General features: G+C 39.6%; 78 protein-coding genes, 1 tRNA gene and 4 pseudogenes (1 of these 83 running past the window's edge). 61 read left to right on the top strand and 22 right to left on the bottom strand.

What is annotated here, in order from left to right; genetic code table 11:
• The 14 genes from HFM85_RS09710 to dnaA form a co-directional block, all read right to left on the bottom strand.
• Positions 1 to 630 carry the start of an isopeptide-forming domain-containing fimbrial protein gene (locus HFM85_RS09710; protein ID WP_173738016.1) on the bottom strand. Its footprint begins 984 nt before the window's first position, so 630 of the gene's 1,614 nt are visible here — the first part of the coding sequence; its start codon is at positions 628 to 630; its stop codon lies beyond the left edge, outside the window.
• 72 nt (positions 631 to 702) lie between these two features.
• Positions 703 to 4,635: a SpaA isopeptide-forming pilin-related protein gene (locus HFM85_RS09715; protein ID WP_173738015.1), complete on the bottom strand. Its 3,933-nt coding sequence runs from the start codon at positions 4,633 to 4,635 to the stop codon at positions 703 to 705.
• A 170-nt stretch (positions 4,636 to 4,805) separates the two neighbouring features.
• Entirely contained in the window at positions 4,806 to 6,098 is a 1,293-nt protein-coding gene (locus tag HFM85_RS09720; RefSeq protein WP_173738014.1) for a UDP-N-acetylglucosamine 1-carboxyvinyltransferase, read from the bottom strand.
• A 185-nt stretch (positions 6,099 to 6,283) separates the two neighbouring features.
• Complete coding sequence (locus HFM85_RS09725; RefSeq protein ID WP_173738013.1) at positions 6,284 to 6,790, bottom strand: shikimate kinase; 507 nt, start codon at positions 6,788 to 6,790, stop codon at positions 6,284 to 6,286.
• Positions 6,791 to 6,849: 59 nt separating this feature from the next.
• Positions 6,850 to 7,431 carry a flavin reductase family protein gene (locus HFM85_RS09730; RefSeq protein WP_173738012.1) on the bottom strand — a complete coding sequence of 194 codons (582 nt, stop codon included), beginning with the start codon at positions 7,429 to 7,431 and terminating at the stop codon, positions 6,850 to 6,852.
• Between the two features lie 13 nt (positions 7,432 to 7,444).
• A complete protein-coding gene (locus HFM85_RS09735; RefSeq protein WP_173738011.1) occupies positions 7,445 to 9,115 on the bottom strand; it encodes a putative manganese-dependent inorganic diphosphatase in 1,671 nt (556 codons plus the stop codon).
• 53 nt (positions 9,116 to 9,168) lie between these two features.
• On the bottom strand, positions 9,169 to 10,074 hold the full coding sequence (locus HFM85_RS09740; protein ID WP_173738010.1) for a 30S ribosomal protein S1: 906 nt from the start codon (positions 10,072 to 10,074) through the stop codon (positions 9,169 to 9,171).
• Between the two features lie 532 nt (positions 10,075 to 10,606).
• The gene (locus tag HFM85_RS09745) at positions 10,607 to 11,074 is read right to left on the bottom strand and encodes a DUF1002 domain-containing protein (RefSeq protein WP_173738009.1); all 468 of its coding nucleotides are present in this window, start codon (positions 11,072 to 11,074) and stop codon (positions 10,607 to 10,609) included.
• 405 nt (positions 11,075 to 11,479) lie between these two features.
• Positions 11,480 to 12,355 carry a 16S rRNA (adenine(1518)-N(6)/adenine(1519)-N(6))-dimethyltransferase RsmA gene (gene rsmA, locus HFM85_RS09750; RefSeq protein WP_173738008.1) on the bottom strand — a complete coding sequence of 292 codons (876 nt, stop codon included), beginning with the start codon at positions 12,353 to 12,355 and terminating at the stop codon, positions 11,480 to 11,482.
• Positions 12,356 to 12,388: 33 nt separating this feature from the next.
• On the bottom strand, positions 12,389 to 15,160 hold the full coding sequence (locus HFM85_RS09755) for a tetratricopeptide repeat protein (RefSeq protein WP_330603857.1): 2,772 nt from the start codon (positions 15,158 to 15,160) through the stop codon (positions 12,389 to 12,391).
• A gap of 46 nt (positions 15,161 to 15,206) precedes the next feature.
• On the bottom strand, positions 15,207 to 16,298 hold the full coding sequence (gene recF / locus HFM85_RS09760) for a DNA replication/repair protein RecF (protein ID WP_173738007.1): 1,092 nt from the start codon (positions 16,296 to 16,298) through the stop codon (positions 15,207 to 15,209).
• Between the two features lie 4 nt (positions 16,299 to 16,302).
• Positions 16,303 to 16,509: an RNA-binding S4 domain-containing protein gene (locus HFM85_RS09765; protein WP_021650164.1), complete on the bottom strand. Its 207-nt coding sequence runs from the start codon at positions 16,507 to 16,509 to the stop codon at positions 16,303 to 16,305.
• A gap of 243 nt (positions 16,510 to 16,752) precedes the next feature.
• Entirely contained in the window at positions 16,753 to 17,868 is a 1,116-nt protein-coding gene (dnaN, locus tag HFM85_RS09770; protein WP_173738006.1) for a DNA polymerase III subunit beta, read from the bottom strand.
• Positions 17,869 to 18,145: 277 nt separating this feature from the next.
• Positions 18,146 to 19,513: a chromosomal replication initiator protein DnaA gene (dnaA, locus tag HFM85_RS09775; RefSeq protein WP_173738005.1), complete on the bottom strand. Its 1,368-nt coding sequence runs from the start codon at positions 19,511 to 19,513 to the stop codon at positions 18,146 to 18,148.
• A gap of 575 nt (positions 19,514 to 20,088) precedes the next feature.
• Here dnaA and rpmH point away from each other — a divergent pair.
• The 13 genes from rpmH to HFM85_RS09840 all read left to right on the top strand — a co-directional run bounded on the left by rpmH (position 20,089) and on the right by HFM85_RS09840 (position 33,921).
• Complete coding sequence (gene rpmH, locus HFM85_RS09780; protein WP_005423866.1) at positions 20,089 to 20,223, top strand: 50S ribosomal protein L34; 135 nt, start codon at positions 20,089 to 20,091, stop codon at positions 20,221 to 20,223.
• Positions 20,224 to 20,305: 82 nt separating this feature from the next.
• Positions 20,306 to 20,668, top strand: a complete 363-nt coding sequence (gene rnpA, locus HFM85_RS09785) for a ribonuclease P protein component (protein ID WP_119240151.1) — start codon at positions 20,306 to 20,308, stop codon at positions 20,666 to 20,668.
• Entirely contained in the window at positions 20,646 to 20,858 is a 213-nt protein-coding gene (yidD, locus tag HFM85_RS09790) for a membrane protein insertion efficiency factor YidD (protein ID WP_173738004.1), read from the top strand. Before rnpA ends, yidD begins: the two co-directional genes overlap by 23 nt.
• Positions 20,859 to 20,945: 87 nt before the next feature.
• Positions 20,946 to 22,268: a membrane protein insertase YidC gene (gene yidC, locus HFM85_RS09795; RefSeq protein ID WP_173738003.1), complete on the top strand. Its 1,323-nt coding sequence runs from the start codon at positions 20,946 to 20,948 to the stop codon at positions 22,266 to 22,268.
• Between the two features lie 21 nt (positions 22,269 to 22,289).
• On the top strand, positions 22,290 to 23,300 hold the full coding sequence (jag, locus tag HFM85_RS09800; protein WP_173738002.1) for an RNA-binding cell elongation regulator Jag/EloR: 1,011 nt from the start codon (positions 22,290 to 22,292) through the stop codon (positions 23,298 to 23,300).
• Between the two features lie 170 nt (positions 23,301 to 23,470).
• On the top strand, positions 23,471 to 24,019 hold the full coding sequence (locus HFM85_RS09805) for a hypothetical protein (protein WP_173738054.1): 549 nt from the start codon (positions 23,471 to 23,473) through the stop codon (positions 24,017 to 24,019).
• Between the two features lie 378 nt (positions 24,020 to 24,397).
• Positions 24,398 to 25,774: a tRNA uridine-5-carboxymethylaminomethyl(34) synthesis GTPase MnmE gene (mnmE, locus tag HFM85_RS09810; protein ID WP_173738001.1), complete on the top strand. Its 1,377-nt coding sequence runs from the start codon at positions 24,398 to 24,400 to the stop codon at positions 25,772 to 25,774.
• Positions 25,775 to 25,874: 100 nt separating this feature from the next.
• Positions 25,875 to 27,761, top strand: coding sequence for a tRNA uridine-5-carboxymethylaminomethyl(34) synthesis enzyme MnmG (gene mnmG / locus HFM85_RS09815; protein ID WP_173738000.1), 1,887 nt, complete (start codon positions 25,875 to 25,877; stop codon positions 27,759 to 27,761).
• Between the two features lie 58 nt (positions 27,762 to 27,819).
• Positions 27,820 to 28,539: a 16S rRNA (guanine(527)-N(7))-methyltransferase RsmG gene (gene rsmG, locus HFM85_RS09820; protein ID WP_119240157.1), complete on the top strand. Its 720-nt coding sequence runs from the start codon at positions 27,820 to 27,822 to the stop codon at positions 28,537 to 28,539.
• Positions 28,540 to 28,831: 292 nt separating this feature from the next.
• The gene (locus HFM85_RS09825) at positions 28,832 to 29,890 is read left to right on the top strand and encodes an ABC transporter ATP-binding protein (RefSeq protein WP_173737999.1); all 1,059 of its coding nucleotides are present in this window, start codon (positions 28,832 to 28,834) and stop codon (positions 29,888 to 29,890) included.
• On the top strand, positions 29,887 to 30,750 hold the full coding sequence (locus tag HFM85_RS09830) for an ABC transporter permease (RefSeq protein WP_173737998.1): 864 nt from the start codon (positions 29,887 to 29,889) through the stop codon (positions 30,748 to 30,750). The genes HFM85_RS09825 and HFM85_RS09830 overlap by 4 nt, the downstream gene beginning before the upstream one ends.
• Before the next feature lie 13 nt (positions 30,751 to 30,763).
• The gene (locus tag HFM85_RS09835) at positions 30,764 to 32,296 is read left to right on the top strand and encodes a GldG family protein (protein WP_173737997.1); all 1,533 of its coding nucleotides are present in this window, start codon (positions 30,764 to 30,766) and stop codon (positions 32,294 to 32,296) included.
• The gene (locus tag HFM85_RS09840; RefSeq protein WP_173737996.1) at positions 32,296 to 33,921 is read left to right on the top strand and encodes a DUF4340 domain-containing protein; all 1,626 of its coding nucleotides are present in this window, start codon (positions 32,296 to 32,298) and stop codon (positions 33,919 to 33,921) included. The genes HFM85_RS09835 and HFM85_RS09840 overlap by 1 nt, the downstream gene beginning before the upstream one ends.
• 156 nt (positions 33,922 to 34,077) lie before the next feature.
• On the opposite strand, the gene HFM85_RS09845 is transcribed toward HFM85_RS09840, so the two are convergent.
• A complete protein-coding gene (locus tag HFM85_RS09845; protein WP_173754662.1) occupies positions 34,078 to 37,827 on the bottom strand; it encodes a YhgE/Pip domain-containing protein in 3,750 nt (1,249 codons plus the stop codon).
• A gap of 447 nt (positions 37,828 to 38,274) precedes the next feature.
• Between HFM85_RS09845 and HFM85_RS09850 the strand changes: the two genes are divergently transcribed.
• Complete coding sequence (locus tag HFM85_RS09850; RefSeq protein ID WP_173737994.1) at positions 38,275 to 38,865, top strand: TetR-like C-terminal domain-containing protein; 591 nt, start codon at positions 38,275 to 38,277, stop codon at positions 38,863 to 38,865.
• Positions 38,866 to 39,301: 436 nt separating this feature from the next.
• On the opposite strand, the gene HFM85_RS09855 is transcribed toward HFM85_RS09850, so the two are convergent.
• Complete coding sequence (locus HFM85_RS09855) at positions 39,302 to 40,255, bottom strand: alpha/beta fold hydrolase (protein WP_173737993.1); 954 nt, start codon at positions 40,253 to 40,255, stop codon at positions 39,302 to 39,304.
• A gap of 685 nt (positions 40,256 to 40,940) precedes the next feature.
• On the bottom strand, positions 40,941 to 41,372 hold the full coding sequence (locus tag HFM85_RS09860) for an SseB family protein (RefSeq protein WP_173737992.1): 432 nt from the start codon (positions 41,370 to 41,372) through the stop codon (positions 40,941 to 40,943).
• A gap of 3,179 nt (positions 41,373 to 44,551) precedes the next feature.
• Between HFM85_RS09860 and HFM85_RS09865 the strand changes: the two genes are divergently transcribed.
• The 16 genes from HFM85_RS09865 (at position 44,552) to HFM85_RS09940 (ending at position 59,186) form a co-directional block, all read left to right on the top strand.
• On the top strand, positions 44,552 to 45,319 hold the full coding sequence (locus HFM85_RS09865) for a ParA family protein (RefSeq protein ID WP_173737991.1): 768 nt from the start codon (positions 44,552 to 44,554) through the stop codon (positions 45,317 to 45,319).
• Positions 45,319 to 46,248: a ParB/RepB/Spo0J family partition protein gene (locus HFM85_RS09870; protein ID WP_173737990.1), complete on the top strand. Its 930-nt coding sequence runs from the start codon at positions 45,319 to 45,321 to the stop codon at positions 46,246 to 46,248. The genes HFM85_RS09865 and HFM85_RS09870 overlap by 1 nt, the downstream gene beginning before the upstream one ends.
• 8 nt (positions 46,249 to 46,256) lie before the next feature.
• Positions 46,257 to 46,778 (top strand): DUF4446 family protein, encoded by a 522-nt coding sequence (locus HFM85_RS09875; RefSeq protein ID WP_119240210.1) that lies wholly within the window; start codon positions 46,257 to 46,259, stop codon positions 46,776 to 46,778.
• 45 nt (positions 46,779 to 46,823) lie between these two features.
• A complete protein-coding gene (serS, locus tag HFM85_RS09880; RefSeq protein WP_119240211.1) occupies positions 46,824 to 48,119 on the top strand; it encodes a serine--tRNA ligase in 1,296 nt (431 codons plus the stop codon).
• 33 nt (positions 48,120 to 48,152) lie between these two features.
• The gene (locus tag HFM85_RS09885) at positions 48,153 to 49,025 is read left to right on the top strand and encodes a DUF3881 family protein (RefSeq protein ID WP_119240212.1); all 873 of its coding nucleotides are present in this window, start codon (positions 48,153 to 48,155) and stop codon (positions 49,023 to 49,025) included.
• A gap of 438 nt (positions 49,026 to 49,463) precedes the next feature.
• Positions 49,464 to 49,537 (top strand) — tRNA-Arg (locus HFM85_RS09890).
• A gap of 490 nt (positions 49,538 to 50,027) precedes the next feature.
• Complete coding sequence (locus HFM85_RS09895; protein ID WP_119240213.1) at positions 50,028 to 50,324, top strand: hypothetical protein; 297 nt, start codon at positions 50,028 to 50,030, stop codon at positions 50,322 to 50,324.
• Between the two features lie 7 nt (positions 50,325 to 50,331).
• A complete protein-coding gene (locus HFM85_RS09900) occupies positions 50,332 to 50,736 on the top strand; it encodes a hypothetical protein (RefSeq protein ID WP_173737989.1) in 405 nt (134 codons plus the stop codon).
• 134 nt (positions 50,737 to 50,870) lie between these two features.
• A complete protein-coding gene (gene bsh / locus HFM85_RS09905; protein ID WP_173737988.1) occupies positions 50,871 to 51,848 on the top strand; it encodes a choloylglycine hydrolase in 978 nt (325 codons plus the stop codon).
• Positions 51,849 to 51,886: 38 nt separating this feature from the next.
• A complete protein-coding gene (locus HFM85_RS09910; protein ID WP_117525961.1) occupies positions 51,887 to 52,567 on the top strand; it encodes a GTP pyrophosphokinase in 681 nt (226 codons plus the stop codon).
• Between the two features lie 35 nt (positions 52,568 to 52,602).
• Complete coding sequence (cls, locus tag HFM85_RS09915; protein ID WP_014080824.1) at positions 52,603 to 54,162, top strand: cardiolipin synthase; 1,560 nt, start codon at positions 52,603 to 52,605, stop codon at positions 54,160 to 54,162.
• Between the two features lie 198 nt (positions 54,163 to 54,360).
• The gene (locus tag HFM85_RS09920) at positions 54,361 to 55,794 is read left to right on the top strand and encodes a phospholipase D family protein (protein ID WP_117944054.1); all 1,434 of its coding nucleotides are present in this window, start codon (positions 54,361 to 54,363) and stop codon (positions 55,792 to 55,794) included.
• Entirely contained in the window at positions 55,773 to 56,483 is a 711-nt protein-coding gene (locus HFM85_RS09925; protein WP_044024695.1) for a response regulator transcription factor, read from the top strand. The genes HFM85_RS09920 and HFM85_RS09925 overlap by 22 nt, the downstream gene beginning before the upstream one ends.
• Positions 56,483 to 57,526 carry a HAMP domain-containing sensor histidine kinase gene (locus tag HFM85_RS09930; protein WP_173737987.1) on the top strand — a complete coding sequence of 348 codons (1,044 nt, stop codon included), beginning with the start codon at positions 56,483 to 56,485 and terminating at the stop codon, positions 57,524 to 57,526. The genes HFM85_RS09925 and HFM85_RS09930 overlap by 1 nt, the downstream gene beginning before the upstream one ends.
• 33 nt (positions 57,527 to 57,559) lie before the next feature.
• Entirely contained in the window at positions 57,560 to 58,624 is a 1,065-nt protein-coding gene (locus tag HFM85_RS09935; protein ID WP_173737986.1) for an FUSC family protein, read from the top strand.
• Entirely contained in the window at positions 58,614 to 59,186 is a 573-nt protein-coding gene (locus tag HFM85_RS09940; protein WP_055057096.1) for a CDP-alcohol phosphatidyltransferase family protein, read from the top strand. The genes HFM85_RS09935 and HFM85_RS09940 overlap by 11 nt, the downstream gene beginning before the upstream one ends.
• Positions 59,187 to 59,363: 177 nt before the next feature.
• On the opposite strand, the gene HFM85_RS09945 is transcribed toward HFM85_RS09940, so the two are convergent.
• Together HFM85_RS09945 and HFM85_RS09950 are read right to left on the bottom strand one after the other, a co-directional pair.
• On the bottom strand, positions 59,364 to 59,537 hold the full coding sequence (locus HFM85_RS09945; protein WP_243873857.1) for a hypothetical protein: 174 nt from the start codon (positions 59,535 to 59,537) through the stop codon (positions 59,364 to 59,366).
• Positions 59,530 to 60,237 carry a S24 family peptidase gene (locus tag HFM85_RS09950; RefSeq protein WP_044924547.1) on the bottom strand — a complete coding sequence of 236 codons (708 nt, stop codon included), beginning with the start codon at positions 60,235 to 60,237 and terminating at the stop codon, positions 59,530 to 59,532. Before HFM85_RS09950 ends, HFM85_RS09945 begins: the two co-directional genes overlap by 8 nt.
• Positions 60,238 to 60,421: 184 nt before the next feature.
• Between HFM85_RS09950 and dinB the strand changes: the two genes are divergently transcribed.
• The 4 genes from dinB to HFM85_RS09965 all read left to right on the top strand — a co-directional run bounded on the left by dinB (position 60,422) and on the right by HFM85_RS09965 (position 62,724).
• Positions 60,422 to 61,672 carry a DNA polymerase IV gene (gene dinB / locus HFM85_RS09955; RefSeq protein WP_173737985.1) on the top strand — a complete coding sequence of 417 codons (1,251 nt, stop codon included), beginning with the start codon at positions 60,422 to 60,424 and terminating at the stop codon, positions 61,670 to 61,672.
• 5 nt (positions 61,673 to 61,677) lie between these two features.
• Positions 61,678 to 61,923: a hypothetical protein gene (locus tag HFM85_RS09960; protein ID WP_330594857.1), complete on the top strand. Its 246-nt coding sequence runs from the start codon at positions 61,678 to 61,680 to the stop codon at positions 61,921 to 61,923.
• A 236-nt stretch (positions 61,924 to 62,159) separates the two neighbouring features.
• On the top strand, positions 62,160 to 62,318 hold the full coding sequence (locus tag HFM85_RS16275) for a hypothetical protein (RefSeq protein WP_243873858.1): 159 nt from the start codon (positions 62,160 to 62,162) through the stop codon (positions 62,316 to 62,318).
• The gene (locus tag HFM85_RS09965; RefSeq protein WP_244092504.1) at positions 62,293 to 62,724 is read left to right on the top strand and encodes a hypothetical protein; all 432 of its coding nucleotides are present in this window, start codon (positions 62,293 to 62,295) and stop codon (positions 62,722 to 62,724) included. The genes HFM85_RS16275 and HFM85_RS09965 overlap by 26 nt, the downstream gene beginning before the upstream one ends.
• A gap of 74 nt (positions 62,725 to 62,798) precedes the next feature.
• Here HFM85_RS09965 and HFM85_RS09970 read toward each other — a convergent pair whose 3' ends face one another.
• Together HFM85_RS09970 and HFM85_RS09975 are read right to left on the bottom strand one after the other, a co-directional pair.
• Positions 62,799 to 63,008 carry a DUF6219 family protein gene (locus HFM85_RS09970; RefSeq protein ID WP_005421572.1) on the bottom strand — a complete coding sequence of 70 codons (210 nt, stop codon included), beginning with the start codon at positions 63,006 to 63,008 and terminating at the stop codon, positions 62,799 to 62,801.
• Between the two features lie 66 nt (positions 63,009 to 63,074).
• Positions 63,075 to 63,677: a Type 1 glutamine amidotransferase-like domain-containing protein gene (locus tag HFM85_RS09975; protein ID WP_173737984.1), complete on the bottom strand. Its 603-nt coding sequence runs from the start codon at positions 63,675 to 63,677 to the stop codon at positions 63,075 to 63,077.
• 332 nt (positions 63,678 to 64,009) lie between these two features.
• On the opposite strand from HFM85_RS09975, the gene HFM85_RS09980 reads away from it, so the two are divergent.
• The 14 genes and pseudogenes from HFM85_RS09980 to HFM85_RS10040 all read left to right on the top strand — a co-directional run bounded on the left by HFM85_RS09980 (position 64,010) and on the right by HFM85_RS10040 (position 71,769).
• Positions 64,010 to 64,381, top strand: coding sequence for a hypothetical protein (locus HFM85_RS09980; protein ID WP_118050740.1), 372 nt, complete (start codon positions 64,010 to 64,012; stop codon positions 64,379 to 64,381).
• Positions 64,382 to 64,657: 276 nt separating this feature from the next.
• A complete protein-coding gene (rd, locus tag HFM85_RS09985) occupies positions 64,658 to 64,822 on the top strand; it encodes a rubredoxin (RefSeq protein ID WP_173737983.1) in 165 nt (54 codons plus the stop codon).
• A gap of 76 nt (positions 64,823 to 64,898) precedes the next feature.
• Positions 64,899 to 65,333 carry a bacteriohemerythrin gene (locus tag HFM85_RS09990; protein ID WP_106492463.1) on the top strand — a complete coding sequence of 145 codons (435 nt, stop codon included), beginning with the start codon at positions 64,899 to 64,901 and terminating at the stop codon, positions 65,331 to 65,333.
• Between the two features lie 261 nt (positions 65,334 to 65,594).
• Complete coding sequence (locus tag HFM85_RS09995) at positions 65,595 to 65,744, top strand: hypothetical protein (RefSeq protein ID WP_173684846.1); 150 nt, start codon at positions 65,595 to 65,597, stop codon at positions 65,742 to 65,744.
• A 179-nt stretch (positions 65,745 to 65,923) separates the two neighbouring features.
• On the top strand, positions 65,924 to 66,136 hold the full coding sequence (locus HFM85_RS10000; protein WP_015541210.1) for a DUF6219 family protein: 213 nt from the start codon (positions 65,924 to 65,926) through the stop codon (positions 66,134 to 66,136).
• Positions 66,137 to 66,139: 3 nt separating this feature from the next.
• Entirely contained in the window at positions 66,140 to 66,595 is a 456-nt protein-coding gene (bcp, locus tag HFM85_RS10005) for a thioredoxin-dependent thiol peroxidase (RefSeq protein WP_005421605.1), read from the top strand.
• A complete protein-coding gene (yaaA, locus tag HFM85_RS10010; protein WP_118624549.1) occupies positions 66,595 to 67,341 on the top strand; it encodes a peroxide stress protein YaaA in 747 nt (248 codons plus the stop codon). The genes bcp and yaaA overlap by 1 nt, the downstream gene beginning before the upstream one ends.
• An 89-nt stretch (positions 67,342 to 67,430) precedes the next feature.
• Positions 67,431 to 67,631 (top strand): annotated as a pseudogene (locus HFM85_RS16280) (rubrerythrin family protein); the annotation flags it as partial.
• A gap of 183 nt (positions 67,632 to 67,814) precedes the next feature.
• A complete protein-coding gene (locus HFM85_RS10015) occupies positions 67,815 to 68,189 on the top strand; it encodes a desulfoferrodoxin family protein (RefSeq protein WP_173737982.1) in 375 nt (124 codons plus the stop codon).
• A 91-nt stretch (positions 68,190 to 68,280) separates the two neighbouring features.
• The gene (locus tag HFM85_RS10020) at positions 68,281 to 68,439 is read left to right on the top strand and encodes a rubredoxin (RefSeq protein ID WP_005339874.1); all 159 of its coding nucleotides are present in this window, start codon (positions 68,281 to 68,283) and stop codon (positions 68,437 to 68,439) included.
• Positions 68,440 to 68,598: 159 nt separating this feature from the next.
• Positions 68,599 to 69,345 (top strand): SDR family NAD(P)-dependent oxidoreductase, encoded by a 747-nt coding sequence (locus HFM85_RS10025; protein ID WP_005421611.1) that lies wholly within the window; start codon positions 68,599 to 68,601, stop codon positions 69,343 to 69,345.
• A gap of 92 nt (positions 69,346 to 69,437) precedes the next feature.
• A complete protein-coding gene (gene trxA / locus HFM85_RS10030; protein ID WP_005421612.1) occupies positions 69,438 to 69,743 on the top strand; it encodes a thioredoxin in 306 nt (101 codons plus the stop codon).
• Between the two features lie 12 nt (positions 69,744 to 69,755).
• Complete coding sequence (locus HFM85_RS10035) at positions 69,756 to 70,076, top strand: rhodanese-like domain-containing protein (protein ID WP_005421613.1); 321 nt, start codon at positions 69,756 to 69,758, stop codon at positions 70,074 to 70,076.
• A 1-nt stretch (position 70,077) separates the two neighbouring features.
• Positions 70,078 to 71,769, top strand: coding sequence for an FAD-dependent oxidoreductase (locus HFM85_RS10040; protein WP_173737981.1), 1,692 nt, complete (start codon positions 70,078 to 70,080; stop codon positions 71,767 to 71,769).
• Between the two features lie 120 nt (positions 71,770 to 71,889).
• Here HFM85_RS10040 and HFM85_RS10045 read toward each other — a convergent pair whose 3' ends face one another.
• On the bottom strand, positions 71,890 to 72,573 hold the full coding sequence (locus tag HFM85_RS10045) for a Crp/Fnr family transcriptional regulator (RefSeq protein ID WP_044994845.1): 684 nt from the start codon (positions 72,571 to 72,573) through the stop codon (positions 71,890 to 71,892).
• A gap of 166 nt (positions 72,574 to 72,739) precedes the next feature.
• Between HFM85_RS10045 and HFM85_RS10050 the strand changes: the two genes are divergently transcribed.
• The 13 genes and pseudogenes from HFM85_RS10050 (at position 72,740) to HFM85_RS10105 (ending at position 82,568) form a co-directional block, all read left to right on the top strand.
• Positions 72,740 to 73,063: a thioredoxin family protein gene (locus HFM85_RS10050; protein ID WP_015524989.1), complete on the top strand. Its 324-nt coding sequence runs from the start codon at positions 72,740 to 72,742 to the stop codon at positions 73,061 to 73,063.
• Positions 73,064 to 73,078: 15 nt separating this feature from the next.
• Entirely contained in the window at positions 73,079 to 74,002 is a 924-nt protein-coding gene (gene trxB, locus HFM85_RS10055) for a thioredoxin-disulfide reductase (RefSeq protein WP_005421617.1), read from the top strand.
• A 134-nt stretch (positions 74,003 to 74,136) separates the two neighbouring features.
• A pseudogene (locus tag HFM85_RS10060) lies at positions 74,137 to 74,523 on the top strand (YaaA family protein); the annotation flags it as partial.
• Positions 74,524 to 74,654: 131 nt separating this feature from the next.
• Positions 74,655 to 75,062 carry a Fur family transcriptional regulator gene (locus tag HFM85_RS10065; RefSeq protein WP_117450067.1) on the top strand — a complete coding sequence of 136 codons (408 nt, stop codon included), beginning with the start codon at positions 74,655 to 74,657 and terminating at the stop codon, positions 75,060 to 75,062.
• Positions 75,055 to 75,713: pseudogene (locus HFM85_RS10070) on the top strand (flavin reductase). Before HFM85_RS10065 ends, HFM85_RS10070 begins: the two are co-directional and overlap by 8 nt.
• A 59-nt stretch (positions 75,714 to 75,772) precedes the next feature.
• Complete coding sequence (locus tag HFM85_RS10075) at positions 75,773 to 77,314, top strand: ASKHA domain-containing protein (RefSeq protein ID WP_106492201.1); 1,542 nt, start codon at positions 75,773 to 75,775, stop codon at positions 77,312 to 77,314.
• An 80-nt stretch (positions 77,315 to 77,394) separates the two neighbouring features.
• A complete protein-coding gene (locus HFM85_RS16285; protein WP_173719879.1) occupies positions 77,395 to 77,625 on the top strand; it encodes a hypothetical protein in 231 nt (76 codons plus the stop codon).
• 92 nt (positions 77,626 to 77,717) lie between these two features.
• Positions 77,718 to 78,305, top strand: coding sequence for an HD-GYP domain-containing protein (locus tag HFM85_RS16290; RefSeq protein ID WP_243873860.1), 588 nt, complete (start codon positions 77,718 to 77,720; stop codon positions 78,303 to 78,305).
• 202 nt (positions 78,306 to 78,507) lie between these two features.
• Positions 78,508 to 78,672: an Arc family DNA-binding protein gene (locus tag HFM85_RS10085; RefSeq protein ID WP_118062271.1), complete on the top strand. Its 165-nt coding sequence runs from the start codon at positions 78,508 to 78,510 to the stop codon at positions 78,670 to 78,672.
• 395 nt (positions 78,673 to 79,067) lie between these two features.
• Positions 79,068 to 79,544, top strand: coding sequence for a sigma-70 family RNA polymerase sigma factor (locus tag HFM85_RS10090; RefSeq protein ID WP_173683922.1), 477 nt, complete (start codon positions 79,068 to 79,070; stop codon positions 79,542 to 79,544).
• Positions 79,545 to 79,626: 82 nt separating this feature from the next.
• Positions 79,627 to 79,782 carry a helix-turn-helix domain-containing protein gene (locus HFM85_RS10095; RefSeq protein WP_173737980.1) on the top strand — a complete coding sequence of 52 codons (156 nt, stop codon included), beginning with the start codon at positions 79,627 to 79,629 and terminating at the stop codon, positions 79,780 to 79,782.
• Positions 79,783 to 80,382: 600 nt separating this feature from the next.
• Positions 80,383 to 80,526, top strand: a pseudogene (locus tag HFM85_RS16680) (LPS biosynthesis protein); the annotation flags it as partial.
• 788 nt (positions 80,527 to 81,314) lie between these two features.
• Positions 81,315 to 82,568 (top strand): ATP-binding protein, encoded by a 1,254-nt coding sequence (locus HFM85_RS10105; RefSeq protein WP_117606939.1) that lies wholly within the window; start codon positions 81,315 to 81,317, stop codon positions 82,566 to 82,568.
• Positions 82,569 to 82,843: the final 275 nt, after the last annotated feature.

The following is an 82,843-nucleotide window of genomic DNA, read 5'->3' on the forward strand; positions in this document are numbered from 1 at the left end:
GATTTTATAGCTTACCTCATCACCGATTGCCACATCATCACCTTTTGCATTTCCAGATCCCGGATTTACAATTACTTTATCAACTGTTACACTATTGGATTTCATATAACCTGTGGTTCCTTTTAAATCCCAGCGCGCAGATGCATCAATCGGATCAGATGTCATCTGGTTATCAGTACCATTCCTGCTGTAGTACACACCGGCAAGCATTGGATTGTAAATCTTTGCCGGTGTGGTATTGGTACCAGCTGTTACAAGTACGATCCAATATCCCGGAGCAACACTTGCTGTATAAGTAGTTCCATTTCCTGTAAGCTGTACTCCGGCACCATCATTCGGAACAATCTTTGCTAAAGCTGCAATCTCATCAGGTGTAGGCTTTAAAATATCAGCAATTGCATAACTGGCATCTGCTTTTTCATATCCCTGAAAACCTTTTCCTTCAAGATATTTTGCTTTCGTAATCTGATACGCAGTTACTGTTAACCCAGCTTCCACATTTTTAACTGTGATAGTTGCTCTGTCAGCATCCGTAGGTTCCTGCCCATCTGCAAACGCTGCCGTACACAGCGACAGCACCATAACTGCCGCTACCAGTAATGCCCCAAGCTTCTTAAACAGATTCTTCATATGACTGCTCCTTTCTTTCTCTGCATTTTTTCTTTTCCATTCCTTCGTATTATCATATTTACAATTAATGGGTTACGACCTTTCAGCTTCTTCCTCCTTTCGTTTACTGTTTATAAACAACAGGAATGCAGTTGCAAGAATCGCTGCACCACTGATTGTAAACCCATAGATACCAGGGCCACCGGTACTTGGTAACGAATATAGTTTTGAATTTTTGATTGTCTGTACTACATCCAACAACTGACCTTCATCATTTCCAAGAGTTACCTGAATTACATTACCCGTAATAGAATACCCATCCGGAGCTTTAATCTCTGTAATTGTATAAATTCCCGGCTCCAGTCTGTCAAATTTCGCTCTGCCATTGGAATCAGTTGTTACTGTAATTACATTTCCAGATTCATCCTTTAGATCCTGTCCATCCTTCTGAAGTTTGAACTCTGCACCTTCAAGAAAGATTTTTTGATCTTCACTGTCAATCTTAATGATTGTTATGGATCCATACCTCTTATTTGTAATTGTAATATTTTTCTGTGTTGCATCACTTTCATCGACTGCCAGATCACTGTAGTTTACTTCATACTCGATATCTCCGATCATCATTGCTGAGTCAGTTTTTACATATCCTGTTTTATCTGTGCCGATAATAAAATCCGCTGTTTCCAGCTCTGCTGCCGGTCGAAGCTCTTTTACAACATATTCAATTGCAGGATCCAGTCTATCAAATATTCCGGAATACTTATTCGTTTCATTGAGTTCCAGATATTTATCAGTTACCGGTGTTAATATCTCTACGTCACCTTTTACTGTTTTCTGATACAGACCTGCATAAACAGGAACTGCTCCGGCTATTTCAGAAGATCCGGCCTTCCATATCTTATTCACTTTAATCTTGCTATATGGAGTATTCGTAACGGTCATCTCTGCATTGTAATACAGTTTAATAATTCCCTCATTTCCAACTGCAGAAGTTTCGTTTTGATGTCCTGTATCTCCTTCCATTACCTTATTTTTAATCTCATATGAAGGATCTTTATATTTATTCTGTGTATCAAGTTCTTCCTCTGTTACCCTGTAATAAGTGCCTGAAATAATTTCGGTAATTGCAACTGTATAATCTTTTCTGATTCCTGGAATAATTCCATTGTCAGTCGTTCCGCATACAGCAGGACTTTGTCCTTTATTTACAAGATCCTGATTCTCATCATAAGCATAATAATTTCCTGCCCTATCTCTCAGATAATATTCTCCTACATAAGGCTGTAAATGATCTTTATCAGGACCAAGCTCTATTTTGAAAGAAAACGTATCATCCGTGTTCACATCCGGATTCATCCTCTTGGTGATCCGAAGCTCTCGCCTGTTTGCTGCTGAACAGTTATTTGTGTAAACTACAACAGGTCTTTCACTGACCTGTTTCGTATCAGTCATAATATCTTTTACTTCACCTGTCTGTTCATTGTTTTCATCAAACTCTGTATAGCTGGTATTATTGATCGTAATCTGATCATACTCTTCCGATCTTACTCCAACCTCTTTTACATAATATTTCCGGTTGGCCTTCAGGCCTGTAAAAATTGCAGATTCACCGGGTTTTAAATAAAACACACCATCATACGTTTTTTCATTAACATTCTCTCCATCAAAAAAATCAATCGGAGTTCCAGTCGGCTTACCCGCATTTCCTTTTACTGCACTCTTTAAAAGCTCATATTCGCTATCTGAATATATCTCATTTCCATTTGTATTCGTGCTCAGAATTTTCTGTGCATATACCTGGAATGCAAACTTTACATTGCTGTATTTTTCCTTGTCAGTATTGCTGAGCTCTTTTCTTACTTCAGCCTGTCCGCTCGGAATGACCTGGATGTTAAATTTCACATGAAGATTAGAAGCTCCTGCACCTCGCTCCATATAAAACATCTTGAATTTATGAGTCGTATAATCCTTAAATGTATTTCCTGTAAAATAATTTTTAACAAGATCATCATTCCAGTCTGTTCCGTCCGGAAATACTCTCGCTGCCTGAAATATTGCTTTCAGTGTAGTCTCAGATGAAACAGGTGTCTGTCCGGTTTTACAGTCCTTCCAGCTTACAACACCTGTATTGAAATTAATCTTACCGGAATGAGCATCATGTACACCACCAATATCAAGAACCAGTACACCATCAATGTAAATCCACATATCATCATCGCCATTGAACTCATAAATCATGTCCTGCCTGGTTGCTCCATCCGGAAGCGTAGCTTTACCGTCTTTTGGCTGAAGAAAATTTGCTCCCATGTACATACCGAAATAATAATCATTTGTTCCCTGGGTCAGATAAAGTTCTTTACCTTTTGCCTGCTCTTTATTACTTAATGCCCGTCCATCTTCATCATATAAATTTGTATTAGTTGAAAAACCTCCGTTCGCGATTGCATTATATGGCATGAAATTTCCACGTTGATAAAAATACCTGTTTTCATTACTCGGAGTTCCAATTGCATCATAAACCGTAAAGTCGGAATTATCTCCCAGATAAGCATAATTTCTGAAACTGCTGTACTCATAATATCCTGTCGCATCATAAACAGATTTCAAAAATAAATGATTCACTTCTTTTCCATTAAATAATGACTCCAGGCTTTTTCCATTCTTCACTGTTGTTGGATATTCAGATGATTTCGGTATTTTGTTATTCAATAAATTCTTTTTTATACTTCCATCACCATATGATCCCCCTATATCTATTAAGGAGTTCATGCTCTCACCTATTGCACGTACTTCTGGAATATTATCTCCTTCCAGGTTTTTCATTCTCATTGTAATTCCATCCCCGGTATGGTCCACTGTTTCAACTGTTTCCATATTCTGCGCATAAACGAAATATACGGTACCATTGATATTACTCCAGTTACCATTGGAATCTGCACTGTTGTATTGATTATTTCCACCGGAATAACGCAGTCTCTTAATTTCAGTTCCCTCATCCGTCGCTGTTGAGCTTACCTTTGCTTTATAAAAAGAATATCCTGTAACTGCCGGAGCTATTGAACTTACCTTAACCTCATTATTGCTTTTCAAGTTTTGGGATTGATTATTTCCGAGTGAAACTCCTGCCGTATTGATCAGTTGAATTCTCAATGTATTGGAACTGCTCTTCCACGTAATCGTAAATACAGAAAAGCTCTCCGTCTCAAACTCAGCTTTCTGAACTTCCCCCTCTGTATTAGCCTCCACATTTGCTGTTCCGTCCTGGGTCATGTCTACAACAGATTGTACATTTCCATTCTCATCTTCAACCAGATGCATTACTGCAATGTCAAATGCCTGCTGTGCTTCATTCACTTCCTCCGGTTCCGCTGATTCCTGATATTCCATCGAAATCTTAACTTTTCCATCTTCCTGATTGATCTTCTGTCCGTCGCTGCCTGCAAAATAGATATCATAAGCCAGAAATCCTGCGATGGAATACTCTTCGTTCTCAGCTTTGTTTTCAAGCTGTGCCGCTACTTCGGAATACTGTTCTGATTCTTTTTCAACCGATGTTACCACAAACTCTGCGTCTTCCGGAATGACTCCGCTGGCAGCAGTTGCTGTTACAATCACATTATCCACAGTCCTTGTATAAGTAACTGGTTCTTCCTGCTCCATATCCGTTGCTTCTTCAGCTAACTCTTCAACCTCCTCAGAATCCTGATAACTTTCTTCCCCTGCTTCATCAGAATCTTTCTCCAGATTCTCTGCTGCTTTTTCTTCTTCCCGCCTGTCCGGATTCTCCACCGGCTGCTCTTCCTGCTGCTCTGTTTCCCGACCTTCACTGTTTTTTACATCAGGTGTGATTTCTTCAGCGGTCCATACGGAAGTATCTTCATCATCTGAAAACAACTCCTCCGTCTCATCTCCCAATATTTCATCCGCGGAGATTGTGTATGCGCTTGGCATACAGGACACCATCAACGCCAAAGACACCATAAATGCCAGGATTTTTCTCATCTTAACATTCTTCAATCTCTTCATACCTTGCCCGCTTTCCTGTGTGTGCATTAACGTGTACTATATTCTTTATTACCTTCCTTCTTTTTTTATTCCTTTCTTTTTTAAGAACTTCCGTTGTATCAAAAAAAGAGCCTCCGGACCCTAAGGCCCAAAAGCTCTCTTCCAAATATTCACATATTCAGTTCAAAATCTCATCCAACACGAAGACGGAATTTCTGGATCTCTTTTTCACTGGAAACTCTCTCAATCTCAGCACCGAGACTTCTCAGCTTCTCCTCAAAATTCTCATATCCACGCTGAATATAAACGATATCATCAACAACCGTTACACCCTCTGCTGCCAGACCTGCAATAACAAGTGCAGCACCTGCGCGAAGATCCGGAGCACTGACACGCGCACCGGTAAGCTTCTTCACACCATCAATGATAGCAGAATTCCCCTCTACCTTGATATTTGCTCCCATACGGGAAAGCTCATCTGCATATTTGAAACGGTTCTCAAAAATACTCTCAGTAACAATACTTGTACCCTCAGCAAGTGCAAGGGTAACTGCGATCTGTGGCTGCATATCTGTAGGATATCCAGGATATGGCAGAGTTTTTACATGAGTACGATGAAGTGTATGTGGCGCACGTACACGAACTGCATCATCAAACTCCTCAACCTCACAGCCGATCTCCTCAAGCTTCGCTGTTGTAGCTTCAAGATGCTTCGGAATAACATTGCGTACTGTAACATCACCGCCTGTAGCAGCTGCTGCAAACATAAAAGTACCAGCCTCGATCTGATCTGGAATAATAGAATACTCTGTACGATGAAGAGTCTCAACACCACGGATGCGGATCACATCAGTACCTGCACCCTTGATATTAGCACCCATGCTGTTCAGGAAATTGGCAACATCAACAACATGCGGCTCTCTTGCAGCATTCTCGATAATTGTACGGCCTGCTGCCATGGAAGCTGCCATCATGATATTGATAGTCGCACCGACAGAAACCACATCCAGGAAGATATGACTTCCATGAAGATTCTCAGCCCTGGCAACGATAGCACCATGGAGAATATCCACCTCAGCACCAAGAGCACGAAATCCTTTCAGATGCTGGTCGATCGGTCTGCTGCCGATATTACATCCGCCCGGAAGCGGAACTTCTGCATGTTTATACTTTCCGAGCAATGCACCCAGAAGATAATATGATGCGCGGATCTTCTTGATAAATTCATAATCCACACTGAGATTGCCGATGGTAGAACCGTTGATCTTTACAGTAGATTTATCTACACGTTCTACCTGAGCACCGATTTCTGAGATTGCCTCAAGAAGAACATTGATATCTCTTACGTCCGGCAGATTCTCAATTAATATAGTTTCATCAGTCATAATGGCTGCTGATAATATTGCAAGAGCAGCATTTTTTGCACCTGCAATATCCACTTCTCCAACAAGAGGATTGCCGCCTTTAATCACATACTGTTCCATAACACACCTCTATTATTTACTCCTCTATGAGCAGAAAATTTGCTGCTGTTCATTCTATGAGCAACACTGAAATCTTTCCGCAACTTATAGTTATTTTCATCACTTAGTATAAACAGAAACACACGTTCCCTGAACCCGTCTTTTAGGTCAGTTGTATATTATAACACATATTTCACATTTGTAAACTACTTCTCTCCCCGTTTCAGTGCCTGAAGCACCAGCTGAAGGCTTCCCTCCAGATCTTTATCCTCTTCATCAACAATGATATCTGCATACTTTTCATATAAAGATACACGTTCTTCATACAGACTTTCAAGCGTCTGTCCCTCTTTCAGGAGAACTCCACGTCCTTTAAGATCCCCAAGACGTTTAGACAGAAGCTTCAGTGAAATCTTGAGATAAACAACAATTCCCTCTGATTTCAGATGCTGCATTGCCTCATCACAGTACACCACACTTCCACCTGTGGCAATTACTGTATTCTCAACCTGAATGGACGCATTCACACGGTTCTCAACCGCCTTGAATCCCTCCGGTCCATCCTGTTCAATGATCTCACTTAATGTTCTCTTTTCTTCCTTCTGGATGATCAGATCAGAATCAATAAACTGGTATCCCAGTACCTTGGCAAGCACAACGCCGATGCTGCTTTTTCCAGCACCCGGCATTCCAATCAGCGTAATATTATTCATACTGTGTCCTTTCATTTTAGCATAACTGCAATTAAATCTCAACGATCGTCACTTTACCTTTATTTCTTCCGTTTATTCGTTTTCTTCTTCACACTGTAGCCGAAAGTTCCGACTTTCCGGCCACCTGCAAGATATTCCCCATGAGAATAAACCAGAAGCCCTGCATCGTTAAGATGAAATTTATTATTTTTATCCATGTATGCTTCGTCTGCATGAACCGCAAGTACATCTGCCAGAAACATGTCATGGGATCCCAGTTCTTTTATTTCCCGTACTCTGCACTCAATAGAAACCGGTGCTTCCCCGATCAGCGGTGCAGAAACATACTGTGCTTTCTCTTTTGTAAGATTCAGCTTCTGAAATTTGTCAACATCGCGTCCTGAACGCACTCCGCAGAAATCCGTTGCAAAAGCCAGTTTTTCTGTTGTCAGATTGATAACAAATTCTCCCGTTTTTTTGATCATGTCATATGAATAACGGGAGGGTCGGACTGAAATATAAGCCATGGCCGGATTCGTACACACAGTTCCTGTCCACGCAACTGTAATGATATTATCGTTGCCTTCACCATCTGTAACACTGACCATCACAGCCGGCAGCGGATAGATCATATTTCCCGGCTTCCAGATCTGTTTCGCCATTTCTCCGGCCTCCTTATGCGTAATCGCTGTTCATAAGCTGAGCAGCCTCCATCATAGCCGGGATCAGCTGTTTCTTTCTGGATACCACGCCTTTCAGGCAAAAAGTATCTCCATCCGGTTTCCGTTCAAAAGCGATCTCAGCCATCTGCTGGCTTCCCTCTCCATAGAAAAGAAGCTCTGTGGATTCTTCCAGGATATTAGTCAGCATAAAGTAAACTCTTGTGATATCATGGCGTCCGCATTCACTTACCATAAACGGCATCAGCTTCTCCTTGATTTCCTTCAGCTCCTCGCTATCCATGGAACTGATCTGTCCCACGCCAAAGGAAACATTGCCTTCACCGATAAATTTCTTATAATCCTGATAAAAGATCTCCTCAGGAGACTTATCTTTCAGATTACTTCCTGCTGAGAACATTTCTCTTGCAAATTTCTCAATGTTGATTCCTGCGATCAGGGCAAGCGCACTGGCAGCGATCTTATCCTTCTGCGTGCAGGTCGGTGAACGGAACATAAGCGTATCAGAAATGATCGCAGCGCAGAGAAGTCCGGCAATCTTTTCCGGAATCTCCAGTCTCTGCTCACCATAGATCTCATAAAGGATCGTTCCTGTGCATCCAACCGGCTCATTACGGAAAGCAACAGGTGTCATAGTCTGCAGAGTTCCAAGCTTATGATGATCGATGATCTCAAGAATTTCAGCCTTCTCAATATTATCAACTGCCTGATCCACCTCGTTATGATCAACAAGCACAACCTTCTTCTTGTGCATATCCAGGAAATTACGTCTGGAAATCGTTCCGATACATTTGCCATGAGGATTGATGACAGGAAATGCCCTGTGACGGTTTTTTATCATAACCTCCTGAATATCATCAGTGAAATCCTCAGTGTTAAATGTAACCATGTTATCACGTTTCATAACATAATTTACCGGAATACTCTGATTGATCAATCGCGCAATATTGAACGTATCATACGGTGAGCGGATGATCACGATACTTTTCTCATGTGCAAGCTTCACTACTTTCTCGGAAACTACAATATTCAGTCCTACAATAATACAGCTTACATTCTGGCTGATAGCCTGAAGATGATCTTCCTCACGGTCTCCCATGATGATCATATCATTCTCTTCAATATAGCCCTCCATCATCTTCGGATTGGCTGTTCCAACGAGAACTTTTCCCTTAACAAAATATCCGTGGCTGTTTCCCTCTACAACCTCGCCTCCTACAGTCTCAGCAATCCTCTGATACTGTGTCCTCGCATTGGAAAGGAGGTAGCTGTCTGTTGTATCCATATAGGTCTTGGCAATATCTCCGATGGTCACAAGACCTTCCAGGCAACCATCTTTATCGCGGATCGGAAGAGATACGATGCTGTTCTCCTGCATCATATCCCAGGCATTCTTCAGAGACATGCTCTTATCTGCCGGTGGGCTGATACGGATATCCATATCTTTAACCTGGGTTCCGATATTTCCGAGATAAGCCGGAGGCTGTACGCCAAAACGGTTCAGCACATATCTTGTCTCTTCATTGATCTGGCCTGCTCTCTTCGGGATATATTTCTTGTTCTGTGTGGTTCTGTTTTTAATGTCAGCATAGGCAATGGCCGAACAAATGGAATCCGTATCCGGATTCTTATGTCCGATTACAAATATTCTCTCCTGATTTTTCATTCACATCCATCCTTTTTCATCCAAGTGTCGTTGCTATGTAGTGTGAACATTTCTCAGTCCAGCTTGATATTTGCAAAAAGTGAACCAAGGGATGTTGTTGCCTCTTCACCGGACTCAGGAAGCTCAAAAATCTCCTCCTCAACTTCCTTCGCCATCAGATCAGATGCTTCTTTAATGCTTAAGCTCAGTTTTCCGTCCTTGATGGCAATAACTTTAACTTTGACCTTGTCGCCTACATTTACTGCCTCTGAAGGCTTCTTAATCCTTTTTTCGCAGATCTGTGAAATATGCACCAGACCGGAAATTCCATTTCCGAGATCAACGAAAGCACCATACGGTTGTAGGCTTTCAACAGTTCCTTCTGTTACAAAACCAACCTCAATATTGGATATCTTATTTCTGCGCTCTTCATCTGCCTTTTCACGAAGAAGCTCTTTCGCAGAAAGCACAAGTCTCTTTTTCGCTTTATCAACATCAATAACCTGTACAGTAAGCGGTTTATTCAGATACTCTTCCGTATCCTCAACGTAGCTCAGAGCCAGCTTGGATGCCGGAATAAAACCACGAATGCCTTCCACATAGGCAATAGCTCCGCCGTTTACGATACCTTTTACAACAACATCCAGTGCTTCTCCTGATTTCTGAAGTTCAGCAAGTTTATCCCATGCCAGAACCTCTGCTGCCTCCGCTCTGGAAAGCAGGATATTGCCCTGGCCATCGTCTTTACGAAGAACAGTTGCCTGGATCTCCTCGCCCGGCTGTACTGCCTCTTTCAGATTAAACCCCGGCTCCCTGGAAAATTCCTCTGCCGGTATGAATCCCTCTGTATAATATTTAAGATCAAGAACAACACCTGTCTCATCAACACTTACAACTGTACCGGTGATAATGTCACCTTCATCAATTTTTTTAAAAGAAGCCTCGAGCTCCTGCTCAAAATCTTTCATAGACTCCGCCATTTCCTGACCTCCTGTTCACCTTTATCTATTTATCATTTACTGCCAGCCGACGCTTTATGCCTGCTGCCGATTTTATCCTCATCTTAGTTATTATAGCATGAGCCATCAGCCCGCGCCATGTTTTTTTAGTACATCATAAACCAAAAAAGCCCCTGCATTCCTGCAGAAGCTTATTTTTTTAATATTTAAAGTATTTTTTTCCATAAAACGAGGAGTGCCCCGGTAGTGGCTTACCGGGGCGATTATTATGAAAAAAATTGTATGTGTAATGATACAGATACACACCATTACAGCGTCTTTTGTAGTGTTCTTTCGAACTGTTATTATAGTAGCAGACAAATATGAACATTTTATGAACAGCTCGTGAACTTTTAGCTTATTTGCACAATTTTCTTCGTCATTTTCCTCTTTTTTTATAAAAACGCCACATTCATGTTTCTATCTCAAGTCCTAAATATTGTACATTTTGTACATTTTGTATAAAACCAGTAATAATAGTCCTAATAAAAGTGACATTTAAAACACCTGCCTCTTACTGACGGGAAAGCATTCCCTTAACAAACTGAATTGCTTTCTGGAAAATATTCTTCACATCTGATTTTGTGACACCCATATCTTTCAGAGTGCTGTATGCATCATTTACATATTTCTTGATCTGGTCATCGCTGACATCAATTCCGCGGAACTTGCTGATTATATTTACCAGTGAGCTCTTATCATCATCGGAAAGTGACACTCCATAATAATCTGCTGCTTCATCGATTCCCTGTGAGATCTCATCGTCTGTGATCTGATTGGAATCAAAAAGTCCTTTCACATAAACAATGATATCGCTTACTTTGTCCGGGTCAGCTGCAAGAGATTCAACTTCGTTATTTTTAAGAATTTCCTCAGCCTGGCTCATAACTGAACCGGAATCAGATGCCATAACCATCATCGGTGAAGTACAGGAGATAATACCTGCAACAACCAGTGCTGTGATCCTGTTCATTTTTTTCATAATATTCATCCTCCATATAGGCATCTGCCTGTATACCTAAACTATAACTATTCTCTGTTTCAATAAATTTGTTTCCTTTTGACGCTCCCCAGTATAACACACCTCCCCCACACCTTGTAAAGCCAGCTTTTCCTTTTTTCACAATTTCCAGGTCAGACTTTATGTTGTGCCGGAAAATATATTCACAATATTTTCATATTTCCAACAAACTTTCCTAACATTTCTTTCTTATAATAAATATTGTAAATTTTTCATTACTTACTTGTGTCTGACAGATCAGGCACAACCTCCTTTCTATGACAAGTTATATATGTGCGTATGGATTCCTCTCCAACGTCCATACGCACCACGCAAAAAGAACCCGGAACAGCTGCCCGGGTTCTTTTTGTATCTTAAAACGTTTGTTTATTTTTTCATTTCATAAATACAGTTGGCAAGCATTGCAAACTGTTCCAGAGTTAGTGCCTCTCCTCTGATATTCAGCGGAAGTCCGCACTTTTCGAACACATTCTCAATTTCTTCCTTACTCAGGGAAAAATCTCCGGAATTTTTGATTCCGTTTACAAGAGTCTTTCTTCTCTGGTTAAAAGATGCGCGGATCAGCCTGAACATGAGACGTTCATCATAAACATCCACCGGCGGCTTCTCATAACGCGTCAGTTTAATAACTGCACTCCCAACCTTAGGACGTGGCATGAAACAATTCGGCGGCACATTGGCCACGATCTCCGGTTTCGCATAATATTGCACAGCCAGCGAAAGTGCTCCATAATCCTTGGTGCCAGGTCCAACCTGCATACGGTCTGCAACCTCTTTCTGCACCATAACAGTGATGGAATCCACCGGAACATTCTTCTCAAAAAGTCCCATGATGATCGGAGTTGTAATGTAATACGGCAGATTCGCCACTACTTTTACCGGTTTACCGCCATTCTTTTCATCTGCGATCTTTTTAATATCCGTCTTAAGGATATCATTATTGATCACAGTTACATTATCCCAATCCTTCAAAGTATCTTCAAGGATCGGAATCAGGGAACTGTCGATCTCTACAGCAGCAACCTCTCTTGCTGCTTCCGCAAGATACTGGGTCATGGTTCCGATTCCGGGACCGATCTCCAGTATAAAATCATCCTTCGTGATTCCTGAAGAATCTATGATCTTCTCCAGAACATGTTCATCGATCAGAAAGTTCTGACCAAACCTTTTCTGGAAAACAAAATGATACTTTTGAAGGACTTCAATGGTATATTTCGGGTTGCCCAGATAAGGTCTGGTCATATTTCTTTACCTCTGCTTTTCTGTTTATTCTTATCAGCTGAAATCCTTTTCAAGAAGTACAGTATAACCATCACGGTCCACTCTCTTCTTGGATCGTTTAAATAATCCGCCCTGTGCTTTTGCCATTGCGTTATCAAGCATTGTCTTCACGGTTCCGATGCACATCGGCTGGTCTTCTTTCTGGTTGATTCCAATCAGATTGTACAGCGCAAGCATGCCCATCTGGTCAATTCGGAATCCGTTTTCCATTGTATAGACCTTCGCAAAATTAACAAGCTCATCATTTGTAAATACAGGTATATTGATCATGGATGTAAACTTCTTCGCAAGCTTCGGATATCTTGCGATCAGCTTACGCATTCCGATCTTTTCATCCTCAAGAATGACGATCATACCCTTCGTATTTCCGTTCATCACTTCATCAAGCTCATCTGCTGTTTCCTGGGAAAGCTGGTTTGCATTCTCAATAACAAGAAAACCTCCTGCAAGCTTGGATACAATATCTGACATGCTTTTGCCGTTAAGATCTTCTGCGAATATATAAGCAACCTTGGATGCCTCAATATTCAGTTCTTTACAGATTGCCGGGATCAGACTTGAGATCAGCCTTGTTTTTCCTGTTTCCCTGCCACCCATAATGATCACATTACCTGTCTGGGAAGTCTTATCAGCAGCACCCTTCTGTACATCACAGAGCACATCAAGCAGCTGCTCTTTCATTCCCGGAACTGCTACAAAATATGTGAAAAGCTGCTTTTCTTCATCAGTGAGCTGTTTCTTTCTGGAAATGATCTTATTTGGATCCCTCTCCGGCTGGATGGTCTCGATGAATTTCTCAAGCTGCTCTTCCTCGCTGAGTTCTTCTTCCTCATCATCCTCTTCCATAGCTCTGTTATCCAGAAGGCTGGCAATGAAATCATCTTCTTCATCGTCCTCGTCTTCCGGCTCTGCTTCAAATTTATCCGCAGAACTGAAATCCTCTGCACTGTATTCCTCTTCCTCATCAAGAGGAGTTTCTTCCTCCGTAACAGTTGCTGTATCGTCTGTGATACCATTTTCTGCTGCAATTCCCGGTGCTTCTTCAGTTTCATCTTCTTCTAATTCCAGAGAAGGGATCTCATCGAATCCATCATCCTCTTCATCCAGATCTGCATCTGGCTCGTCCGGCTTCTGCACTCCAGCCGGTCCATTGAGAAATTCAGCCTCTGCAGCCTGCAGATCCTCCTCTGTAACAGGCTCTTCGTCCTCATCAAACACAACATCCGGAACACGGTTAAGTGTGTGTTCTTCCGTATCTGCTTCCTGCTGTGCGGAAATCTGCGCCATGATATCCTCGATATCTGCTGCATCCGGCTCCTCCGGAACAAATGGATCCTCTGCAAGGTCAAGATCATTCTCTTCCTCAGCAGATGTAACTTCTGCATTCTGTGCATCCTGAGTTACATCTTCTTTTGGAATTTTGATTCCCTGCTCTGTTGCAGCTGCAAGAATCGTATCTTCCAGATTAAATCCCTGATCAGAATCTTTTTTCTCGCCTACTGAAGCAGCAATATCATCAATGTTTCCAAAAATTCCTGACGCATCCGGAATATCAGCAGCACTGCTTGCATTCTCCGGATCTACATTTATCATAGATTTCGGAATCTTCAGCTCAGGCATGCGCATTGTAGCGGAGAAATCCGGCTGGTCTTTCTCTGCCTTCTCTTCTTCTTTATCCTGCAGTTCTTCCGTCTTAAGCTGTACCGTTCCCCCTGACAGATTATCAATACCCGATACCAGCATTTCCTCACCGTCTGCGATTTCCGGCTCTTCCTCGGACGCCTCTTCCGAATCCTCCTCAATTTCTGCCTTTTCAGTTTCTTCTGCGGCAGCAGCCTCAGCTTCCGGTGTATCTTCTTCTGTATCCGAATCCGAAACATTCAGATCCTGCTCATTCTCTTTTTCTTCATCTGCAGTATTTTCTTCCAGTTCCTCAGATTCTTCGGACTTCTTATGTCCACCGAAAATATCCCGGAAACCTTTTGAAATTTTTTCCTGTAATGTCTCTGCACTGCTCAGATCACGCTCATCATCCACCTGAATCGTATCTGTGACCGGTCTGGCCTCTTCATATTCTGTATCAGCAGCTGCTGTTTCCTTACTCTCCCTGATCTCCTGGGCTTTTTCCGGCGGAATCAATTTCGGAATAAACTGCTGCTCATATTTCTCTTTCTCCTCACCAGTAAGAACACCCATTCTCTGCTTCAGGTCAAGAGCCTTCATCACATAATTGCCATCATTAAACCAGAGAACCATCTCATTGCATAGATCCAGACATTTCTGCTTGTCTCCTGCTTTATAATAAAGCTTAGCCAGCTCATATGACCAGCGTTCTGTGAATTCCTTCTCCTTGTATTCCTCAAGAATACGGATCTGCTCATTCAGAGATGCGTTCTTCGCTCTGGCAATCTTATATTTCAGTATATACTGGCTGTTGTCACTGCCTGCCACTTCTCTGTATTCATCAAAGAATTCTGTGGCTTCACTGATCTGTCCCATCTTAAGTGAAACTTCTATCAGACGGTAAAGAATATTCTTACCGATCGGTGCTCTGTGATACGCAAGAAGAAAAATTTCCTTGCTCTCCTCATAGCGCTTGTTGGCAGCGTAAATCTCGCCTACAACGCAAAGGGTACGGACATTCTTCACACGACGCCATTCAATGCTGTCAACAATCTGCATGGCACCTTTGTAATCCTGGGCTTCAACCAGTTTATTAATCTGACCCAGCTTGACGCGAAACTCCTCTTTATCCAAAATATTCACCAACTTTCCATATTCAGAATCAGTTTAACATATGCCTACGGCCTTGTCAAAACCCTTTAGGCATATAAACGTGCCCTTTTACCACCTGAAAAACCTTGTTGATCTCAAACTGATGACTGACAAAATCATCCAGACCTGTACAGGTGATAAGTGTCTGTATATCATGTATACTTTCCAGAAGATATGTCTGCCTGTTACTATCCAGTTCCGAGAGCACATCATCCAGCAGAAGCACCGGCGTATCCCTGATCTTTTTTTTGACCAGATATATCTCCGAGAGCTTCAGTGAAAGTGCTGCTGTCCTCTGCTGTCCCTGCGAACCATACTTCCGGATATCAATACCATTTACCTTCACGCAGAAATCATCTCTGTGCGGTCCCACGGAAGTAAGCTTCATCCTCAGATCCCGGTCTCTGTTCTGCACAAGCTTCTGCTCAAAATCTCCTGCTGTCACACTTGGCTCATACAGGATCTCAAGCTCCTCCAAACCTCCTGTCAGACCCTTGTGGAGGCCTTTTGCAATCTCATTAAGTTCTTCAACGAATTCCTCTCGTTTCTCAATGATCTTCCTTCCATAACCAAGCATCTGTGTATCCCAGATATCTAGTGTATCTTTCAGTCCCGGATTTGCATAACAGTCTTTGAGAAGACGGTTTCTCTGGTTCACAATGTGATTGTAGCTGGCCAGCTCCGTGATATAAACACCATCCAGCTGACAGAGCTCCGAATCCAGAAAACGTCTTCTCTCTCCCGGTCCATTCTTGATAATATTAAGATCCTCCGGAGAAAAAAACACAAGGTTTACCACTCCCAGAAGCTCCCTTGCCTTACGGATCGGCAGCCCGTTGATGGCAACTCCTTTCGCTTTGTTTTTCCGGAGGTGCATGTCTATTTTGTATGAAAGATCGCCCTTTTTCACCATCATTCGGATGTGGGATTCCTCATTCTCGAAGCGGATCATCTCCCGGTCCTTGCTCCCCTTATGGGATTTACTTGTCCCGGCCAGATAAACAGCTTCCAGAATATTTGTTTTTCCCTGGGCATTATCGCCATAGAGAATATTGGTCCCCTGATCAAAATTCATCTCCAGCAATTCATAATTCCTGAAATTATTCAGTCTGATGGATTCAATGTACATTCCTTCACCCAATCACATAAATATCTTTTCCATCGTAGGAAATGGTATCTCCCGGATGGATCTTGCGGCCGCGGCGGTTTTCAACCTCGCCGTTTACCAGAACAAGGCCGTCATTGATAGCATATTTCGCCTCAACACCGTCTTCCACAACCCCCGCCAGCTTCAGTGCCTGACCAAGCTTAATAAATTCATCTTTAATTCTGATTTCCACTTCTTTTTCCTCTCAAAATATCAGGCAGATTTTAAATATCTGCCCTGCAATAAATTACCGCCAGTAAAAAATCCTCTATATTGATCAGATTTGGGGGCAGTTTTAACTACCACCTTCAGACTTTTTTCAAAAAGGGGTAGTTTTAAAATACCACCTGGCAGCTATATTTTCAGTTACATATGCTTCAATAATGCTGTTTGCGTGTACGTGTCACGCGGACATATACATTATAATGCACAATTACTATCTTCCCTGATTCTGGTTGATGTTTACCGGAAGGATCAGATAAGTATAATTCTCCTCATCATCACGGATAAAGCAAGGTGCTTTCGGGTTTACAAGGTAAATTGTAACGGTCTCATCATCAATAACACGAAGAGCATCGATCAGGAATTTCGGGTTAAAGCCGATCATAATATCTTTACCCTCTTTCTCAATATCGATCTCCTCATTCATGGAACCCATTGCAGAATCAATACGCAGCTCCATATCATCATCTGTGATGTTGATAATGATTGGTTTTTTATCAACCTCGCGGACAAGAAGTGTCGCACGATCGATACAATCCAGGAACTCTTTTTTGTTAATTTTCAGTTTTGTTTCATAATCACTGGAAAGCATCTGATCAATTCTGAAATATTCGCCCTCAATCAGTCTGGAAACTACCATAGTCTGATCAAATTCAAAGAGAATGTGGTTTTTTGTAAAGTAAATACTTACCTGATCATCCACTTCTCCGGACAGGATCTTGCTTACTTCACTTAAAGTTTTTCCCGGAACTACCACTTTCCGGTCAGAATACTCTTTTTTAAGTGGCATTTTTCGGATCGCAATACGGTGGCCATCCAGAGAAACTACTTTCAAACAGTTATCCTTGATCTCAAAAAGTTCACCTGTCATCAGCTTGTTGTTTTCATTCACAGCAATAGAAAAAATGGTCTGTCTGATCATTTCTTTCAACGTATACTGAGAAATTGTAAGTGGTTCATCCTTCTCGATCATTGGTAAATAGGCAAAATCTTCTCCGGATTTTCCGGGAATATTGAATTTTGCTTTTTCACAGGTGATGGTTGCTGTATATTTATCATCAGTTTTAATAGTAATATCATTATCTGGAAGTCGTCTGATGATTTCATAAAAAATCTTTGCATCAAGAGCGACCATTCCTTTTTCTTCAATAATACCATCAACGATAGTTTCAATTCCCAGTTCCATATCATTGGTGGTAAATTTAATTTGATTTGTTGTTGCATCCATAAGGATACATTCAAGTATTGGCATGGTGGTTTTTGATGGAACTGCTTTGAGTGCGATACTTACACTTTTTAACAGACTTGATTTGGAGCAGATAATTTTCATAATGTGTATAACTCCTTTTTTGGATAAATTGTGGTTTTTATAGATATATTTATAGAAAAAATCCGCCGTAACCGCCGTAGGGGGACAGATTTTGTGAAAAACTCCCGTAAGGCTGATGTTTTCAAGGGTTTTCAGGTGGGATAACTTTGTGTAAAAGTGGTAGTTTCGGATGTGAATAAACCGGGGATAAAATTACCGCCGCTTTTTTGCAAAAAAGTTGTACACATCCTTCCACATACAATCAACACGTTATACACCAGTAATGTGGAAAACTTTCCTAACCTTGTGGATTAATCTTCTTTTTCAATATATCTATGGTATTTTTTAAGTTATCGTCGTTCTGCAATTCGTTTTCGATCTTTTCAATGCCGTGCATAACTGTTGTATGGTCACGGTTTCCAAGTGCTTTTCCGATATTTTTCAGTGGTGTGGAAATAATTTCACGGCAAAGATACATGGCAACCTGGCGAGGCATGACGATTTTTGAGTTTCGTTTGTTTCCGCTTAAGTCTGCTGGTGTTACTCCGTAATGTTCGGAGACAACAGAGATAATATATTCCGGTGTGATCACTTTTTTCTCATCTGGAGAAATAATATCTTTCAGTGCCTGCTCGGCAAGTTCAAGAGTGACCTCTTTTTTCTCAAGTTTAGCTCCGGCCATAACCTTATTGAAGGCACCTTCCAGCTCTCGAATGTTGGATTTGATGTTGGTTGCAATGTATTTGATGACATCTTCACTGATGTTGTAACCGTTCATCTCCTCATTTTTATGAAGAATTGCCATTCGTGTTTCATAATCCGGCAGTGTAATGTCTGCGATCAGACCCCATTCGAATCTTGAACGGAATCTTTCTTCCAGAATCTCCATATCTTTCGGTGGTTTATCTGAAGATATGATGATCTGCTTCTTGGCACTGTGGAGACTGTTGAAAGTATGGAAAAATTCCTCCTGTGTGGATTCCTTTCCTATAATAAACTGAATATCATCGACGAGAAGAACATCAATATTTCTGTATTTTTCACGGAATTTACTCATTGCAGTATTGTTTCCGTTTCGAATGGTTTCGATCAGTTCGTTGGTAAATTCCTCACTGGTTACATAGAGAACCCGGCTGTTCTGGTCGTGTTCCAGTATGAAATGAGCGATGGAATGCATAAGATGAGTCTTTCCAAGTCCGGCTCCTCCGTAAATAAAGAGCGGATTGTAAGTATCTCCCGGTGATTCCGCAACTGCCAGAGCTGCTGCCTGAGCGAATTTGTTGTTGCTTCCTACAACGAATGTGTCGAAAGTGTATTTTGGATTTAAATGTGCTTCTTCGTAACGTGTATCCTGAACCTGTTTATCATAGGAAGTATTTTTTTCGTTTTTCTTGGGGAGATCTTTTTCCAGGACGAAGCGAACCTCGCATTCTTCCATGCCTGTGAGTACACAGATCGTAACCTGAAGTGGTATTTTATAACGTTTACTGATGTAATTAACACCGATGCCTGCCTGCTCAGAGGGAACAATGACTGTTATCAGATTTCCGTCAACCTCATAGACTTTCAGCGGTTTAAGCCAGGTATTAAAAGGGACATCAGTCACCTCATATTCAGATTTGACAGTGTTAAGGATCTCCTCCCATTTTTCAATAACAGTGTTCATTTTTTCCTCCCATGAGTATTATAATAACCCCAGCCTGTGGCTGGAGACAGATATCCTTTTATATATTACACTGAAAATGGGGTTTTCGCAATGGAAAACGTTGAGATTTTGGGGAAAACATTGTGGATATCCTGGGGAAATTGATGTGGATTAGGGTGGAAAACTGTGGATAACAGGTGAATTGGTTTCCATAAGTAGAAACTGCGTGGATAATGTGGAAGAATTATGTGTATAAAATAATCCACTGTCAAAATACCGCATATAAAGGCTTTTTTTGACATCAAGGTGAAAAAATGTTTGAAAAAAGTGGATAGTTTTCCCGGTAATCCACTAGTTATCCACAAGTTATCCACAAAATGTGGATAATGTTACGTAAACCATATGCACTTTCCACATAAATGTAAAAATAAAAAACCGCGAGATGGTGGTAGTTATAAGAATGCCTGATTTTATAGGTTTTTTCGCATTTTTTACTTGACGAAAAGGAGGTTTATTTATATAATTGAAACGATGTTCTGAATGATAAGTTATTTCATAACAATTAATTAAGAATAGATAAAGGAGGTGCTTTACCTATGAAGATGACATTTCAGCCAAAAAAGAGATCCAGAGCTAAAGTTCACGGCTTCAGAGCTCGCATGAGCACAAAGGGCGGACGTAAAGTATTAGCTGCAAGAAGATTAAAAGGAAGAAAACAGTTATCAGCATAAGCTGCAAGACCGCATTTATGTGGTCTTTTCTTCTATCCGGAGAAATATCCGTGCAGACGGAATTTAATTAAGGAGGATTCGTTTGATCAGATCAGAGTCCTTAAAGAAGAATAAAGATTTTAAAATTGTATATCAGAACGGAACATCATACGCAAATCGGCTTCTGGTGATGTACGTGCTGAAGAATCAGCACAAGAAGAATCGTCTGGGAATATCTGTAAGTAAAAAAGTAGGGAATAGTGTGGTTCGCCACAGACTCACCAGACTGATAAGAGAAAGTTATCGTCTCAACGAAACAGATTTTGACAGTAACCTTGATATTGTAGTAGTAGCGAGAGCTTCTGCCAAGGGCAAAGGCTTTCACGAGATCGAGAGTGCTTTTCTGCATCTTGCAAGAAAGCATCACATAACAGGGAATGAACATGATAAAGAAATTTCTGATTAAGATGATAAGACTCTATCAAAAATATATATCGCCGATGAAGAGAACGAAATGTCCTTATATTCCCACATGTTCTCAATATGGTTTGGAAGCAATCGAAAAATATGGCGCATTCAGGGGAAGCCTTCTTGCGGCATGGAGGATTCTGCGATGCAATCCTTTTTCCCATGGAGGCTATGACCCTGTGCCATGAATTATTTTGGACTGCCTGGCCTCTTTTTCCCAGGGGTGGAGCAGTTACCATTGGACTTTTACAATTGAATAAGAAGTCTAGGAGGAAATGAATTTGGAACTGTTTTTAGCAACAAAAACCGGAACTCCTATTATCGGACAGATCGTGTCTGTGATGGGATGGATCATGGATGGCATATATAAGATGCTTGACGGCCTGTTCGGAATCCAGAACATTGGTCTTTGTATCATTATCTTCAGTATTCTTATCTTTGCCTTTATGACACCGCTGCAGATCAAGCAGCAGAAATTTTCCAAGTTAAGTGCGATCATGCAGCCTGAGATCCAGAAGATCCAGAAGAAATATCAGGGTAAAAAAGATCAGGACTCCATGATGAAAATGAACGAAGAAACCCAGGCTGTTTATCAGAAATATGGTGTTTCTCCCACCGGTAGCTGTGTACAGTTAGCCATTCAGATGCCTATTCTGTTTGCACTGTATCAGGTTATCTACCGAATTCCTGCTTACGTTGGAAGTGTAAAGAGCATTTTTACTGGTGTAGTTGACAAGCTGGTAGTTGTAAACGGATACACGGATATCCTGCAGCAGTTTATTACAGATAATTCCATGACACGAGTACGTCTCGTTATGGACAGTGCCGGAAATGCTACAAGTAACTCTATTGTTGATTTTCTGTATGCACTTTCTCCTGAACAGTGGAAAGAGCTGGCCAAGATGGATCAGTTTTCAGGCTTTTCTGATATGATCACAAGTACTTCTCATGAGATTTCCAAGATGCAGGGATTCTGTGGACTGAATATCGCAGACCAGCCACTGTACTATATCATGGAGTTCCTCAAAAATCATGGTTCTCTGTTACTTGCGATCATAGCACTTCTGATCCCGGTTCTTGCATGGGCAACTCAGATGCTTAACCTGAAGCTTATGCCACAGGCAGCAACACAGCCGACAGACGGAAATGATCAGGCCAGTGCAATGGCAAGCTCCATGAAGACCATGAACATGGTTATGCCGCTGATGTCTGCATTCTTCTGCTTCACATTCCCGGTTGGTCTTGGTATCTACTGGATCGCCAGTGCTGTTGTACGAAGTGCTCAGCAGTTTGCGATCAACCGTCATCTTGATAAGATGAACATTGATGATCTGGTTAATGAGAATATGAAGAAGATCGAAGCGAAGCGTGCGAAGGAAGGACTTCCGCCTCAGAAGATCACAAATCAGGCTCATCAGTCCGCCAAGAATATCAATAAACCTGTAATTGATAAGGGTAACAGCGGAAACAATGGTGCTTCAGACAGAGCACGCAAGGTTGATGAAGCTTATGCGAAGTCAAGAAATGCAAAAGCAGGAAGCATCACAGCCAAAGCTAATCTCGTAAGAGACTTTGACGAGAGAAATAAGAAGAAATAATCAGGAACGGAGGGGTTCGTAATGGAGGATTACATTCAGTTTTCAGCAAAAACAAAGAATGAAGCTATCACAAAAGCGTGTCTTGAGCTTGGAACTTCCAGTGACCAGCTTGATATTCAGGTTATCAGTGAAGGCAGCTCCGGATTTTTCGGAATCGGCAGCAAACCTGCCGTGATCAAAGTTCGCAGAATCGAGCCAGTTTCTGATATGCAGGAAATCGATGCTCTGGTAGAGTCCGTGAAACTGGATGCTGTTAAGGATGAGAAGGAATTAGACAAGCCGTTTACTCCGAATGTTAAGAAAGAATCTGCACCGAAAGCAGCTCCTGTAAAGGAGAAGAAACCGGTGAAGACAGAAACTGTACAGATGGAGAAAACAGTTGAGAAAGCACCTGCAAAGGCTGCAGCACCGAAGGAAAAACCGGTAAGAGATTTCCAGGGCAAAGCCAAGCCTGTACGTGAGAAACAGCCAAGAGCTCCTAAGGAGCGTCAGCCAAAAGAAACACGTGAAAAGGCACCGAAGCAGGGAAGACCGGTGGAGATCCTTACAGATCCGCAGAAGATCAAAGAGGTTGAGGAGAGAGCAGTTGTATTTCTTCATGATGTATTTGGTTCCATGGATCTTGGAGAAGTGGAGATTACATCCAAATATAACACTGCAGATGGCTCTCTTGATGTAGATTTTGAAGGTGAGGATATGGGTATCCTCATTGGAAAAAGAGGACAGACACTGGATTCTCTTCAGTATCTGACAAGCCTTGTGGTAAACAAAGGAGAGTCTACTTATATCCGAGTAAAACTTGATACAGAAGATTACAGAAGACGCCGTAAAGAAACTCTGGAAAACCTTGCAAGAGGAATTGCTTTCAAGGTGAAGAAAACCAGAAAACCGGTAGTTCTGGAACCGATGAATCCGTACGAGAGAAGAATCATCCACGCATCTCTGCAGGGCAACCGCTATGTAGAGACAGTCAGTGAGGGTGAAGAACCTTACAGACATGTAGTGGTAAAACTGAAAAGGAATAATTACTGATTCAGTGGTAAAAAATATAAGCCGTAGTCCGGAGCGAAAGCTCTGTGGATACGGCTTTTTTTACTGATAAACTGCGAAGTGGTTTATCGGTGCAGAGCCAGGTGGCGAATATGGATTGCGAATATCCGCTTGATTAGTGTGCCTGACGGGCACGAGAGAGGCAGGTCATCATTATGAAAATTGAAAAATTTGTAAAGCTTATGACAGGGCATTTTGATAATAAAGAGCAATTTACAGAAATGAAAGAAGCCGGGAAAATATTTCCGTATGCACAACATGTAAATACAGTATGCAATGATAAAATAAAAAATATTCCTGAAGATTTTACTGGAATATTTATTGTAGAAGAAAGCTATTATGAGACGGCCGGAAGACGTCACGCATCACCACATCTATTTCTTATTACAGATAATAACGATAAAATTATGCTGTCTTCCTATGAAATTCCGGAAGGAGAAGACAAAAATACGTTTTCTTATAATTCTATGAAGACTGTAGATTATAGTGAACTCAGAAAATCTGTGAAGTTTACACCGGCATTATATCAGGAAAAGGATGGTTTTTGGGAAGGCGGCAGTGTGAGCCAATTTACTCCGGTTGTGACATTCAGACTGTGGGAAAAATTCTCAGATGCGTGTCTGGAGGTATCGGAAAGTATGGAAGTGAATGGAAAGAGAACCTTCGGATATGATGTTCCGATTATTTACAAAAGGGTATAACAGCTATTAAATCTCTTAAAACAGGTGAAAGCTTAATGGGAAATTAAAAATTATCATTGCAATCTCCACAGCAATTCTTTATAATCATTGAAGAGAAATAATAAAAAATATTTCGTTACTGTTTACATTGTTCTCAGTTTTTCTGTGACCTTTGCTTACAAAAACATTTCAGTGAACAGTAACGATATTTCTGCAGCGGACATCCGGAATGCAGAGATCACATTTATAAATATAGAAACTGACAGAAGATGTTATTCTAGGTGAAAGCGTGAATAATACGTGTTTTTTGCATGTAAAAAGCTTTTCCGGAATAACTTTTTTTGTGCCGGGATTATGAAGCAATCCTGTTGGCAGGAACTTTTGAGAGGAGAGTGAATAATGGAGGAGACAACGATTGCTGCGATTTCCACAGCTATGAGTGCATCGGGAATCGGAATTGTCAGGATCAGCGGGCCGGAAGCTTTTGAGACTGTATCAAAAGTGTACCACTCCAAGGGTGGAAAAAAATCTCTGGAGAATGTCCCAAGCCATACGATTCATTACGGATATATATATGATGGCGAGGAAATGATAGACGAAGTACTGGTCATGGCCATGCGAGGTCCACGGACATATACAGGTGAAGATACAATAGAAATTGACTGTCATGGAGGCGTTCTGGCAATGAAAAAAGTATTGGAGACAGTACTGAAAAATGGTGCCCTAATTGCCGAACCAGGAGAGTTTACCAAGCGAGCGTTTCTCAATGGAAGGATCGATCTGTCTCAGGCAGAAGCTGTTATGGATGTAATACAGTCCAAAAATGAGTACTCATTAAAAAATTCTGTAGGCCAATTAAAAGGTTCAGTACGAAAAACAGTACAGCAAATCAGAGAGAAATTACTGTACCATATTGCGTACATTGAATCGGCATTAGATGACCCGGAACATTATGATCTGACAGGATATTCTGAAGAATTAGAGAAAATCGTGTCAGAAGAAAAAGAAAAAATACAGGGACTCCTGAAGACAGCAGAAGACGGAAAGATTATGCAGGAAGGTATCCGAACAGTGATACTGGGCAAGCCAAATGCAGGAAAGTCATCGCTGCTGAATCTGCTTCTGGGAGAAGACAGAGCCATCGTAACAGATATTGCAGGAACAACCAGAGACGTACTGGAAGAGTATATAAACCTGAATGGAATCACATTAAAGATTGCAGACACGGCCGGTATCCGCCAGACAGAAGACATCGTGGAAAAGATCGGCGTATCCAAGGCAAAAGAAATGGCAGCAGATGCAGATCTGATACTTTATGTAGTAGATTCCTCAGTACCATTGGATGAAAACGATGAAGAGATCATAAAAATTTTGCAAGAGAAAAAGACAATTGTCCTCTACAGTAAGACAGATCTTAAATCGGCTATAGATATAGAATATTTAAAAAGTAAAATAGATCAGCCAGTGATACCGATTTCGGCAAAAGAAGAAACCGGAATTACAGACCTGGAAGAAAAAATCCGGGAAATGTTCTTCAGTGGAGAGATCAACTTCAATGATGAAGTTTATATCACAAATGAACGGCATAGACAGGAGTTTTTAAAAGCTGTGGAAAGTCTTTCTCTGGTAGAAAATAGTATAGAAAGCGGAATGCCCGAAGATTTCTATTCCATAGATCTGACAGATGCATATGAGAGTTTGGGAAGGATCCTTGGAGAATCACTGGGGGAAGATCTTGTTAATGAGATATTCTCTAAATTTTGTATGGGAAAATAGTGTCCATATAAAAAAATAAGAATCCTGTCAGGGGAAAATAAACTAATCAAATTTATAAAGAAATAAAGAAAAAATAAAAATATATACGAGGAGAAAAAGCATGAAAAATCTGGAACAGTTTTTCGACATCATAGTAGTAGGCGCAGGCCACGCCGGCTGCGAGGCTGCATTAGCAAGTGCCCGTTTGGGTCTGCAAACCGTTATGTTCACAGTCAGCGTAGACAGCATTGCTTTAATGCCTTGCAACCCCAACGTAGGAGGCAGCTCCAAAGGTCATCTTGTCCGTGAGCTGGATGCTCTCGGCGGTGAAATGGGCAAAAATATAGACAAAACATTTATTCAGTCCAAAATGCTCAATCAGTCTAAAGGACCGGCAGTTCATTCTCTCCGTGCACAGGCAGACAAACAGGCCTACAGCACAGAAATGAGAAAAACGCTGGAAAACACAGAGAATTTAACCATTCGCCAGGGCGAAGTAACCGAACTTCTGGCAGAAGACGGACACATCACGGGCGTAAAAACCTTTTCAGGAGCTACTTATCATGCAAAGGCAGTCGTTCTCTGTACAGGAACCTACCTCAAAGCCCGCTGCATCTACGGCGATGTAAGCAACTATACGGGACCAAACGGACTTCAGGCAGCCAATTATCTCACTGATTCCCTGAAAAAACTGGGAATCGAAATGTTCCGTTTCAAAACAGGAACACCGGCCCGAATCGCCGGAAACACCATTGATTATTCCAAGATGGAAGAACAGTTCGGAGACAAAAAGGTAGTTCCGTTCTCCTTCTCAACAGACCCGGAATCCGTACAGATCGAGCAGAAATCCTGCTGGCTGACCTATACAAACGAAAAAACACACGAAATCATCCGTGCAAATCTGGACAGATCCCCACTGTACTCCGGTATGATTGAAGGAACCGGCCCAAGATACTGTCCGTCCATTGAGGATAAAGTAGTACGTTTTGCAGATAAAAAACGTCATCAGGTATTCATCGAGCCGGAAGGTCTTTACACTAATGAAATGTACATTGGTGGAATGTCAAGTTCCCTTCCGGAAGATGTTCAGTATGAAATGTACCATTCTGTACCAGGACTGGAACATGCCAGGATCGTAAAAAATGCCTATGCTATCGAGTATGACTGCATCAATCCACGCCAGCTCTATCCAACACTGGAGTTCAAAAAGATCAAAGGACTTTTCAGCGGCGGACAGTTTAACGGAAGCTCCGGATACGAAGAAGCAGCCGCTCAGGGCCTTATCGCAGGAATTAATGCAGCAATGGAAGTAAAAGGAAAAGAACAGCTCATTCTGGATCGTTCAGAAGCATATATCGGTGTTCTTATCGATGACCTTGTAACAAAGGAAAATCATGAGCCATACAGAATGATGACAAGCCGTGCAGAGTACCGTCTGCTTCTTCGCCAGGATAATGCAGATCTCCGTCTCCGCAAAAAAGGCTGGGAGGTAGGCCTGATCGACGATGAAACCTATCATAAATTACAGGAAAAAGAGCGTATGATCCGGGAAGAGATCGAGAGGGTAGAACATACAACTGTAGGTGGTTCTGCAGAAGTACAGAGTCTTCTGGAATCTCAGGGAAGCACACTTCTGAAATCCGGAACTACTATTGCAGAACTGATCCGCAGACCTGAGCTTAATTATCATGTACTTGCGCCAATTGATAAAGAAAGGCCGGAACTTCCGGAAGATGTATGCGAGCAGGTAGAAATTAACATCAAGTATGACGGTTACATTCGCCGTCAGATGAAGCAGGTAGAACAGTTCAAAAAACTGGAGCAGAAAAAAATTCCGGAAGATATTGATTATGAAGATGTAGGAAGTCTTCGTATCGAAGCCCGTCAGAAACTGGAATCTTACAGACCGATCTCCATTGGACAGGCATCCCGAATCTCAGGTGTATCCCCTGCTGATATCTCCGTACTTCTTGTATATCTGGAAAGCAGATCAGGACATAAGCATTAAGAACAAAGATATATCTTATCAGAACAACAAAAACATAAAGAAATAGAGAGGAAACTACATGTACAATTTAGAAATCCTGGAAAAAGGCTGTGAAGAACTTGGAATTACTCTAAATGACACACAGAAACACCAGTTTATCCGGTTTTACGAATATCTGATAGAAAAAAATAAAGTCATGAATTTAACCGGAATCACAGAATTTGATGAGGTTCTCGTGAAACATTTCCTGGACAGCCTCTGCTGTGTCAAGGCTGTAGATATGAGCCAGGTAAAAACTGTCATGGACATTGGAACAGGAGCAGGATTCCCGGGTGTTCCATTGAAGATCGCTTTTCCGGAGGTGGAAGCCTGCCTTCTGGATTCCCTGAACAAACGGGTAAAATTCCTGGAGGAAACCTTCGAACTTCTCGGACTTAACGGAATTTCCGCCATCCACGGAAGAGCAGAAGAATATGCCAAAAACAAATCCTACAGAGAAAAATATGATCTCTGCGTATCCAGAGCAGTATCCGGCCTGGCAACCTTATCCGAATACTGTCTCCCATATGTAAAAGTCGGAGGAGTTTTTGTGTCCTATAAATCCGGTTCCGTAAAGGAAGAAGCAGAAGCAGCAGAGAAAGCAATAAAGATTCTCGGCGGAAAGATTCGTGACATCCGGTACTTTGACCTTCCGGGCTCCGAGATCAGCCGCTCTCTGGTAATTATCGAAAAAGTAAAGAATACACCTGGCAAATATCCAAGAAAAGCCGGTACACCGCTCAGAGAGCCACTTGCATGATCGCTGAGTTCAGATGAATATATACAAGTCGAATTTGCTATGCAGTTCTGTACCGAATAACTGCAAGGAATTATTCGGTTAAATTGAAATCTCCTGTCGAACAACAATGAAATTTGTACGACAGGAGATTTTTTTGTCCAGCAGTTTCACAAAATTATCACAAAGTTATCCTACTTTTATCACAAATTACTTTTACACTATACAATGATAGAGATGCCCCTGGATTCCCCCATTCTCTGTTTCATCCAGGGGCATTTTCTATTGAAAAAGATGTTTAAAGGAGGAGAGTAAAGTGATTGAAGTAAGTAATCTGGTCAAAAAGTATGGCGACCATACCGCTGTTGACCACCTTTCCTTTCAAATCGAAAAGGGGAAAATTTACGGATTTCTGGGTCCCAACGGAGCAGGAAAATCAACAACAATGAACATGATCACAGGATACATTGCATCCACAGAAGGAAAAGTAATGATCGATGGTCATGATATTCTGGAAGAACCGGAAGCAGCTAAGAAATGTATCGGCTATCTGCCGGAAATGCCGCCACTCTATTTTGATATGACAGTTCTTGAATATATGAAATTTGCGGCTGATCTGAAAAAAATCCCAAGAAACCAGAAAGAAAAACAGATTAAAGAAGTCATGGATATGGTAAAGATCACAGACATGAAAGACCGTCTGATCAAAAATCTTTCCAAAGGTTATCGTCAGCGAGTAGGTTTTGCACAGGCAATCCTGGGCTATCCTGAAGTTATTATCCTGGATGAGCCGACAGTTGGACTTGACCCGAAACAGATCATTGAGATCCGTGACCTGATCAAGAGTCTGAAGAAAAAACATACCGTTATCTTAAGCTCCCACATTCTTTCCGAGGTTAGAGCCGTATGTGATTACGTCCTCATTATTTCCCATGGAAAACTGGTGGCCAGCGATACACCGGACAATCTGGAACGTCTGGCAGCAGGTTCAAACAGCCTTCTTATGAAAGTAAAAGGCGAGAAAGATACGATCCGCAAAAAGCTGGAAACCATTGAAGGTGTTACAGCTGTGGAAATGTCCTATGATAGCGATGAAGAATTGTGGAAAACAAAGATTTCCATTGAAGAAAATGTGGATATCAGAGAAGAAGTATTCTATGCCATGGCGAAAACAAATTGTCCGATTTATGAGATGCAGGTCAAGAGAGTTTCTCTTGAGGATGTATTCCTTGAACTCACTGAAGGCGAAAAGAAATCTTCGGCGGGCAAGAAGAAATCTCAATGGAAGCCGATAGAAGACGAACATAAAGACGAAGAAACAAAATCTGAGGAAACGGAGAAAGCTTCAGACGAGAAAGAGGGGGATCAGTCATGACAGCGATTTTTAAAAGAGAACTGAAAAGCTATCTGACCTCCATGGTTGGATATCTCTTTATATTTTTTGTCCTGGTGCTGACGGGAATTTATTTTTCCGCATATCAGCTTTCAGGCGGCTACTCAAAATTTGAATATACGTTAAGTGCACTGACATTTGTGTTCCTGATCGGTGTGCCGATCCTTTCCATGCGTGTACTTGCAGAAGAACGCAAGCAAAAAACAGATCAGCTTCTTCTAACCGCACCGGTATCTGTATGGGATATCGTATTGGGAAAATATTTTGCACTGGTTGCAGTATTTGCAATCCCGGTTGTGATCATGTGTTTTTATCCACTGATCATGAGTAAATTCGGAACAGTTTCCTTTGCTTCAGCATACACCGGAATCCTGGGATTTTTCCTTTTGGGATGCGCCAATCTGGCCATCGGTGTATTTATGTCAGCACTTACAGAAAGCCAGGTAATTGCAGCAGTACTTACGTTTGTATTTCTGTTTGCTTTTTATATGATGAACGGAATTTCTTCATTCTTTTCACAGACATCCATGTCAACAGCAGTTGCATTCGGACTTCTGATCGTGGCTGTTGCGATTATCATTTATACCATGATAAAAAATATTCTGATCTCTGCAGTGATCGGAGCAGCAGGAGAAATTGCCCTTGTTATCGTATACGTTGTGAAATCCAGTATTTTCCAGGGAGGAATCCAGAAAGTGCTGAATGTATTCAATCTGAGCGGACATTATGACAACTTTACAAACGGCGTGTTTGACGTGACAGGAATTGTTTATTTTATTTCTGTTGTTGCGATCTGCCTGTTCCTTACTATGCAGTCCATTCAGAAGAGACGCTGGAACTAGGGGGTGAATGGAAATGAAATTCAGTGATAAATTCAAGAAAAATAAAGGTGAGGCAGCAATAAATGAAGCTGCACAGGAAGAATCTGAAAAGAAAAAACATAAACCAGATCCGAAAAAACTGGTAGGAACCATCAGTAAAAAACATATCAAAAACGGCTCCTACAGCATGGCAATGGCAGCGATCTTTATTGTGATCGTAGTTGTGATCAATATGATCGTAGGTGCGATCCCATCCAAATATTCACAGATTGATGTAAGCTCATCCAAGCTTTACACTATTGGCGATGAAACAAAAAAAGTGCTGAAGGCACTGGATAAAGATGTTACTATCTACCAGATTGCACAGAGCGGTTCTGAGGATGACACCATTTCAAATCTTCTGAAACGATATAAAGATGAATCTAAACATATCAAAGTTGAAGTAAAAGATCCGGTTGTAAATCCGAAATTTGCTTCGGAATATACAACAGATGATCTTGCAGCAAACAGTCTGATCGTAGTTTGCGGAGACCGGAACAAGGTTATCAGCTATAATGACATGTATTCTACTTCTGTAGATTACAATACCTGGCAGCAGACAACAACAGGTTTTGACGGTGAAGGACAGATTACAAGTGCCATCGGATATGTAACTTCCGAGGATCTTCCGATCATGTACACCTTATCCGGACACGGTGAGAAAGATCTGGATTCCAGCTTCAAGGAAGACATCCAGAAAGCCAACATTGATATCAAAGAGCTGAATCTTCTCACAGAAGGAAAAGTACCGGATGATGCAGACTGCCTGATGATCGTATCCCCGACAAGTGATATTTCCGAAGAGGAAAAAACAGAGATCCTGGATTATCTGGAAGCTGGTGGAAAGGCAATGATCTTCTCTGACTACACACAGGATGATCTGCCGAATTTTGATGCTGTTCTTGCCAGCTATGGCGTTAAACGTGCAGAAGGAATCGTATTTGAGGGTGACAGCCAGCATTACGGAATGCAGATGCCATATTATCTGGTACCGACTGTAAACAGCACAGATGCAAGCTCTGAGACAGCTTCAGCAGGATCTTATGTACTTGCACCGTATGCACAGGGAATCCAGAAAACAGACGATGTAAGAGATACAGTAACTATTGACAGTATCCTGACAACTTCTGACCAGGCTTACGCTAAGACTAACATGCAGAGCAGTCAGATTGAAAAAGAGGACGATGATGTTAATGGACCGTTTGATCTTGGCGTAGCTATCACTGAAAAACTGGATGATGACAAAGAAACACAGATCGTTTATTATTCCACAGCAAACCTGATGGAAAGCCAGGTAAATCAGATGGTATCCGGTGGAAATGAGAAACTTCTTCTGGAGTCTTTAAGCTGGATGACCAGCACAGATGAAAGCAGCTCTGTTTCTATTTCATCCAAGAGTCTGCAGTCTACAAGCCTGACAGTTACTGATTATGATGCGGCATTCTGGAAGATCTGCACCATTGGTCTGATTCCTGGCGTATTCCTTGTTGCAGGATTCCTGATCTGGCTCAGAAGGAGAAAAGCATAATGAAAAAATCGACAAAACTTGTTTCGGCAGTTGTTGTTCTTGCAGTTCTTGGAGGTGTTTACGTAGGATTAAACACCTACGTGACAAAAGAAGAGAGCACAGAGAGCAGCAGTGAAGAGGGAAGCAAAACAGAAGTGTATTCTGCGAAAACGGATGATATCAAATCCCTGGAATTTATCATAGACAAGAAGGATACGGTCTTTGAGAAAAAAGATGACTCCTGGGTAAAAAAAGATGAGACTGCTTTCCCTGTAAATCAGACAACGCTTGATTCCGCAGCCTCCGCTCTGGAAAAGGTGGAGGCAGACAGAGTTCTTGAAAACGTGGATGACCTCACGGAATATGGATTGGATTCTCCGTCCAATTCCGTGACTGTTACAACAGATGACGGAACAACGAAATTCAACATCGGAGATGAAAATACTTCTACGAATCAGTATTACATTGCAAAGGATGATGAAGACAGTACCGTTTATGTGGTAAGTTCAAGTGCAGTAACGCCGTTTATGAATTCTCTTTATGACTATGCACAGGGAGAAGATTTCCCAACCATTGATTCTTCTACAGTGAAGAAAGTACAGGTCAGTCAGGATGAAGATTCTTATATCCTTGAGGAAAATTCTGATGGAGCTACCTGGGATGTTTCTACAGATGGCAGCGATAAAGAAACAGCAGATACAACTGCAGCCGGAAATGTAACATCCGGACTTGGAAGCCTGGCATATGATCAGTTTACAGACTACAATGCCAAAGATCTTTCCAAGTATGGCCTCGATAAGCCGTATGCGACCATTACAGTGGATTATCAGGAAGAGGCGGAGAATGACAGCAGTGATGAGTCTGAAAGCGATTCTGAGGCGTCTGAGAGCGTTACAGAGGACAATACAGATTCCGCTGAAGATAATTCCGGTGACAGCATTGACAGTACAGCATCTGATGATAGCAGTTCCGGTGATAGTTCTGAAAGTGAAGATGCTGCGGACAGTTCAGATACTGGAGACTCCACTGAGACAACAACAGTAGATAAACAGCTTGTGATCTGCGTAGGTGACAATGCAGATGATGGCAGCATGTATGTAACAATAGATAACAAACAGGTTTACACAATGTCTACCGACACATTAAGTGCAATAATTGACAAAAAAGCTTCCGACCTCTGGTCACTGATTGTAAATTATCAGTCAGTAAAAACTATGGATCAGCTCCAGGTTACTTACGCAGGTGATACACACACTGTAAATGTTTCACGTGAAACATCAACAGACGATGATGGAAATGAAACAGAGACAACAACCTATAAGCTTGATGGAAATGAGGTTGACAGCACAACATTTACAACTTTCTACAACAAGCTTGTAAACATGGCGGGTCAGAAACGTTTGACTGAAAGCTATACACCGGCTGCAGACGCAGAAATGAAGGTTGTTTTCACAGATACAGATAACAACCAGACAACCGTTACCTTCTACTCATATGACACAAACTATTATGCAGCTGTCGTTGACAACAAAGTATTCCTTGTAAATAAAATGACAGTAAAAGAAATGTTCACAGCATACGAAACTCTGGTAAACGGTAACGCGGAAGCAACGGAAACACCAACCACAACTGCTGAGGCAGAATAAAAGAAATAATAAAAAAGCATTACCGATGGAAACGATAATACGTACTGTTGGTAGTGCTTTTTTATGGATAAAAACCTGTACAGTGGCTTTCACCACCATACAGGTTTTGTTATATCTAACAGAAGGTTCGGGGGAGCTTCTGTCAGTTACATGTTATTAAGCAAGACCTCTTTCTTCAAGCCAGTCGAAAAGAACAACTTTGTTTTCTTTCTTTCTCTTGGCCATGTGATTGAACTGGAGGATTGTCAGGATCGTGAAGATCACAAACAGTACAGCCAGAACAACAACGGAAGTGGTAATGCTTCTGCCACCGCTGATCGTTGCACGGAATGCATCAACAGTGTAAGTGAATGGCAGGTATGCGTGGATCTTGGAAACAAATTCCGGAGAAATCTCAACCGGATAAGTTCCGGCAGAACCAGCAAGCTGAACTACCATGAATACCAGCATCAGGAAACTTCCTACCTTGCCAAATGTAATGTTGAAGAAGTACATCATAGATGTAAATGTCATTGCTGCCAGGCAGGCGAAGAGAATTGTATTTCCCATCTCAGCCGGCGTAAATCCGTTAAACTGATGTAACAGAAGGATCAGACAAATTGCCTGAAGGATTGCAACCGGATAAAGTACGGAGGCTTTGCTTGCCCACCATGCAAAACCAGATTTCAGCTTACCTTTATACTGAGCCAGAGGATACATCAGGCAGAATGCCAGAGCACCAACCCAAAGACCTACAGACATCATATAAGGAGCCATTGCGTGTCCGTTGTTCGGAACATCAGTAAGTTTTGTTTCATCGCTTACAACCGGAGTTGCAAACATCTTAATTGTGTCAGAGCTTGCAGTATTGTCTTTTACTGTCTGAGCTCCATCACTAAGACTTGTTGATAATGTTTCAGAACCATCCTGAAGTTCTTTCATGCCGTTTCCAAGTTTCTTGGAACCATCATAGAGCTGTGAAGAACCGCTCTGGATCTGAGAAGCACCATCTGCCAGTTTCTTGGCACCATCGTTCAGAGTGGTGTTGTTGCTTACAAGCTTTTCTGTACCACTGAGAAGAGTAGAGGTACCGTTTGCTAATGTCTTAGTTCCGTTTGCAAGAGTAGTAGCACCACTCGCAAGAGATTTAGCTCCGGAAGAGAGCTGGCTGGTACCACTTGTAAGAGCGGAGCTGTTTGATGCAAGTTTTGCAACACCATCAGTGTATGTTGTGATTCCTGCTGTCAGTGAGCTGGAACCGTTTGCTAATGCCTTAGTACCATTTGCAAGAGTAGTAGCACCACTTGCAAGAGATTTAGCTCCAGAAGAGAGCTGGCTGGTACCGCTTGTAAGAGCGGAGCTGTTTGCAGCAAGTGTTGCAATACCGTCGGTATATGTTTTGATTCCGTCTGTCAGTGTTTCAGTACCTTCTGCCAGCTGGCTTGCACCAGATTTAACCTGCGGAAGTGCACCGGAGATCTGTTTACCGGCTGTTTTCAGGCTCTTAGCACCTGAAGTAAGTTTCTCATCGTTAGCAGTTAATGTATCAAATCCTGCATTCAGTGCCTTGATTCCGGCCGCTGCCTGCGGGAAAGAAGCTGTATTTGTTTCCAGAGTCTGCAGACCGGCAGAAACCTGTTTTGTTCCGTTGTTTACTGCTTTAGCACCTTCATAAAGCTGATTTACACCAGTAGAAAGCTGTGTGAGCAGATCAGAAGGAACATCTGGAATCTGGCTTGCACCTGCGTTCATTTTTTCAGCACCTGCGTTCATCGCGGTTGCACCATCTGTCATGGACTTAGCACCGGCGGAAAGTGTATCAGCACCTGCATTCAGGTTCTTAGCACCTTCAGTCAGACCAGTAGAAATTTGTCTAAGACCAGCGGAAATTTTGTTCAGTCCATCAGTTGCTGCAGTAATTTCGGAAACTTTGCTGTTAAGTGTGGTCTGTGTATCAGAAAGACTCTGATTTACACCAGCTGCAACCTGTGAAACCTGATCAGAATAACTGCTCATGTATGTACCATCTACAGCAGTCATTCCACCGGCAGCACCGTTCAGTGTGTTGATAACATCATTCAGGCTTTCTGCAGAAATTGTTCCATCTTCAGATGCGCTCTGCTGAATAGCCTGAAGAGCAGCTGCGGCATTGGTCATAGTGCTCTGTGCTGTAGCGATCTTTGTGTTGGCATCTGTAAGTCTTTCACCAGTAGTTTCACCGTATCCGGAAAGAATCGTACTGATCTGCTGGCTTACAGTTGAGAACTGATCGCCGACCTGCTGTACAGCAGCAGGAAGCTCAGTGGAAAGACCATTGCTTACCTGAGTCATGATACCGGCAGCCTGATCAATGTAATTGCTTGCGCCAGGTGTATCTGCAGTGCCGGAGATGGTTGTGGCCGCTTTGTTGATACCTTCAGCTGCACTGTTGATACCGGCTGCGGCATTTGTCATTCCGGTAGCTGCACTTGTCATTCCGTCAGAAGCGTCTGTCATACCTTTTTTGGCTGTTGAAAGACCAGCAGCCAGTTTCTTGATAGATTCTTCTGTAGTGCTGTCTTTTAAAGAAGAAACTGTATTGTTCAGTGTTTTCAGTCCATCCTCAAGCTGCTGAGTTCCATCTACAAGAGAAGTGGATTTATCAGAGCCGTTTGTAACTGCCTGATTCAGCTGGGAAATACCGTTGGAAACATCTCCAAGTTTCCCCAGTCCGGAGAGCTGTTTTGCGCCAGCTGCTAACTGCTCAGCACCTTTTACATAAGCTGCTGTTCCATCAGCAAGAGAGTCGGCACCACTTACATACTGGGTCGCTCCGTCGGAAAGATTATTAATACCTTCACTTAATGCCTTAGCACCGGATTCCAGACTGCTTGCACCGGATTTCAGTGTATCAGAGTTCTCATTGAGCTGATCCACACCTGCAGTATACTGCTGGATACCTTTGTCCAGAGTATCAATACCGGATGTTAGCTCCGGAACTTTTGAAGTGAGAGTGGAAACGCCGTTGTTAAGCTGTTTAGCACCGGATTCCAGGCTGCCTGCACCGGATTTCAGTGTATCAGAGTTCTCATTAAGCTGATCCACGCCTGCGGTATATTGCTGAACGCCTTCATCCAGAGAATTGATGCCAGATGTCAGCTCCGGAACTTTTGCAGTAAGAGTAGAAACACCACTGTCAAGCTGTTTAGCACCGTCATCAAGAGATTTGGCACCGTCATTTACCTGCGCAACACCATCGGTATATGTCTTAAGACCTTCGGTGAGGCTTTCAGCACCACTTACAAAAGTAAGAGTACTGGAGGAAAGTTTCTTCAGGTTTTTGGTGATTGTTTTGTTTCCGTCAGCGGCTGAATCAAGTCCATCTTTGATCTTTCCGGATCCGTCAGCAGCTTCCTGCATTCCGTCTCCGGCTTCTGTAATAGAATCAAAAACGGTTTCAGTATAGGTTTCAGTAACCTGAGCTGCGATGCTATCGCGAAGTTTCAGGATTGCTGTTTCACTGAGCTTGGAAGCAATATAGTTGGTTCCGGGGTTGGTCTGATAGGCTAATTCCATCTGCTTTGGATTTTTGTCCATTACAGTAGCTGCATTTGCGGAAAAATCCTTAGGAATGGTGATAACCATGTAATAGGTTCCATTTGCCAGTCCATCCTCTGCTGTCTTGCTGTCTACAATGTTGAATGCCATTGAGTCGTTGTCTTTCAGCTCATCCGCCATATCCTTACCTATACTTAGCGTCTTGCCATTGTATTCAACTGGTTTGTCTTCGTTTACCACGGCCACCGGCAGGTTATCCACGCTTCCGTAAGGATCCCACATGGATTTCAGAAACAGGCCTGCATAGATGATCGGGATAACGATAATGGCGATTACTACGACAAGCATAAGCTTATTACGAAGTAAGCTCTTCCATTCGTTCTTGATCATAATACCTATCCCTTTCTTTATTAAGTTTTATATATAAAGATTAGTTGACTAATCAAACCTTGTTCCAGTAATGGGTGTGGAATCTATTAATCATTTTAGATTTGCTTAATAGCTTTTAAATCCATTATCAAACAAAGTGTTGATTTTCTTTACGTGATGTATTATACTAAACACATACCACAGATACAACCATTAAATATTTGCAGTATGTACATTAATAGACAAGAAATGTGAGAAATGTCTATGAAATGTAAACTGTATTATAAATAAAAAAAGGGTTTTGATTTTATTTTTAAGTGCAGATGACAAGGAAGATAATCAGGCAGAGGAAGTGTTAATCTGCTTGTTTCTGCCTGTTAGAAACTATTTTATGTCATGTGAGAATTCTTTGTAATATTTTTTATATTCTGATGGCATAAATCATTTTAATGATTGGGGGAAATTGAAATGGCGGAAAAAGTTGATAGAAGAGTACGAAAAACTAAGGCACAGCTTCGTGCAGGTCTGGCTCGGTTAATGCAGAAAAAGAGTATTAAAGAAATCACGGTGAAAGAACTGGTAGAGGAGGTTGATATCAACCGCTCAACATTTTATCTTCATTATACCGATATTTATCAGATGCTGGAATCTATAGAGGGAGAACTGATGGATGAGGTTTCACATTTAGTTGATGATTATCCATTAGATCCTATTAATAATAAAGAGAGTTCTTACCCGTTTATCGAGCAGATTTTTACGATCCTGGATAATAATAAGGATATTTGTATTGCATTGCTTGGAAAAAATGGTGATATGGCGTTTGTTAGTAGAATTGAGAAGTTAATCGCTGAAACAGTGCTGCATCGTCTGTCCAGCAGAATGCCTAAGGATAACAGAGATATTGAGTATGCCTATGCCTTCTGTCTTAATGGATGCGTAGGAATGATTAAAACCTGGTTGTCCTCTGATAACCAGGAGTCCACACAGCATATGGCAGAACTGACACATAAATTGATCGATAACACTACGCATATGTATTTGGAACAGGCACTGAAATGAATTACGAATACCTGTTGGATGAAATGTTTCACGTGAAACAAAGAATGATAGAGTTTGTCTCAAAGTATTTTATATTTCATAGCTGAGATATAAATATAAAGATATCAAGACAGAACAGAAGAATATGTAAGCTAGGAAAAGCAGACATTCAATGCAAAAAAAATGAGTGTCTGCTTTTTTAAATAAATGAAGTTTTAATAAAGTCTAGCAAGAATTCTCTCCTGCTTCTTCAGGTAGTGAGATGAATTGCGAATCTGAGCATATCTGCTCAAGATAATTTCTGCATTTGCTAAGTAGTTCTATACTGAATTGAATAACTGATTTACAGCTTATCAGGAGGAGTACAGGAAAGCGAAAGTCCTCACTCGCTGCTTATTATTTTGGTGATTGAGACAGTGGGTGGGGACTTCCTGAATTTTGTTAAAAGAGCTATGTTTTACATGAAAATGGATACTTGCTCTAGGAAAAGTTCCGGATTTTCAAGGTGAGGAAGGTGCTTTGCTTCGGGAATTGCTGCAACTTCGATAGAAGAATTCAATTTCTGATATTCTTCGGATATCAGAGCATAACAGCTTTCTTTTTCACCGGAAACAATATAGATGCAGGCATCAGAGGAAGCAACTGCATTGTTAATACTGATATTAAGGTATTTTCCAATATAGCTGGAATACAGATATTTGGCACTGGAACCACCCTTGTGAGCTGCTTCGTAATAAGTATCTACAAGAGTATCTGTCACGTGGAACGGATTATAAAACATTTTCTCCATAAATAAACTGCTGATAGATTCTCGTGCGGATACCATATGATAGATCAGTGTTCCGAAAATTGGAAGTTCAATAATATGTTTAAATAACTTGTTATCTTCGCAAGGGGCCTGTTTTAGTGAACTGAGACTTGGTGGATTTACAAGCATGATCTTGCGGAAGTAATCGGAATTATTTCGGTATGCCATAATTGCAAAAGAACCGGAAAAGCCACTGGCAATTATATCAGTTTCTTCTTTAATAACATTCTTGGCAAAATCACAGAGCAGCTGCGCAAATACAAAATTGGTATAAGTAATATCTGGCTTTTCAGAACGTCCGCAGCCTAAGAGGTCAATAGTATAAACAGTATGCTCTGTTGCCAGCTGTTTTTCTACAGCGTTCCATTCATAACCAGATGCACCTGGCATAATATCATGAATAAGGAGAAGTGGGGAGCCCTGTCCTTGTTTGGTGTAATGAATTCTTCCAAAACGCCATTCATATGTCTTGCTGTGTAGCTGTTCCAGCATATCTTTAAGCTGGGATGTGGCATCTATGAAACGGTTGGCAATATGAATAACTCCTGCAGCTGTGCCTAATAAAGCAGCAAGGGTGAGTAATCTGTGTCCATTTTTTTTCATTGAAAACCTCCTGAAATCGTAACAAAATTTCTGAATATTCTAGGCTTTATTATACGCTATTAGATTAAAATTTACAATGTTTTTGTAAGCGCGGAACAGCTATGAATAGTGGCTGTGTTACTGTGCGTCTCGAAGAGTGTTACTGAGAACGGAACAAACAGTAATGTGGTCTGGTATGAGGTACTTTTTTGAATCGAAGGTGGAGAAAAATGAGAATTAATCGATCCAGGGAGCTCATTACTATAATTGCAAATATAATAAGCAGTAGTGGAGGGATTTGCAAATCAAACACTATTTTATATGCTGTGTGTAAAAAGAGTATGGTACATTGTGATGTGCGTGTTACTGACTAATGAGAAAACAGTAATATGCTGGTTGAAAAAGCGAATAAACAGCGAATAAACAGATAGTTAACAGATATGTTTCACGTGAAACAAAGTTAAGCGGATAAAATCATCCGCAGTTGCTACACTGTTCTACACAGGATAACTGCTTCGTAGTTTATCGGGAGGAGCACAAGATTCTCCTGATACAAGCAAGTTGCTACTCATTGTTTATTTTTCGTAATTGAAGCAGTGACTTCTCTGATTCGGTAAAAATACAGTAACAGTTTGTATAAGGACAAGAACAGTTATTACATTTTTATGCTGTTGTGTCATTATATTTCACGTGAAACGTGGGAATATTACACAGGATTTCCAAGGATAATATTGATTAAGGATTTGTTTAACATGATGGTGCGATTCCATGGATTGATAATAACACCTTCAATAGATGGTTCCTGTAATGCAGTGAGAAAAATCTTGTCAATTTCGGCAGTAAAAGTAGACATGATCTTGTCACTACCTTTGAGCTCTTCGTCAAAGCTGGTGAATGCAGCCAACCATTGTTTACCATCGTTAGTCCGGATAGTCTGAAGATTGATCTTGCCATCACCTTTGGGAGGCTCTACAGCAATAATCAGTTGTTTATTTTCCTTCATACTGCGACGGATTATAGTAAGAACGTGAGCAAGCATTTCCTCAGTGGTTTCCTGCTGAAGTGCAGCAATAGCAGTTTCAATTTTTTCATTTCCCTGAAGAGATTCATTTGTAAGGTCTTTATTATTTGGATTCATGTATGAAAATTCCTTTCAAATTAAGTGTATAAGTTTAAGTGTGTTAGTTTAACTAAATCAGGAAAGTCCCCTGTGAGAGGCTAAAAGTAATAAACGGTGAGAGGAAGCTTGTCTGTATCAGGAAGAACTGTGTGACGAATACGGATAATTTTATCAGTTTAACACTGTATAAATTAATTATAGAAGTTATATGAATGATATAAGCTCTTCTATATGTTTTTATATGGTGCATATGTACATATTGTACTAAAACACTAGCGCGGCGGACAGATCTAAGCACGTGAAACGACGGATTTTTTCCTGAAATTCTATTTTTTCTTAAATAAAAGCAGCAGTTTATATATATGTTTTATTGTTGAATCATCAAAAGACAACCTAAAACAATACAAGAAAACTGCTATGCTTATGTTATCATGGATTTTTTAACTCAACAACCGCATATTTCAATTTTATATATTTTTTTATCGTTTTCCGTCTGCAAATGGTTTTAATTTCATTTTATAGCAATTCCAGGAATTAATGTATCGAAAGAAAGTTGGGAAGGCATAAAGTGCAAGAAAAATGACTACAGACAAACATATGTTTGCATAAAATATCTAACGCAGCGATTCATGTTCTACATAGCTGAATTTGATGTAGTAATTTCCTGAAACACTATAATATGTCATTCGATTTCGGGAGGTTCCATTATGGACGATTATTTAAAATAATAACGTGAGACGATCTTTTTCCGCGATCTTACTGACTATATTATTACGGATTATTCTGCTGATATTTTAGTTTCCATGAAAATGAACCAGGATGGAATGCCGCTTTATCTGCCGTACTTTCCGGCATGCATTTATTACTTATCATTACAAGGACGGAACGGATCAGATATGATTATTTTAAAAGTCTTTATGAGACATAAAAACATCAATTCCACTGCAATCTATGTTCACCTTTCTTGGGGGCTTTTTCTTCTATTTCAAGCTCCAACTTGAAAAGATAAGAGGGATTCTGGATGAATAACTGAATAACCGAAAGATCAGAAGCGTCCGAGAAAACTTCTATCAGGATTTACTGAACCGGACTCCTCTCCCTCTTTTGTACAGCAGAAAATTTCCCGGGCTATCCTGAATTGCAAATCCGGAAAGCTGGATATCATCAGAAACACCTTCAACTCGTTTCTGCTTATAACAATTTCGCCAGATGAAAAGAATACTTACCCCATGTACATCCCGGATATCAGTCCATGGCTTGGTGTTAAATCAAGAAATGTAAGCAGCCAAATGTTGTTTGCAGCATAGTGGATAACTATTAGCTGGAAACCCCTGAAAGTTTTTTATCATTCAAGATTCGAATTATTTGCGAAATAACTGTGTTGACACAGAAAAATCTGTAATCCGCGTAAGCAGATGGCAGGGCTCGCAGAAAATCATTGACCTGTAGGTAAGGAGCAATCTCAATCCACGTAGTAGAGAGGATAAAGTAGAGGGCTAATATGTCTGAAGACATTTCATGTGGGTTAGGTGAAAACTAATAAGTTTGTAGTGATTTTTTCTAAATTTGCCTTGTGACAAGAGTTATTACATATCAGTTATTCGGTTATGAGCAAGTGATAAGTGTGGAAGATTTTATCTGCCTGACAAAGTACAATATATAGTACTTTTGTTAAAATGTATATCAGATCAAACATAAATAAGCGCGAAATAAGGATTACGAATACATGAGTGAACATGACGAAAGAGAAAATACATAAGTTTGAAAACAATAAAATAAATTAATCAAAAAAATATAAAGTACTATTTATAGTACTGAATATAAGAAAAGTACAATATATAGTACTTTTATAGAAAAAAGACAAAATGGCTTAAATACAATGATGTGCACATGCACGCAAAGCAAAATGCGCGAAACACCGGAATATAACACATATCAATGCAAAACGGCGGGTAAATACGCATTTGTGAGGAAAACATGTGAAAAACGGGTCTGAAAATACACACAACAGGATTCTGATTTCGCTCCAAATAGTTTAAAACAGTCTCTGAGAATATAAATATACGCTGAAACGGATAGTTTTATGCCAAACTAAAACATTACGCAGCGCTTTTTATATGTTTTGCATACGCTGGAATAGCTGATTTTGCGCCAAGAGATGACTTTTTTACAGAGAAAACAGTGATTTGCGTATTGTGATCAGCTTAGCTGAAGAAAAGCCGACTATCGAACATGGTGAAAAGGCCTGATTATATAAAATAATCCCTGGAATGGGATGGAATATGCCTTTTAAACACAAATTACGAGGTGATTACATCAGGGAGTCTGTAAGAAAACAGAATACAGGAATATGTTTTGCTAGAACTTAAGCATATATATCTAATCTAATATTACAAAATGAAACCGGGACAGAGAGAAGGGGAGTTCACTGTAAATTGAAAAAGAATGATATACACATAAAAATGGTTGTAAAATAAGAAAAAACAGCACGATATAGTTTCGAAATATTATATATATTTACAAAAAACGTCAATCCTCTCACTTTTCGATATAACCTAAAAAATGAGAGTTTCCATTTACTATATCTACTGTTTTTGCCGTATTATAAGGAATCTGACAAATTTTTATAGAAAAATAATCTTTACGGAATATGTTTTCCATTGTTTATTGCTTTTCGCAATTGCAGTAGGGGATTTTCCTGATTTGGCTAAGAATAGAGAGAATGTTATGAATAGCTGTTAAGGAATATTTATAGCACTTCCAGAAATTACTGCATCTACTGCCGCAAGTTCAGCTGCGTAGATCATAAATTGCTGCGTTAGATATTTTCTATGTCCGTTTGTATGTCTGAGAATATTTTTCTTGCACTTCATGGCCTGTCTAACTTCTTTTCGAGGCATTAATCAAAAAATGCTATAGCACGTTAATTTGAAAAACTAAATGTTTTTACTGAATACGAATAATTTTATCCATTTGCTTCCAATTAATAAATCCTTTGTAGGGGAGTAAAAAGTACTAAGCAATACCTGACGTTTAAGCTTTCTGAACTTTGGGTATACTACACAATAAATAAAATAATTCAAAACCCATTTTCTATTGTTTCACGTGAAACATTATGTGGCGGTTTAAAAATAAAAGTGTTATAATGGTATCCAATGAGTAAAAATCCCTTAAAAAACAACAAAAGGAGGGGTAAAATGGGACGAATCATTGCAGTTGCCAATCAGAAAGGCGGGGTTGGAAAATCAACAACGGCAATCAATCTCTCGGCCTGTCTTGCTGAGAAAGGGAAAAAGGTTCTTGCGATTGACATAGATCCGCAGGGAAACACAACAAGTGGACTTGGCGCAGACAAGAATGCAGTGGAAAATACCCTTTACGAGCTGCTGCTTGGAGAAGCGGAGACCAAAGATACCATTATAAAAAACGTAGTAGATAATGTAGATCTGATACCATCGAATATGAATCTTTCCGGTGCAGAAATCGAACTGGTAGATCTTGAAGATAAAGAGTACATTTTGAAAAAGATCACAGACAAACTTCGCAGGAAATATGATTACATAATCATGGATTGTCCGCCCTCACTGAGCATGCTGACGATCAATGCTCTGACAGCAGCAACATCCGTACTGGTTCCGATTCAGTGTGAATATTATGCACTGGAAGGTTTGTCACAGCTGATACATACAATCGAACTGGTAAGAGACCGATTGAATAAACGGTTGAAGATCGAAGGTGTAGTCTTTACCATGTATGATGCCAGAACAAATCTGTCACTTCAGGTCGTAGAGAATGTAAAAGAAAACCTGGATCAGAATATATACAAAACGATCATTCCGAGAAATGTTCGTCTTGCAGAAGCACCTAGTTATGGAAAACCTATTAATCTGTATGACTCAAGATCAACAGGAGCTGAGAGCTATCGTCTCCTGGCAGAAGAAGTTATTAACAGGGAGGGTGAATAATGGCTGCAAGAAGAACAGGAGGTCTTGGTAAAGGTCTGGATGCACTGATTCCTAATAAAGTCGGTGGAGCGGCAAATGAAACATCAAAAAAGACAAGATCTGCAGTAAAAAAAGACAAAACGGTATCGGAGAAGAAACCGGCTGCAGAACGTCTTGTGAAAATTTCCAGTGTAGAACCGAATCTGAAACAGCCACGAAGACATTTTGATGAGGATGCTTTGCTGGAACTTTCTGAATCGATCAAACAGTATGGAGTACTTCAGCCACTGCTTGTATCAGATAAGAAAGATTACTTTGAGATCATAGCAGGTGAACGTCGCTGGAGAGCTGCCAAGATGGCAGGACTTAAAGAAGTTCCTGTTGTGGTAAAAGAGTTCACGGAGCAGGAAATTGTAGAAATCTCTTTGATTGAGAATATTCAGCGGGAAGATCTGAACCCCATAGAGGAAGCAATGGCTTATAAGCGTCTGATGGAAGAGTTTCACCTGAAACAGGATGAAATTGCAGAGCGTGTAGCCAAAAGCAGAACGGCAGTTACCAACTCCATGAGACTTCTGAAACTTACAGTTAAAGTTCAGGAAATGGTCATTGCAGATATGATCTCAGCGGGGCATGCCAGAGCACTGCTTGGTATTTCGGATGAAAGTCTTCAGGAAAATACAGCTATGAAGGTTTTTGACGAAAAACTCAGTGTCCGTGAGACAGAAAAACTTGTAAAAAACCTGGTTTCTCCTGCGAAAAAAGCAAAAACAGAGAGAAATACAGCGGAAGATGCCATCTATGAAAGCCTGGAAGAAAAAATGAAAGGTATTATGGGAACAAAGGTATCTATTCAGCGGAAGAAAAACAATAAAGGAAAAATCGAAATTGAATATTATTCCAGAGATGAACTGGAGAGGATCATTGATCTGTTCGAGTCTATTAAATAGGAGGCAGAATGAGCGGGATTTTTGAAAGCATAGGAATTGATTCAGGGATTGTGATCATTATTTTGCTGATCCTCACCATTATTCTTCTGATCAATGTGGTGAGTAGCAATATGCGTCTGAGCCGTCTGGAACGGAAGTACAAGCTGTTTATGAGAGGCGGAGATGCACAGTCGCTGGAAAAAGTTTTTGTAAGAAAATTTGCACAGATCGACCGGCTGTATGAGGCAAAGGAAGATCATGATCATGACATCAGCTTTATTAAAAAAAATCTGAATGTAATGTTCAGTAAATACGGTATTGAGAAGTATGATGCTTTTGATGATGTAGGAGGAAAACTCAGTTTTGCGCTGGCTCTTCTTGATAAGAACAACACAGGACTGATCCTGAATGCGGTTCACAGCCGTGACAACTGTTTCCTTTATTTAAAGGAAATCGTAAAGGGAGAATCTTACGTTGTACTTAGTCAGGAAGAAGTTGAGGCACTGAGAAAGGCAGTAAACTTCGGACTTGGCGAGATCGAGAAGGAATAATTAAATTTATAAAAATAAGAATATTTTTAATACAGGAGGAATATCATGTTAGACATTAAGTTTGTGAGAGAGAATCCGGAGGTTGTAAAACAGAACATCCGCAATAAGTTCCAGGACAGTAAACTGGAGCTGGTTGACAAGGTTCTCGAACTTGATAAAGAGAACAGAGAAATCAAACAGGAGGTTGAGGCTCTCCGTGCAGAGAGAAACAAGATCTCCAAACAGATCGGTGCTCTTATGGGTCAGGGAAAAAGAGAAGAGGCTGAAGAGGTTAAGAAACAGGTTGCTGCATCCGGAACCCGCATCGAGGAGCTTTCCCAGAGAGAAAAAGAGGTTGAGGAAGAGCTTCTGAAGGATATGATGGTTATCCCGAACATCATTGATCCTTCTGTACCGATCGGTAAAGATGACAGTCAGAACGTAGAGATCGAGAAATTCGGTGAGCCGGTTGTTCCGGATTTCGAAGTTCCGTATCACACAGATATCATGGAGAACTTTGACGGAATCGATCTTGACAGCGCAAGACGTGTTGCAGGTAATGGATTCTATTATCTGATGGGAGACATTGCACGTCTTCATTCAGCAGTAATTTCCTACGCAAGAGATTTCATGATCAACCGTGGATTTACTTACTGCGTACCGCCTTTCATGATCAGAAGCAACGTTGTTACAGGCGTTATGAGCTTTGCTGAGATGGACGCTATGATGTACAAGATCGAGGGTGAGGATCTTTACCTGATCGGTACAAGTGAGCATTCCATGATTGGAAAATTCATCGATCAGATCATTCCGGAGGAGGAGCTTCCGAAAACACTTACAAGCTATTCTCCATGCTTCCGTAAAGAGAAGGGAGCTCACGGACTTGAGGAGAGAGGTGTTTATCGTATCCATCAGTTCGAGAAACAGGAGATGATCGTTGTCTGCAAGCCGGAGGAGAGCAAAATGTGGTTTGACAAACTGTGGCAGAACACAGTAGACCTGTTCCGTTCTCTTGACATTCCGGTTCGTACACTCGAGTGCTGCTCCGGTGATCTTGCTGATCTTAAAGTAAAATCTCTCGATGTTGAGGCATGGTCTCCACGTCAGAAGAAATACTTTGAGGTAGGAAGCTGCTCTAATCTTGGTGATGCACAGGCTCGTCGTCTTAAGATTCGTGTAAACGGCAAAGATGGTAAAAAATATCTTGCACATACATTAAACAATACAGTAGTAGCACCTCCGAGAATGCTTATTGCTTTCCTGGAGAATAACCTGAATGCAGACGGTTCTGTAAGCATTCCGAAAGCTCTGCAGCCATACATGGGCGGTATGACCAAGATTGAGAAAAAGACACGCGCGTAAGAAAGATGCAGGCTTTTTCAGGGAGGTGTTCTTGTGCACAGTTATTTAAAGGCAGTTGGCTTTTCACAGATTACCAGAAGAAGTGAAATAAAAGAGATCATCCGTGATGTGATCGCGAACTATGACGAGAAAGTTTGTGTGGAGAATCATCCGGAAGGGATATTTGTACAGTTTTCAAAGAATTACGGCTGCGACTGTGGAATCAGCGTTTGCGGGCAGTATGACGAGAACGGTGAGTTTCACGTGGAATATTATTTCCCGTTTTTCAGGGGAACAGGGATCACATCCAGGGAAAAAGTTACTGTTGAACGTCATGCTGAGAAGGAATCCTATGCAGGTGCATGCGACGATCTGCGAATTGGTGTGACAATGATCTTTTATCTGCAGAATCCGGCAGAATATATGCAGGGGAAATGCAGGGGGATGGATTCCGGAGACAGACCAGTTACTGTTTCAGGGCTGGCGTCAGAAGGAAAGATCCTTTTTCCGCTTCAGAAGGATAAGGAAGCTGTAAAGGTAGAGCGCGAGCTTGCAAAAAACAGAACCAATCTGATTGCAGCAGCACGTAATGGCGATGAGGAGGCTATGGAGAGCCTTACAATGGAGGATATGGATACTTATTCTATGATCTCCCAGAGAATCGTTACAGACGATGTTCTAACGATTGTAGACTCCTATTTCATGCCATATGGAATCGAATGTGATCAGTATAATGTACTTGGTGAGATTCTTGATATTATGAAATTTAAGAATATCCTGACAGGTGAAGAAATCTGCCAGATGACTATTGAAAGCAATGATATGCAGTTTGATGTCTGCATTAACAGCAAAGATCTCCTCGGTGAGCCTGTAGTTGGCCGCCGCTTCAAAGGAACGATCTGGCTGCAGGGACAGCTGCACTATTAAAAACGAAACTGTTTGAGATAATGATTCCGTAAAGTACTGGGATTTTTGGGCATCGTAACAGCAGTTCAATGTCTTAGAATTAATTCTTGTAATTTCAAAACAAATATAGTAAAATAATGGTTGTGAAACTTCTCGATATGTTCGAGTGTGTTTCACAACCATATATGTTTATATAGCTCAGTTGGATAGAGTATTCGCCTCCTAAGAGAAAGCCGAGGCATTCCCCAAAGGGAAAAAATGAAAAACAACTTTCAGTTCGAATCTATTCTGAAAAATGCTAATGGTGACAACAAAGCATTCACCAAATTGGGGAACGTTCTAATGTTACCAAATCAAAAAAATCTGTGGATTGACAACTCGAAAAAGAGTTGATAATCTTATATATGGCCGAAGGAAAAAATCCCAGAAACCCAGTAAAATCAAGGGTTTTCGGCATGTGTCGTCATAGCTCAGCTGGATAGAGCACTCGCCTCCTAAGCGAGGGGTCGGAGGTTCAAATCCTCTTGGCGACGGGCTTCAAAGCGTTCGAAAATGTTAGCTGGATTAGCTGACAACGAACGCTTTTGTTATTTTCAAATCACGTTCGTGACACAAAATTCCATTCAAAATGATCCATTTCCAGCTAACGCAATCTGATTTTTGTTAGCTGACAGCTAATCAAAATTACCGGTTTGCAAGCATGGGTTTTAGGAAGTCCAGCTAACATTTGGGTTCCGCTCCGTTGTCACCCCTTATTCGGGGATGTAAATCAGAGAAAAGGCGGGAAAAGAAACAATCTCTCCCAAATCTGCAAACATAAATTAGCTGAAACAGTATTCGATTCTATTAGCTACAGCTAATGGTCAAATAGCAATGTCTGTTTGGAACTTTACTATCTATAAAAGTTCCAGGCAGGCATTTTTTAGTATCCTGAATCCTGGAGGAAAGGAGTCAAGATGACTGAGCCAAACAGACAATCAGGAGAACCATGATATGCCAGGACTGGTAAGATAGGAGGTGCACATGTTTATTTTAAAACTTGCTGGGAAGATATTATTACTGCCGGTATGGCTGATCCTTTTTGTGATCGGCCTGGCAGTAAAGATGACAGTACAGACTTATGCGGTTGTCAGAGGAATCCTTGGATTTATATTCACTTTGTTGATTATAGCAACTGCATACTGTTACCATGACTGGGTACAGGTTGCATTCCTGTTTGCGCTGAGTGTTATTCTGTATCTGATCCTGTTTGCAGGAGTGTTCGTAGATACTGTACTGGACATGACAAGAGAATGTATTATTGATTTTATTATATCGTGAGGAGGATATGAAAATGAGCGAAAACAATGATTATATTCAGCTACCACCACTTAAAAAAGACACACCAGCCGATGTGGTAGCATTTATGTGGGAATACATGAAAGTACCGGAGGATTCAAGAGAAAAAGTTAAGAATCTGCTTAAAGATGCAAATGAAAATGGAGTAAAAATAAGTCATCAGGCACCAACACTGTATGATGTTGTTCCGAAAGAAGAAATTGCTGAATTTGAAGAGCTTATGCGCCAAACCATAGCTGACATTGTATCAGAAGCCAGTAGCGTTGCCTGTTGGGTGTATGTGCAGAAATATGTGAAGCACAAAACCCTAAACGAAATGCTGCAAGAATTGCCAGACGTAAGTCAATTCATCCTAGCTATGGATACCTGGTTTGAAAAACTGATGGAGAAATAATCTAGGAAAATAGTTTAAAGTTTACATGTTATGATCATGTATGAAGTTGGAACAAAATAAAAGAATTGTGCTATAATATTGTTCAAGAAAAAACTCATTGACATATTTCAATCTATTTAGGAGGATAAACGATCATGTGTACAGCAGCAACTTATAAAACAAAAGATTTTTACTTTGGACGAACCCTTGATTATGAATTCTCTTATGGTGATCAGATAGTAATTACACCACGTAATTATGCGTTTAATTTTCGCCATGTTGGCGATATGAAAAATCATTATGCAATTATTGGAATGGCTCATGTTGCAGAAGATTATCCTTTGTATTATGATGCTATGAATGAAAAAGGAGTGGCAATGGCAGGACTGAATTTTGTCGGAAATGCTGTTTATGCCGCGATTAAGCCAGATGTGGAAAATATTGCACAGTTTGAATTTATTCCGTGGATTTTAAGTCAGTGTTCTTCTTTAGTTGAAGTTCGCGAGCTTCTTGAACGAATTAATATTGTTAATACTCCTTTCAGCGAGCAATTACCATTAGCACAATTACACTGGATCATTTCTGATGAGAATGAGTCAATTACGGTAGAATCTATGTCAGATGGTTTGCATATTTATGACAATCCAGTAGGAGTGCTTACGAATAATCCGCCATTTCCACAGCAGATGTTTCAACTAAATAATTATATGTATTTATCTCCTAAACAGCCCAGAAATACTTTCTGCGAAAATTTGGCTCTTGATGCATATAGTAGAGGTATGGGAGGATTAGGTCTTCCGGGAGATATCTCATCTTCCTCTCGCTTTGTACGTGTAGCTTTTACAAAGGTAAATGCAATTTCAGGTGAATCAGAGGAAGAAAGCGTTAGCCAATTCTTCCACATTCTCGGATCTGTGGATCAGCAACGAGGATGTTGCGAAGTAGCGGATGGAAAATATGAAATCACATTGTATACGTCGTGTTGTAATGTTACAAAAGGTATTTATTATTACAATACTTATGAAAACCATCAGATCAGTGCAGTAGATATGCATGTAGAAAATCTGGATAGTGATAAAATGATTTGTTATCCAGTAATTCAAGGAGAACGAATCAACTATCAAAATAAATAATGTTTTGAAATCAGGGATGAGGTAGAAAGGAAAGTTTCATGACAAAAGATGAAGTAAAAAAACTCAGGATGGCTAGTCCGGAATCACTACAGTTTTTAAATAATGCTACAAAATTTTATAATTTAATGATGATGTATCGTTGTGCTATTCGGGAGATACAAACTAAACTTGAGGTTTTGGATGATGAATTTTCAGTTGAGAACAATCGAAATCCTATTTCTTTTATAAAAACAAGAATTAAGCAGCCCAATAGTATTTACGATAAACTGCAGAAGATGGGATATGAATTTACAACAGAAAATATACAGACATATCTCAATGATGTAGCAGGCGTTCGAATAGTTTGTGCGTTTATTGACGATATTTATATGATATCAGATTTGATTACCCAACAGGATGATATTAAAGTTATTGAAATAAAAGATTATATAAAAAATCCAAAATCGAATGGTTATCGAAGCTATCATATGATTGTTGAAATACCAGTATTTTTTGCTAAGGGTAAAACACCTATGCGTGTAGAATTACAGATTCGAACCAATGGTATGGATTTCTGGGCAACATTGGAACATCAACTTCGCTATAAAAAAGGAATTGAAGAAATGCCTGGCTATGATGAGATAAGTGAAGAATTACTTCATTCTGCAAGAGCTATCATTGAAGCAGATAATGAAATGCAGAGAATAAAAGACAAAATTGGTATGTTCCACGAAATTTAGGGAGAAAACTGAGCAAATAGGAAGGTGGAATATATATGAAACAAGATACTTTAGAGGGCAAAGCAAAAACAAAAAATGGGGTAAAACGGCTGTGTTTTTCCATAATCTGCATTCTTCTAGAAGTGATTTTTATTATTACTATCGTAACACGCTTGAATGAATATGCAGAAATCATAAATTTATTTACAAGGATTTTGAGTGGGATCTTGGTTTTGGGATTGTACGCATCAAATAAGACATCCTCTATGAAAATGCCTTGGGTCATCTTAATTCTAATTTTCCCAATTATGGGTGTAGGCCTGTATTTGTTGATTGGTTTGAATGGTGGCACACATAAAATGCGTGAGCGATATGCAGAAATTGATAGCAAATTGTTACCAATGCTTCCGGACAGTCAGGAGTGTTTGAGCAGAATAAAAGAAACAATTCCGAAAGCAGGAAATATAGCAAGTTACATACAAAGAAATTCGCAGTATCCAATCTATCAGAATACGGATATTGTGTATTTTGATGAAGCAGTGAAAGGATTAGAGGCACAGCTTAAGGATTTGGAGAAAGCACAGAAGTTTATCTTTATGGAATATCATGCGATAGAAGACGCTGAAGCATGGCATAAGATTCAAGATGTTCTGGAAGAGCGAGTAAAAGCAGGTGTGGAAGTTAGAGTATTCTACGATGATATGGGTTCTATAGGCTTTATTAACACAGATTTTGTGAAAAAGATGGAGGCAATAGGAATTCATTGCCGTGTATTCAATCCGTTTATGCCAGGTTTAAATCTGTTTTTGAACAATCGTGATCATAGAAAAATAACAGTTATTGATGGAAAAGTCGGATTTACAGGTGGATATAATCTAGCAAACGAATATTTTAATTACACACACCCGTATGGACAGTGGAAAGATACAGGTATTCGTTTAGAAGGAGATGCTGTTCAGTCGCTTACGGTGACATTTTTGGAAATGTGGAATGCAGTAAGTGATAAGGATGCTAATGATTCTGATTTTAGTAAATACCTTTTCCACTATGATTATGCGGCACAGCAAACTGGGTTTGTTCAACCTTATGCAGACAGCCCTATGGATAATGAGCAAGTAGGAGAAGAAGTTTATATCAGTATGATAAATAAAGCTGAAAAATACTGTTGGTTTATGACTCCATATCTAATCATAACAGATGAAATGACGCATGCGTTATGTCTGGCTGCTAAGCGAGGGGTAGACGTAAGAATTATCACACCTGGTATCCCTGATAAAAAATTTATTTATAATATAACTCGTTCTTTTTATCATGGATTAGTTAAACATGGTGTTCGTGTTTATGAGTGGACTCCTGGTTTCTGTCATGCAAAAATGAGTGTAGCAGATGACTGTATGGCAACTTGTGGAACAATTAATCTGGATTATCGAAGTTTATATCACCATTTTGAAAACGGCTGTTTTATGGCAGATTGTCAGGCAGTTGTGGAAATAAAAAATGATCTGATAAGAACGATGGGAGAATGTCGTGATGTGACAGACCAATATCAAACCGGACGAAGTGCATATTTGCGACTGGGACAATTATTTATGAGATTATTTGCTGGATTGCTATAAGAATCTGATGAAACGACCTTTCAAAAAACAGTTGATTTAGAAGTTAACTGTTTTTGAAAGGCCGTTTTTGCTATATCTAACAGTCTGTTGTACAAAGAAGATTTTGCATGGATGAAAAAAACAAACCTTGTTGAGGTTAAATTGAGATTGACTTTGTATTGTATAAGTATGAAATAAAAAGGAATCAGGTGATGTACAATGAAAAAGCATAAAATATGTAAAATCCTTCTTGTTATACTGGCAATTTTTTTATGTGTGGCTTTTTATGAATTGCTCGGAATCTGCGTTGCATATAAAAAGCAGCCGGAAGTGTCCAATACAACCAAAAAAGAAACAAAAAATGAGTCATGGAACGAATGTAGTGAAAATACAGAACGGGCAGTAATCATAGAAAAGAATCCAGAAGCGCTTTTACAAAGAGTGCGTTTGATCAAGAATGCAAAAAAGGAAATTATTCTTTCTACTTTTGCATTTCAATCCGATGAAAGTGGAAAATTGATTTTAGGAGCACTGCATGATGCGGCAGACAGAGGGGTACATATTCGTCTGTTAGTAGATGGAATGGAGAGCTGGATTGATATGGAAGGAAATCCGTATTTCTATGGATTATCTTCCCATGAGAATGTTGAAATTAAACTGTATAATAAGGCCAATCCGTTGAAACCGTGGAAAATGATGGGTAGAATGCATGATAAATATTTGATTGCAGATGGAAAGAGATATATTCTTGGGGGAAGAAATACATACAATTATTTCCTGGGTGATTTTCCGGGACATAAGAACTATGACAGAGACGTGTTAGTGGTTTGCGATGAACCTGAGAAAGAAAATTCAGTTAACCAGTTGTCAGAGTATTTTGAAACCATATGGAATCAGGAAGACAGTGGTTATTTTCATAACAATAAAAAACTGGCAAATAGAAAATCTGTAAAGAACGCAGTTTTAGAGCTGCAGAACAGCTATCAGAAATATTTTGAAGAGAATAAGGAAAGAATCTGCGAGACCGATTATACGGACGAAACTTTTGAGACAGAAAAGATTACATTAGTGTCAAATCCTATTCACACAGGTTCCAAAGAACCAGTAGTGTGGTATCAGTTGGGAGAATTGATGAAAAATGCAAAAAATCGTGTGAAGATCCACACGCCATATATTATCTGTAATGATATGATGTATAATACATGGGAGGAGATTGCAGAGAACGTTTCAGATTTTTCTATCATGACAAATTCAGTTGCGAATAATGGGAATCCATTTGGGTCTGCCGATTATGCGAAAAACAGAAATAGAATCTTAAGTACAGGAATTAATATCTGGGAATATGAAGGCGGTTATTCATACCACGGAAAAAGTATTCTGATTGACGATGATCTGTCTGTAATCGGTTCCTTTAATATGGACATGAGAAGTGCATATCTGGATACGGAACTGATGCTTGTAATACGCAGTAAAGATATTAATAAACAGTTGGAAGAGGGCATGATGGAGTATGAAAAAGTGTCCCGCCAGATATTAGAAGGCGGAACTTATAATGATCCATATCATGTAGAGCCAATCGAATTAACAAAGAAACGTCAGAGAAAAATATTTTTGGTACAGCATCTGCTTGGATGGGCAAGGTATCTGTTTTAATAAGGAGGAAGGAAAACGTGTTTCAAATATTGATTGTAGAAGATGATAAAGAATTAAGCCAGCTATTCCAAAAAGTGCTTGAGAAGAATGGATATCAAGTCAAAAGTGCATCGGATGGAGCACTGGCATTAGAAATATTGGATAAAGAGTATATTGATCTGATCATTTCCGATATTATGATGCCGGTTATGGATGGTTATGAACTGGTGTCGGAACTCCGTTCAGCAGGATATCAGATACCGGTACTTATGATCACTGCGAAAGGTTCCTTTGATGATATGCGCCAGGGATTTCTTTCGGGAAGTGACGATTATATGGTAAAACCGGTAAATGTGAATGAAATGGTTTTAAGAGTCGGAGCACTGCTTCGCCGTGCACAGATACTGAATGAACACAAAATTGTGATCGGTTCAACAGAGTTTGATTATGATGCAATGACGGTTACAACTGATAAGGAAAGTCTTGTTTTGCCTAAAAAAGAATTCCTGCTTTTATATAAGCTTGCAGCTTCGCCAGGCAGAACATTTACAAAACAACAGTTGATGGATGAAGTATGGGGATACGAGACGGAGGCAGACCCACATACGATAGAGGTACATATAGGAAGAATCAGAGAGCGTTTTAAAGATAACCCTGATTTTGAAATCGTAACAATGCGTGGAATTGGATACAAGGTGGTGAAAAAATAATGGAACAAAAGAAAGAAAAAGGATTGCGGATCCGATCCTGTCTGACTGGTGCAATCTGGCTGGCACTTGTATTTTCAACAGTCATATCTGCTTTATTATTTGCTTTTTTGAATCATTTTTTTAATCTGCCGGGCAGCATACCTGTGCTTGGCTGGCTTTTGATTTTCAATACATTGATTGCAGGGCTGATCACTTCCTTTATCAATGCAAAGTTACTGGAACCAATTACCAGACTTAGTAAAGCAATGAAAGAAGTTTCTCAGGGAGATTTTGAACAGCATTTGGAAACGAACAGCCGTATAGCAGAAGTTGGAGAATCTTATCAAAGTTTTAACGTTATGACAAAAGAACTTCGTGCAACAGAGGTGCTGCAGATGGATTTTGTATCTAATGTTTCTCATGAGTTTAAGACCCCGATTAATGCCATTGAAGGATATACAATGCTGCTTCAGGGAGAAGAACTGTCTCCGGATCAAGAGGAATATGTAGAAAAAATCTTATTTAACACCCAAAGACTTTCTGGATTGGTTGGTAATATTTTGCTGTTATCCAAGTTAGAGAATCAGAATATACCAATGAAAAAAACAGAATATCGTCTGGATGAACAGATCCGCCAGGCATTTCTTTCATTGGAAACAAAATGGACAGAAAAAGAAATTGGTTTTCAGGTAGAATTGGAGAAAGTTAAATATACTGGGAATGAAGGACTTTTTATGCATATCTGGATAAATCTTTTGGATAATGCGATTAAGTTCAGCCCTTCAAAGGGGACAATTACGATGTTTCTGAAACAAGAACAGGATTCTGTTAAGTTCATTCTGGAAGATGAAGGACCAGGAATAGAGGATGATGTAAAATCCAGAATATTTGACAAGTTCTATCAGGTAGATGGATCTCATAAAGCAGAAGGAAATGGCCTAGGTCTTGCACTTGTAAAACGGATTGTAGATAGTGCCGGAGGGACAATCAAAGCAGAAAACCGTGAATATGGTGGATGCAGATTTGTTATAGAGCTGCCAAAGCAGAAAGATGAGATTATATAGTTTTAAGATAAATTAGAAGATGGGAGGATTTATATGACATTTTATCAGGAGTTGCAGTTAAATCAGGCAGGTTCTAAAAACCTGTTGAAAAAGAGTGAAACACTAAAAGAAAAATTATATCATATGTGGGTATATCTGGTGAAGGTAGCTGTTACAATGGCATTTTGTTTTTTCTTTGTTAGTATTTTCAGCATCCTATTTGGAAAGGAGAACAGCATTGTAGGTGTAGTAGTCTTATTATGTCTCATGGTGTTTAGAAATGCGGATCTGGGGATCCACATCGGACAATCTACGATGCTTTTGGCTTTGTTCTTTGTAATTATGACTGTATGTCCGCATTTAGCAAATCAGTTTTCACCGGTATTGGGAATGCTGTTAAATATTGCGGCACTGGCTGTGTTGATTCTGTTCGGATGCCATAATCCATTCATGTTTAATCAATCTACATTGGTTCTTGGGTATCTGCTGCTATATGGTTATGATGTTACGGGAAAAAGCTATCAGATGCGATTAGTCGGAATGGCTTTAGGTGCAGTACTTACCTGCTTCGTATTTTATCGAAATCATAAAAACAGAACTTATAAAAGAAATCTGAAAGATCTGATACAAGAATTTGATATCACTTCTTCCAGAACAAAATGGCAGATATGTCAGATTTTATGCGTACCGATTGTCCTTTGCATTGCAGAACTTTGTAATATGCCACGTGCAATGTGGGCTGGTATTGCGGCCATGTCCGCGATTTTGCCGTTTATGGAAGATATGCACTACAGAGTCCGTAAAAGGATTGTCGGAAATATTGCAGGTGTTATATGTTTTACAGTATTATATTTTCTGCTTCCTTCGTCAATCTATGCATATATAGGAATCCTTGGTGGAATCGGTGTAGGATTTTCAGCACAATATGGCTGGCAGGCAGTATTTAACACATTTGGTGCTTTAGCCATTGCTGCAGAGACTTATGGACTACAAGGAGCGGTTAGTCTTAGAGTGATTCAAAATGTTTTTGGTGTTGTGTTTGCTTTAGCATTTTGTGTTATATTTTATTGGTTTATGTCTAAAAAAAAGGAAAGTGAGATGACCGTACATGCAGAGTGAAGTGAATCAGGAAGAAAATTTGAATAGAATTATTACGGTTCCTAATCTTCTTTCTTTTTTTCGGCTTTGTCTGATTCCGGTAATTATATGGAGTTATTGTGTAAAGAAAAATCCTCTGTTAGCTGGTGAAATCTTATTGCTGTCTGGTCTTACGGATCTTGCTGATGGATATATCGCAAGAAGATTCCATAGGATTAGTAATTTAGGAAAAATACTTGATCCGGTGGCTGATAAGCTGACACAGGCAGCGATGTTAATCTGTCTGTTTACTCGTTTTCCGCATGTGCTTCTTTTAATCGTAATAATGGCAGGTAAGGAGCTGTATATGGTAGTCAGTGGATGTCTTGTGATACGAAAGACAGGAAAAGTACATGGTGCAGACTGGCATGGAAAGATAGTAACCTTTTTATTATATGGAACTGCAGCGGTGCATATTATATGGTTCCACATTACACCGATGGTATCAGATCTGTTGATTGGTTTGTGCGCTATAATGATGGTCATATCGGTCGCTCTGTATATTATCCAGAATACCAGGACTCTTAAGGAAGAGACTGTATAAGCAATTTTATATTGCAATGACTAGAAAAATATTTAGGAGAAGATAGATATAAACAGTAAGTCAAACACACAAACTATGGAGTCTTTAGTCGGTTTAATAAAATTTTAGATAGAAAATAAATCATTATAAAAAGATCCTGTTCATACTATGATATATAGAACAGGATCTTTATTTACTTTATTTCGCCAGGAAATTGCTCTGAATCTCCATCGGCATATGATAAGCCTGGCCTCGTTTTGTCAGGCTGTATAATTTAAAGCTCATTAGTTCCGGAGTCGCATTCAATGAACTGCAGAGTCCGAAATAATCCAGGTCCTCGTTCTGAACCATCAGCTTTTTAAAATTAGCCAACTACTTTTCCAAAAGTTTTTAAGGTGGATCCGGAAGTGACTTGGATAGGGGCATATTTTTTATTTAGAGAAATAAGCTGAATACCGGAATCGGATTGATGATATTTCTTTACATAAGCATCACCATCAAGGAAGAAGACACCGATTTCTCCTTCTTCAAGTGTTTCTTGTTTATGAATCCAGATGATCTGTCCATCCAGATAGAGAGGCTCCATGCTGTCACCACATACCCGGACACCGAAGTCAGCACTGGAAGATACTTCATCACCAACTTCAATTTCGGAAAAACGGTCGGAATCAAGGAATTGTCCTGTTCCAGCTGAAACCGGGAGATCATAGAGACTGAGAGTTCTTCGTGGAAATTGATAAATGATTGGTTCTTCTCGAATGTATTCTCCACTTTTCATTAATAGGTTCATGTAGTCAAGAACTTTGGCTTGTCCTTCGTCATTTAATTTGGAGAAAAGTTTCTCATCCGTTCCAATCTGGAATGTTCTATTTATATCGGAAATCTCAAGAATCTCACAGAGGGCAAAAAATTGTAAAACATTTGGCAGGTTTACATTTTTTTCCCATTTACTGATAGAATGAGCTTTTACATCTAAGCCTCTTTCACACAGAAGAGCTGCCAGTTGTGGTTGAGACAGTTTTCGGTATTTTCTTTTATTAGCAATAATGGATCCAAAATCTTTCTTTATCATCATACACCTCCATATGCAGGTATTTATTCCCTATATATACTATAACCCATAACAGATAAAAAATCAACAATAATAGCGTTAAAATCCAGAAAATCAACATATTTGCTACTTTACAAAGATTTAAAAACGATATATAATGCCTGTATAGAAAAAAGAACACATGTTCTAAAAGGGAGGTGAAAATGTGGAAAAAGTAGTATTGCACAGTGATGCCAACTGTTTTTATGCTAGTGTGGAAATGCTATATCATCCAGAATATGTTGGTAAGCCATTAGCTGTAGGAGGAGATCCTGAAGCGAGGCATGGAATTGTATTGACAGCGAATTATATTGCGAAGAGAAGCGGCGTTAAGACTGGCATGGCATTGTGGCAGGCAAAGCAGGTTTGCCCGGATTTGATATTTGTGCCTCCGAGGATGGATTTATATTTGAAGTTTTCCTCAATGTTGCGAGAAATATATTCGGAATATACGAATCAAATTGAACCGTATGGATGTGATGAAGCCTGGCTTGATGTAACTGACAGTTCTTTACTGAAAGGTAATGGAAGAAAAATTGCAGAAGAAATTAACAGAAGGGTAAAGAAAGAACTGGGTATTACGGTAAGCATTGGAATTTCCTGGAATAAAATTTTTGCAAAACTTGGAAGCGATTATAAGAAGCCTGATGGAATTACAGAATTTAATCGGACGAATTACCGTGAACTAATCTGGAAACTTCCGGTATCAGATCTTCTATATGTAGGAAGATCAACGAATAGAACTCTACAGAAATATGGTATTCGCACGATTGGAGAATTGGCAAGAACAGATCCAAATTTTCTGGAACGGCAGCTTGGAAAAATGGGACTTGTGATATTTTCATTTGCAAACGGATGGGATGATTCGCCGGTTACAGCAGAATCATATCATGCTCCGATCAAATCTATTGGTAACAGTACGACAACACCGAGAGATCTGGAATGTGATCAAGATGTACAGATTATTCTGATGGCATTGACAGAAAGTGTTGCAGCCAGATTGCGGAAACATGGTTTTAAATGTAATGAAGTTTCAATTTCTATCCGGGACAATGATCTGTATCATTTTTCGCGACAGAAAAAAATTCAAGAACCCACTGACATTACAGATGAGATTATGAAAGCAGCTTATCAGCTATTCAAGGAAAATTATCATTGGTCACGTCCGATCAGAAGCCTTGGCATTCGTGCTGATGATCTGGTAATGGGAACAGTACCGGTGCAGTTAGATTTATTTATGAATGAACAACGTCGAGAAAAACAGGAGAAGCTAGACAGAGCAGTAGATGAAATCAGACGACGGTTTGGTTATCACAGTGTCCAGAGAGCATTTATGTATCAGGATAAAGTCTTATCAAGTTTGGATGCACAGAAATCCCACACTGTACATCCAGTAGGATATTTTAATGGGAGGTAAGTTCTTTGGAAAGTTATAAAGTATATGTTGAAGTAACCGTAAAATTTAGTACCGATGGTGTTATGATGCCCGTAGAATTTATCTGGGAAGATGGAACGAAGTACATCATTGATAAAGTAAAATCAAAAGAACGATGTGCGAGCCGTAAGGCAGGGGGTACTGGAATCATGTATACGGTATTGGTAGATGGTAAGGAATGCCATTTATATTATGAATTTGATAAGTGGTTTATGGAACGCAAGAGTGCGTAAAGATTTAAGAAAGAAAACAGGATCTGCAGAAGAGCTGACCTTTCCCTTTTGCTCTTTTCAGATTGACATATAAGGGCATTACATTTATGTCCATGAAACAATATACCCACTATATTGTCTATGCAGATGTGGCCCTGCTCAAGAATAATTCTTATTGAGCTTTCGTCAAAATCACAGGGATGGGAGTGTAGAACGTCAGAGAAAGACGATTCAATACGAAAAAGGAGATTTTGATAATGACAGAAAGAGATTATGCGATCAGATCGTTTAAAGAAGTAACCTTAAATGCAGCACGCCATACAGAAGAAAGAATGAACCTGTACTATGGAAAAAATCAAGGAACTGATGAACAATTATCAGGACTTGATTTTGGAAAATCAGATGGTTCTGGATGAATTAGAGCAGGAGTGTCAGGAAAAGATCAATGAGAACATGGCTTATGCTCTTCAGTATATGGATTCTTACGATTACCGCATGAATTTAGGAAAACTGAAAAAAGAAGTAAACAATATCATTCTAATCTATGGATTTTGCGATATGGTCAACCGGGCAATGACATTGGTAAAATATTTTACCCCGAATTTTGGAACCGAATATTATGATGTGCTTTATGGCTGCTTCTGCAGACACAGAAAAATGACAGATATGGAAATTATGCTTGAACTGGGGATGAGCCGGGCAAGTTTTTACCGGAAGAAAAAAGTAGCTCTCCGGTATCTGGGATATTATTTTTTTGAAATCGTAGTGCCACAATCTGCAAACAAACGATATAAGCCGTCTTTTCCGGAAACGGAAGAGTAGATCTGAAAGAGCCTGGTGGAATCTCCCCTTTCCATCAGGCTTATATATAATGGAATACTCCCCTATTCCTCTTATTATTCTGCAGATTCTTCAGCTGCAGCTTCTTTCTTTTTTCTGGATTTGCCAGAAATCATTTTATGACCTGAGTAAATGGCCATAGCCATGCAGATCAGTGAACTGAATGCAAAATATTTATGTGCTGATTTCATATCCTTATAGCCGGTGTAGCAAGTTCCGATCATGGAAACCAGCGCACCGATGGACCAGTATTTATGTGATTTCATTTGAACCTCCTGAGCTTTTTTATATCATACATCTTTTTAAGAAATATGCAAACTGGAATTTTCAAATTAGTCTTTGCAAATAACCTTTGAACCTTCACCATCAATTACAATTCCCTGACGGTTGTTAATTGGGCATAGATTCAAATCCGAAAACTCAGTCATTATTTTCTCGGTAACTTTCTTAAATGGTGCTGTAAGATAATGCGGAAGAACATAGAAATCAATCAAATCAAGCCCTGCATCATCTTCTTGTGAGTAGTCCTCTGGCTTTTCATCCATTTGCTCGATATATTGGATGCTTGGAGCGCATATAATTGCGCCTGCCGACTCGCCGATCATCAATTTTCCATTTGCCAATTCCTTTTTCAGTAGCCCATCAGTTCCCGTTTTACGGAGCCGGTCCATAAGAAAAAAAGAATTTCCGCCGGTAAAATATATCACATCTGCATCTTCAAAAACAGACTGTATCGTTGAATAAGCCTCCGTTGAAATATCAATTTCAGTTACGATTGCTCCCAACTTTTTGAATAATTTTCGAGCCGAGCCGACATAACCGGTGTAGCCTTCACGCAGCGAAGCTGTTGGAATAAATGCGACTTTCTTATTTTCAATTTCTTCCTTTATCAGACTTCCTACACTTGAAAAATGCGAACATAAAAATAGTTTCATCAATATTCTCCTTTATAAATTCCGATTTATCTTTGCCTTATGTTATCATAATTCGGTTTAAATTGCTATAAATAGTCTTATCCCAATAATAGAAAACCCCAGAAATCATTAAGATTCCGAGGCCTTATGTTTGAACATATTTACCTTTTAATTTATGTAAGACAGATGTGGAAGTACAGCAGGAGCTAGGAATAGGCAGGACTTCTTTTTATAAAATGAAGAAGCAGGCACTTGGATATTTAGGATTTTATTTTTATGAGATCGTGGTACCGCAGGCAAAGGATAAAAGATTTAAACCGTCACTGGGTGTTGAGGAAGAGTAGGTGAGTAATATGAGATACGAAGATTCGATGAAAGGTGTAGCTGATCAGATAATCAAAGAACAGCAGCGAGTCAGTAAAATTAAAAACAATCCAGAAGAGTTCCATTGGCATGACGAATATGCAACGTTGAATTTCTTTCGGTTTATCTGCAAAAATATCGGTAACTTGAGAAATGGAGAAATTGAAAAAATGGTCACACGTTTAAAGAACATAGATCAGAAAGCAGTGGAAAACCATGTGAATGGTGCTGTTTGGGCATTTGATTATGATAAGATGTTCTGTGTATTGATGGAAAATGAAATTTGCCGAAAAGTGTGTGAAAAGAATAAATATAACAGTTGGATGAATCTGATTGGAAAGTATTGTGTTTCAAGGACTTAAAGACGAAGAAAGTTGTTGTAGAGAAATAATTTCCAGCAACTCTGTCTTTAATGAATAGAGTTCATTTTTTTATTCAACTATTCCCATGATATATACAATATGTAAATGTGCAATTCAAATATAAGTTTATGCTAAGTGTAAAAATGATAATAATTACTATTATTGACAAAAGAATAATTATCATGTATAATACAGATATACAAGAAACAAAGTGTTAGAAAAATTGCTAGAAACTTGGTAACAAAAATAAATCGACATTGAAAAGGGAAAATGACTATGAAAAAATATGAATGTGAACCATGTGGATATATTTATGATCCGGCAGTAGGAGATCCAGACGCTGGTATCGATCCAGAAACTGCATTTGAGGATATTCCAGATGACTGGACATGCCCAATCTGTGGATTAGGAAAAGATGTTTTCGTTCCTGTAGAAGACTAAGCAGAAAATGCAGGTACGAAACTGCCATACATTAAAAGAACCTAAGAGAACATATAAAAGAAATGGAGGTCAAATTATGACTTACGATTTAAACATTACCTTTGATGACAATTTAGTAACAGGAAATGAAACAATTGATACCCAGCATAAAGAATTGATCGACCGTATCCAGAACTTTGTAACTGCCTGTCAAAATGGCGACAGCAAAGTAAAAGCAATCAAAATGCTGGATTATCTGGATGAATATACTGACTTTCATTTCAAAGAAGAGGAAAAGCTTCAGGAAAAATCCGGTTATCCAGAGCGTGAAAAACATTATGAAAAACATGAAGAGTTTAAAAAGACAATTCAGGAACTGTATGAATACCTTCAGGAGTATGAAGGACCAACAGATCAGTTCAGTGAACTTGTACAGAAAAATGTAATCGACTGGCTGTTTGGACACATTAAAACATACGACCGCTCTGTGGCAAAATTTATCTTTATGAAACAAAATCCAGATCGATGCTAAAATAAACCAGGGAATGAGTTCACTCAGAATGTAGACAACATGATGAAGTAAACTAGGGGCTGTCACAATGCAGTCCCTTTCCTGTTATAGCGATATTCTAGGTAATATATTGCGCTGGCATGACATATTATTTTACTACTACTATATGGGAAGAGCAAGCAGCTCTTCTTTTTTTGTCCTTTTTATCCAATTTTAAGTTGTAAAGTCTCTTTTCATTCGACAAAATTCTCCACAGACAGAGGATATGCGACGAGCATTGATATGAACATCTATTTATGGAAAGAGGATATTGAAGACGGGGAATCGGTAATGACAGCCGAATATAGACCTGTAGAATACGGAAAGGACTATGATGTTGTCAATAATCCTGATAAATTTCAACTATATATAGATGGAAATGAGATTAAATAGTAATCTCCTGAAAGCAAGCTTTTTGTCAATTATTTCAAAGAAAAATTAAAGGATAACAATACATAGTTTTGACAATGATATTTTGAAAAATTTTATAGGAATGCTCTATTATCAAATTGACATAGGAATATGGTAGCGTATAATTAGAATTGAATACACTGAAAAAATGGAGGAATTACATGAAAGCACATAAATATTGGTCAGTAGGAGCATTGATCACAATGCTTGGGACTTTTTACACTGGATATAAAAAGCAAAAATCAAGTCACAAATACTTTGCTTTAAGTTCTATGTTATGTATGGTAATGGCGATATATACAGGTCATAAAATGATTACCAGGAATAGGAAAAAAAAGGCGAATAAAGAGAAAGATACAGAAAGGGAGGGATAAATAATGTTGGAAGTAGGGGTTAAGGCACCGGATTTTGAGTTGCCAGATCAAAATGGGAAAATACATAGATTATCGGATTATACAGGAAAAAAAGTGATCTTATATTTCTATCCCAAGGATAATACAGCGGGATGCACGAAACAGGCATGTGGGTTTTCTGAGCGATACCCTCAGTTTACCGAAAAAGGAGCAGTTATTCTTGGAGTCAGTAAGGATTCTGTATCCTCTCATAAGAGATTTGAGGAAAAATATGGATTGACATTTACACTTTTAGCAGATCCAGAGCGGAAAGTTATTGAAGCATATGATGTATGGAAAGAAAAGAAAAATTATGGCAAAGTCTCTATGGGAGTAGTAAGAACCACATATCTTATTGATGAACAGGGGATTATTATAAAGGCAAATGATAAAGTCAAGGCTGCAGATGATCCTGAAAATATGCTCAAGGAATTAGATTAATGAAGATAATATTATCCCCTGCTAAAAAGATGATTACAGATACTGACAGCATAGCGCCGGATGGATTGCCTGAATTTATTGAAAAGACGACAGAGATACAAAATTGGTTGAAAAGTAAGTCAAAAGAAGAACTGAAGACTATCTGGAAATGTAATGACAAAATTACAGAACAGAACTTCAATAGATTGGAAAACATGGATCTTTATCATTTACTTACCCCAGCTGTCTTATCATATGAAGGAATTGCTTTTCAATATATGGCTCCATCCGTGTTTGAGGACAGTCAGTTCGAGTATGTACAAAATCATTTGAGAATAATATCTGCATTTTATGGTGTGTTAAAACCAAGGGATGGTGTGACGCCTTATCGTTTGGAAATGCAGGCGAAGGTTGGAATAGGAGAAACAAAAAATCTGTATGAGTACTGGGGAGATTTATTATACCGCTCAGTGATTGATAACAGCAGGATTATAATCAATCTGGCATCGAAAGAATACTCTAAGTGCATAGAAAAATATCTGACACGACAGGATAGATACATTACGATTACATTTTGTGAGTTATCAGGAGATAAACTGGTGACAAAAGGTACATATGCTAAGATGGCCCGTGGTGAAATGGTTAGGTTCATGGCTGAAAACAGAATTGAAAATCCTGAGGATATTAAGAAATTTGATAGACTAGGCTATTCATTCCGCTCTGATTTATCATCAGATGCAGAATATGTTTTTGAACGGAAAAAATGATGATTGAATGATTATTTTAAATAAAAGGTAATCAGTAATATTAATTATTATAATAATAGTAATTATTGCTATTATTTATTGACAATAAACAGATTGAGAAGCACCACGAAGAGAGATATCGTGCACTTCTTAAGAATATTGAAACTGCACAGGTGTTTGAAAAGAGTGAAGTTAAGGTATGGGAATGCCGTAACTGTGGACATGTTGTGGTAGGAACAAAGGCACCTGAGATATGTCCAGTATGTAACCATCCACAGAGTTATTTCGAAATACGTGAAGAGAACTATTAAAGAGAAGGAGATTATTACAAAGAAGAAAGTGATTATTAAAAAAAGCAGTAATGATAGGCTGTGGCTTTGTTGGTTCTGCATCAGTTGGTAAAGAAGCATTAAAGTTTAAGAATCGGCGGATGCTTTGAAAAAAGTTATAGAAACAATTGGATTTTAAATTTTAAACATAGGAAGATAAAAAAGATGGAAGTAAAATATTCTGTATGCAATCATTGTGGAAACATTATTGAAATGGTAAAGGATCAAGGCGTACCAGTAATGTGTTGCGGAGAACCTATGCAGGAATTAAAAGCCGGAGTGACAGATGCTGTTGTCGAGAAGCATGTACCTGTATATACGATAGAAGGCAGTCATGTTCATGTTGTGGTCGGAGAGACAAAACATCCAATGCTTGAAGAGCATTTCATTGAGTGGATTACATTAAATACAAACCAGGGAATATACAGAAAACAGTTAAATCCAGGGCAGGAGCCGGTAGCAGATTTTTGTCTTTGCAATGGTGAACAGGTAGAAGAAGTATATGCATATTGTAACCTGCATGGATTATGGAAATGCTAAAAGCATTTATACATATTAAGGTTACAGAACAACACAAATACAACAGTAATATATGCTGTGTATTAATATATTTATAAGGAGGAACAAACTAATGAAATATGTATGTGACGTTTGCGGATGGGAATATGATGAAGAGGAAGGTTATCCTGAAGGTGGTATTGCACCAGGAACAAAGTGGGAGGACGTTCCAGAAGATTTTGAATGCCCATTATGTAATGTTGGAAAAGATCAGTTTTCAGAAGTTGAATAAAATTCTGATTATTTAAATACGGATAGATAAACAAAAACCCTGGTGCGTGTGAGCAACAGGGTTTTTTATTGCGATAGTTTGTGATTGTGATGATATCACAGAAAATGATTTACCTTTTGCTTATAATGTAACTACAAACAAAGTAAGGAGGTAGTCTAAATGAGATTAAAAGATAAAGTTGCAATCATTACGGGTGGAAGCCGTGGTATAGGATTTGCTACAGCTGATAAATTCTTGAAGGAAGGTGCTTCAGTTGTGTTGGCAGCAAGTTCACAGGAATCGGCAGATGTTGCTGTAGATAAATTAAAAGAAAAATATCCCAATGCAATAGTTGCTGGAATTAGTCCAAATCTAGCAAGCATGGAGTCTGTCAGAAAGGCTTTTAAAGAGGCAACTGAAAAATATGGATGTGTCGACATACTGGTAAATAATGCAGGGATTTCAGAAAACACCTCATTTATGGATTATACAGAGGAGACTTTTGATAAAGTCATGGATCTAAATGTAAAAGGAGTATTTAATACTACTCGTGTAGCAGCAGAATGTATGGTGGCAAGAGGCAAGGGGGTCATTCTCTCAACTTCTTCCATGGTGAGTATTTCGGGACAGCCAAGTGGGTTTGCTTATCCGGCATCGAAGTTTGCAGTAAACGGATTGACTGTATCATTAGCAAGAGAACTAGGACCTAAAGGTATTCGTGTTAATGCTGTTGCACCTGGGATTACAGAAACTGATATGATGAAGGCCGTGCCAAAGGAAGTTATCGAACCTATGATTGAAAGAATTCCATTGCGTCGTCTTGGACAGCCAGAAGATATTGCCAATGCGTTTGTGTTTCTTGCTTCAGATGAGGCGAGTTACATTACAGGTGTTATATTAAGTGTAGATGGTATGGCAAGAAGTTAAGTTAATGAGGTATGGTGATGTAATCACGGAAAATAAATGAAATTAAGACTATAATAAATCTACAAAAAGAAAAAGATAAGGAGGACTGTAAAATGTCTGCTATTAATATCAATAAAAATAATTTTCAGAACGAAGTACTGAATTCCGATAAACCCGTTCTTTTAGATTTTTGGGCATCTTGGTGTGCGCCTTGCCGCATGGTAGTACCTATTGTAGAGGAGATTGCAAGTGAGCGTAGAGATATTAAAGTTGGAAAGATTAATGTAGATGAAGAGCCTGAACTGGCAAATAAGTTCAGTATTATGAGCATTCCGACTTTAGTGGTTATGAAGAATGGGAAGATTGTACAGCAGGTTTCAGGGGCGAGACCTAAGAATGCGATTTTAGAAATGCTTTAGGGAGGTGTACTAATGGGATTTTTTGATCTCTTTAAACAGTCGAATATTAATCAAGGCATAGAAGAATATAAAAGGACTGATGATGCAGTTCTGCTGGATGTACGTACACCGCAGGAATATCAGGAAGGACATATACCAGAAAGTAAAAATGTGCCGTTGCAGCAACTTGACAATATTGCTTCTGTAGCGAAGAATAAGGATATCCCACTGTTTGTATACTGTTATTCCGGTTCACGAAGCCGCCAGGCAACTGGGATACTGCAACGAATGGGATATTCTAAAGTAAATAATATCGGTGGCATTGCAGCTTACTCAGGAAAGGTGGAAAAATAAGATGAAGGTAATAATTGTAGGAGGTGTAGCCGGAGGAGCTACAGCCGCAGCAAGAATACGCAGACTGAATGAACATGCTGAAATTACTGTGTTTGAAAGATCCGGATACATATCCTATGCAAATTGTGGACTTCCATATTATATTGGAGACGTGATCACAGACCCGGAAGAACTTACACTACAGACACCAGAGAGTTTTTTTAAACGCTTCCGTATTAACATGAAAATTCATCATGAAGTTATCTCCATACATCCGGAACGTAAAACGGTTTCAGTGAAAAATTTAGAGAATGGTGAGATATTTGAAGAAAAATATGATAAGCTGATCCTCTCTCCAGGTGCAAAGCCAACACAGCCGAGACTTCCCGGAGTAGGTATTGATAAACTTTTTACACTTCGTACTGTAGAAGACACTTTTCGGATAAAGGAATATATAAATAAGAATCATCCAAAATCGGCTGTATTGGCAGGTGGCGGTTTTATTGGTCTGGAACTGGCAGAAAATTTGAGGGAGCTTGGCATGGATGTTACGATTGTCCAGAGGCCTAAGCAGCTGATGAACCCTTTTGACCCGGATATGGCATCCATGATCCATAATGAAATGAGAAAGCATGGGATAAAACTGGTACTGGGCTATACAGTAGAAGGATTTAAAGAAAAAGATAACGGAGTGGAGGTCCTGTTGAAAGATAATCCATCCCTTCAGGCTGATATGGTAGTTCTGGCAATCGGAGTCACACCAGACACAGTATTAGCAAAAGAAGCCGGTCTGGAACTTGGCATCAAGGAAAGTATTGTAGTGAATGACAGAAGGGAAACCTCTGTACCGGATATTTATGCTGCAGGTGATGCAGTTCAGGTAAAACATTATGTTACGGGTAATGATGCGCTGATTTCTTTGGCAGGACCAGCCAATAAACAGGGCAGAATCATCGCTGATAATATTTGTGGCGGTGATAGTCGTTACCTGGGCAGTCAGGGAAGCTCCGTTATAAAAGTGTTTGATATGACAGCAGCCACTACAGGTATCAATGAAACCAATGCCAAAAAGTCAGGGTTAGATGTAGATACAGTAATTCTTTCTCCTATGAGTCATGCCGGTTACTATCCTGGTGGAAAAGTGATGACCATGAAGGTGGTTTTTGAAAAAGAGACTTATCGTTTGCTTGGTGCTCAGATTATTGGATATGAAGGTGTTGATAAACGTATTGATGTGCTGGCAACAGCAATTCATGCAGGGCTGAAGGCAACCCAGTTGAAAGATTTGGATCTCGCATATGCACCGCCTTATTCCTCTGCCAAGGATCCTGTAAATATGGCAGGATTCATGATAGACAATATAGCAAAAGGTACCTTAAAACAATGGCATCTGGAAGATATGGATAAGATTTCTAGAGATAAAAGTGTTGTGTTGCTGGATGTGAGAACTGTAGGTGAATTTAACAGGGGGCATATGGATGGATTCAAAAACATTCCTGTAGATGAACTAAGGGAACGTATCAATGAAATTGAGAAGGGAAAGCCTGTTTACCTGATATGCCAGAGTGGGCTGCGAAGTTATATTGCCAGTCGTATTCTGGAAGGAAATGGATATGAAACATACAACTTCTCCGGCGGATTCCGCTTCTATGATGCAGTTGTCAATGACCGTGCGCTGATTGAAAAGGCATATGCATGTGGTATGGATTATTAAAAATAATCATAATATTTTTATAATTTTCTCGTTATATAAAAAGATCCCCCATTTATTAGAATGACTTTCATAATTCTGATAAATGGAGGATTCTTCTTTATATGTTACAGAAAAACAATTTTATGACCTTTGGAGTGTTTCCAGTCTTTTTGAATCAAGGATTGTTATTTTGCCGCGAGAGAGTCTGACGAGTCCTTCGCCTTGAAAGTATCGAAGCATTCGAGTGATAACTTCCCTGTGGGAACCAAGATGGTTTGCGATAGTTTCGTGAGTGATTTTCAGTTCATTTGTTCCTTCAATGGATGTTTCTTCTAAAAGAAATGAAGCAACACGCTTATCCAAACTCTTCCACATAATCTGTTCAATCAGCCACATGACATCAGAAAAACGGGTAGCCATTAACTCATTGGTATAGTTTGCGACAGGAGCAGATTCTTTCATGATGCCCTTATAGATTTCAGCAGGGATGATCCAAAGATCCGTATCTTTTTCTGCTTCAATGGTTACTTCAAATTGAATAGACCGCATGATACATGAGGCGGATAAAAGACACATATCCATATCGAACAGACGGTAAAGTGTAATCTCCCGTCCTTCATCTGAAAGTATGTAAGTTCGAAGCTGCCCGGATTTAACCAGTAATAATCCAGTACAGTCCAGGTTTCCATTGTGAATGATCGTTCCTTTTTTTACATCCCGTGTGATTAAATTGTCTGAAATTAGTTTTTTCTGTGCTGTATTTAAGTCATTCCATAGTGGAAAATAATTTTCGAAGCTCATAGCAGTCATCTCCTTTACGAACATAGTATACTTGCTTTTTTTAGATGCGTCAATTATATAACTGGCATATGCCATAAATAGAAATAAAAAGAAGTGTAATAAAGTAAATTATCTTTTCTGTGATATCATCACGGAAGCAAGCACTTATTTGGGGTATATTAAGTTCAAATAGGAGAAGGAGTTGAAAAATATGACATCTATAAATATAAATAAAGAAAAGTTTGGACAATTAATTCATAAGGAAAAACCGGTTTTGGTTGATTTCTGGGCACCTTGGTGTGGTTATTGCCGTAGAATTGGAGCAGCTTATGAAAAAATAAGTGAAGAATACAGCGATATTCTTGTTGCTGGAAAAGTAAATATTGATGAAGAACCACAGATTGCAGAAGCTGAAAAGATTGAGGTGATTCCTACGCTGGTTTTATATCGAAATGGAAAGGCAATAGATTCTATTGTTGCACCTGAATCAAAAATAATGATAGAGAATTTTATTAATGAAGCATTGGAAAAATAAAAGGAGGACTGCTGTATGAATGAAAATCATGTTTACGATATGATTATCGTGGGGGGAGGACCTGGAGGGTATACTTCAGCATTATACGCAGCCAGAGCAGGATTTGATACCATTGTTTTAGAAAAATTATCTGCAGGTGGTCAGATGTCATTGACCTGGCAGATTGATAACTATCCTGGTTTTGAAAATGGAATTGACGGATTTTCATTGGCAGAGAAAATGCAAAAACAGGCGGAAAAATTTGGCGCTAAAAGTGAATATGCTGAAGTTTTTAATATGGATTTAACAGGAAAGCTTAAGAGAGTAGAAACTAGTTCGGGAATTTATATTGGAAAAACAGTAGTGATTGCTACTGGAGCAAATCCAAGAGAACTTGGTCTCGCTAAAGAAAAAGAATTGATAGGTCATGGGGTTGCTTATTGTGCCTCCTGTGATGGTATGTTTTATAAAGATAAGATCGTGGTGGTTGTTGGTGGTGGAAATTCTGCTGTATCAGATGCTGTTCTTTTAAGTCGAATTGCTAAGAAAGTCATCATTGTTCATCGAAGAGATACATTACGTGCAACGAAAATCTACCATGACCAGCTGATGAAAACTGAAAATATAGAGTTTCGATGGAACAATACAGTAAATGAACTGATTTATGGAGAACGATTGACTGGTGTGCGGTTGAAAGATACAGTTACAGGAGAAGAAAACATTATAGAATGTGACGGCCTGTTTGTGAGTATAGGAAGAAAACCGACAACAGATTTTTTAGATAATCAGATAGAACTGGATAATAAAGGATATATTGTGGCAGGTGAAAACACTGAAACGAGTATTCCGGGTGTTTATGCTGTAGGAGATGTCAGAACAAAGTTACTTCGTCAGATAGTAACAGCAGTGGCAGATGGTGCTATGGCAGTACATATGGCAGAAGAGTATGTGGAGAAATAATAATCAGAATTTGAATGGTGAACTTTTCATACTGAAATATGTACAATTTCAATAATGACATGAACTTATGGGAATGTATTGCGGATACTTTGTGAACTTTATCCTGATACAATGATTATGCTGATGAAAGAAGGCATCGCCTGGAGATGAAGGCGAAAGCTGAAATAGAAGATACCAAAAATCTATATGACTATTGGGGTGAAAGATTATATCGTTCAGTGCTTGATGACAGCAGGATTATCATTAATCTTGCATCAAAAGAATACTCGAAATGTATAGAAAAATATTTATCAGATAAAGACAAATATATTACGGTTACGTTTTGTGAACAATCAGGGGATAAACTGGTAACAAAAGGTACATATGCTAAGATGGCTCGTGGTGAGATGGTCAGATATATGGCAGAAAAAGAAATTGAAAATCCTGCAGACGTACAAACGTTTGACAGACTTGGATACAATTTTAGAAGAGATTTATCATCTGAAATAGAATATGTTTTTGAACGAAAAATTATGGAATAAGATTGTGCGAAAAAGGGACATTTACAAAGTGCTATTATTTCAATAATAGTAATTATTACTAATTTTATATTGACATTTTAAACTTCTGATATATACTTCTAATTAAGAATAAATCCTAATAAGGAGGGCAAATGACTAACAGAAGAAATACAATTCAGAAAGATCTTGTGAAAAATGCTGTATATGAAATGAAAAGGCATGTTACAGCAAATGAAGTATATGAATTTCTAAAAAAAGAATATCCTACCATTGGAAAAGGAACAGTATATAGAAATCTTGATATACTGTCAGAAGAAGGTGCTCTGAGAAAGGTTGAAGTGCCAGATGGAGCAAATCGGTTCGATATCACATTGAAAAATCATTATCATGTGAGATGTATAAAATGTGGTGAGGTATCGGATGTAGATATGGAGGAAATACCGGATTTAATGAAAAGAATTCATGATACGCATGGAATTGATTTTTTGGAATATGATATTTCCTTTAAAGGCATTTGTCCGAGATGCAGGGAGAAGATGAAGGAGGAGCAGAATGGATAAAAAAGCGATGTATAAGCTGAGTTACGGATTATTTGTACTGACTGCAGAGAAGCCCAAGAGGATAATGGCTGTATCATTAACACTGCAATCCAGGCGGCATCAGAACCTAATCAATTAAGTATCTGTGTAAATAAAGCAAATTATACACATGAAATGATCCAAAGAACCGGAAAATTCACAGTGTCAGTATTAAGCCAGAGTGCCCAGTTTGAATTATTTAAACATTTTGGTTTTCAATCCGGGCGGGATATGAATAAGTTTGAAACATTTGAAAAATGTGCAAGGGGCGAAAATGGAATTTACTATATCACAGAAGGAACAAATGCGTATATTTCTGTAAGTGTTAATAAAACAGAAGATTTGGGTTCCCATACGATGTTTATTGGTGAAATAACAGACATGGAAGTCTTAAGTGATATCCCTTCTGTAACATACGAGTACTATCAGAATCACATAAAACCTAAGCCACAGGCAGTAGGAAAAACAGAAGATGGTCAGACAATATGGCGTTGCAGGATCTGTGGATATGAGTATGTAGGAGAAGAATTACCGGATGATTTTGTATGTCCTTTGTGCAAACATCCGGCATCAGATTTTGAAAAAGTGATAAAGAAAGCGGAGGTAAGGAAGGATGTCAAGTATGTGATATAACGGATGACCTTCTTTTTTTACAGAATAAAAAATGCACAAATTGTAGGGAGATGAATACTATGAGAGGGCTTAGCCGAAAATTATATCTTGATCTTTCTGTTCCAACCGAAGAGGATCAGCGTTCAGACCAGCAGCGCATTCTGGAAGCTTTATCCGCGGAGGGCGTGAAAGAGGAGGTTCATATTCCGGTTCGCATGTTGAGACAACTATATCCATTACTTGATCGTGCAGGTTGGAAAATAACCGTTTCGCTTTCCTGGAATGGAGAAAAATGGGAGCTGGTTGATATAGAAAGCGGAGATACAGCCAGACAGCATTATGGGCTGGCTGTGGATCTTGGAAGTACAACGGTAGTGGTGAGACTTTTAGATTGTAATAGTGGTGAGATATTGGGAGAAGAGAGCTGCTTTAATAAACAGATTCAGTGGGGAACCGATATTTTATCACGTATTTTTTTCTGCAAAGATGACAGGAAAAAACTGGAAGAGATACGGCTTGCTACAGTTGAGTCTATTATAGAGTGCATGGATAAGCTGGATGTAAAGCATCCGGTGTCACGAAAATGTCTGTCTATGGTAGTAGCAGGCAATACCACCATGATCCACTTTCTTTTGGGAATAGATGCTTTCTGTGTCTTTTATACGCCACATGCTGTTCATGCAGACCGTCCGGGATTCCAGCCGGCAAAAGATCTGGACATTCCGCTGAATGGTTATGTATATTGTTATCCGGCGAAGTCTAATTATCTGGGTGGTGACATCATCAGTGGAATGATTGAAACGGAATTATATAAAAAGGATGGAATCAGTGTTTTCTTTGACATTGGAACCAACGGTGAACTTGTGATAGGAAATAAAGATTTTCTTCTTTGCGGCGCCGGTGCGGCGGGGCCTGCATTGGAAGGCGGTGTAGTACACACCGGGATGAGGGCAGATGCCGGAGCAGTGGACAGCGTGAGGATAAGAGGTGGAAAAATCCATGTTCATGTAATTGGTAACTCTTCAGGAAAAATTAGCCCTAAGGGTATCTGCGGTTCCGGTATTGTCGATCTGATTGCGGAACTTTTTTTAGAAGGCTGGATAGATATTCGTGGTAAGTTTTCTCCTGAAAAAACGAATCTTATTCAGAAACGAGAAGGTCAGCTTTGCATAGAATATGCTCCGGGTCTGTATTTTTATCAGAAAGATATCGACGAATTTATTCTTACCAAAGCCGCAGCACATATAATGGTTGAGATCATGCTCCGGGAATCTGGACTTGAACTGAATCAGGCAGATCGATTTTATGTAGCCGGCTCTTTTGGAAAATATGTATCTGTGGAATCAGCCATTACCATTGGGATGTATCCTGACATGGAACGGGAGAAGATGATCAATGCTGGAAATTCTTCGCTGGAAGGAGCACAGAAGCTTTTGCTGAACAAAGAACTTCTTGCAGATATTGATCAGATACTGGAAGAAATGACTTATATACAATTTGCGGAAGTGGATGATTTTCTGGAACAGATGGTAGCTGCCCAGGCCTTACCTCACACAGATTATAAAAAATATCCAACGGTCATGGAAAAATTAAAGAAAAGACAAAACATATGCTTTTATTGATCCGAGGTTGAGAAATCTGTCATGGTAAGCATATTCCAGATTTCTCAGAAAACAGAACAAAGGAGGAGACAAGATCAAAAATGAAATTTGATGTGCTGGGGTTATTAGCAGCCTGCTCATATGCATTGGACTGTGTAGAGGCAGAGCTGATTAAAGTAACAAACAATCATTCTAAACGTGTGGCATATATGGCGGTTTGTACTGCTGAAAAAAATGGGTATACAGGGTCAAAGCCTGCAGGATCTGGCAGAGTGTGCATTGCTGCACGACAATGCAGTGGCACAATATATTCAGGAAGAGCTTCAAAATGACGCTTTACGTAACGGGGTGACGAAGCTGGGAAGGCATTGTACCATAGGAGAAAAAATTCTGAAAAATATACCGTTTCATAATGATGTATCTAATGTCATACTGTACCCCCCATGAAAACGCTGATGGAAGTGAACCTTTTGGAAAACAATGGAATGAAGTACCGTTTTTTGCAAGGATTATCCATATGTGTGATACGATAGATATATTTTGCCGATCTATGAAATCAGCTTCGGATGAGTGGAAAAGAACAGAAGAATTTGTAATAAAGTCAAAAGATAAATTGTTTGATTCCTTCTGCGTGGAAGTTTTTTTTAATGCTTTTTCAGATGAAAAAATTCATATGATTGATAATGAAACCCTGGATACGATGTTGTGGAAGAAAGTACCCAGAATAAAGCTGGAACTTAATTTTGCACAGATTAAAGCTATTGCAGATCTTTTTGCCCATATTGTGGACTATAAATCACCCTTTACAAGTAACCACTCAATGGGTGTTGCGGAAGGTGCGGAAAAAATATCAAGGTTCATGGGATTTGATGAGGATATCTGTCAGAAAATGTATATTGCCGGAGCTTTACATGACATAGGAAAGGTCGCAATCGGGAATGAGATTCTGGAAAAACCAGAAAAATTAACCGATGAAGAATTTAAAACGATGAAACATCATGCAGTATTATGACTGCCAGAATGGAAAGCCAGAAATAATCCATTCGGATTTGATAATATCGCTTTTCTTTCTTCATATTTTTGATGCTCTCCCCTAATAATAAAATATAGAGTACTTAAAACAAGTTCATTTAAACCATTTTACCATGTTTTGTACTTAAAATGTACTTGTATTATGAACTTATTTTGTACTTATCAAATGGAGAGGAAGCCATATGGAAAAAGATAAACATCTTGGTCTTCGGATTGATTCTGAGACGCACGGAAAACTGAAAAGTCTTGCTGAATTTGAGGGGCGTTCTATCAATGGAGAAGTGCTGTATCTGATTCGTCAGGCAATTGCTCAACATGAGAAAGATCATGGCACATTAAATAAATAGAAAGATCATACATCGGGCTGGTGAGTTCCGGTGTATTTTTATGTCAATTTAAAAAGTATCAAATGATGATATTTTTATAGGAATCAGTGATACTTTACGGCAGGTATTTGAGATACCCCTGATACTTTGAACTGTTATACTGATTATGCTGGAAATAAAAGAACAGCAGGAAAACTTCATATGATTATTAGAAAAGCTCTTTCGGGTTAGCACCCCGGAGGGGCTTTTTTTGTTGCCCTGAAATTTTGATTTCCGGCCAATAAGCCACAGGTCTGCCTGATCTGGTGGCCTGAAAGGAAATCAGTACGCATGATCAGAGACATCAGAAGGAGCCGGTCTCCTCCGCTCCTGAATTTGGAACACGAAACAGATTTCAAATTCAGGAGGAACGGACGATGTATGTAGAGCATCCATATAAATTCAATGACAAATTTTATGCAAAAGTTGATGGGAAATTTTATGAAATAACCAGAGAGGTAGCCAAGGCAATGCTTTCCGCTTACCGTAATGAAGTTTACAGAAGTAAAAAGTGGCAGCCAGAAGATCCGGAAACCATGACAAGAAAAACAAAGTGGACGGAGCTGTTGGATTGTGTTTTCAGTGAGAATACAGATGGAATTGGAGTGCAGGACTTACCAGATGAGGGACAGCGGAGCGTAGAAGATCTGGTAATTCTGCAGGCTGAATCAGCAGAACTGCATCAGAATATCGCAAAGCTGTCAGAACATGAGCAGTTTATTATCAAATCCATCTACTTTGAGGGCATGAAGCAGGTAGAACTGGCGAAAATACTGGGAATTTCAAAGGTTCGGATGTCTCAGAAGGTCAGCGCAATCTTAAAGAAAATGCGGAAAATGTATGAAATGGGTTAAAGAGTGGAAACGGCACTCTTAACTTTTTCACGATTTTTGTATTTAGAAATAAAATCAAAACAGATAGAAAGAGAGTGAAAATATGGCAGAAAAAAGATGTTATACGGTGAAGGATTTACAGGAAATGCTGGATGTCAGCAGATCAACGGTCTATAAGCTGTTGAGACAAAATGAGTTCCGCTGGATTCAGTTAGAAGGCGGTGGCTACCGCATTTCCAAGAAGAGTTTTGACGAGTAGTTGGATAAGGGAAATGCTTCTGTGACATCCTAAATTTTTTGCGAATTGTGAGATATGATTTAAGAAAAATGAATGGGAGGAGCGTGAAACATGGCAGTGATACAAAGAGTTGGATCACCGGCAAAACCCCGAAAGTGGATGAGTGTCCATGAGATGGGGGATATGTTGGGATTAAAGAAGACAGATCGTTACTGGCTGGTTCATAAAAACTATTTTCGGACAGAAACATTGCTTGGAAAGATGAGGGTTGAAATTGCCAGTTTTGAAAAGTGGTATGCCAATCAGGACTGGTATCACAAAGTCAATGGGGAAGCACCGGGAAAAGAGTTGAGGCTCAGATCTTATTCCCCAAAAGAAATACAGGAAATGCTGGGGACGGACAACGCAACGGTATATGAGATATTAAAGAAAAACAATATTGAGACAGTTACCATGAATGAAAGATTGCGAGTGCCGACGGATGCTTTCTGGGACTGGTATCACAGCCAGTCCAGATATCGTACACAGGAAGATCGTAAGAAAGATGCAGCTGCAGAGGCAGCCAGTCTCAGTATGCCGGAAATGGCCCGGCTGCTTGACGTTCCAAGAAGTACCGTATATGTAGCAATCCACAGAGCGCATCAGGAACATGTTCCTAATTGTATGCGACCATTGATTAATAAAAAATTGAAATTGATATCAGAATTAACAGAGCATACCTTGGCAAATGAAATAGAAGCTCCACATGAGATTTTAAGAAAATAGGCAAGTCAAATTCCAGTTGTGCGCCCAGCTAAGGGGGTGTAGTCAAGCCGGTGGGATTCCGGTTTATCCAAGGTTTAGCCAACCAGATAATAGCGAGTCTTGGGATGATGCCGGTAACGGCATCTGACAAGCGTAGACAGCAAGAAAGCAGGGTTGAATAGTGATTGAGCTTCGAAACGTTAACTTCAGTCGGTCGACGTCTTAACTGGTGCGGAAGACAATATCATGTAATGCGATATGGCGAGTGTTATGTGGCACTGCGGAGTCAGAGAACAGTTTCTATTCAAAGCCATGAATCGGAGAGGTTGTAAACGGGCATACACATGGAATGGATTTGTGGAAATGCTCAAGTATTACCCGTTAGCAAAACCTAAAACGTACTATTGTTTATATTGAAGCGAATGTTACTATGAGGAGCCGTATGCGGGAAAGCCGCACGTACGGATCTATGAGGGGCTAAGATTGAGAGGTCTTAGTCTACTCGACTGTTGAACTGAATCCGAAAAGTATTAGGGCGCAGAGGAGATATAATCCTTTGCGTAAAAGACTAACGAACATATTTAATGAAACATCGGAACCATCTTCTTTTTGTTGTTTACCTATAATAACGATTGGAGTAGTCGATTATAGACACTGCAATCAAAAAAATCTGAAAATATATTTATTAACATTACATAAAAGTGTGTAGATGCACATAAAATGGGAATACATATTGAAATTCAGGTCGTTCTGTGATAGAATTTCATTACTAAAAAGTGTGTAGATGCACGGAAATGGGGAGTGCAACGATGGAGATTAAAAGAGACGCTTACCTACAGCAGCTGATCGAGCGAAAAGATAATGGAATGATAAAGGTGATTACCGGCATTCGTAGATGTGGCAAATCCTTTTTGCTGTTTACCATCTTTAAGAGATACTTACTGGAGAACGGCGTTGATGTTGATCATATTATTGAAATTGCATTGGATGGTATTGAGAACGAGGAATTAAGAGATCCCAAGGTATGCTTCAAGTACATCAAGGATGCCATGAAAGACGACGGGAAGTATTATCTCCTTTTGGATGAAGTGCAGTTCATGCCACGATTTGAGGAAGTGCTGAACAGCCTGCTCCGCATGAGCAATATTGATGTGTATGTCACCGGAAGTAATTCCAAGTTCCTGTCCAGCGACATTGTGACCGAATTCCGTGGCAGAGGTGATGAGATTAGAATCTACCCTCTCTCCTTTGCAGAGTTTTATTCTGTCTATGACGGCGATTATGATGATGCCTGGGATGACTACATGATCTACGGAGGATTGCCGCAGATCGTAAGTTTCCAGAGCGAACAACAGAAAGCGGACTATCTGAAGAACATCTTTGCAAATGTCTATCTGAAGGATGTTATTGAAAGAAATAAGATTCAGAACGTGGATGAGATTGGGATTCTGGTTGATGTGCTTGCATCTGCAATCGGCGCACCGACCAACCCTTCGAAGATTGCCAATACCTTTGCCAGTGAGCGCCAGATGACTTATGCTAATAAAACCATCTCCAAGCATATCGACCATTTGACAGATGCCTTTTTGATTTCCAAGGCAAGCCGATACGATATTAAGGGCAGAAAGTATATCGGTGCAAATCTGAAATACTACTTTACTGATCTGGGACTGAGAAATGCACGTCTGAATTTCAGACAGCAGGAGCCTACTCATATCATGGAGAACATTGTTTATAACGAGCTGCTGATCCGTGGCTACAATGTTGATGTGGGTGTCGTGGATATCTTCGATAAGGATAAAGAGGGCAAACGTGTTCGCAAGCAGTTGGAGGTTGACTTTGTGGTGAATCAAGGAAACCAGAGATACTATATCCAGGTTGCATATGACATGACTTCGGAAGAAAAACAGACGCAGGAGTTCAATTCTCTGCGTAATATCCCGGACTCTTTCAAGAAGATCGTCATTGTAAATGGCAGCAAAAAGCCTTGGAGAAATGATGAAGGTTTTGTCATCATGGGAATGAAGTATTTCTTGCTGAATGCGAATAGTCTGGAATTTTAAGTCGATTTGAGTTGTTGCTGTGGTGTTGTTCTATTTCAAAAAAGAGTGAAATGATATAAATAAGGCCACGGCTGATTTCATGTTGGAACAGCCGTGGCTCAGTTTATTTTTTTATCCGTATAAACGAGACTGTTCCGCAGATTATGTAGAACAGACAGAGTACGATTCCGATAGTGAGAACATACGAGAATAAAGATGAACTTAAGAACGAAATAAACAAAAGTTTGACGGAGTAATAAATATGAAAATCCGAGAAGTGAATGAGAATAAAAAGC

The organism is Blautia schinkii, from assembly GCF_013304825.1.
GTDB lineage: Bacteria > Bacillota > Clostridia > Lachnospirales > Lachnospiraceae > Blautia_A > Blautia_A schinkii_B.

Coding starts and splice junctions, on each gene's coding strand:
- HFM85_RS09715 (WP_173738015.1), bottom strand. CDS start 4,635: ATGAAGAGATTGAAGAATGTTAAGATGAGAAAAATCCTGGCATTTATG.
- HFM85_RS09720 (WP_173738014.1), bottom strand. CDS start 6,098: ATGGAACAGTATGTGATTAAAGGCGGCAATCCTCTTGTTGGAGAAGTG.
- HFM85_RS09725 (WP_173738013.1), bottom strand. CDS start 6,790: ATGAATAATATTACGCTGATTGGAATGCCGGGTGCTGGAAAAAGCAGC.
- HFM85_RS09730 (WP_173738012.1), bottom strand. CDS start 7,431: ATGGCGAAACAGATCTGGAAGCCGGGAAATATGATCTATCCGCTGCCG.
- HFM85_RS09735 (WP_173738011.1), bottom strand. CDS start 9,115: ATGAAAAATCAGGAGAGAATATTTGTAATCGGACATAAGAATCCGGAT.
- HFM85_RS09740 (WP_173738010.1), bottom strand. CDS start 10,074: ATGGCGGAGTCTATGAAAGATTTTGAGCAGGAGCTCGAGGCTTCTTTT.
- HFM85_RS09745 (WP_173738009.1), bottom strand. CDS start 11,074: ATGAAAAAAATGAACAGGATCACAGCACTGGTTGTTGCAGGTATTATC.
- rsmA (WP_173738008.1), bottom strand. CDS start 12,355: ATGACCAGACCTTATCTGGGCAACCCGAAATATACCATTGAAGTCCTT.
- recF (WP_173738007.1), bottom strand. CDS start 16,298: ATGTACATTGAATCCATCAGACTGAATAATTTCAGGAATTATGAATTG.
- dnaN (WP_173738006.1), bottom strand. CDS start 17,868: ATGAAAATTATCTGCTCCAAATCAAGTCTGTTAAAAAGTGTAAGTATC.
- dnaA (WP_173738005.1), bottom strand. CDS start 19,513: ATGAACACTGTTATTGAAAAATGGGAGGAGATCCTTAACACTGTCAAA.
- rpmH (WP_005423866.1), top strand. CDS start 20,089: ATGAAGATGACATTTCAGCCAAAAAAGAGATCCAGAGCTAAAGTTCAC.
- yidD (WP_173738004.1), top strand. CDS start 20,646: ATGATAAAGAAATTTCTGATTAAGATGATAAGACTCTATCAAAAATAT.
- yidC (WP_173738003.1), top strand. CDS start 20,946: ATGAATTTGGAACTGTTTTTAGCAACAAAAACCGGAACTCCTATTATC.
- jag (WP_173738002.1), top strand. CDS start 22,290: ATGGAGGATTACATTCAGTTTTCAGCAAAAACAAAGAATGAAGCTATC.
- mnmE (WP_173738001.1), top strand. CDS start 24,398: ATGGAGGAGACAACGATTGCTGCGATTTCCACAGCTATGAGTGCATCG.
- mnmG (WP_173738000.1), top strand. CDS start 25,875: ATGAAAAATCTGGAACAGTTTTTCGACATCATAGTAGTAGGCGCAGGC.
- rsmG (WP_119240157.1), top strand. CDS start 27,820: ATGTACAATTTAGAAATCCTGGAAAAAGGCTGTGAAGAACTTGGAATT.
- HFM85_RS09830 (WP_173737998.1), top strand. CDS start 29,887: ATGACAGCGATTTTTAAAAGAGAACTGAAAAGCTATCTGACCTCCATG.
- HFM85_RS09835 (WP_173737997.1), top strand. CDS start 30,764: ATGAAATTCAGTGATAAATTCAAGAAAAATAAAGGTGAGGCAGCAATA.
- HFM85_RS09840 (WP_173737996.1), top strand. CDS start 32,296: ATGAAAAAATCGACAAAACTTGTTTCGGCAGTTGTTGTTCTTGCAGTT.
- HFM85_RS09845 (WP_173754662.1), bottom strand. CDS start 37,827: ATGATCAAGAACGAATGGAAGAGCTTACTTCGTAATAAGCTTATGCTT.
- HFM85_RS09850 (WP_173737994.1), top strand. CDS start 38,275: ATGGCGGAAAAAGTTGATAGAAGAGTACGAAAAACTAAGGCACAGCTT.
- HFM85_RS09855 (WP_173737993.1), bottom strand. CDS start 40,255: ATGAAAAAAAATGGACACAGATTACTCACCCTTGCTGCTTTATTAGGC.
- HFM85_RS09860 (WP_173737992.1), bottom strand. CDS start 41,372: ATGAATCCAAATAATAAAGACCTTACAAATGAATCTCTTCAGGGAAAT.
- HFM85_RS09865 (WP_173737991.1), top strand. CDS start 44,552: ATGGGACGAATCATTGCAGTTGCCAATCAGAAAGGCGGGGTTGGAAAA.
- HFM85_RS09870 (WP_173737990.1), top strand. CDS start 45,319: ATGGCTGCAAGAAGAACAGGAGGTCTTGGTAAAGGTCTGGATGCACTG.
- HFM85_RS09875 (WP_119240210.1), top strand. CDS start 46,257: ATGAGCGGGATTTTTGAAAGCATAGGAATTGATTCAGGGATTGTGATC.
- serS (WP_119240211.1), top strand. CDS start 46,824: ATGTTAGACATTAAGTTTGTGAGAGAGAATCCGGAGGTTGTAAAACAG.
- HFM85_RS09895 (WP_119240213.1), top strand. CDS start 50,028: ATGTTTATTTTAAAACTTGCTGGGAAGATATTATTACTGCCGGTATGG.
- HFM85_RS09900 (WP_173737989.1), top strand. CDS start 50,332: ATGAAAATGAGCGAAAACAATGATTATATTCAGCTACCACCACTTAAA.
- bsh (WP_173737988.1), top strand. CDS start 50,871: ATGTGTACAGCAGCAACTTATAAAACAAAAGATTTTTACTTTGGACGA.
- HFM85_RS09910 (WP_117525961.1), top strand. CDS start 51,887: ATGACAAAAGATGAAGTAAAAAAACTCAGGATGGCTAGTCCGGAATCA.
- cls (WP_014080824.1), top strand. CDS start 52,603: ATGAAACAAGATACTTTAGAGGGCAAAGCAAAAACAAAAAATGGGGTA.
- HFM85_RS09920 (WP_117944054.1), top strand. CDS start 54,361: ATGAAAAAGCATAAAATATGTAAAATCCTTCTTGTTATACTGGCAATT.
- HFM85_RS09925 (WP_044024695.1), top strand. CDS start 55,773: ATGGGCAAGGTATCTGTTTTAATAAGGAGGAAGGAAAACGTGTTTCAA.
- HFM85_RS09930 (WP_173737987.1), top strand. CDS start 56,483: ATGGAACAAAAGAAAGAAAAAGGATTGCGGATCCGATCCTGTCTGACT.
- HFM85_RS09935 (WP_173737986.1), top strand. CDS start 57,560: ATGACATTTTATCAGGAGTTGCAGTTAAATCAGGCAGGTTCTAAAAAC.
- HFM85_RS09940 (WP_055057096.1), top strand. CDS start 58,614: ATGCAGAGTGAAGTGAATCAGGAAGAAAATTTGAATAGAATTATTACG.
- HFM85_RS09950 (WP_044924547.1), bottom strand. CDS start 60,237: ATGATAAAGAAAGATTTTGGATCCATTATTGCTAATAAAAGAAAATAC.
- HFM85_RS16275 (WP_243873858.1), top strand. CDS start 62,160: ATGACAGAAAGAGATTATGCGATCAGATCGTTTAAAGAAGTAACCTTA.
- HFM85_RS09970 (WP_005421572.1), bottom strand. CDS start 63,008: ATGAAATCACATAAATACTGGTCCATCGGTGCGCTGGTTTCCATGATC.
- HFM85_RS09975 (WP_173737984.1), bottom strand. CDS start 63,677: ATGAAACTATTTTTATGTTCGCATTTTTCAAGTGTAGGAAGTCTGATA.
- HFM85_RS09980 (WP_118050740.1), top strand. CDS start 64,010: ATGAGATACGAAGATTCGATGAAAGGTGTAGCTGATCAGATAATCAAA.
- rd (WP_173737983.1), top strand. CDS start 64,658: ATGAAAAAATATGAATGTGAACCATGTGGATATATTTATGATCCGGCA.
- HFM85_RS09990 (WP_106492463.1), top strand. CDS start 64,899: ATGACTTACGATTTAAACATTACCTTTGATGACAATTTAGTAACAGGA.
- HFM85_RS09995 (WP_173684846.1), top strand. CDS start 65,595: ATGAACATCTATTTATGGAAAGAGGATATTGAAGACGGGGAATCGGTA.
- HFM85_RS10000 (WP_015541210.1), top strand. CDS start 65,924: ATGAAAGCACATAAATATTGGTCAGTAGGAGCATTGATCACAATGCTT.
- bcp (WP_005421605.1), top strand. CDS start 66,140: ATGTTGGAAGTAGGGGTTAAGGCACCGGATTTTGAGTTGCCAGATCAA.
- yaaA (WP_118624549.1), top strand. CDS start 66,595: ATGAAGATAATATTATCCCCTGCTAAAAAGATGATTACAGATACTGAC.
- HFM85_RS10015 (WP_173737982.1), top strand. CDS start 67,815: ATGGAAGTAAAATATTCTGTATGCAATCATTGTGGAAACATTATTGAA.
- HFM85_RS10020 (WP_005339874.1), top strand. CDS start 68,281: ATGAAATATGTATGTGACGTTTGCGGATGGGAATATGATGAAGAGGAA.
- HFM85_RS10025 (WP_005421611.1), top strand. CDS start 68,599: ATGAGATTAAAAGATAAAGTTGCAATCATTACGGGTGGAAGCCGTGGT.
- trxA (WP_005421612.1), top strand. CDS start 69,438: ATGTCTGCTATTAATATCAATAAAAATAATTTTCAGAACGAAGTACTG.
- HFM85_RS10035 (WP_005421613.1), top strand. CDS start 69,756: ATGGGATTTTTTGATCTCTTTAAACAGTCGAATATTAATCAAGGCATA.
- HFM85_RS10040 (WP_173737981.1), top strand. CDS start 70,078: ATGAAGGTAATAATTGTAGGAGGTGTAGCCGGAGGAGCTACAGCCGCA.
- HFM85_RS10045 (WP_044994845.1), bottom strand. CDS start 72,573: ATGTTCGTAAAGGAGATGACTGCTATGAGCTTCGAAAATTATTTTCCA.
- HFM85_RS10050 (WP_015524989.1), top strand. CDS start 72,740: ATGACATCTATAAATATAAATAAAGAAAAGTTTGGACAATTAATTCAT.
- trxB (WP_005421617.1), top strand. CDS start 73,079: ATGAATGAAAATCATGTTTACGATATGATTATCGTGGGGGGAGGACCT.
- HFM85_RS10065 (WP_117450067.1), top strand. CDS start 74,655: ATGACTAACAGAAGAAATACAATTCAGAAAGATCTTGTGAAAAATGCT.
- HFM85_RS10075 (WP_106492201.1), top strand. CDS start 75,773: ATGAGAGGGCTTAGCCGAAAATTATATCTTGATCTTTCTGTTCCAACC.
- HFM85_RS16285 (WP_173719879.1), top strand. CDS start 77,395: ATGAAATTTGATGTGCTGGGGTTATTAGCAGCCTGCTCATATGCATTG.
- HFM85_RS16290 (WP_243873860.1), top strand. CDS start 77,718: ATGTCATACTGTACCCCCCATGAAAACGCTGATGGAAGTGAACCTTTT.
- HFM85_RS10085 (WP_118062271.1), top strand. CDS start 78,508: ATGGAAAAAGATAAACATCTTGGTCTTCGGATTGATTCTGAGACGCAC.
- HFM85_RS10090 (WP_173683922.1), top strand. CDS start 79,068: ATGTATGTAGAGCATCCATATAAATTCAATGACAAATTTTATGCAAAA.
- HFM85_RS10095 (WP_173737980.1), top strand. CDS start 79,627: ATGGCAGAAAAAAGATGTTATACGGTGAAGGATTTACAGGAAATGCTG.
- HFM85_RS10105 (WP_117606939.1), top strand. CDS start 81,315: ATGGAGATTAAAAGAGACGCTTACCTACAGCAGCTGATCGAGCGAAAA.